Below are 111,817 nucleotides of genomic sequence, written 5' to 3'. Positions count from 1 at the left end.
GCTCCGGGTCATCCTTACGCATGGCCATGGCCAGGGGCTCGAAGGCCAGAGCCTCACCCAGCACCCGGTAGTTTTCCCGGTCCTGAGCCTGGGCCAGCAGCAGGGCGGCCGTTACATCGCTCACCACCAGGGCCTGGGCCTTGCCGGCCTGGAGCAGGGCAAACCCTTCCTGGGGCGAACGGGCGCCCAGATGCTGCAAGCTGGCCCCCTTCAGGCCGTTGGCCGTCTTCAGGTAGCGCTCCCCGGCACTGCCGGCCAGGCTCACCACGGTCTTGCCATTCAGGTCCCCCAGCTGGGCCACCTGGGCATCCCGGCGCACCAGGACCTGCATGCTGGAAACGTAGGTGGTGACGCTGAAGGCCAGCTGCTTCTGGGCGATCAGGGTATTGGCCACGGGACCGCAATCCAGATCCATCATGCCGTTGGCCAGCATCAGCGCCCGGGTGTTGGCACTCCCCAGCACCGGGACCACCCGGATTTCCTGACCGGGAACCCGGGCCTTGATGGCCTGCACCACCTGCTGGCACAGCTCCCATTGATAGCCCTGCACACCCCCCTTGCCATCGGCGTAGGTGAAGGGCTCGGCATTTTCCCGGTAACCCAGGTAAAGGGTGTGCAGCCCGGCGATCCGGCTCAGGGTGGGACTGCCGGCCAGTTCCTGGGCCCCCAGGCCGAGGCTGGCGCCAGACAGCAGGGCCAGAATGGATAGCTTCCAGAATTTCATGCTTGCGTCCTCCTCAACGGCCCACGGGGACCGCGGTTTCCCGCTGGATCTGCCACTTGTCGCCCACACGAACCCATTCCAGCACCTTGCGGGTGGTGTCGCTGTAGCTATTGGAACTGTAGCCCTGGATGAATTCGGCTGTGGCCGCATCCGGACCATCGACCCGGACCTTCAGGTCCTTGACGGTGACGCTGATGCTGCTCGGGCGGGTGACACGCAGTTCCCGCAGCTGGGCCCAGTCGTCCCGGGACACGCCGCCTTCAGGCGTGAAGGTGGACGCGTAGAAAGCCGCATAGGCCGGGTAATCCTGGCGTGCCCAGGCGGCTGCCCAATCGTTGACCCGCCGCTGGATCCTGGCCTCGGGAGTGCCCGCATCGCCACTCACTGGGGTGGCGCCCTTGACCGTGCTGTCGGCGGTAGCCGCCAGCAGCGCCATGGCCCGCCGGTTCAGCTCTTCCCGGTTACGCTCCGCCAGTTGCGGCGCCTCGGCCGGGCACAGGTCAGCGGGGTTCACCTGAGCCCGCTCATCCTGCTGGGGATCCTTGCCGTCATCGACGCGGCGCAGTTCCAGGGTGCTCAGCAGCTGCCCCATGCCGGCATAGGTGCGCAGGTAGGCCAGACTGCGGTCGATATCGGCATTGACGGCGGCACGGCGGGCGTCGAACAGCTCGTTTTCCGTGTCCAGCACGTCCAGCAAGGTGCGCTGGCCGATGTTGAACTGATCCCGATAGGCCTCCCGGGTCCGTTCCGTCATCTGCACCTGGGATTCCAGGAAAGCCAGCTGCTCCTGGAGCCGCTGGGTGTCGTTGTAGGCGATGGATACGGTCTGGCGCAGGTCGCGGCAGGCCTTCTCCCGCTGATCCAGGGCCACGTGACGCTGCTCGGCGTACTGACGGGTGCGGGCCTGGTCGGAACCGCCATTGAAGAGGTTGTAGTTGAGCACCAGCTCCACCACGTTGTCACGCCGCTCTTCCGAGGAGCCCAGGTAATTGGAGGTCCGGTTCTGGCTGGCCCGCAACTCCACCTTGGGATGGAAGGCCGACTTGCGCACATCCAGGTCGTACTGGGCCGCTTCCACGTTCTCCACCGCCGCCAGCAGGGCGGGGCTGGTCTGGAAAGCCTGCTGCAGGGCCTGGTCGGCTCGCCCCGGCAGACGCCCGGCCAGGCCTTCGGCGGCGAACATGTTCTGGGCCGGCGCTTCGCCCACGATGCGCTGGTAGCGGGCCGTCACATCATGGAGATTGGCCTGATCGGTGGTGAGGTTGACCTCGGCCAGGGCCAGGCGGCTGGCCGCCTGCTCCACATCCACCCGGCGCCCGACACCGGACTGGGCCCGCATCAGCAGCTGTTCGTAGGTGGCCTTGTGATAGACATAGTTATCTTCCGACAGGGCCAGCAGGAAACGATGGCGCAGCACGTCGTAGTAGGCCCGGGCCGCTTCCAGGGCCACGTTCTCGGAGGCATCCAGCAGCTCGTAGTAGCGGGTCAGCTTGGCCTTGCCCAGGCGCCGCACCTCGCTGGTGGTGCCAAAGCCGTCATAGACCAGCTGGGTCAGGCCGACCGAATAGGTGTTGCGATTGTAATTGGCATCGTTGCCGACGGAATCCGCCTGATTCAGGCGCTCTCGCCCGGTTCCGGCACTCAGATCCACCCGGGGCAGCAAACCGCCTCGGGCAACATCCACCATGTGCACCCCGGCCTGGAAGGCATGCCAGCGGGCCTGGACCTCCGGGTTCTGAAGCACGGCTTTCTGAACCGCTTCCTTGAGTGTAATGTGCTGTTGTGCCCAGGCACTGCCCCCCCAGAACAACGCCGCAACAGCAAAACTCAGCGCCTTGATATTTTGAGTTTTCATAAAGCTTTTCTGCTTTCCGGATTCGACGATGGCCTGGAGAATGAATTATTTTCAGCAATAAATCAATACACTACATATTACTTATTACTTTAGTTGTACTTATTAGAGATTGCTTTTTATCCGCCGCCACCTCTCACAAATACGCACACTCCTCCTGGCTGGCATATTTATGGCCGGGGGAGCCGCTCTGGCACTGGATTTTTCCCTCCTGGAAAGCCAGCTCCTGAGCCGTTTCGGCCCGGCACGGGTGAATTTACTGCGGGATTGGCAACAACTGCTGAATTCCGGCGCATCGGAACAGGAAAAATTGAAACTGGTTAACAGCTTCTTCAACCGCAACATCCAGTTTGACGATGACCAGAACATCTGGAACCAGAGCGATTACTGGGCCACTCCCCTGGAAACCATAGGCAAGGGCCGCGGAGACTGTGAGGACTTCGCCCTGGCCAAATACTATTCCCTGCTGCACATGGGCATTCCCATGAACCGCCTGCGCCTCATCTACGTCAAGGCTCGCCAGGGAAATCAGCAGCAAGCCCACATGGTGCTCGCCTATTACCCCCAACCCAATGCCACCCCCCAGGTGCTCGACAACCTGGACCCGAGCATCAAGAACGCCAGCCAGCGCCCGGACCTGACCCCGGTTTTCAGCTTCAACGGTGAAGGCCTCTGGCAGGGAACCGGCAACAAGGCTGCCAACAGCAAGTTTTCCCGTTGGCAGGAACTGCAGATGCGAGCCCGCTCGGAAGGGCATCGCTGAACCAAGGAATTCCGAGAGAGGAAACCATGTCCCTATCCCGACAACTCTGGCTTGCCATCATCACCCTGACCCTGCTGGCCTTCAGCGGCAGTTTCCTGCTCAGCACGCTGACGGCCCGCAACTATCTGGAAAACCAGCTGACCGTCAAGAATTCGGACAACGCCGCCTCCCTGGCTCTTTCCATGTCGCAGCAGGCCAAGGACCCGGTGACGGTGGAACTGCAGGTAGCAGCCTTGTACGACAGCGGCCAGTACGCCCTGATCCGGCTACGGGACCCGGATGGGCAGGTGATGATTGAAAAGGCCAGCCCCGGGGAAAAGACGGTCGTCCCCGAGTGGTTCAGAGCCCTTCTGCCCCTGGAGCCACTCCCCGGCCACGCCCAGGTTTCCGACGGCTGGACCCAGTTCGCCAGCATCGAACTGGTCAGCCAGGACAGTTTCGCCTATGAGGAGCTCTGGCGCGGCAGCCAGCAACTGCTGCTGTGGTTCCTGCTCGGCGGGGTGCTGGGCGGCCTGATCGGCAGCCTGATGCTGAGCCGCATCACCCGCCCCCTGCAGGAGGTGGTCACCCAGGCCCAGGCCATCACCCAGCGTCGCTTCACGAAAAAGCCCCTGCCCCGGATTCCCGAACTACGCAGCGTGGCCCAGGCCATGAACGACATGGTGGACCGCCTGAAAAGCATGTTCGACGAGGAAGCTGCCCGTCTGGAACAGGTGCGACGCCAGGCCAACCAGGACCCTCTGACCGGCCTCTCCAACCGCAGCTATTTCATGAACCAGCTGGAAGCCGCCCTGCAAAACGATGAGCTGCCCCCCGAAGGCAGCCTGCTGCTGCTGCGCATTGCCGATCTGGCGGGCATCAACCGGCGCCTGGGCCGGGAGGGCACCGACGAACTCCTGTGCCGCACGGCCCAGGCCCTGAACGCCCAGAGCACTCCCGAGGGCAGCATGGCAGCCCGCCTCAACGGGGCCGATTTCGCCCTGCTGCTGCCGGGCCAGACGGAAAACCAGCAGCTGGCGGAGAACCTGCTGCACGCCATGCAGAACCTGGCCGCCGCCGGCTGGGGCGAAAGCACCCCCATCGCCTACGTGGCCTACGGCCGCTATCAACATGGCGAGAGTCCCGGCCAGTTGCTGGCCCGGGTGGATAGCGCCCTGGCTGCGGCGGAAAGCGGCATGAGCGGCCGGGCTTGCCCGGCCAGCGACAGCAACACCGCCGGCACCACCAGCCAGCAGGACTGGCGCCGCATCCTGGAAGAAGCCATCCACAGCCAGCAACTGCGCCTGATCGAATTCCCGGTCAACACCACCCAGGGCAAGCTCATGCACCTGGAATGCCCCTTGCGCCTGCAAGCATGCGAAGGCGGCGAATGGCTGGCGGCCGGCAGCTTCATGCCCGTGGCCTCGCGCCTCAACCTGACTTCAGACCTGGACCTAGCCGCCATCCGCATGGCTCTGGAGCGCATCAAGGCCGGCATCCCCTCCGTGGCAGTTAACATTTCCGGGGAATCGGTCCAGGACCCGGACTTCCGCCGCAGTCTTGCGCAACAGCTGGGCGAACACCCGGAATGCCGGGACCGGCTCTGGCTGGAGGTGGCGGAGCCCGGCGCCTTCCAGCATTTCGAGGCATTCTCCCTGCTCTGCGAAAGCCTGAGACCCCACGGCTGCCACCTGGGCATAGAACACTTCGGCCGCCAGTTCAGTGACATCGGGCGCCTGCATGGGCTGGGGCTGGACTACCTGAAGGTGGACGCCAGCTTCATCCGCAACATCCACACTCAACCGGGTAACCAGGCCTTTCTCAAGGGCCTGTGCGGCATTGCCCACACTATCGGCCTGACCGTCATCGCTGAGGGGGTGCAGAACCCGGAAGAATTGGCAGCCCTGCCAGAACTGGGTTTCGACGGCGCTACCGGACCCGGCATCCGGCAGAACTGAAACACCCGGCCATCGACCAGGGCCGGGTGATCAGCAGCGGCACAAAAAGTAAAGCCCGCCATCCTGAGATGGCGGGCTTTACATTCAACCGGATCGGCTGCCGGGAAACCCCGGCCGCCCGATAAGGCAGAATCAGAAGGTGTGCATCATGCCGAACTGCAGGCCATCACGATAGCCCTGGCCGTAGGAACCACCGCTGTTGGAAGCGTCATTCAGGACGTTGCCACGCACCAGGGTCTTGCTGCCGGAACGATCGTTGTCGATGGTGGCGTAAGCAGCGTACAGGCTGGTCCGGTTGGACAGGCTGTAGTTGTAACCCACGGCCCACTGGCTGGAGTCACCGCTCAGGTCATCCAGCTTGGCCTTGGAGGTGTTGTAGGACAGCTTCACGGCATGCTTGCCGAACGGCACGGTGGCACCCACCATCCAGTTCTTGATCTTCAGATCAGGGGCACCAGCGATAGCGTCATCGATACGGGTATCGGCATAAAAAGCGGCCAGCTTGACCATGCCCAGATCGTAGGTACCGCCAACAGTCCAGTTACGCAGATCATCCAGACCAGTGGCATCGGCAAAGTTGATCCGGTGGTAGCTCAGACCCACGTCCAGAGGACCATTGGTGTAGCGGGGCAGAATGCCATACACGCGGTTGTTGTTGTCGCTGCCGCCGACCTGATCCTGGGCCACGCCGTTAGAAGAATAGGCTGCAGTCACGTTGAAACCAGAGAAGCTGGGGGAAACATAGGCCACCGCGTTGCTCAGACGGGGAATAACAGTCAGGTCGCTGCTGACATCGTTACCCACCACGTTCAGATAGGTGCCCACGGTGCCTTCGCCGAAGGGATCGATGGCGGTCAGGAAGGAGTACTGGGGGTTGTTCAGACGGCCAGCCACCACGGTACCGAAGCCACCGGTCAGGCCCACCATGGCTTGGCGGGTAAACATGTCACCGCCAGCGAAGGCATCATGCACACCAGTATCAGCAAGAAAGCCCATTTCCAGGGTGAACAGGGCTTTCACGCCGTTGCCCAGATCTTCGGTGCCCTTGAAGCCCAGGCGGTTGCCGTCGGAGAGGCCGGAATCGATGGCGCTCTGGCTCTTCACGCCCTTGAGCATGGCATCGCTACGATAGGAGTAGCCCATGTCGATGGCACCATAGATTTGCACGTTGGACTGGGCGAAAGCAGCGCCGGAAGCCAGGGCTGCGACAGCCAGGGCGATCAATTTCTTTTGCATGAAGAACTCCTTGAAAAAAATTTGGGAGGCAGGCCTGAGGCCCTTGTGCTGATTATTAGGTTGGTGACGAAACTCTCTCTCCCGTCAGCGGCCATTCTCCATAGCCCCCCTGGAAGCAACAACCAATAATTGCCCCCGCCCGACACCATAAAGGAGGCATGTAGCAAAATCGCAACAACCCGGTGCCAGGAAAGCAACAATCCTCCCCAAATTCCTGTTGCGAAAACACAACAGGAATCCACCCCTAGCGCAAAGTCATGCAAATGGCGCTTGCCCGTGACTATCGGCCTTTGCCAGAATCCAGGCCAACTTCTCAATCCGAGAGGTAAAGGTTGGCTAGGCCGGCAACGGCAAAGTCAAATCTCAAACCACTAAGGAGATTTATCAATGCAAAAGAAACTGATCGCCCTGGCTGTCGCAGCCCTGGCTTCCGGCGCTGCTTTCGCCCAGTCCAACGTGCAAATCTACGGCTCCATCGACATGGGCTTCTCCCATCGCGGTGACAACATTGCCGATGACGTCAAGAGCCAGAACGCCATCGACTCCGGTATCTCCGCCGGCAACCGCCTGGGCTTCAAGGGCACCGAAGATCTGGGCAACGGCCTGAAGGCCCTGTTCACCATGGAAGCCGGCTACACCGCCGACGTTGGCAACCACACCCAAGGCGGCCGCCTGTTTGGCCGTCAAGTGTTCGTGGGCCTGACCGGTGGCTTCGGTACCGCCATCGCTGGTCGTCTGTACACCCCCCACTACTCCTTCCTGAGCACCATCGACCCCTTCAAGGCCGGTACCGTTGGTCGCTACAACAACACCTACGGTTCCGATATCAGCGGCCTGCTGGATCCCGTGCGTGTTGACAACGCCGTGGCCTACGTTTCCCCCAGCTTCTCCGGCTTCAACGTGACCGCCGCATACTCCAACAACGCTGACGGCCAAGAAGCTGTTGGTAACGGCAGCCAACAGAACCGCGTTTACGCCATTCTGCCCCGTTACACCAACGGCCCCATCGACGTGGCACTGAACTACCACCAGATCAAGGCTGCTGACGGCTCTGGCGTGGATGACATCACCAACTGGCTGGTCGGCGGTACCTACGACTTCGGCATGGCCAAGCTGGCTGCCTTCTACTCCAGCAACAAGATCGACTTCGACAACACCAGCGACGACCTGAAGGTCAAGAACTGGATGCTGGGCGTGACCGTTCCCTTCGGCAAGCACGCTGTGATGGGTTCCTACAATTACTCCAAGGCCAAGCTGGCCGGTTCCGACGGCAAGGCCAAGCAATGGGCCCTGGGTTACACCTACAGCCTGTCCAAGCGCACCAACGTCTACGCCGCCTATGCTGACATCAGCAACGACGACGACGACTTCGTGCGCGTTGCCGACACCGGCGACTCCACCAACGCTGCTGGCGCTGGCTATCAGAACGGCTTCCAGTTCGGTGTGAAGCACACCTTCTAATCTCGTCTGACGAGACTCTGAAGACAAACGGGCGCTACGGCGCCCGTTTTTTCATGGCCGTAAAAAGCAGCCACAAAAAAACCACGCATCCAGGCGTGGTTTTTTTACTGCGGGCCATGCAACATGGCCCGTGGCGTTCTTCTTACACCGGGCCCCGGGACTCCCGCTTGGCATCGTTGCGGGTGGCGAGGGCGCCAGCCAGGTCGGTGCTGGGATACTTGGGCTTGAAGTCGGCAAAGGCCGCGTAGGCCGTGAGCACCTTGTCGGCTGCCGACTGGCCCTTGAAATCCGCCTTTTCCAGCCCCAGCAGATCGCACATCTCGTTCCAGGCCATGCCATCCTGCAGGGGAATCAGGTAGCAGCGATAGCCCTCCAGGGTCACCACCAGGGGATTGGGGATATTCACCACGAATAGCATCAGGATGGCATCGGGCTTGAGGTCGGCCTGATACTTGCCCAGCAGCTCGTGGATGTTGAGCACATCATCCAGGGAGCCGGAGAGCAGCTCCAGCTTGTCCCCGTCGGCCAGGGCCGTGGCCTGGCGCAGCACGGCATGGGGCGGCTTGCGGCGCCCCTGGGCGTCCCCCACCTCCCCTTCCACCAGCACCAGCTCACCGCGATAGGCGGCCTTGCCGGCAGTGCTGCAGGCTTCCTTGAAATTCATGTTGAACAGCAGTTGTTCCTGCTCGTAGCGATTGAACAGCATGACTTACTCCCTGTTTTGGTATTGAACAAACTAACCATCAGCAAGAAGCAAGCCACGCCACAAATCCGCCATAACCCCATGTAAACACTAAAGAATCTCGCGCGCACAAAGGCACCCCGCACTGTCGCAAAGCAGACAAAACCGGAGCTGACAGGGCTCAGCGATCCGCCAGCACCAGGCGCCGGGCCCGCACCGTCGCCGCCAGCCCTTCCAGCACGGTCAGACTGGCGTCCCAACCCAAACAGGCATCGGTAATGCTCTGGCCGTAGGCCAGGGCCTGGCCCGCCACCAGATCCTGGCGCCCTTCTTCCAGGTGCGATTCCAGCATCACCCCCATGATCCGCTCCTCCCCGGCGCGAAGCTGGGTCCCCACGGCCTCGGCCACCTCCACCTGGCGACGGAAGTCCTTGCGGCTGTTGCCATGGGACAGATCGATCATCAAACGCTGGGCCAGTCCGGCCGCCGCCAGATCCCGGCAGGCTGCCTCCACATGGACGGCATCGTAGTTGGGCTCCTTGCCGCCGCGCAGGATCACGTGACAATCCTCGTTGCCCGCCGTGGAGACGATGGCCGAATGACCGCCCTTGGTGACGGACAGGAAATGATGGGGAGCGCTGGCGGCACGGATGGCATCCACCGCGATCCTGACATTGCCGTCGGTGCCGTTCTTGAAGCCCACCGGGCAGGAAAGGCCGGAAGCCAGCTCCCGATGCACCTGGGATTCTGTGGTGCGGGCGCCTATGGCTCCCCAGGCGATCAGGTCGGCCGTGTATTGCGGGGTGATGGTGTCGAGGAACTCGGTAGCGCAAGGCAGGCCCAGCTCATTGATGTCCAGCAGGATGCGCCGGGCCAGGCGCAGCCCCTCGTTGATCTGGTAGGAGCCATCCAGGCGGGGATCGTTGATGAGGCCTTTCCAGCCCACGGTGGTCCGGGGTTTCTCGAAATAAACCCGCATCACCAGGATCAGCTCCTGCTGGAAACGCCCGGCCTCGGCCTGGAGCCGGCGGCCATAATCCAGGGCCAAGTCATGGTCGTGGATGGAGCAGGGACCGATCACCACCACCAGCCTGTCGTCGGCCCCGTGCAGCACCCGGTGGATGGCCTGGCGGGTGGCATAGGTCAGCTGGGCCGCCCCGGCCGAAGCGGGAAACTCCTTGAGCAGGTGGGCCGGGGATACCAGCTCCTTGATCCCGAGGATACGGACATCATCGATGGGGGTGACGCTGTGGGGCATGACGGTTTCCTGTAGAGGGTGGAAGCGGGATTCTAGCCCCGGCCTGCCCTCCAGGCACGCTCAGCCCGGTCTCGCAGTTCTGCTCAGCACCAGTAGGCCAGGATGGCGGTGGCGCCACCGCCCACCAGCAGGGCAGCGATTCCCCCCAGCAGGGCGTGCACGGCCAGACGCCGGCTTTCCCTTCCGTAGCGGCCCTTGCCCCGCTCGCCCAGGTAATTGGCCAGGTTGCCCAGGCAATACACCATGGCGATGGCGAAGAAGAACAGCATGTACATCAGCCCCAGGTACTGGGGATTGCTCAGGGTACGGCAGTGGCGCAGCTGCACCCCGAGCAAGTGCATCAGGCCGTCGTAGCGCAGGGCGATGCGCATGCCGAAGAACATCACCACCCCGAAGGCGGCCAGCACGGCGATGACGATCCAGGTGGAAGGCTGCAGGAACATGCGCCAGATGAGGCGCAGCTCGTGGGCCACCTCATCGAAGAATTCCCCCAGCCAGCGGATCACGCCGAGGTACCCCCCACCGTGATGCCGTCCAGGCGCAGGGTGGGCTGGCCCACGCCCACGGGAACGCTCTGCCCCTCCTTGCCGCAGGTACCGACCCCCGGGTCCAGCTTCAGGTCATTGCCGATCATGGAAATCCGGGTCATGGCATCGGGGCCATTGCCGATCAGGGTGGCCCCCTTGATGGGCGTCGTCACCCGGCCATCCTCGATCAGGTAGGCCTCGCTCATGGAAAACACGAACTTGCCGCTGGTGATATCCACCTGGCCGCCACCGAAGTTGGCCGCATAGATCCCCTTCTGCACCGAGCCCAGGATCTCCTCCGGGTCCTTGTCCCCGGCCAGCATGTAGGTGTTGGTCATGCGCGGCAGGGGCAGGTGGGCGAAAGACTCGCGCCGGCCGTTGCCGGTCAGGGGCACGCCCATCAGGCGGGCATTGAGGCTGTCCTGGATGTAGCCCTTGAGGATGCCGTCCTCGATCAACACCGTGGCCTGGGTGGGATTGCCCTCATCGTCGATGGAGAGCGAGCCGCGCCGATCCGGCAGGGTGCCGTCGTCCATCACGGTGACCCCGGGGGAAGCCACCCGCTGGCCCACCCGGCCCGAGAAGGCTGAGCTGCCCTTGCGGTTGAAATCCCCCTCCAGGCCGTGACCCACGGCCTCGTGCAGCAGGATGCCAGGCCAGCCGGAACCGAGCACCACGGTCATCTGCCCCGCCGGGGCCGGCCGGGCGTCGAAATTGACCCGGGCCTGGTGCACCGCCTGACGGGCATAAGCCTGCAGCACCGGATCGCTGAAATAAGCGTAATCGAAACGCCCGCCGCCGCCTGCCGCCCCCTGCTCCCGGCGCCCCTGGTCCTCGATGATGACGCTCACCGAAACCCGCACCAGGGGCCGCACGTCGGCCGCCAGACGGCCGTCGGACCCTGCCACCAGGATCACCTCCCACTCCCCGGCCAGGCCCGCCATGACCTGCACCACCCGGGGGTCCTCGGCCCGGGCAAAGGCTTCCAGGCGCTCCAGCAGGCGCACCTTGGCCTCGGCCGGCAGGGAGGCGAGGGGATCGGCATCCGCATACAGGGGCGGCGGCAGGGGGCGGGCCCCCATCACCGGCAGCCGCCCGTCCTGGCCGGCGGCGCCGATGGCGCGCACGGCGGCGGCGGCATCCCGCAGGGCCAGCAGGCTGATGTCGTCGGAGTAGGCAAAGGCGGTCTTCTCGCCGGCGATGGCGCGCACCCCCACCCCCTGGTCGATGTTGAAACTACCCGACTTGACGATGCCTTCATCCAGGCTCCAGGACTCGGAACGGGAATACTGGAAATACAGGTCGGCGTAATCCACCTGGTGCCCCATGATCTGCCCGAATACTCCGGCCAGGGCGCCGGCATCCAGATCGTAGGGGGTCAGCAGCAGGCGCTCGGCCTGGGCCAGGTGGGAAGAGGAAGTGGCGCTGCTCATGATGCTCCTTCTGGGGCTTCCAGTGGGAAGCCCATGGTTCTGTGCCCCAGGGCCGGCAATTGCCGGCGCACCGCGGCGATGCGTTCGTGGTCCAGCTCGGCGATCACCAGTCCCGGCCCCTTGGCCTTGCGGTCCAGGATTTCGCCCCAGGGGTCGATGATCATGGTGTTGCCGTGGGTCAGGCGGCCGTTTTCATGGCGCCCGCCCTGGCCCACCGCCAGCACATAGCACTGGTTTTCGATGGCCCGGGCCCGGAGCAGGATCTCCCAGTGGGCCCGGCCGGTGACTTCGGTGAAGGCGGCCGGTACCAGGATCAGGTCCACCGGGCCCCAGTGCCGGTACAGCTCGGGAAAGCGCAGATCGTAACAGATGGACAGCCCGACCCGCCCGAAGGGGGTTTCCAGGGCCACCGGGGCCTGCCCGGCCTCGATGCTGGCGGCCTCGTCGTAACGCTCGCTGCCATTGTCGAAGGCAAACAGGTGGATCTTGTCGTAACGGGCCACGCAGGTCCCGGCGGGATCGAACACCAGGCTGGAATTCAGCATGCGCCCAGGGTCCCGGCCGAGCAGGGGAATGGAACCGGCAAACAGCCACAGGCCGTAACGGCTGGCGGTCTCGGCCAGCCAGTCCTGGATCGGCCCCTGCCCCAGGGGCTCCCGGGCCGCCAGCCGGGCCCCGTCGTCGGCGCCGATCAGGGGAAAATATTCGGGCAGGGCCACGGCGCCCGCCCCCTGATCCACCGCCTCGGCCACCAGCCGGCCGGCGGCGACCAGGTTTTCCGCCACCCGGGGGCCGGAAACCATCTGCAGGCCAGCGATGCGCAGCTTGCGGGGGCTCACGGCTGGGCCTCCTGGGGTTTGTGCTCCACCTTGTCCACCTGGGGCTGAGCCCAGCTACCAGTGACCCGGTACTGGAAGCCGAAAGCCTTGTTGAGGGGATTCTTCAACAGGTTCTGGGCCAGCAGGGCCGCAGCCCCCACCACGGGATTGATGGCCACCGCCGCGCCCACGGCCGCCACGCCGCCCAGCTCGGGCTGCACGGTGACCAGCAGGTTCTGGGTCTCCTGTTTCATGTCCACCGTGCCGTTCATCAGCACCTCGCCCGCCGGGCCGTCTATCTTCAGGTCCCCGTCCGTGTGCATGATGCCTCCCTTCAGCTTGAGTTTGGCCTCGATGGAGTCGTAGGCAAACCCGTCGCTAAAGATGTCGCGGAAGTCCAGGGTCAGGCGCCGGGTCACGGACTGCAGGGAGAGCAGGCCCAGGAGCTTGCCCACCCCGGGCTCCACCTTGGAAAACTGGCCCTTGGCGGCTTCCAGCTGCAGGGTGCCGCCCAGGGTGGCGGGGTCGAAGGCCACCGGCGCCCCGGCCCAGTCCAGCTTGCCCGCCAGCTTGGCCGTGCCACCCCTGATGGCGCCCGGATAGCCGAGGCGGCCCAGGAGCCCGCCGGTATCGCTCACCTGGAGCTGGAAATCCAGCTGGGTGCGATTGGCGGCCCCGGTCTCCCAGACCCCGTTGCCGGTCAGGCGGCCATCCTGGTTGTCGATCAGGATCTGGCGCAGGTTCCAGCGGCCCCCGGCATTTTCCGCCTTCAGCTCCAGGCGGCCGAAACGGCGCTGGCCCACGACGAAATCCCCCACCTTGATGTCCATGCCCGGCAGACTTTCCAGCAGGGCGGAGTCGGCCGCCCCGTCCTGGCCCGATTCCAGGCGCAGGCGTTTCAGGTCGGCCGTCACCGTGCCCTGACCGGTGCCGTCCCAGGACAGCTCGCCCACGGCTTCCCGGGCCGCCACCAGGATGCGCCAGCGCTGACCATCGGGACGCAGACGCAAGCTCACCTCGCCGAAGGGCCGGCCGAAGGCCGTCAGCTCCCGAGCCTGTACGGCCACCAGGTTCAGGGGCAGCCCCCCTTCCCGGGCCGGGCCCGCGGCTCCGCCCAGCAGTAGCCGCCACTGGTCCAGGTCGATACGGTCCTGGTTGACGAACACGCTCAAGCCCCGCTCCGGCAGCTGGGCCGTCTGGCCGATGCCGAGCACGCCCCGCTCCAGGACCATGGCCTCACCCTGCTGGCGGCGCAGCAGCTGACCTTCCAGCACCTTGCCCAGGCTCAGGTGGACCTGCTCCCGGACCGGTCCGCCATGGCTGTCGGGGGTCGATTTCTGCAGGCGCAGGGGCAGGCTGTCGGCCGCCGGCTTGTTGAACGGGGGCGGCAGGCTGGAACTGAGGCCCTGGAGACTGGAAGTCACCAGGAAGTCCGCATTCTTCTTGCGCACCTTCACCTCCGCCTGCCAGCTGGAGGTCCCTGACAGGCTGTCGAACAGGGGCAGGTTGAAATGGCGCTTCAGCTCCCGGGCGGTAAAGCCGCCGCCCGCCTTGATGTGCACGGCACCAGCCTCGGACAGGGCCTTCAGCTGCATGGGCTGACCCAGGAAGGTGCCGCGGATGTCGGGCGCATTGACGGCGCTTTCGGTGAAGTCCAGGCGCCCCTGGACGGCGCTGGCCGGGGGCAGGCCGGGCACGAACACCACCTGGTTGTTCTCGAAGTGGTAGCGGCCCCGGATGCGGGTGTCGTCCACATGGCGCAGGGGCAGGTCCAGCTCCAGGGCCAGGCGGCCGCTGCCCTGGGTGCTCATGCCCTCGGTGAAGTGGTCGATGGTGGCAGCCACCGGACTCTTGTCGATGAATTTCAGGAACTCCGCCGTGGGCCCGGAAGCCAGCCCGCGCACCAGCAGCATCTCCTCGCTGGCCTCGAAATCGGGAATTTCCACCGAGGTTTCCCCCAGCCTGGCGCCCAGGATGCGGCCCGCGTGGGCCTGGATGCGCATGCCGATGCCAAAGCGCATGTCGGCATCCACCCCTTCGATCACGGGCCAGTCGCGCCCGTAGTGGATGGTCACATCCTTGGCCTTGGCGGTGATCAGGAACAGGCCGGTGGCCGGGTCCCGGAAGGGGAAGTCCTTGAGATTGCCCTTCAGGGTCAGCCGGGCATCGCCGCCGGTACCGGCCAGCAGCCCCTGGCGCAGCCAGGCCGGCACGTCGGCATTGACCGCCTTGGGAATGTAGCGCCAGGCCTCGCTGGCCTGGGCCCGGGAAATGCCGCCCTGCAAGTCGATCAGCCCCGGTCCGTCCGGCAGGGTGCGGTAGCTGCCGCTCACATGGCCATCCGCATGGGGGCCGCTGAAATCCAGGCGTCCGATCTGCACTTCCAGCCCTTCGCCGGCCTGGTCCTTGACCGGCCGCCAGTCCACCTGGGCCAGCAGGCGCTCCAGGGGAATATCCGGCTCGGCAAAGACGGCGGGCAGGTCCAGGGCCGAACGGCGGCTGTCCAGGCTCAGGCGCCCCCCCTGCTCGCTGGCCTCCACCTGGCCCACCAGGCCTCTAGCGCCGGGCACCACGCCGTCAGCCTTCAGGCCCAGGCCTTCGAAAGCCGCCTTGAGGCTGTATTTCTTCCACTCGCCGCCCCGGGCGTCCCAGCTCATCTGCAGCTGGCGCACCCGGCCCTGGGGCTGGTGCCGCTCCAGCAGCTGGCGGCTGGTGGCATCCAGGGGCAGGTGGGCGGCCAGGCCGGCCAGCACCCCCAGGTCGAAACCATTGGCCCGCAGGGAGCCCTGGCCCGGCTGCCCGCTCTGGCCCCGCCACTCGCCGGCCAGATCCAGGGGCTCCAGGCGCAGGCCGTTGCGGGTGTCCAGGCGCAGCTGGCGGGTCTCCAGCTGCAGGAACCCCGGGGCCTGGGCCAGCTTCAGGCGGCCATCCAGGTGGGCCAGGTCCAGTTCCGGCAGCTCCGGCGCCAGGCGCAGGCGCAGATCCTGGAGGGCCAGGTCGGCGGTGGCCTTCCAGGCCCCATCCTCCCGCCCGGCCCAGAGCTGCAGCCCGCCCCGGCCTCGGGGCAGGGCCACCGGGTAATCCACCCAGGCGTTCCAGGCGGCCAGGTCCACGTAATCGAGGCGGGTGTAGAGGTCACCCCGCCAGGCTTCGGGGCTTTCCCCGGCATCTCCCACCAGGTCGCCGCGCACGTCGAGCCGGGCCGCCAGGGCCGGGGGCGGCAGGGCGGAAAGGCCGAAGCGGTGGTGGGCGCCCCGGTTGTGCAGCTCGAACTGCAGGTCTTCCAGGACCAGGGGCGGCGCCCGGCGCAGCTCGTCCTCCCAGGCCACGGTGGCGTTGCGGATGCGGATGCGGGTCTGCTCCAGGACCCACTGGAGGCCCCGGCCGTCCCCGGGCCCGGCGGTAGAAATGCCGGCCACGAAAATCTCCCCCTGGCTGTCCCGGCGGATCTGCAGGGCCGGACGCTCCAGCACCAGCAGGGCAAACAGGGGTTCGCCCCGCCACAGGCTGCGCCAGGACAGGACGGCCTCGACCCGCTCCAGGGTCAGGGCCGGATCTCCCGCCGGATTGAGCAGGCGCACGTCGTCCAGCACCAGGGTGGGGTTGAGGCCGGTCCACCGGGCCTCCAGGTGAGCGGCGCTGACCGGCAGCCCCAGGGCTTCGCTGGCCGCCGCCTCGATGTCGCCCTGGTAGCGGTGAATCTCCGGCAGCACCCCGTAGCGCAGCACCAGCACCAGCACCGTGAAGGCCAGATACAAGGCGAACAGGCTCCAGCCCAGCCAGGCCAGGGTCGTGCGCACCCGCTTCCGGGCCAGCCAGGGCCAGAGGAAGTGCAGACGGTGATACCAGGCGGCACGCAGTTCCGGGGTGATCAGATTTGCCAAGGAATTTGCCAGGAGTTTTGCCAATCCGGAGAAAGGCTCTCTAAAATGGTCCGACTAAATAACAGGGTGCGCCATTTTATCCCGAGCGCCCCCGCCGCCCCTGGAAAATCCATGGAAAACATCCTCGAGCCCCGCTGGGCCCCGGCCCTGGCCCACAGCCAGTACCTGCGCCAGCTCTTCAACGCCCGCCCCGAACTACCCGGAATCCTGCAGCAACACTGGCTCCACCCCCTGTCCGAAGACCTGCTCCACAGCGCCCTGCGCCCCGAGGCCGGGGATGAGGAAATCCTGAAACGTCAGCTGCGCCGCCTGCGGCAGCAGGCCATGGCCCACCTGGAACTGCGGGACCTGTGCGGGCTGGCCTCCCTGGCCGAGGTGGTCGAGAGCATGACCCTGCTGGCCGACGTCACCACCAACGTGGCCCTGGACTACCACCACCGGCAGCTGGTGCAGACTTACGGGGAACCCCTGGACCACCAGGGCCGGCCCCAGCGCCTGCTGGTGATCGGCATGGGCAAGCTGGGCGGGCGGGAGCTCAATGTCTCCTCGGACGTGGATTACATCTTCATCTATCCCGAGGACGGGGAAACCGCCGGGCCGAAAAAGATCGACAACTTCGATTTCTTCAACCGCCTGGGCAAGCGCCTGATCGCCGCCCTGGGGGAAGTCACCGGCGACGGCCAGGTGTTCCGGGTGGACATGCGCCTGCGCCCCAACGGGGACTCCGGTCCCCTGGTCTGCTCCCTGGACGCCCTGGAGAACTACTTCATCACCCAGGGCCGGGAGTGGGAGCGCTACGCCTGGATCAAGGCCCGGGTCATGAACACCGGCGCCAATGCTGCCGGCCACCAGGCCGAATGGATGGCGGCCCTGGGCAAGGTGTCCCGCCCCTTCGTGTTCCGCAAGTACCTGGATTTCGGCGCCATCAACGCCATGCGCGACCTGCACGCCCAGATCCGCCGGGAAGTGGCGAGGAAGGACATGGCCGAGCACATCAAGCTGGGCCCCGGGGGCATCCGGGAAATCGAGTTCATCGCCCAGGTGTTCCAGCTGATCCGCGGCGGCCGGGACCCGGGCCTGCAGATCCGCCCCACCCTATCGGTGCTGAAGCAGCTGGCAGAACGGGGCACCATCCGGAAGGAGACGGAGGCCGAACTTGCCGACGCCTACCAGTTCCTGCGCCGCCTGGAACACCGGCTCCAGTACGTGGCCGACCAGCAGACCCACATGCTGCCCGAAGGCGCGGCGGAGCAGGCCCTGATCGCCGCCAGCATGGATTTCCCCGACTGGGCCAGCCTGCTGGCCGTGCTGAACGGGCATCGGGAAAAGGTGAACAGCCACTTCGAAGCCATCTTCTCGGACCCGGAAGAAGGCGAGCATCCCCTGGCCGGGCTCTGGCTCGGCCCCATGGAAACGGAGCTGGCTCAGGAACGCTTGGGGGAACTGGGCTACCGCCAGCCGGCCCGGATCTGGGAGCGCCTCGAAGCCCTGCGCCACTCGGGCCGCTACCAGCAGCTGCCGAGCAGCAACCGGGAACGGCTGGATGCCGTGGGACCCCGTCTGCTGGAAATCGCCCGGGCCGCCCCGGACCCGGACCTGGTCCTGACCCGGGGCCTGGACTTTCTGGAAACCATCGCCCGCCGGGGCGCCTACCTGGCCCTGCTGCAGCAGTATCCCCAGGCCCTGCAGAAGGTGGCCGACATCGTCGGCGCCTCCTCCTGGGCCGCCGTCTACCTGAACCGCCACCCCATCCTGCTCGATGAGCTCCTGGATGCCCGCCTGCTGGAGGTGGCCACCGACTGGCCCGCCTTCCGCAGCGACCTGGAGCGCCGCCTGGCGGAGGCCGACGGGGATACGGAACGGGAGATGGACCTGCTGCGGGAAATGCACCACGCCCAGGTATTCCGCCTGCTGGCCCAGGACCTGGCCGGGCTGCACAGCATCGAGCGCATCTCCGACCACCTCACCGAGCTGGCCGAAATCATGGTGGAGACCACCCTGCGCCTGTGCTGGGCCAAGCTCAGGAACCCGCACCGGGCCCAGCCGGCCTTCGCCATCATCGGCTACGGCAAGCTGGGTGGGAAGGAACTGGGCTACGCCTCGGACCTGGACCTGGTGTACCTGAGCGACGAGCGGGACCAGGACCCGGCGGCCCAGCAGAACTACACCCGCCTGGGTCAGCGCATCAACACCTGGCTCTCCAGCCAGACCCCCGCCGGCCTGCTGTTCGAAACCGACCTGCGGCTGCGGCCCAACGGCGACTCGGGCCTGCTGGTGTGCAGCCTGGAAGCCTTCCGGGAATACCAGCTCAAGGAAGCCTGGGTCTGGGAGCACCAGGCCCTGACCCGGGCCCGCTGCGTGGCCGGGGACCCGGAGCTGGGCCGGCGCTTCGAGGCAGTGCGCCGGGAAATCCTCTGCCAGCCCCGGGACCTGGCCAGACTCCGGGAGGAAGTGCTGGCCATGCGCCAGAAGATGCTCGACAGTCATGGCAGCAAGGAGCCGGAACTGTTCGACCTGAAGCAGGACCCGGGCGGCATCATCGACGTGGAGTTCATGGTCCAGTACCTGATCCTGGGCCATGCCCACCAGTACCCGGAACTCACCGCCAACCTGGGCAACATCGCCCTGCTCAGGATGGCCGCCGAGCTGGGGCTGATTCCGGCCGAACTGGCCGATGGTGCCCGCAACGCCTACCGGGAATACCGGCGCCTGCAGCACGTCAAACGCCTCAACGATGCGCCCAAGTCCCGCCTGCCCCGGGAAGGGGTAGAAAGCCACATCACCGCCGTCACCGCCCTCTGGCACACCCTGTTCGCGTAAAGGAGCCCCCATGAGCACGCTGGAACAAAACCGTCCCCCCCACCCCTGGCAGTTCTTCCGCGTCGGCGGCTTCGACCAGGTCAAGCTGGAAACCTGGGCCGACCTGGCCCGCCTGGCGGAACTGGACCAGAAGCTCTGGGTGGCCCTGTCGGTGCCGGCCCGGGGCCTGGCCCTGGACGAGAAGACCCTGGCCCTGGTGGACACGGACGGGGACGGCCACATCCGCCCGCCGGAACTGCTGGCCGCCCTGGACTGGGCCGGCGCCCGGCTCAAGCACAAGGAAGTCCTGGTCCAGGGCAGCCCCGCCCTGGCCCTGGAATGGCTGGATGCAGCCGCCCACCCGGCCCTGCGGGCCGCCCTGGAACACATCCTGGCCGGGCTGGACAAGGCGGGCGCCACGGAAATCAGCGTGGCCGACACCTGCGAGGCCGTACAGCGCTTCGCCGCCCAGCCCCTGAACGGGGACGGCATCGTCACCCCCGCCAGCACGGAAGACGCAGAGCTGGCCGCCCTGATCGGCGACCTGGCCAGTGCCTACGCCGGCCCCCTGGACCGCAACGGTCAGGCGGGGGTGGATCAACCCCTGTACGAACGCTTCCAGGCCGAGCTGCAGCAGCTCAACGCCTGGCAGCAGGCCCCCGCCCGGGAACCGGGCTGCCAGCCCCTGGGGCCGGCCACCGCTGCGGCCGGCGCCGCCCTGGCCGCCGTGGCCGCCAAAATCGACGACTACTTCACCCGTTGCCGCCTGGCGGCCTTCGACCCCAAGGCCGGCGCCCTGGTCAATGGCGCCGAGGAGCAGTTCAAGGCCCTGGGCCTGCAGCAGCTGGACGAGAGCAGCGCCGCCATGGCCGCCCTGCCCCTGGCCCTGGTGGAGGCAGGCCGCCCCCTGCCCCTGAGCAATGGCATCAATCCGGCCTGGGGCGCCGCCATGGCTGCCTTCCGGGAACAACTGGTGCAGCCCCTGCTGGGGGAGCGGGAAACCCTGGACGAGGCCGGCTGGCACAGCCTCTGCCAGACCATGGCCGCCTACCAGGCCTGGCAGGCGGCCCGGCCGGAGAGCCCCCTGGGAAGCTGGGAGCCGGCCCGGCTGGAAGCCCTGGCGGACGGTGACCTGCCCGCCCGGCTGCAGGCCCTGATCGCCGCCGACCAGGCCCTGCAGCCCGAGGCCGAAGCCATCGCCGCCGCCGACCAGATCACCCGCTACGTGCGGGACCTGCCCCGGCTGGTGCACAACTTCGTGGCCTTCCGGGACTTCTACAGCCGCCAGCAGGCCGCCGCCTTCCAGGCCGGCACCCTGTACATCGACGGACGCAGCTGCGAACTCACCCTGGAAGTGCTGGACCCGGCCAGACACGCCAGCCTGGCCGGCCTCTCAGGCCTCTACCTGCTGTATTGCGACTGCAGCCGGGCCGGGGCCAGAAAGCAGATCGCCGCCGCCGTCACCGCCGGGGATGCGGATCAGCTGCTGGTGGGCCGCAACGGGGTGTTCTACGACCGGGACGGCCAGGACTGGGACGCCACCGTGAGCCGCATCGTCGAGCACCCCATCAGCCTGCGCCAGGCCTTCTGGTCCCCCTACAAGAAGGTGGCCCGGCTGGTGGCGGAACAGGTGCAGAAATTCGCCGCCGCCAAGTCCAAGGGCGCCGATGAGCTGCTCGCCGCCAAGACTGCGGCCGCCGCCCCGGCAGCCGAAGCCCCCAAACCCGCGCCCTTCGATGCGGCCCGCTTTGCCGGCATCTTCGCCGCCATCGGCCTGGCCCTGGGCGCCCTGGGCACGGCCCTGGCCTCGGTGGTGACCGGCTTCCTGGGGCTCAAGGCCTGGCAGATTCCCCTGGCCCTGGCCGGCATCCTGCTGCTGATTTCCGGCCCGGCCATGGCCATGGCCTGGTTCAAGCTGAGGAACCGCAGCCTGGCGGCCCTGCTCGATGCCAACGGCTGGGCGGTGAATGCCCGGGCCCGGATCAACATTCCCTTCGGCACTGCCCTGACCCAGCTGGCCCGCCTCCCCGAAGGAGCCAGCCGCAGCCGCCAGGACCCCTACGCGGAACAGAAAAGCCCCCTGGGCCTGTTCATCGTGATCGGCATCCTGCTCACCCTGCTGGTCCTGTACCTGACCGGCCACCTAGGCGCCTGACCCGGCCCGGCCCCTGCGGGGGCCGGACTATGCCAGAATCCGCCCCCATGCATACCACAGCCCCCCGCCCCATCCGCCGGCTCACCGACCCGGCGCCCCACTCGCCCCGGGTGGAAATCCTCGATCAGACCCTGCTGCCCCATGGCCAGCGCTGGCTGCCCCTGCAGGACCTGGCCGCTGCCGCCCACGCCATCCGTACCATGCAGGTGCGTGGCGCGCCCCTGATCGGCGCCACCGCGGCCTACGGCCTGGCCCTGGGCCTGGAGGCCGACGCCAGCGACCAGGGCATGGCCGCCGCCGCCGCCCGGCTGGCCGCCACCCGCCCCACGGCGGTGAATCTGGCCTGGGCCCTGGGACGGATGCTGGCCTGCCTGGCGCCCCTGGAGCCCGCCGCCCGGCCGGCTGCCGCCTGGGTGGAGGCGGACGCCATCGCCGAGGAGGACGCGGCCCAGAACCGGGCCATCGGCCAGCACGGGCTGGCCCTGCTGCGCCAGCTGCCGCGCCGCCCGGATGCGCCCCTGCAACTGATGACCCACTGCAATGCCGGCTGGCTCGCCACCGTGGAACAGGGCACGGCCCTGGCCCCCATCTACGCGGCCCAGACGGCGGGCCTGGATGTCCATGTCTGGGTGTCCGAGACCCGGCCCCGCAACCAGGGGCTGCTCACGGCCTGGGAACTGGCCCAGGCGGGCATCCCCCACACCCTGATCGCCGACAACGCCGCCGGCCAGCTGATCCTCACCGGCCAGGTGGATGCGGTGATCACCGGGGCCGACCGGATTGCCGCCAACGGCGACGTGGCCAACAAGGTGGGCACCCTGCTGAAGGCCCTGGCCTGTGCCCACCAGGGCATTCCCTTCTACGTGGCGGCGCCCCGCTCCACCCTGGATTTCGCCTGCCCGGCAGGAGCGGCCATTCCCATCGAGGCGCGGGAGGGCGATGAACTGCGCTTGGTGACCGGAATCGACGCCCAGGGCGAAACTGCCCGGCTGCGCCAGATTCCCGCCACGGAAGCCGTGTGCAACCCGGCGTTCGACGTCACCCCCGCCGCCCTGGTCACCGCCCTGATCACCGAACGGGGCCATTGCCCGGCCAGCAGCGCCGGCCTGCTGGACCTGTACCCGGAGCAGGGCCGTGGATGAACTGCGGGCCCAGCTGATCGCCACGGCCCGGGCCATGGGAAGCGCCGGGCTCAATAAGGGCACGGCCGGGAATCTCAGCGTCAGAGCGGGAACAGGCTTCCTGATCACCCCCACGGGCATGGACTACGCCAGCCTGGAGTGCGCCGACCTTCCCTGGATGAGCCTGGAGGGCGAAGCCCGGGGACGGCGCCGGCCCTCTTCCGAATGGCGTTTTCATCGGGACCTGTACGCCGCCCGTCCCGAGGTGGGGGCGGTGCTGCACGCCCACTCCCCCTTCGCCGTGAGCCTGGCCTGCCTGCGCCGGGAGATTCCCCCCTTCCATTACATGATCGCCCGCTTCGGCGGCACCACGGTGCGCTGCGGCGCCTATGCCCTGTTCGGCACCCAGGCCCTCTCCGATGCGGCCCTGGCGGCCCTGGAGGGGCGCTCCGCCTGCCTGCTGGCCAATCACGGGATGTTGGTGGCGGGCCGCGACCTGAAGCAGGCCCTGGACCTGGGCATCGAGCTGGAAAGCCTGTGCGAACAGTACTGGCGCGCCTGCCAGCTGGGCGAACCGGTGCTGCTCTCGGCAGCGGAAATGGCGGAAGTGCTGGAACACTTCCGCCATTACGGCCAACAACCCGGCCAACAATCCAGCCAACAACCCGGTCAGCAGGCCGGCGGAAAAACCCCCTAGCTCGCCACGCCCGCCAGATTGTCCATGTGCCGGGCCGGCATGGGCCGGTGGAAATAGAAGCCCTGAAAGTGCCGGCAGCCCCACTGGTGCAGCAGGTCCCGCTGCTGCTCGGTTTCCACTCCCTCGGCGATCACCTCCAGGCTGAGGCTGCCCGCCAGACCGATGATGGCCTGGACGATGGCGTCGTCGCTGTCGCTCTTGCCGATGTCACGCACGAAGGACTGATCTATCTTCAGCTGCCCCAGGGGCAGCCGCTTCAGATAGGCCAGGGAGGAATACCCGGTGCCGAAGTCGTCCAGGGACAGGGATAGCCCCAGGCGGCGCAGGGCCGCCATCTTGGCGATAGTGTCCTCCACGTCCAGGAGCAGCTGGCTTTCCGTCAACTCCAGCTTCAGGTAACGGGCATCGGCGCCGGTGCGCAGCAGGGCTTCCCGGACCTGATCCACGAAGCCCGCCTGATGGAACTGCCGGGCGCTGATGTTCACCGCCAGGGTCCAGTGCCGGGTGGCCTCCTGCTGCTGCCACAGGACCAGCTGCTGGCAGGCGCTCTCCAGCACCCAGTGGCCGATGGCCAGGATCAGGCCGGTCCGTTCGGCCACGGGAATGAACAGGGAAGGCGAGACCAGGCCCCGGGATTCGGGCTGCCAGCGCAGCAGGGCCTCGGCCCCCAGGATTTTCCCGTCCGCCCCCACCTGGGGCTGATAGCAGAGGAAGAATTCGCCCCGCTGCAGGGCCAGACGCAGGTCCCGCTCCAGCTCCAGCCGATGGCTGACTTCCACCTGAATGCCCGGGTCGTAGAAGCAGATACCGTCCCGCCCCCCTTCCTTGGCTTGATACATGGCCAGTTCCGCGTGCTTGATCAGCTCCTCGGCGGACTCCCGCTGGTCCATGAACAGGGTCACACCGATGCTGGCGGGACAGTGGTACTCGCCCCCCGCCAGGCGGTAGGAGGCGCTCAGGACCTGGAGCAGGGCTTCGCCCAGCTGCTCCAGCCGCGCCGCCGCCTCGGCCAGGTCGGTGCCCAGGCTGCCGGCCAGCACGGTGAAGTCGTCCCCCCCCAGGCGCGCCACCGTGGCGGCCTCGCCCACCACCTCCACCAGCCGGCGGGCCACTTCCACCAGCACGTCGTCACCGCGGCTGTGGCCCAGGGTGTCGTTGATGTAGCGGAAATCATCCAGGTCCACGAACAACAGGCCGCCGTACTGGCGCGACCGGATGCAGGTGTACAGGGCCTGCTGCAGCCGGTCCCGGAACAGGCGGCGGTTAGCCAGGCCGGTGAGGCTGTCGTACAGGGTCATGTATTCGAGCTGGGCCTCCACGGCCTTGCGCTCGGTGACGTCGGTGAAGATGGCCACGTAGTGGCAGATCTGCCCGGCCGGATCGCGCACGGCGGTAACGGTGAGCCACTCGGGGTAAATTTCCCCATTCTTGCGGCGGTTCCAGATTTCCCCCTGCCAGCGGCCGTAATTCTGCAGGTCGGACCACATGTGCTGGTAGAACAGGGCGTCGTGGCGGCCGGACTTGAGCAGGGCCGGGGTCTGGCCCTCGGCTTCGGCGGCACTGTAGCCGGTGACCTGGGTGAAGGCCTGGTTCACCCGCAGGATGCGGTTGCTGGCGTCGGTGATGACGATGCCTTCCTGGGTCTCGAAGGCCACGGCGGCGATGCGCTGGGCCGCCTCGGCCTGCTCCAGGCGATGCAGGGCGGCATTGATGCGGCGCCGGTCCTGGAACAGCAGCCAGGCCCCCGCCAGGGCGGCGCAGAGCAGCAGGCTCAGGCCCACCACCAGGGGCAGGGCGTATTTGTCCACGATGTCCGCCAGGCCGAAGTGTTCGAGCCGGCCCGGGTGGGCCCGCAGACGCAGCAGCACGGCCTCCAGGGGGGTGTAGTCCCCGGGCGGCGAAAATCCGTAGTACTCGCCGCTGCGGGCCGCGGCGGAATCCGGGCTGATATTGAGGAGGGCCAGGGTGACGGCCTTGCTCAACTCCTCGGGCACGCCCCGGCGCACCAGGAACGGCCACTCGGGATAGAGCTGGGTGGACAGCAACTGGGGAAAGACCCTGGGGCTCTGGGGATTGATGACCTGCACCTGCTCCAGGTTCAGCCGCCCTTCCGCCGCCATGGCTTCCAGCACCCCGGTGCGGACGAAGCCCACATCAGCCCGGCCCTGGAGTACGGCCTCGACCACGTTGTCCTGGGGCTGACCGAGGAACTCCAGGCGGGCCACGTCGGTAGGCAGGTTGACGCCGGCCTTGAGCAGCTCCCACTGCTGGATGCGGAAGCCCCCCAGGGAATTGGGGTAGATGGCCGCCACCCGCTTGCCGGCCACGTCGTGGAGGTCGCGCAGGCCGTCCTGGGCCCGGCCGAAGATGACGCCGCCGAGCTGGACCACAGGCTTGCCCCCGGCCAGGGGCATCAGGGTGGCCAGGGCCGTGAGGCCATGCTGGTTGCGCAGGATGATGTAGTGTTCGGGCTGGGTCAGGACGAAGTCCACGCTACCGGCCGCCACGGCGGCGTCCAGGGCCTCGTTGTGCATTGCCACGATCCGGAAGCGCCACCCGGGCACGGCGGCTTCCAGGGCCCGGGCGGTTTCCTGCCAGCGGGCCTCGGTCTGCTCCAGGCTGCGAAAGGCCAGCACGCCGATGCGTACCGTTGCCGCTTCGACCGCCAGGGCCGTCCCCATGCTCCAGATCAGCAGCAAGGCGGACAGGAATGCCCCCAAGGCGGCCCGCAGCCATCCCCCGGGGCGCCAGCGTGCGGAACGCCCCCCGTATCCCAGCGGCCGACCATCGGACCGTTGTATCTGCATTGCATGCCCTCCCAGGCCCTGCTGCTCCCCGCCCCTGTCTGCGCAGGGCTGTTCCGGGAGCAAAAGGTGGTTTTTTCGCGAAACTCTGTGGTTTATCTCCCAAGCAGCTGATTTTCACATGTCATAAATACGCAACACGGGCTCAGCGGACTTTGAAATAGGCTACCAGTCTTCCCAGCTCCACGGCCAGCTGTTCCAGTTCCTCGGCCGCCAAGGCATTGTTTTTCATGGTGGCGTTGGTTTCCTCCGACATGCTGGCGATATGTTCCACATGGCGGGCAATGTCGTTGGCGGCGGTGGCCTGCTCCCGGGTGGCCAGGGCCACATCCTTGACCCGGGCCAGGGACTGGGTGGCCTGGGAATGAATGGATTCGAGCATGCGCCGGGCCGTCTCAGAGAGCTCCAGGCCCCGGTGCACCTGGGGCATGGTGGTTTCCATGGCTTCCACCGCCGACTGGGTCTCATGCTGGATGGCGGCAATCATGTCGCTGATCTCCCGGGTGGCCTGGGTGGTACGCTCGGCCAGTTTCCGGACCTCATCGGCCACCACGGCAAAACCGCGCCCCTGCTCACCGGCCCGGGCCGCCTCGATGGCGGCATTGAGGGCCAGCAGGTTGGTCTGGTCGGCGATTTCCCGGATCACGTTGGCTATGCCGCCGATCTCCACGGACTTCTGCATCAGGAGCTGGATCTGCCCGGAGGAGGCCGCCACGGTGGTGGAGATACGGCCCATGGCGTCGCCCGCATCCCCCACCAGCCGGGCGCCCTGCTCGGCCTGGCTGGCCGTGGCCTCGGAGTTGCTCTCGGTCTGGCTGGCAATCTGGGAAACCTCGTTGATGCTCACGGTCATCTGCTCGATGGAGGCTGCCGTGGCCGAGGTGGACTGGGCCTGCTCGTGGGAGGCAGTGCTGGTTTCCCGGGCGGCCGTAGACACCTGCTCGGCGCTGCTGGAGAGCTGACCGGCCATGCCGTTGATCTGGGCGAAGATTTCCGCCAGCCGGGCCTGCATCTGCCCCATGGCGTGCAGCAGGCTGGTCCGGTTGGAGGGATCGGTGCGCACCTCCTGGGTCAGATCCCCCTGGGCGATGCGGCTCACCACCTGAGCCGCGTAGGCGGGCTCTCCCCCCAGCTGCCCCAGGATGCTGCGGCTGATGACCAGGGAAATTCCGGCCATGGCCGCCAGCAGCAGCAGCACCACCCCGCCCAGGAGCAGGCCCTGCTCCCGGAAGGCCACATCCACGTCATCCAGATAGATGCCGGTACCGTAGATCCAGCCCCAGGCCTCGAACTGGGCCACGTAGGAAATCTTGGCCAAGGGCTTGCTGTTGCCGGGCCGGGGCCAGAAGTAGTCCACAAAGCCCCCCTTGGGATCGGCCAGGGCCGCCTTGCGGATTTCCTGGAACAGGAACTTGCCTTCCGGGTCGCGCACCTGCTCCGCTGATTCCCCTTCCTTTTCCGGCGCCACCGGCATCACCAGGTAGCGCAGGTCCCGGTCCAGGGCGAAGAAGTACTCCTGTTCCTCGTAGCGGCTGGTGCGCAGCATGGCCCGGGCCAGGGACTGGGCCTGCTCCCGGGTCAGGCTGCCGGCCTGGACCTGCTGCTCCAGCCCGTTGAGCATGCCTCCCAGCGCCTGGACCAGGGAGCGGGTCTTCTCGTGCCTGTCCTCCAGCATGTTGTCGCGCAAGCCGTAGAGGGACAGGGCACTCAGGATCAGCAGTCCCAGCAGCACGAACCCCGTGAACACCCGCAGGCGCATTCCCACCGTCAATTGTTCCAAGCCCATGATGCCTCTCCCTGTTGTTTCCACTCGGGAACCTGTGCCGGACGGCTGAGGCCCCAGAGCGGACTATGACTTTAGACAGGGAAAGCCTAACGAAAAACCAGGGGATGGCCTATCAGGAAAACCCTGATGGACGCCGAGAGCCAGCAGGAAAACTCAGGGATAGCTGGAAATGCCGTTGAACAGGGCGAAGCGCACCAGCCCCACCAGGTCCTGGACCCCCAGGCGCTGCATCAGCTGGGCCCGGTAGGTTTCCACGGTCTTGGGACTGATGCCCAGCTGCCGCGCCACCTCCTTGGTGTTCAGGCCGTCGGCCAGCAGCTTCAACACCTCCAGCTGGCGCGGCGTGAGCTCCGCCAGCCCCAGGGCGGCAGCCCGGACGGCGGGGCTGGGCTCGGGCAGAACCGTCGGCGCCGGCACGGCCGGGGGCCACCAGAGCTGCCCCTGGAGCACCTGGCGGATGGCCAGCTCCAGCTCTTCCGGCGCGGCATTCTTCAACACGTAACCGACAGCCCCCTGGCGCAGACAGCGCTGCACATGGGCCTCGCTGGCATGCATGGAGAGCATCAGCACCCGGGGCCGGGGAGGCTCCAGATCCTGCAGGTCCTCCAGAACCTGCAGGCCCGAGCGCCCCGGCATGGCCAGATCCAGCAGCAGCACATCGGGACGCAGGCTGCGGCACAGGGGCAGAACCTGATCCCCGTCATCGGCTTCCCCGAGCACCCGGAAATCCGCCACCTCCTCGAGCAGGGCGATGATGCCAGCCCGCACCAGCTTGTGGTCATCCGCCAGGACGATGCCCCAGCTCATGTCAGCGTCGCTCCGACCGGAAACACCACCCGCACCTGGGTCCCCAGGCCCGGATCGCTGCGCAGGCCCAGCTCGCCCCCCAGGGCCGCCACCCGCTCCCGGATGCCGCGCAAGCCCAGCCCGCCCGGGAATCCCGGCCCATCGCGCCGGAAATCAGCCAGGTCGAAACCTCGGCCATCATCCTCGATCACCACGTGCAGGCGGTCGGCGCTGCGAAACAGCAGCACCACCCCATGGCTGGCCCCCGCATGGCGGCGGATGTTGCACAGACTCTCCTGGACCACCCGGAAGCAGGCCAGCTCCAGCTCCGGGCTCAGGCGCTCATCCCCCAGGTTCTCGGTCAGGCTCACCTGCAGCCCGCCCTGCCCTGCCTCCCCCTGGTAGCTCCCCAGCAGCCAGCGCACCGCCGCTGCCAGTCCCAGATCGTCCAGCACGGCTGGGTGCAGGCGCCGGGCCAGGCCGCGTACCTGGTCCACCAGGGCATCCACCATGTCCATGGCCTGGCCCAGGGCGGGCTCGCCCGGCCCTTGGGCCTGCCGCCGCAGGCTGGCCAGCTTGAACTTGAGGGCGGTGAGCCCCTGCCCCAGCTCGTCATGGAGCTCCCGGGACAGGGCAGCCCGCTCGGTTTCCTGGACCTGCAGCAGCTCCTGGCTGAGCCGGCGCACGGCTTCCAGGGCCTGGTGTTCGCCGCTGAGGTCGGTACAGAGGGTGGCCACGGCAAAAATCCGCTCCTCCGGGTCGCGCAGGGGAATCTTGCGGGAGCGGAACAGGCGGCGCTGCCCGGAGCGGGCCCCCAGGGTTTCCTCCAGGTCCACGGGCCGGGCCGCCTGGGTCACCCGCAGCTCGTTATCCCGGTGGGCGCGGGCCTGATCCGCCGGCATGAACTCCTCCCGCCGCCGGCCTTCCATGTCCCCGGCCTGGAGCCCATAAATCTCCAGCATCCGGCCGTTGGCCAGCAGGCAGCGCCCCTCCTGGTCCAGCACGTAGGCCGGACCGGCATAGCCCTGGAGCAGCGCCCGCAGTTGCGGCGACAGGCCGGTGCCGGTCTTCATCCGGCGCTGCCCAGTTCCAGCACCCGCAGCAGGGAAGCCGTATCTTCCCGGCCCCAGCCCTGCCCCATCAGGGCGTTCAGCTGCTGTCCCACCTGGGCGGCCAGGGGCAGGGGCACCCCCAGTTGAAAGGCTTCCCGCAGCAGGATGCCGAAGTCCTTGTGGTGCAGCCGGGCTTCGATACCGGCGGCGAACTCCCGCTGCACCATGCGGGCCCCCATGACGTCCAGCACCCGGCTGCCCGCCGACCCTCCGGCCAGGGCCTGGCTGACCCGGGCCGGATCGGCGCCGGCGGCAGCGGCCAGATGCAGGGCCTCGGCCACCGCCTCGATGGCCGACACCATGATCATCTGGTTGCAGGCCTTGGCCACCTGGCCGGCGCCGCTCTCGCCCACATGGACGATGCGCTGGCCCAGACAGCCGAGCAGGGGCCGCACCCGCTCCAGGGTGGATGCGGCGCCGCCGACCATGATCGCCAGGGTGGCCGCCTCGGCCCCCTGGGCGCCGCCGGAAACCGGGGCATCGAGAAAGTCAGCCCCCTGCTCCCGGTAGGAGGCGGCCAGCAGCCGGGCCGAGCCGGGGCTGATGGTGCTCATGTCCACGTGCACGCCGCCGGGGCGGATGCCGGCCAGCAGGCCCTCGGCGCCGCGCACCAGTTCCGCCACGTCGGCATCGGCGGTGACCATGGTGAACACCACCTCCACCGAGGCCGCCAGGGCCCGGGGCGTTTCCGCCACCTGCAGGGGCAGGTCGGCCAGGGGCGCCAGGGATTCCCGGCGCCGGGCCCAGACCTGCAGTTCGTGCCCCGCCGCCACCAGATGCCGGGCCATGGGCAAGCCCATCACCCCCAGACCGATGAATCCCACCTTCATTGCTGTTCCTCTCCACTGTTGCGATGCCGGGCCACGCCACGGCGCCCGCCTTCCTTGACACGATACATGGCCTGATCCGCCAGCTCCACCAGCGCCCCTCCGTCCGGGTCGTCATCGGGGAAGACCGCGTAGCCGATGCTGCAGGAGACCCGGACCATTTCCCCGCCGCCCAGGTCCACCGGACCTTCCGCCGCTTCCAGCAGCTTCGCGGCAATGGCCTCCACCTGCTCCGGGGACTGGAGGTTCTGCAGCAGGCCCATGAATTCATCCCCGGCGATCCGGGCCAGGGTGTCGTCCTCGCGCACGCAGGCGGCCATGCGCCGGGCCACCCCCTGGAGCACCAGGTCCCCGGCCCTATGTCCATGGCTGTCGTTGATCGCCTTGAAATGGTCCAGGTCCAGGAACAGCACGCCGAGCCGGGTCCCCAGGCGCCGGGCCCGGGCTAGCCCGGACTGGAGCCGGTCCTGGAACAGCAGGCGGTTGGGCAGGCCGGTCAAGGGGTCGTAGTTGGCCGCCCGCCACATGCTTTCTTCCCGCCGCTTGTGCTCGGTGATGTCCATGTAGATGCCCACGTAACGCTCCACCTGGCCCCCCTGGCTGCGGATGGCGGTGATGGAGAGCCACTGGGGCACCACTTCGCCGGTGCGGCGCCGGTTCCATACCTCCCCTTCCCAGTTGCCTTCCTGGCGCAGCCGTTGCCACAGGCCGGCATAGAAATCCGGCTTCTGGTGGCCGGAATTCATGACTCCGCCCACCGGACGCCCGACGATTTCCTGCATCTCGTAACCGCACAGGATGCAGAAAGCCGGGTTGGCCTGGATGATGAAGCCCTCCCCGTCCGTCACCACGATGGGCTGGGTGGTGCAATTGACCACGGCTTCGGCCAGCTGGCTGTTGAGCTGGGCCACCTTGGCGCCGGTGATGTCGGCAAAGGTGGTCACCACCCCGTGCGGAACCCGTTCCCCCTCCACCAGCAGGGGCCGGGCATTGACGGTGAGCCAGACCCGCTCCCCGTCGGCCCGGCGCACCCCCATCACCATGCGGTCCACGGCCTGGCCGCTGTGCAGGGCCAGCATGGCCGGATGTTCGTTGCCCGGCAGGGGCTCCCCGTTTTCCCTGACGGTCTGCCAGCGGGGATCCACGGATTCCAGCCCCAGCATCTGCTCCCGGCTCAGCCCCAGCTGGTCGCAGGCGGCGTCGTTGCAGAAGGTGATGCGGCCCCGGGCGTCCTGGACCACCACCCCCTCGGCCATGGCCGTCACCAGGGAACGGTAGCGGGCCTCGCTTTCCGCCATGGCCTCCTCGCCCCGCTTGCGGGCGGTGATGTCCTGGGTCGTGCCCAGCATGCTCTGGGGCTTGCCAGCCTCGTCCCACTGGAGCACCCCCCGTTCCTGGACGATGCGCTCGCTGCCGTCGGGCCGCAGCACCCGGTGCTCCACCAGGTAGGGGGTGCGCTGCTCCAGGCTGCTGCTCAGGGCCGCCTGGACCCGCTCCCGGTCCTCCGGGTGGATGCGCCCGAGGAAGGTTTCGTAGCTGGGCTCCAGCTCCCCCTGGCGCAGGCCGAAGATGCGGTAGGTTTCGCTGGACCACCAGAGCTCGCCGCTCACCACATTCCATTCCCAGCTGCCCATCTGCGCCACGGCCTGGGCCTCGGCCAGGCGCTGGCGCTCCCGCGCCAGGGCCAGTTCCGTGGCCTTGCGTTCGCTGATGTCCGTGTGGGTGCCCATGAAGCGGCAGGGCAGCCCCTGCTCGTCCCACTCCACCGCCTGCCCCCGGGAAAGTATCCAGCGCCAGCCCCCGTCCCGGGTGCGCAGGCGGAACTCCGCCTCGAAATAGGGCAGCTCCCCGGCCAGGAAGGCCTTCTGGCTGGCTTCCACCCGGCCCCGGTCATCGGGATGCAGGAGCTGCAGCCAGGCCCCCCAGGTATCCGGCAGTTCCTCGGGGCCATAGCCGAGCATGGCCCTCCAGCGCGGCGAATACCAGGCCGTGTGGGCCCGGGCATGCACATCCCAGACCCCGTCCCGGGAGGCAGTGACCGCCCATTGCCAGCGCTTTTCCGCCTGACGCAGGGATTCCGCCAGACGGCGGGAGTCGCTCACGTCCACCACCACCCCCGTCAGGCGCAGGGGCGGACCTTCACTTTCCTGGGCCCGGTAGCCCCGCACGAACAGGATCTTCTCCCCCTGGCTGGCCGGGGCAAGGATGCGGAACTCCACTTCGAAGGGCTCTCCCTCATCCTGGCAGCGGGCCAGGCCATGCCGCACCCGGGCCCGGTCATCGGGATGGACGCAGGCGAGGAAACCCTCCAGATCCGGGGGCGGCGCCGCGGCGGGAAAACCGAACACCTCGTAGGCCGAGGCCGACCACTGGCTGCTGCCATTCGTCAGGTCATATTCCCAGCTGCCGAACCTGGCCAGGGCCAGGGTGGTTTCCAGGCGTTCCCGTTCCTGGCGCAACTGGCGCTCGGAGCGTTCCTTCTGGCCCACGTAGCGCAGGAAACCGGTGAGCGACACCAGCACCAGCAGGCTCAGGGAGCCCCCCAGGTACCACCAGTAGCGGCTTTCGGCGGCAATGGCCGCACGGCTGCCTTCCAGGGACAGGGAAACCCCGGCCAGCAACTCCAGCTCCGGCAGAGGTACGTAGGCAATCATGCGCTCCTTGTGGTCCAGGGTGCTGGGGCGCAGGTGGGCCCGGAACGGCGGCGCCACATAGGGCCGCACGGTCTCCGGCAGACGGGTGCCCAGGTAGGCATCCACCTGGGGATAGCGGCTGACCACGGTCAGATCCGGCTTCAACAGGGTGAGCACGTGGTCGGGCCCCAGCTCCAGCTCCTTCCCGACCTGGGCCAGCACCCGGGGCGGCACCGACAGCACCAGCACCCCGGCAAACCGGCCCCGGGCATCCTGGATGCGGCGCGACACCTGCACTGTCCACTGCTGGGACACCCGCCCCAGGAGCGGCGCCCCGATGTAGAGCCGGTCTTCCCCCTGCCCCAGGTGCGCCCGGAAGTGGGGGCGGTCCGCCAGATTCACCGGCTGGGCCGGTTGCCCCAGGTTGGAGTAACGCAGCATTCCGTCAGGCCCGATGACGGCGATCTGCACCGCCAGTTCGGCCAGGGGCCCCCGGCGCAACAGGGCCACCGTGCGGGCAAAATCCGCCATATCGTCCCCGGCCACCTGCTCCCGCAGGAGCAGCATGGCGGTGTCCAGTTCCCGCAACTGGCCCCGCACCACCTCCCCATAAATCCGGGCCATGCTCTCGGCCCGCTGGCCCAGGGCTGCTTCCCGGGTTGCCCGGATCTGCTGCTGCTCGAAGGCCACCAGGAGCCAGATCGCCACCAGGGCCAGGGCCGCCATCAGGCCCGCCAGTTGGCGCAGCCGGTTCAGCCAGGGTCTGCTGCCGCTCATCTCAGGAACCGGACAGCTGTTCCAGGAGCTTGATCACGGCCACCGAATCCTCCTCCCCCAGGCCACTGCCGCTCATGGCATTGAACATCTGCGCCGTGGCCGCCGCCCCGGGCAGGGCCAGCCCCAGGCTGAAAGCCGTTTCCATGACGATGTTCATGTCCTTCTGATGCATCCAGGCCTTGAAGCCCGGCTGGAAATCCCGGTCCAACATGCGCTGCCCGTGATTTTCGAGAATCTTCGAATAGGCAAAGCCGCCGAGCAGGGCCTCCCGCACCCTGGCCGGATCGACCCCGGCACAGCGGGCAAAGTTGAAGGCCTCGGCCACCGCCAGCACCCCCATGCCGGTGACCACCTGGTTGGCGGCCTTGGCCACCTGACCCGCGCCGCTCTCGCCCACATGCACCACGTTGCGGCCCAGATAGAGCAGGGCCGGCAGGGCCCGGGCAAAGCCGGCTTCACTGCCACCCACCATGATGGACAGGGTGCCGGCCACGGCGCCAGCCTCACCGCCGGATACCGGCGCATCGAGGAAATCCACACCCCGGGCCGCCAGCTCTAGCCCCAGGCGCCGGGCCGCCGCCGGGGCAATGGTGCTCATGTCCACGGCCACCAGGCCGGAGGCTGCGCCCTGGGCCACCCCCTGGTCGCCGAGCATGATCTGGCGCACATCGGGGGCATCGGCCACCATGGAAATCACCAGCTCCACCCGGGCCGCTAGATCCGCCGGACTAGCCGCCACCTGGGCTCCCGCCTCGGTCAGGGGCAGGGCAGATTCAGGCCGCCGGGTCCAGACCGTGAGCGCGTGGCCCCCCTTGAGCAGATTGAGGGCCATGGGCCGGCCCATGATGCCCAGACCGATAAAACCGATTTTCAAGACAGACTCTCCCGCCAGGTAGTGCAGCCAAAATTGTAACAGTGCCGCACAGGCGCCCGGAGAACAAGCCTCCCCCGGCCAACTGGCAGGCCGGGAGCCCCCGGCGGCGCCTCACAGGGCCCCGGCCAACCAGATGTAGAGGGGAATCCCCAGAAGCAGGTTGAAGGGGAAGACGATGGCCAGGGCCGCCGTGACCCCCAGGGCCGGATTGGCCTCGGGCACGGCCAGGCGCATGGCCGTCGGCGCGGCAATGTAGGAGGCGCTGGAGGCCAGCACCATGAGCAGCACGCTGCCCCCCAGGGAGAGATCCAGGAACCTAGCCAGGGCCAGACCGGCCAGGGCCAGCAGGGGCGGCAGCACCAGCCCGCAGCCCAGCAGGAAGCGGCCACTCTTCTTCAGTTCCGGCAGCTGGCTGGCGGCCACCAGCCCCATTTCCAGCAGGAACAGGCAAAGGGCCCCCTTGAACAGATCCACGAACAGGGGCGCCAGGGGCGCCGCCCCCTGGGGCCCGGCAGCCCAGCCGATGGCAATGCCCCCCAGGAGCAGGAGCACGCTCTTGTTGGCCAGCACCTCGTGCAGCAGCCGGCCCCAGTCCGGCTTTTCCGCGCCGCCCAGACGAGCCAGCAGGGTGGCGACAATCAGGGCAGGGGCCTCCATCAGGGCCGCCAGTAGCACCAAGTGTCCTTCAAACTCGACGCCCCGCTGGTGCAGGACGGCGCTGGCCACGGCGAAGGTGACGATGCTCACCGAGCCGAAATGGGCCGCCAGGGAGGCCGCATCGGGCCGGGAAAAACGCCAGCGGAACAAGGGAAACACCAGCAGGGGGATCAGCGCCCCCAGCAGGATGGCCCCCAGGGCATCGCGCCACAGGGCCGGATGGGAAGAAGCGGCGATCTCCACGCCCCCTTTCAGGCCGATGGCCAGGAGCAGGTAGATGGACAGGGTCTCGTACAGGGGCGCGGGCAGGCGCAGGCCGCTGCGGCACAGATGGGCCAGGGCGCCCAGGGCGAAAAAGAAGGGGACGGCATCGGGCATGGAACTCTCCAGGGTGGCCCGGGGGCCACGGTTTGATCTACGGGCGCCATTTTCCCCTTTCCAAACCATCTATAAAAATAGTAAATTTTTCACACACCCATAGACATAAACCTATATGCGCATCACCCTGCACCAGCTCCGCCTGCTCCTTGCCGTGGCCCGGGAAGGGGGCATCTCCCGGGCCGCCCAGCGTCTGCACCTGGCCCAGCCCACCCTGTCGGCCCAGCTGCGCCAGCTGGCGGACCAGGTGGGACTGCCCCTGTACGAAGTGATAGGCCGGCAGCTACACCTGACCCCGGCCGGAGAGGCCCTGGCAGGCTCGGCCGCCCGGCTGGAACGGGAGCTGGATGAACTGGAGGAACTGCTGGCGGAACTGCGCGGCGATACGGGCGGACGCCTGCGGCTGGCGGTGGTGAGCACGGCGGAGACCTTCATTCCGCGGCTACTGGGGGACTTCCGCCGGGCCCGTCCGGCAATCCAGGTGTCCCTGGCGGTACTGAACCGCCAGGCGGTGGTGGAACGGCTGGCCGACAACCGGGACGACCTCTACATCATGAGCAAGCCGCCCGCCGACCAGGCCCTGGCCCAGCACCGCTTCCTGCGCAATCCCCTGGTGGTGATCGCCCCCGCCGACCACCCCCTGGCCCGGCGCCCCCGGGTGCAGGCCGCCGAGCTGGCAGCGGAGGAATTCGTGCTGCGGGAAGCCGGCTCCGGCACCCGCCAGGCGGCAGAGGCCTTTTTCGCGGCCCAGGGTCTGGCCCTGCAGCCCCGCCTGGAACTGGGCAGCAACGAGGCGGTGAAACAGGCGGTGGCGGGGGGACTGGGCATCTCGGTCCTGTCGGCCCACGCCCTGGGCGCCCAAACGGACGAACTGGCGGTGCTGGCCGTGGACAACACGCCCATCCCCACCTTCTGGCAGGTGGTCTACCCGGCCGGCAAACGCCTCACCCCCCTGGCCCAATCCTTCCTGGGCTTCCTGGAAGGCCGCGCCGCCCAGATCGAACAGGCAGCCGAAGCACGCCTGCAACTGGCCCGGGCCTGGGCCCGGGCTTCCTAACAAGCGCTGCACGGCCTGCCTAGGCCACTGTCTCCGGCAGGGGAGCGAAGTGGATTTCCAGGGCTTCCAGCATCTGCTGCCGGCTCAGGCCCTCGTGGATTTCGACCGCCGGGGGCAGGCCGTCCTGGGCGGGATATTCCAGGTGCAGGCCGAAATGCCGGGCTTCCTGGCCATGGACATGGATGTAGGCCTGCAACCCGGGTTGTTCCGGGTGGCACAGGGTCAGGGCCCGGGGGCCATCCTTCTGCTCCAGCAGGGCGAAGGCGCCGGGGCCCAGGCGCTCATGCAGGGCCAGCAACAGCTGTTTCAGGGGATTGATCTTGGGCAGGGCCCAAAGGTTGATGCTCACGGCCGCCTCAGCCTTGCGGCAGCAGGGGCTCCAGGGCGGCCAGCCAGGCATCGATCCGGGCTTCGGTCTGCAGTCCCTGGTTGTGCTGATCCAGGGCCAGGCCCCGGAAATGGCCCTCATGCACCGCCCGGGAGGCGGCAAAGCTGTACTCCGTGGCCGGCCAGCTGCCCACCAGGGTCGCCCCCAGGGCGCTGAAGGCCTGGTACAGATCCTCCAGGGCATCCACGAAGTTGTCCGGGTACTTGAGCTGATCTCCCAGCCCGTACAGGGCCACCTGGCGCCCCCGGAAATCCAGGCCGGCCAGGCGGGGCAGGAATTCCTCCCAACTGTCGGCGCTGAGCCCCGTGGAACGTCCGGGCAGCATCCCGTCCCCCAGGGTGGGCGTACCCAGGATCAGGAAGTCGTGCTGGAGCAGGTCTCCGGGCTCGGCCCTGGCCACGTTGACCGGGGGCGCGGCCCGGGAACCCAGCTTGCGGGCCATCTGCTTGGCCAGCAGGCGGGTACGGCCGGTATCGGTGCCGAAGTAGATGCCGATGCCGGCCATGGCTCAGGCCGCCGCCAGGGCTTCGTCCTGGGTCAGCTCCTCGGGCAGGCAGCCCACCGGCCCGCCCAGGATGCCCCCTTCGCCCTCGAAGCGGACCAGGAAGATTTCCTGGTCCTCGTCGGCTTCCAGGAAGCCGATGTTGACCACCACCCCCCGACAGCCCTCCTGCACCAGCAGGGCATCTTCGGCCACGTCGGGAACGCCGCCGTCGTTGTAGAGGGATTCCCGGGCATAGACCACGTCGCCGATGTTGAAGTATCTGGCTTCGCCCATGATCAGCTCCAGACTTCGGCGGGCGCCAGCAGGCGCTCCACGGGCTGGTCGAACATCAGGTCCTCGTCGATCAGGGTGGCCACGTCCTCGGGCTTGACCCCGGTGTACATGGTGCCTTCCGGATAGACGATCACCGTCGGCCCCATGTGGCAGGGACCCAGACAGCCGGTGTTGGTGAGCAGGTAACCGGACGCCCAGAGGTTGCGCTTCTGGAATTCGTCGGAAAAGGTCTGGTACACCGCGTTGCAGCCCCGCTCCTGGCAGGAACCCCGGGGATGGCCGGGAGGGCGGCCCTGGACGCAGACCAGAACGTGTTTTTTCGGCTTGGGCATGTTTTCTCCTTGTTGGCACACTCGCCTGCCTCTACAGCAAACAGGATGCCAGGAGAAAACCACATTCAAATCAACAAGATGAAGATATTCACCCTTGTCGCTTTTGCAACAATCCCGGGCTTGGGCAGCCCGGGAGTTCAGGGACGCAGCCTCTTACCAGGCTGGGGTTTCCACGGCGGCGGGAGGGGGCGGCGGCGCCGGGACCCAGCTGCCCAGGGCACCCCACATGGACAGGGCCGCCAGGGCCAGGGCCAGGATCAGGGCCAGGGGGCCGCCGCCCCGGGCCGATTCCCCCCGCCCCTGCTCCACTTCCTTGCGACCGGTGAGCATGGGGCGCAGCAGGTTGTCCTTCTTCACATGGGTGTAGAACAGGACGGCCCCCACGTGGAGCAGCGCCAGGAGCATCAGCAGGTTGGCGAGCAGATGGTGCAGGCCGGTCAGGCGGCCGGACAGATCGCTGTCGATCAGGTTGTAGAGGGGACCCCGGAAAGCGATGTCGTCATTGGCAAACAGCCCCAGCACCGCCTGCAGGCCCACCACCCCCAGCAGGGCAAATACCGACAGGGCCCCCAGGGGATTGTGCCCCAGGCCGTGCCACTGGCCTTTCAGGTAAGCGCCGATGGCGGCGGGGCGAGGAAAGAAATAACCGAAACGGGCATAGGTGGAACCCACGAAACCCCAGACCAGGCGGAACACGATCAGGCCCACCACGAAGATGCCGATGCGGCCGTGCCACTCGATGGCATTCCCCCCCACCTTGCCGCTCACGAACAGGGCCACCATGGCGGCCACCAGCAGCCAGTGGAACAGACGGGTGGGCAGATCCCACAACTTGATGCTCTGCATGCTCATTCTCCTAAATCCTGCCGCGCCAGACGGTACGGCGCGGCAACAGGGCGCCAGCATACCCGCAAGTCATGCCGGCGGAGGCAGGCAGCAAAACCCGGTAACAAACTGGCTCAGGAAGCCACCAGCAGCCGGGAAGCGGCCCAGTAGATGCCCGCCGCCAGCCCCATGGAAATGGGCAGGGTCAGCACCCAGGCCAGCAGGATGTTGTGCACGGTGCTGCCTTGGAGCCCGCTGCGGTTGGCCACCATGGTCCCGGCTACCCCGGAAGACAGCACGTGGGTGGTGGACACGGGCAGGCTGAAGATGTTGGCCATGCCGATGGCCATGGCCGCCGTGACCTGGGCGCTCATGCCCTGGGCGTAGGTCATGCCCTGCTTGCCGATCTTCTCCCCCACGGTCAGCACCACGCGCCGCCAGCCGATCATGGTGCCCACGCCCAGGGCCAGGGCGATGGCGAGAATGACCCAGAAGGGCGCGTATTCAGTGGTGGCCGTGATGTCCTTGCGCAGTTTCAGCAGATCGCGCTTTTCCGCCGCCGGCAGGGTATCGAGCTTGCTCACCTTGCGCGCCGTGTCGTCCAGGCAGAGCAGGTAACGGCGCACATCCACCCGGGCCCGGGGCTCCAGGTCCTCATAGCGATGCACCTGTTCCAGGCTGCGCAGCAGGGCCGCGATGGTCAGTTCCGTCTGGGTGGGATCGCAGCGGAAGCGGGCCGGCAGATCCGTGCCATTGGATTTGCCCAGGGCCAGGTACTCGGCCAGGGTGTCGGCGTTGCGCCCGTAGAACTCCTGCAGGTGCAGGGCCGCATCCCGGGTCCGGCTGATCTCGTAGGCGGTGCTGTTGAGGTTGAGCACGAACTGGGTGGGGACGATCCCGATCAGCACCAGCATGATCAGGCCTATCCCCTTCTGCCCGTCATTGGAGCCGTGCACGAAGCTCACCGCCATGGCGGAAACCACCAGCACCATGCGGTTCCAGAACGGCGGATGCTTCTTGCCCACCCCCTGCTTGCGCAGGTCCGGAGTCACATGCATGGACGAGGCGGGACGCCACCATTTCAGGGCCAGGAGCAGCAGGGCCGCCACCAGGAAGCCCGCCATCGGCGAAAGCACCAGGGAAATGGCGATGTCGATGGCCTTCTGCCAGTTGATCCCCTCGGCCACCGAAGTCTCGGTGATCAGGGCATTGGCCAGCCCCACCCCGAGAATGGAGCCGATCAGGGTATGGGAACTGGAAGCGGGAATGCCGAAGTACCAGGTGCCCAGATTCCAGGCGATGGCCGCCGCCAGCAGGGAAAACACCATGGCCAGTCCGCGCCCGGTATCCACGTCGATCAGGAGTTCCACCGGCAGCAGATGCACGATGGCGTAGGCCACCCCGACCCCGCCCAGCAGCACCCCCAGAAAATTGAAGACGCCGGAACAGAATACGGCCAGGTAGGGAGGCATGGCCTTGGTATAGATGACCGTGGCCACCGCGTTGGCGGTGTCGTGGAAGCCGTTGATGAACTCGAAGGCCAGCACGAACAGCACCGCCGTGATCAGGCTGAACAACACCCAGCCGTTCAGGGAATTGATGAACTCAAACATCAAGGACTCTCTGCTCGCGTCCCCTGGGCCAGGGGCCATGCTGGACGCGCGCTAAACATTGCAACGGGCGGGGCGGCCGGGGCCGCCCCAGCCGGGATCAGACGCAGGCACCGTCCTCGGTGACATTGGGGTCCTTGGCCTTGGGCGGCTTGACGAACTGCTCCCGGGAGACCCCCAGCCACATCACCAGGGGCGAAGCCACCAGCACCGAAGAGTAGATGCCGAAGCAGATGCCGATGGTGAGCGCCATGGAGAAGTAATGCAGGGTCTCGCCCCCGAACAGCAGCATGGAGAGCACCATGATCTGGGTGGAGCCGTGGGTGATCACGGTGCGGGAAATGGTGCTGGTGATGGCGTGGTCCAGGACCTGGGGCGTGTTCATGCCGCGCACCTTCTTGAAGGTTTCCCGGACCCGGTCGAAAACCACCACCGACTCATTAACCGAGTAACCCAGCACGGCCAGCACCGCCGCCAGCACGGACAGGGAAAACTCCCACTGGAAGAAGGCGAAGAAGCCCAGGATGATGATCACGTCGTGGAGGTTGGCGATGATGGCGGAAACCGAGAAGCGCCACTCGAAACGGAAGGCCAGATAAACCATGATGCCGACGATCACCAGCATCAGGGCCATGGCGCCGTTCTCGGCCAGCTCCTTGCCCACCTGGGGACCGACGAACTCCACCCGGCGCAGCTGGGCCCCCGGGGCCTCAGCCTCCAGGGCCGCCATCACCTGTTCGCCCTGGCGGGCCGTGCCCTGTTCGGCCGCAGCCTGGCCCTCGCTGTTCTTCAGGGGCATGCGGATCAGCACATCCCGGGAAGAACCGAAGTTCTGCACGGCGAAGTCGGAATAACCGGCCTTGCCCAGGGCGGCACGGACCTTTTCCAGGTCGGCGGTCTGCTCGTACTGCACTTCCACCAGGGTGCCGCCGGTGAATTCCACCGACAGATGCAGGCCCCGGGTGGCCAGGAAGAACACGGCCAGCAGGAAGGTGACCAGCGAGATGATGTTGAACACCAGCGCATGGCGCATGAAGGGAATGTCTTTTTTGATGCGGAACAGTTCCATGATGCTTTCCCTTACTTGGTCGTATCGGCTTCGGGTTTCCAGACCTGGCCGATGGAGACCTTGGTCAGTTTCTTCTGGCGCCCGTAAATCAGGTTCACCAGGGAGCGGGAGATCACCACCGCCGAGAAGATGGAGGTGAGGATGCCCAGGCAGTGCACCACGGCAAAGCCGCGCACGGGGCCGGAGCCGAAGATCAGCAGGGCCAGGCCGGCAATCAGGGTGGTGATGTTGGAGTCCAGGATGGTATCGAAGGCCCGCTCATAGCCGGCCGTGATCGCCGCCTGGGGCGGCATGCCGTTGCGCAGCTCTTCCCGCACCCGCTCGTTGATCAGCACGTTGGCGTCGATGGCCATGCCCAGGGTGAGGGCAATGGCGGCGATGCCGGGCAGGGTCAGAGTGGCCTGGAGCAGGGACAGCAGGGCCACCAGCAGGAGCAGGTTGGAAGCCAGGGCGACCACCGAAACCATGCCGAACACCTGGTAGTAGATGATCATGAACACGGCAATGGCGACGAAGCCCCAGAGGGTGGAATCGAAGCCCCGCTTGATGCTCTCCGCCCCCAGGGAGGGGCCGATGGTGCGTTCCTCGATGATCTCCATGGGCGCCGCCAGGGAACCGGCACGCAGCAGCAGGGCCGTGTCGTTGGCTTCGCTCGTGGTCATGCGGCCGGAAATCTGCACCCGGCCGCCGCCGATCTCGGTGCGGATCACCGGGGCCGTCACCACCTCACCCTTGCCCTTCTCGATCAGCAGGATGGCCATGCGCTTGCCCACGTTGTCCCGGGTCACATCCCGGAAGATGCGGGCACCGGCGGAGTCCAGGGTCAGATGCACGGCGGGCTCATTGTTCTGGCTGTCGAAACCGGCCTGGGCATCGGTAAGGCGCTCACCAGTCAGGACCACCTGCTTCTTCACCAGAACCGGCGCGCCGCCCCGCTCGTTGTAGAGCTCGGTGCCGAAGGGCACCTGGCCGGCCAGGGCCCCTTCCAGGGCGCCCGGGGTCTCGTCCACCATACGGATTTCCAGGGTGGCGGTGCGGCCCAGGATGTCCTTGGCCTTGGCCGTGTCCTGGACACCGGGCAGCTGCACCACGATCCGGTCCGCCCCTTGCTGGGCGATCACCGGCTCGGCCACTCCCAGTTCGTTGATCCGGTTATGCAGGGTGTTGATGTTCTGCTTGATCGCGTATTCGCGCAGCTTCACCAGGGATTCGGGCTTCAGGGTCGCCACCAGGCGCAGGTTGTCGCCGCTGCCTTGCTCCACCAGGTTGAGCTCGGCCAGGTCCTTGTCGATGACGATCCGGGCCTGATCCCGGGTTTGCCCATCGCGGAAGTTGATGAGGATGCGCTCCCCGTCCCGGTTGATGCCCGCATGACGCAGGTTCTTGTCGCGCAGCAGGGTACGCAGGTCGGCGCCGATGGAATCCAGGCGCTTTTGCTGGGCCCCGGGCATGTCCACCTGCAGCAGGAAGTGCACCCCGCCGCGCAGGTCCAGGCCCAGGTACATGGGCAGGGCGCCCATGTCGGTGAGCCACTTGGGCGAAGCGGTGAGCAGATTCAGGGCCACCACGTAATCGGCATTGGCCGGATCGGGATTGAAGGCCTTCTCCAGGGCATCCTTGGCCTTCAGCTGGGTGTCCGTATCCTTCAGGCGCACCTTGATGCCGTTGGACTCCACGAAAATCCCGTCCGGAGCCACCTGGGCTTCCTGCAGGATGGCCTCGACGCGGGGCAGGACGCCGGCATCCACCTTGAGGGTGGCCCGGTTGGAGGAAACCTGCACGGCCGGCGCCTCGCCAAAGAAGTTGGGCAGGGTATAGACGAAACCGATCAACAGGGCCACGGCCACCGTGATGTATTTCCAGAGGGGATAGCGATTCATGGGAAACCTGGGAAGAAGATCCAGAAACGACAAAACGGGAAAAGGGGATGGGGCCTGCGCCACCATCCCCTGGAGGGATTCCCGTGCTTAGGTTCGGAGCATCAGAGGGCGGACTTCAGGGTGCCCTTGGGCAGCACGATCATGACGGCGGTACGCTGCACCAGCATTTCCGTGCCTTCGGCGACTTCGACACTGATGTAGGCCTCGCCCACCTTGGTGACACGGCCGGCCACGCCGCCCTGGGTCACCACTTCGTCGCCCTTCTGCAGGCCTTCGACCAGGGCCTTGTGCTCCTTGGCGCGCTTCATCTGGGGACGGATCATCAGGAACCAGATGACCACGAACATCAGGATCAGGGGCAGGAACTGCATGAAGCCGGGTTGCTGGGCGGCGGCGGCAGCCGCGTCCTGGGCGTGGGCAATGCTAATCATGGATGGGTACTCCTAAACGAAATTTCTTGAAGGCCGGGATTCTAACACCCCTTCACAGCACGCCTCGTTGACGGTCCTTGCGGAATTTACTGACGAAGGTGGCAAAGCCATCGGCCTCGATGGCGGTGCGCATCTCCGCCATCAGATTCTGGTAGTAACGCAGGTTGTGCACGGTGTTGAGCATGGAGCCCAGGATTTCCCCGGCCCGGAACAGGTGGTGCAGATAGGCCCGACTGAAGTTGCGGCAGGCATAGCAGTCGCAGCTTTCATCCAGGGGGCGGGTGTCCTGCTTGTAGGTGGCGTTCTTGATCTTCACGTCGCCGTAGCGGGTGAACAGGTGGCCGTTCCTGGCGTTGCGGGTGGGCATGACGCAGTCGAACATGTCGATGCCCTCGCCCACCGCATGGACCAGATCCTCCGGCGTGCCCACCCCCATCAGGTAACGGGGCTTGTGGATGGGCAGGCGCGGCGCCGTGTGGGCCAGGATGCGCGCCATGTCCTCCTTGGGCTCGCCCACCGACAGGCCGCCGATGGCCATGCCGTCGAAATCGATGTCGTTGAGCCCGGCCAGGGATTCATCCCGCAGGGCCTCGTGCATGCCCCCCTGAACGATGCCGAACAGGGCATTCAGATTGCCCAGGCGCTCGTGCTGGTCCTTGGAGCGGCGGGCCCAGCGCAGGGACAGGCGCATGGACTTGGCCGCCTGATCCAGGGTGGCCGGATAGGGCGTGCATTCGTCAAAGATCATGACGATGTCGGAGTTCAGGGCGTGCTGGATGTCCATGGAGCCCTCGGGGGTCAGGAACAGCTTGGCCCCATCCACGGGGGAGGAGAACTTCACCCCCTCCTCGGTGATCTTGCGCATGGCCCCCAGGGAGAACACCTGGAAACCGCCGGAGTCCGTGAGGATGGGCTTGTCCCAGCCCATGAAGCCGTGCAGGCCGCCGAACTGGCGGATCACCTCCAGCCCCGGCCGCAGCCAGAGGTGGAAGGTGTTGCCCAGGCAGATCTGGGCGCCGATGTCCTGGAGCATTGCGGGAGTCATGGCCTTGACCGTGCCATAGGTGCCCACCGGCATGAACACGGGGGTCTGCACCACGCCGTGGGCCAGGGTCAGGGTGCCGCGCCGGGCGGCGCCATCGGTTTTCAGGAGTTCGAATTGCATGGGGCAGGCAGGCCTCGGGGGTTGATCACAGGGGCGCCCGGTCGATGCGACTCAGGGCTTCATTGACGGCAAAGCTCCGGGCCCGGATGCCGCTCACGCCGAAGGCCTGGAGCCGAGCCGTATGTTTGGCGATGTAGGCATCGGCGCTGGCCGGGTCGGCAAACAGGTAGACGCCGCCCGCCTCGCCGGTTTCCGGATTTTCGGTCCAGATCTTCCAGAGCAGGCCGGGCTCCGCGGCAATGCTTTGGGCTAGGTCCGCCATGGCGGCGCTCATCTCGGCTCCGAAGGGTCCACTGAAGGGAAAGTCGAACTGTACCAGGCGCATCTCAGGTCTCCGGTGGGTCCTGCCGCTCCAGCAGCATCGCGTCCCCATAACTGAAGAAGCGGTAGCGCTGCGCCACCGCGTGGGCGTAAGCCGCCCGGATCGGCTCCATGCCGGCGAAGGCGGAGACCAGCATCAAGAGGGTGGAGCGCGGCAGGTGAAAATTGGTGATGAGCCGGTCCACCACCTGGAAGCGGTAACCGGGAGTGATGAAGATGTCCGTTTCCCCGGCCCCGGCCCGGACCAGACCCTGGCCGCAGGCGGCGGATTCCAGGGTGCGCATGGACGTGGTACCCACCGCCACCACCCGCCCGCCCCGGGCCCGGGTCTGGCGGATCGCCTCGGCCGTGGCCTCGGGCACTTGGTAGCACTCGGCGTGCATCCGGTGTTCGTCGATGCGCTCCACCCGCACCGGCTGGTAGGTGCCCGCCCCCACGTGCAGGGTCAGATGGGCGGTGCCCACCCCCAGGGAGGCCAGCCGGGCCAGCATCGCCTCATCGAAATGCAGCCCCGCCGTGGGTGCCGCCACGGCCCCCGGATGGCGGGCATAGACGGTCTGGTAGCGGGCTTCGTCCTCGGCCTCGGGCAGGTGGGTGATGTAGGGCGGCAGGGGCAGGCGGCCATGGCTTTCCGCCAGGCTCCACAGGTCCCCCTCCCCTTCCAGCTCCAGCTGGAAGAAGCTCTCCTCGCGGCCACTCACCCGCAGGACAAAGGCGTCATCGGCCAGCAGCAGGCGACTGCCCGGCTTGGGCGACTTGCTGGCCCGCACCTGGGCCAGGGCGTGGCGGGCGTCGATGATGCGCTCCAGCATCACCTCCACCTGCCCCCCGGTTTCCTTGCGGCCGAACAGGCGGGCCTTGATCACCCGGGTATCGTTGAATACCAGCAGGTCACCGGGCGCCAGGAGACCGGGCAGGTCGGCAAAAACCCGGTCCGTGCGCTGGCCGCCAGCCACGTGCAGCAGGCGGCTGGCCGTGCGCTCCCGGGCCGGATGCTGAGCGATCAGCGCCTCGGGCAGGTCAAAATCAAAATCGTCTACAGTCAGTGTCGAGGTAGCCAAGGGTAGCTTGTAGCCCGGAGATGATTCAGGGATAATCCGCCCTCTTCCCGTGCCGGGATGGCGGAATCGGTAGACGCAGCGGATTCAAAATCCGCCGCCGCAAGGTGTGAGGGTTCGAGTCCCTCTCCCGGCACCAATCAGGGTCATATCCCTCTCCCCAGGCCTTCATCGGGGAAAGCCGCGCATTGTCGCAGGATTCCCCCCGGGCTTCCAGCCTTCCAGCATCCCTTCCCCGCCTGACACCGGCAAGCCCGGGATGGCCGCCGTGCCGACATTCCGCTAGGATGCGCATCCTTTCCATGACAAAAGGATAGCCCCGATGACTTCCCCCCTTCGCCACCCGGCCCTGGCCCTGTTGCTGGGCCTGTTCCTGGCTGCCCAGCTGGGCGCCTGCTCCAGGGACGAGCCCCCGGCCGCCGAAAACTCCGTCCCGGCTGCCGCCGCCCAGGAGGCCGCCGCTCCGGCCAAGCCAGCGGAAGCCCCCGGCGGCCTGGACCAGAAGCTGGGCATCTACATCGACTGCTACAACGACCTGGATGGCAGGGTGCACGACAGCATCCGGCGCTACAGCTCCTGGATCAAGGACATGCAGGCCGGCCCCACGGGCAAGGAAGTCGTGGTCTATGGACTGTACGAAATCGGCCCGGAGCAGAAGCTCGGCAACTGCCGGACCCAGTTCGGCCAGGCGGCCGGGATGAGCCCCGCCCTGGCCCTGGACGGGGCCGGCAAGGCCTATATGGAAGCCCTGGACCAACTCCAGCCCCTGGTCATCGAAGCCCACCGTTACTACGACCGGGAAAATTACAAGGATGACCAGTTCGCCCAGGGGAAGGCCCTGCATCCCCGCCTGAAAGCCGCCATGGAAAGCTTCATGGCCGCCAGCGGCAAGTTCTCCGACGCCATCGAGCTGGAAAACGACAAACGCCTGGAAGCCCAGATGCAGCGCCTGGAGAAGGAAGAGGGGCGCCAGCTGCCCTACCTGCACATGGCCACCATGCACGAGGCCAAGCTGCTGATCCGCATGCTCGGGGAGGAGAGTTTTCCGGCCGACCAGGCGGCAACCCGGCTGGCCGCCTATGAAAAGATCACCGACGAACTGCTGGCCCAGCTCAAGGCCCAGCCGGCGGAGGGCATGAGCGCCCACAACTGGTCCTTCTTCAGCCAGGCCAGCGAGGACTTCCGCAAGGCGGCCAAGGAGCGGGTGCGCCGGGTCCGGGACCAGGTGCCCTACTCCACCGGCGAGCAGATGATGCTCAAACCCGGCAGCGACTGGATGGTGGAAGGCAGCCCGGGCAAGGCCCTGAAGACTTACAACACCCTGGTGGAACGCAGCAACAAGCTGTGACCGGAGCCGGGGCTCCGGCCCCGCTCACAGCCCCGGCAGGCCCTGACTGAACAGGGCGTACAGCCCCAGGGCCGCGAAGATCACTGCGGCAATGGCATGCATCAGGCGCACCGGCAGGCGGGCGGCCAGCTTGTCGCCCACCAGCACCGCCGGCACATTGGCGAGCATCATGCCGGCGGTGGTGCCGGCCACCACCATGAGAAAGTCCGAGTACTGGGCCGCCAGGGCCACGGTGGCCACCTGGGTCTTGTCCCCCATCTCGGCCAGGAAGAAGGCGATCAGGGTAGTGCCGAACACCCCGAAACGGGGTGCCACGTTGGCCTCGTCCTCGTCCAGCTTGTCGGGAATCAGCATCCAGCCCGCCATGAGCAGGAAGGAAACCCCGAGAACCCAGCGCAGCACGTCCGGCCCCAGCAGGCCGGTGAGCCAGCTGCCCACGGCGCCAGCCAGGGCGTGATTGGCCAGGGTGGCCACGAGGATGCCGAAGATGATGGGCCAGGGCCGCTGATAGCGGGCCGCCAGCACGAAGGAAAGCAGTTGGGTTTTGTCGCCGATTTCGGCCAGGGCCACGATACCGGTGGCGATCAGGAACGCGTCCATGAATGAGCTCCGGGCCGGCAGAATACCAATGACCACGCACACCCCGGCCCAGCGGCGGTGCATGGTCAAAGGTCTTGCCAAGTCGAAACCGCCGGTGCCATGCCCCCGGAAGCCGGCGGGCAAGTCTGTTGACACGGGCCCACTGCGCGATGAGTGGCGGCTACTCCCCAATGACGGGGGCGGATTCTACGGACTTCGCCGCCGGGCGTCTATTCCTTGCAGGCAAAAGTCTTGCTGAAGGCGGCCCCTACCACCTGGGCGGCGCCGATCTCGCTGTCCTTGGGAAACGGGGGCTGCCGGTCCAGGTAGGCCAGGACGGCACGCACCAGGCGGATTCTGTCCTCCTGCCCCCGGGGGGCGCAGAAGGCGTTGAGGCGCACCCCCACCTTGTCGGCCAGCCGGTCACCGATGCCGTATCCGTCCAGGAAGCCATCCAGGTAGGTGAGGCAGCGGCTGCTCTTGACGGAGTGGAAGATGTCGGTGCTTTTCTGCCCGGTGAGCAGCTGCTCCGCCGCCAGGCAATCCTCCTGGAGCTCCGGCCCCGAATAGGCCTGGACGGCCAGGGGCAGGGCGCACAGACAGGTGAGAAGAAAATGGCGCATGTCCATGGAACAGACCTCCCTGGTTCAGGAACCAGAATCGAAATGAAAGGGAACCGCCAGGCGGCCCCCGGGGCCCTGGAGGATGAAACTGGCCTGCCAGCGCATGCGCCCGGTGACGCAGACGGGCAGGTTGCCCCGGCCGGAGAACTGGCCCCGGGGGCCGGCTTCCAGGCTCACCTGATTGAAGCCCATGTCCATTTCCACCCCGGAAAAATCGAGCAGCACCGCGCTGGCCTCATAGCCCTCCAGGGAAACCTTGACGCTCAGGGGCTTGAGCACGGGAATCGGCCAGGGGGAAATCTCCGCCACCAGGTGGCCGCCCCCGGGCAGGGCCACCCGGCAGGGCCCCTGGTTCAGGTCGCAGGCCGGCACCGGCAGGGTCAGGTCCCGGGCCGGGGCCAGCCGGGGCCCCAACCAGTAGCCGAGCCCCAGGAGGCCCAGGAAACCCAGCCCCAGGAGCAGGCTGGTGAGATGACTTTTGTTGAGCTTGCTTTTTTCCAAGATCGAAAACCGTTGATTGAGACCCGGGGGCCGACGCGGCCTGCATGATACTCCCCCGCTGGGGCAACACCGCCCCCGGTGCTATCCTTGCCCGCCATGAACCGTCCCCCGCCCCGCTCCAGCACGCCTCCCCGCCCCCCTCGACGGCAGCGCCCCCGACAGGCGCCCCGGGAAGAGGCGCGCCTGGTCTGCTTCAACAAACCCTACGGGGTGCTCAGCCAGTTCACCCCGGAAGGACGCTGGCAGGGGCTCAAGGACTACATCGACCTGCCCGGGGTACACGCCGCCGGGCGCCTGGATGGCGACAGCGAAGGGCTGCTGCTGCTCACCGACGACGGCCAGCTCCAGGCCCGCATCGCCGACCCGCGCCACAAGCTGGAAAAAATCTACTGGGTCCAGGTGGAAGGCATTCCCGGCGAAGAGGCCCTGGAAACCCTGCGCCGGGGCGTACAACTGAAGGACGGCCTCACCCGGCCGGCCCGGGCCCGGTGCATGGAGGAGCCGCCCGGCCTGTGGGAACGCCAGCCCCCGATCCGCATTCGCCAGGCCATTCCCACCGCCTGGATTGAACTGGCCATCCGCGAGGGGCGCAACCGCCAGGTGCGGCGCATGACGGCAGCCGTGGGTTTTCCCACCCTGCGCCTGATCCGCGCCGCCATCGGCCCCTACACCCTGGAAGGACTGGCCCCGGGTGAGCTGCGGCTGCTCACCGGGCGGCCCGAGCAGCTGCTGCCGCCGTATAATGCCCGGCCATGAAAACCCGCCAAATACTCACTCCCCTGCTGCTGGCCGCCGGCCTTCTCCTGGGCGCCGCCGCCCGGGCCGAGATGCCGCGCATGGAACTGACCGCCGGCTTCCACCGCATCGAAGCGGAGGTGGCCGCCAACCAGGATGACCGGATGCAGGGCCTGATGCAGCGCAGCCGCCTGGGCGCCGGCCAGGGCATGCTGTTCGTGTTCCCCATGCAGCAGCGCCACTGCATGTGGATGAAAAACACCCTGCTGCCCCTGTCCGTGGCCTTCCTGGATGAAGAGGGGCGCATCATCAACATCCGCGACATGCAGCCCCAGACCGAGGACAACCACTGCGCCGACGCCCCGGCCCGCTACGCCCTGGAAATGAACCAGGGCTGGTTCGCCACCCGGGGCATCAAGCCGGGCATGAAGATCAGCGGCGTGCAGCGGGCTCCCGCGCCCCGATGAAGATCCAGGCGCCGCCCCGCTGGCGGCCCCGCTTGAGCCGCCAGAACGACAATCTGCCCCTGCTGGACTGGCTGCGGGAACGGGACTCCCTCACGGCCCGCCTGCGGCGCGGCAGCCGCAGCTTCCAGGTGCGCTGCCTGCGTCAGGCCCTGGAAGCCCTGGGACCCGACGAAGCCGCCTGCCTGGGAGCACGACCGGGCCGCCTGGTCTGGGTCCGGGAAGTGCTGCTGCTGGTCAATGAGCGCCCCGCCGTGTTCGCCCATACGGTCATGACCCGCCGGCCGCGCCATCCCTTTGATCTGCGCTTTGCCGCCCTGGGCAGCCATTCCCTGGGCAGCCTGCTGTTCTCCGACCCGCGCATCGCCCGGGGGCCCCTGGAATTCCGCCCCCTGGACCGGCGCCACCTGCTCTATCGGCGCGCCGAACAGGCCTGCGGCCCCCTGCCCCCCCGGCTCTGGGCCCGGCGTTCCCGCTTCGGCCGCCAGGCCAAGGGGGTGCTGGTGACCGAACTGTTCCTGCCCCCCGTCCTGGACCTGCCCGGCACCTGAGCCGGGCTCAGAACTGCTTCACCTCGATGTTCAGGGTCTGGATGCGGTAGGCGATCTGGCGCGGCGTCATGTTCAGGAGCCGGGCCGCCTTGGCCTGAACCCAGCCGGCCTGCTCCAGGGCAGCAATCACCCGGTCCCGCTCGGACAGGTTGGGATCATCCAGGGAAGGCCCCTCCGGCACGGCGGCGCTCCCCATGGGGGCAGACGCCGCCTGCTGGGACGCCAGAGCCGGCCGGGACACCACCCGCTCCCGCCCCGGGAAGCGGATCAGATCCCCGTCGATGACCCCGTCCTCGGACAGGACCGCCGCCCGCTCCAGGCAGTTTTCCAGCTCCCGCACGTTGCCGGGCCACTCGTAGTTGGCCAGGCGACGCAGGGCGCTGTCGTGGATGGTGAGCTTGCGCTTCTGCACATTGCCCACCTTGGTGAGCAGGTGCCGACAGATGTCGGGGATGTCCTCCAGGCGCTCCCGCAGGGGAGGCAGGTAGAGGGGCATGACGTTCAGGCGGTAGAACAGGTCCTCGCGGAAATCGCCCATGTCCACGGCAGTCTCCAGATCCCGGTGGGTGGCGGCGATGATGCGCACATCCACCTTGATGCTGCGGCTGCCCCCGACCCGCTCGAATTCCCCTTCCTGCAGCACCCGCAGCAGCTTGGCCTGGAAGGCCGGGGAGATTTCCCCGATTTCGTCCAGGAACAGGGTGCCCCCGTCGGCCTGCTCGAAGCGGCCCTTGCGGCTGCCCACGGCGCCGGTGAAGGAGCCCCGCTCGTGGCCGAACAGTTCCGATTCGAGCAGGTTTTCCGGCAGGGCCGCGCAGTTGAGCTTGACCAGGGGCCCCCGGGCCCGGGGCGAGTTGTAGTGGATGGCGTTGGCGATCAGCTCCTTGCCGGTGCCGGTCTCGCCCCGGATCAGCACCGTGGTGTTCCACTTGGCCACCAGGCGCACCTGTTCGAAGACCCGGCGCATCACGGCGGAACGGCCGACGACGCTGTCAAAGCCGTGCTGGTGGCGCACGGTACGGCGCAGCAGGTCCCGCTCCTCCAGCAGGGAGCGCTTTTCCTGCTCCACCTGCAAGGAGAGGCGCAGGCTCTGGCCCACCAGGTTGGCGATCATTTCCAGGAAGCGGGCCCGGTCCTCCAGCAGGGGATCGTCTTCCACTCCCGGCTGTACCGCCAGCACCCCCTTCAGGCTGCCGGCCACCTTGATGGGCACGGCGATGAAGGGCAGGTTCGGGTCATAGACCCCCATCTTGTTGATGAAGCGCCGGTCATCCCCGACCCGCTGCAGAATGATGCTGCGGTTCTTCTCCATGGCGAAGCCGATCACCCCTTCGCCGGACTGATAGCGCACCGATTCAAAATGGCCCGGGTCCACCCCGTGCACCGACTGCACCAGCAGGCTGCCATCGGGCTCCACCACGCTCACCAGGCCCCGGCTCAGGCCGGCGGATTCGTCCAGGATGCGCAGCACTTCCTGGATGGTCTCCCGGTAATCCAGGGAGCGGGACAGGACCTGGCTGACCCCGTACAGGGCGTCCATCTGGGACAGATGCAGCTCGTGGGTTTCGCACACCCCCGGGGCTTCACCGCCGAAGCCGTAGGTGTGCCCATCGGGACATTTGCCGTGATCTTCCGCGCTCATTCGGTCTCCCCTTCCAGGGGCAGCTCCACCAGGGCCCGGCAGCCGCCTCCCGGCGCATCCAGCAATTCCAGTATCCCGCCGTGGTCGGCCACGGCCTGCTGGGCCCGGGGCAGACCGGTGCCCAGGTGCTGGCCCTGGCTGCCCCGGGTGGTGAAGAAGGGTTCGAATACCTTAAGCCGCAGCTCGGCGGGAATGCCCGGACCCCGGTCATCGATGCAGACCTGCACCAGCTCTCCCGCCAGGGCGGTGCTCAGGCTCAGCTCCCGGACCCGCCAACCCTTCTGGGACAGGGCCTCGATGGCGTTATCCACCAGGGCCTTGAACAGGGAGCGCAGCTGCATGGGCCGGCCCAGGATGGCCGGCAGGGTGGGCGCCGGCTGCCAGCTCACGGTGATGCCGTTGGCCAGCAGGCGCGGGGTGCTCACGTCGAGCACATCGCGCAGAACCTCGTTGAGATTGACCGGCGCCATGGCCTCCCGGGTGTCCAGGGGAATCAGCTGGCGCAGCTCGTCCAGGTGGGCCCGGCCCTCGCCCAGGGCGGATTCCAGGGCATTGGCCATGGCCGGCTCCCGGAGCCGCAGCATGCCCACGGCGGAGGACATGATGTTGAGCGGCCCTTCCAGGCGGAACATGGCGGCGGACAGGCTCTCGCGCATGGCAGCCGCGTGCTCCTCTTCGGCCATCAGGCTGCGCAGGGCCGCCAGACGGGCCTTTTCCTGGCCCTGGCGCAGGGCACTCACGTCGTTTACCACCAGCAGCAGGTAGTGCCGCAGGCTTTCCTCGTAAAAGCCGTCGGCCCGTTCATCCAGGGTGGCGATGGGCAGGGCCGAACAGGAGAACCAGCGGGGCGAGGCGCCGCCGGGCCGGTCGATGCGCAACTCCCGGGCCGGGAAGCCCACCGGGCTGTCCCTGCCCAGCAGCTGTTCGCGCCAGTTGGGCACGGCCGTCTCCAGGAGCAGGTGCGCCGGCTCGGCCACCCGCAGGTCGGCCACCAGCTTCTTGTATTCCTGGTTATCCAGCATCACCTGGCCCCGGTCATCCAGCAGGACCAGGGCCACCGGTGCCCCATCCACCACCGACTCGATCAGGGCCTTCTGGTTACGCACCTGGCTGACCAGGCTGTGCAGTTCGGAAATATCCCGGTGCATGCCCAGGTAGTGGGCGATCCGGCCTTCACCGTCCAGCACCGGGGCAATGGCCAGCTCCGCTAGGTACTGGCTGCCGTCCTTGCGCCGGTTGAGCAGGCGGCCGGTCCAGGGATGCCCTCCGGCCAGGGCGGCCCACATGGCCCCATACACCTCCCTGGGGGTGGTGTGGTTGGAGAGGATGGATTCGTTCTGCCCCTCGGCTTCCCGGGGGCTGTAACCGGTGACCCGGGCAAAGGCCTCGTTCACATAGAGGATGTTGGCCTGGGGATCGGTGATGGAAATCGCCACGTCGGCCTGGGCGACCGCCTGGCGGAAGATTTCCGGCGGCAGGTCGGTGCATACCTTGGGGGGTGGCTTGAGGTTCATGAAATCGGCTCCGGCGCTTTAGGCAATTGCCGGTAATCAGCACGTTCCATGCCATCAAAACTATTTAAAGCCCAAGCTCCGCGCCCCTGCTGGCTTGCAGGCCATTGGCGACAACCCCACAGGAAAATCTGTCGGCTTTGCGACAAAAAAACAGGCGCGCGCCGCACCACCCTGGTGCAACCCAGCGCCAGGCCGCGCCAACAGGGGGTTTGCCGCCACCCGGCAGGTCCCGGAGCACAGCTGGCATGGGCGTTGCAATGGGAGGGCCATCCCAACCCCACCGAGAATCGCCGCCATGAGCGAACTGGTACTCCTCCTGATCTCCACGGCCCTGGTCAATAACGTGGTGCTGATCAAGTTCCTCGGCCTGTGTCCCGCCATGGGCGTGTCCAAAAGCATGGACAGCGCCCTGGGCATGGGCATGGCCACCACCTTCGTGCTGACCCTGGCCTCGGCCGCCAGCTGGTCCCTGGAACACTGGCTGCTGGTGCCCATGGAACTGCAGTTCCTGCGCATCCTCACCTTCATCCTGGTGATCGCCTCGGTGGTGCAATTCACCGAAATGTTCATCAAGAAGGCCAGCCCCGGCCTGTACCAGTCCCTGGGCATCTACCTGCCCCTGATCACCACCAACTGCGCCGTGCTGGGGGTCGCCCTCCTGAACGTGCAGCAGGGCTACGGCTTCTTCTGGAGCGTGGCCTACGGTTTCGGCTCCGCCCTGGGCTTCACCCTGGTGCTGATGATCTTCGCCGGCCTGCGGGAGCGCATCGCCCTGGCCCGGGTGCCCGGCGCCTTCACCGGCGCCCCCATCGCTTTCGTCACCATCAGCCTGCTGGCCCTGGCCTTCATGGGCTTTTCCGGCCTCAACGTCTAAGGGGAATCTCGATGCTTGCCGCCATCCTCAGCCTCACCGTCCTGGGCGCCATCCTCGGCTTGGTCCTGGGCATCGCCGGCCGCCTGCTGGCCGTGGCCACCAATCCCATCGTCGATGAACTGGAAGCCCTGCTGCCGGGCACCAACTGCGGCCAGTGCGGCTTTCCCGGCTGCTCCGGGGCCGCCGCGGCCATCGCCGACGGCTCTGCCGCGCCGACCTGCTGCCCGCCGGGAGGCAAGGCCGTGGCCGCCGCCCTGGCGGAAAAACTAGGCCTCAGCCTGGATCTTTCCGGCATGGCCGACGACGGTCCCAAGCTGGCCGTGATCGCCGAGGACCTGTGCATCGGCTGCTGCCGCTGCATCAAGTCCTGCCCCACCGACGCCATCCTGGGGGCGCCCAAGCAGATCCACAACGTGCTCAAGGAAGCCTGCACCGGTTGTGCCGCCTGCGTCGATCACTGCCCCACCGAGGCTGTCCTGATGCAACCTGTCCCCGTCACCCTGCAGCACTGGGTGATGCCCAAGCCTATGGCCGCCTGAAGGAAAACAGCATGGGTCTGATGGAAAAATTCTTTGGTCTCTCCTGGGGCATCCACCCGGAAGATCACAAGCGTCCCGCCGCGGACGCTGCCACGCGCACCATGCCGGTGCCGGAGCGCCTCTATGTCTCTCTCTCCCAACATTTGGGCGCTCCGGCCCGGCCTGCGGTGCTGGTCGGCCAGAAGGTCAGGAAAGGCGACAAGCTCGCCGATCCCCAGGGGGCGGTCTCGGCGGCCATCCATGCCCCGACTTCGGGCACCGTCGCCGCCATCGGCGAAATTCCCGCACCGCACCCTTCCGGCCTGCCGGTCCTGGCCATCACCCTCGACAGCGACGGTAAGGATGAATGGACCGAGCTGGAAGGCTGCACCGATCCCTTCGCCCTGGAGCCGGCCGAAATCAGCCGCCGCGTGGCGGCCGCCGGCGTGGTGGGCCTGGGCGGCGCCACCTTCCCCTCGGCCCTGAAGCTGTCCCTGTCCCAGAAATCCAAGGTCAGCACCCTGATCATGAACGGTGGCGAGTGCGAGCCCTATCTCTCCTGCGATGACCGGCTGATGCGCGACGCCGCCGCCGACATCGTCGATGGCATCCGCCTGATGCTGCACGCCACCGGCGCCACCGAAGCCCTGGTGGGCATCGAGGACAACAAGCCCGAGGCCATCGCTGCCATGACCGAGGCGGCCCGCCCCTATGCCGAAGTGTCCGTCCGCCCGGTGCCGGCCCGCTACCCCATGGGTTCGGAAAAGCAGCTGATCCTGGTGCTCACGGGCAAGGAAATTCCCGCCGACGGCCGCCCCGGCGACGTGGGCGTGGTGGTGCACAACGTCGGCACCGCCCGGGCCGTGCACGAGGCCATCCGCCACGGCCGCCCCCTGGTGTCGCGCCTGGTGACCGTCAATGGTGCTTGCGTGGCCCAGCCCGGCAACATCTTCGTCCCCGTGGGCACCCTGGTGGAGGAGGTACTCGCCTTCGCCGGCGGCCTCCAGGGGGCGCCGGCCCGGCTGATCATGGGCGGTCCGATGATGGGCATGTCCCTGCCCCATGCCCGGGTCCCGGTGGTCAAGGGCACCAGCGGCATCCTCGCCCTGGACGCGGCCCAGGTGGCCGAACGGGCCCAGGAGCCTTGCATCCGCTGCGCCAGTTGCGTGCGCGCCTGCCCCATCGGTCTGCTGCCCCTGGAAATGGCCCGCCACATCCAGGCCAGCGACCTGAAGGGAGCCGTGGGCGTGGGCCTGAAGGACTGCATCGCCTGCGGCTGCTGCGCCTACGTCTGCCCCTCCCAGATTCCCCTGGTGCAGTACTTCGCCCACGCCAAGGGGGAAATGGCCGCCCAGGACCGGGCCAAGCTGCGCGCCGAAGCCACCAAGAAGATGGCCCAGGCCAGAAGCGACCGGCTGGAGCGGGAAGCCCGGGAAAAAGCCGAAATGGCGGCCCGCCGCAAGGCCGAGCGGGCGGCGGCCGCCGCCGCTACCGCCGCAACGGCACCAACACCTTCTTCCACCGCCGTCGCCGAAGGAGCCCAGGCATGAGCATCTCCTACAACGCCCCCCAGACCTTCGCCTCGCCCCACGCCCACGGCAGCAATGGCGTCCGGCGCACCATGGTGCGGGTCCAGATGGCCCTGCTGCCCGCCACCCTGTTCGGCTTCTGGCTCTACGGCTGGCCGGCCTTCTTCCTCTGGCTGATCACCCTGCTTTCCTGCCTGGTGTTCGAGTTCATGAGCCTGCGCCTGCTGGGCCAGGCCCAGATCGGCCGCACCCTGGGCGATGGCTCCGCCCTGCTCACCGGCTGGCTGCTGGCCATGACCCTGCCCCCCTGGGCCCCCTGGTGGGTGGGGGTGGTGGGCGCCTTCATCGCCATCGTGATCGGCAAGCAGGTGTTCGGCGGCCTGGGCTACAACGTCTTCAATCCGGCCATGGTGGCCCGGGTGGCCCTGCTGATTTCCTTCCCCCTGCCGCTCACCACCTGGGTCATGCCCCTGCCCATGACCACGGCCCTGGCCCCCGGCTTCATCGACAGCCTGCACATCACCCTGGGGCAGGTCCCCATTCCCGACGCCATGAGCAGCGCCACCATGCTGGGCTACGCCAAGACCGAACTGTCCCGGGGCCTGGACCTGCTGCAAGCCCTTACCGCCGGCCACGCGCCCCAGCTCTCCTGGTTCGGCATCCGCGCCGGCAGCCTGGGGGAATCCGCCGCAGTGCTGATCCTGGCCGGCGGCCTGTTCCTGCTCGCCACCGGGGTGATCCGCTGGCAGGCCCCCCTGGGGGTGCTGGCCGGGGTGGCCATTCCGGCCGCCATCGCCCATGCGGTGGCTCCCGGGCACTACCTGGACGCCGGCACCCATCTGCTGTCGGGAGCCCTGATGCTGGGTGCCTTCTTCATCGCCACCGACTATGTCACCTCGCCCACCACGGGCGGCGGCCAGATCATCTTCGGCCTGGGGGTGGGCCTGATGACCTGGGTGATCCGCAGTATCGGGGGTTACCCGGAAGGGGTGGCCTTCGCCATCCTGCTGATGAATGCCCTGACCCCCATCATTGACCGTTACACCAAGCCCCGCATCCTGGGGCGCACCCGGGCCGGCCGTCCCATCGACCTGCCCTCCGCCGGCAAGGGAGCCTGACATGAATCTGGAACAGCTCAAGGAAAACACGCTTTACCAGCCCCTGCTGCTGGGGGTCGTGGCCCTGCTCGCCTCGGCCTCCCTGGCCTGGGCCGCCAGCGCCACCCGGGACGCCATCAGCGCCGCCGAGGCCAAGGATCTGCGCGACTCCCTGGCCCAGGTCCTGCCCGACAACTTCGCTGACAATGACCTGCTGGCCGACAGCGCCCAGGTGGAGGTGGAGGGCGGCAAGTCCCTCACCGTCTATCGGGCCCGCCAGGGTGAGAGCACCAAGGGCGCCGTGTTCAAGGTGAGCGGCAAGGGCTACGGGGGCGAAATCGCCATCCTGATGGCGGTGGACCGGGACGGCAAGACCTTGGGCGTGCGGGTCCTGAAGCACACGGAAACCCCGGGCCTGGGGGACAAGATCGAAGCCTCCAAGGCGGACTGGATCAAGAGTTTCGACGGCAAGTCCCTGGAGACCGCCCGCTGGGCAGTGAAGAAGGACGGGGGCGACTTTGACCAGTTCGCCGGCGCCACCATCACCCCCCGGGCCGTGGTGAATGCGGTCAAGGGCGGGCTGGAAACCTTCGCCAGCCACAGGCTGGCCATCCTCGGGGAAGCGGAAACCTCTCCCGCCCTGGCCAAGAACAAGGAGCAGTGATCATGAGCGACTTCAAGACCCTGATGAAGGACGGCCTGTGGGACAACAACGTGGTGTTCGCCCAGATGCTGGCCCTGTGCCCGACCATGGCCGTGACCACCAGCGGCACCAACGGCCTGGGCATGGGCCTGGCCACCACCGCCGTGCTGGTGGTTTCCAACATCCTGGTATCCCTGATCCGCAAGACCGTCAGCGATCAAGTGCGCATTCCCGTGTTCGTGGTCATCATCGCCACCCTGGTGACGGTGGTGGACATGGCCCTGAACGCCTGGCTGCATGAGCTGTACAAGGTCCTGGGCCTGTTCATCGCCCTGATCGTGGTCAATTGCGCCATCCTGGGCCGGGCCGAGGCCTTTGCGGTGAAATCCAGCATTCCCGCCTCCATCGTCGACGGCCTGGCCATGGGCCTGGGTTTTACCGGCGCCCTGACCGTGATCGGGCTGATCCGGGAATTCCTGGGCAGCGGCACCCTGTTTGCCCAGGCTTCCAACCTGCTGGGCCCCTCCTTCGCCTTCCTGGAAGTCCAGGTGCCCGGCTACGGCGGTGCCCTGCTCATGATCCTGCCCCCGGGGGCCTTTGCCGTCCTGGGTTTCCTGCTGGCCGGCAAGCGGGTCCTGGATGCCCGCCTGGAAGCCCGAAGCGCCGCTGCCGCCGCCCCGGCCAGCGCCTGATTACCGGAGAAGACCATGCAGATCGGCGTCGCCTATTCCGAGCCCAACCAGCAAATCTGGCTCAACATCGAAGTGCCCGAGACCACCACGGTGCGGGAAGCCATTGATCGTTCCGGCATCCTCAAGCAGTTTCCCCACATCGACCTGGAGGCCCAGAAGGTGGGCATCTTCGGCAAGCTGGCCAAGCTCGATGCCCCCCTGAAGCCCGGAGACCGGGTGGAAATCTACCGCCCCATCATCGCCGACCCGGCCACCGTGCCGCGCCGGGACATGGGCGAGGACGATTGAGGGCTGCCTTGCCCTTTCCCGCCCCCGGGGGCACAATCCCCCGCCATGCAGCAATTTGACCTCATCATTGTCGGTGGCGGCCTGGCCGGCGCCAGTCTCGCCGCCGCCCTGCGGGAAAGCCGCCTGCGGATCGCCCTGGTGGAAGGCCAGGCCCCCAGCCGTCCCCAGGGCTGGGACGCCCGCATCTACGCCATCAGCCCCGCCAACGCGGATTTCCTCGCCCGGATCGGGGCCTGGGAGCATCTGGACCGGCAGCGCATGGCCCCCATCAGCGCCATGGAAGTACACGGGGACCAGGGCGGACGGCTGAATTTTTCCGCCTATGAAACCGGAGTCGGTGAACTGGGCTGGATTCTGGAGTCCTCCCTCATGGCCTGCGAGCTCTGGGAAGGCATCAAGCGCCAGGCCAACGTCACCCGCTTCTGCCCGGCCCGCCCTGCGGCTCTGGAAATCCGCCACGACGCGGCCCTGCTCACCCTGGAAGATGGCCAGCTCCTGTCCGGCCGCCTGCTCGTGGGCGCGGACGGGAGGGATTCCTGGGTGCGCCGTCAGGCAGGCCTGGAAGCCATCACCACCCCCTATAACGAGAAGGGCCTGGTGGCCAACTTCGCCACCGAGAAACCGCACCGGGGCATTGCCTGGCAGTGGTTCCGGGACGATGGGGTGCTGGCCTACCTGCCCCTGCCCGGCCAGCGCATGTCCATCGTCTGGTCCACGCCGGACGCCCACGCGGACGCCCTCTGCGCCCTGCCTCCGGAAGCCCTGGCGGAACAGGTAGCCGCCGCCGGCCAGCACGTGCTCGGCCGGCTGGAGACCATCACCCCCGCCGCCGCCTTTCCCCTGCGCCTGATCCGAGTGCCCCGCACCGTCAGTCCCCGGCTGGCCCTGGTGGGCGACGCGGGCCACGGCATTCACCCCCTGTCCGGCCACGGCATCAACCTGGGCTTCCAGGATGCCCGGGTGCTGGCGGAAATGCTGGGGGCCGCCGGTCCCTGGCAGGACATCGGCGAAGAACGCTTCCTGCAGCGCTACCAGCGGGCCCGCCGGGAGGAAACCGTGCTCATGCAGACCACCACGGACACCCTGCGGCGGCTGTTCCGGGCCTCCCCTCCCGGTCTCGCCCCGCTCAGGAACCTGGGCCTGACCCTCACCAACAACCTCGGCCCCATGAAAAGCGTGCTGGTGCGCTACGCCCTGGGCGCCCTCTGATCCCCAACGCTCTCAGGAGAATTCATGTACAAGAAACTGCTCACCCTGGCCCTGGCGGCCAGCTTCGCCCTGCCCGTCCTGGCCCAGGAGGCCAGCGTCAAGAAGGCGGTGGAATCCAAGCTCGGCGTCAGCGTCACCAGCGTCAGCAAGTCCGGCTACCTGGGCCTCTACGAGGTCTACTTCGATGGCCAGATCATCTACACGGACGAGAAGGTCAGCGCCATCGTGGCGGGCAACCTGATCGACACCAAGACCATGACCAGCGTCACCGAAGAACGGATGAAGAAGCTCAACGCCATCAAGTTCTCCGACCTGCCCCTGAACCAGGCCATCAAGCAGGTGAAGGGCAACGGCAAGCGGGTACTGGCCACCTTCGAGGACCCCAACTGCGGCTATTGCAAGCGTCTGGCCAAGGATCTGTCGAAGCTGGACAACGTCACCATCTACACCTTCCTGTACCCCATCCTGTCCGAGGATTCCATCAAGAAATCCCGCCAGATCTGGTGTGCCGCCGACAAGGCCAAGGCCTGGAACGACTGGATGGTGGACGGCAAGGCCCCCACCGGCAAGGATGACTGCGACACCACAGCCATCATCAACAACCAGGAATTCGGCCAGAAGCTGCGCATCACCGGCACCCCCACCATCTTCTTCGCCGATGGTGACCGGGTTCCCGGTGCCCTGCCCATCGCCAAGATCGAGCAGAAGCTCAACAGCATCAAGTAAGCCGGCATCGCAGCAAACAAGAAGGGCGGCCCCGAGGGCCGCCCTTCTTGTTTTGACGCTGTAACGATCAGGCTGCCACCTGCCGTACCTGAACCTGGCGCTGGCGGTTGATGCCGCTGATCAGGGCCTTGATGGAGGCCGTGACGATATTGCCGTCCATCCCCACCCCGTAGCATTCACCGCCGCCCCCGGCCACTTCCATGAAGGCGCAGGCCCGGGCCTCGCCCGCCTCGCCGCTGGGGCCCATGGCCCGCTCCTCGAAACTGCGCACCTGGACCCGGAAGCCGCCCCCCTGGAGGGCATGCACGGCCGCGTCTATGGGCCCGTTGCCTTCCCCGCTGAGCAGATGAGGCTGGCCGTCGATTTCCACGGAAAGCCGGATGCCCTGGGCGCCCCCGTGCTCGAACAGGTGATGCTCCCGGTAACGGACCGGGGCCGCGCTGTCGAGATAAGTTCGGGAAAAGAGGGTCCAGATGTCGGCCGCACTCATTTCCCCGCCGTGGCTATCCGTGTGGGCCTGGACCACGCTGGAAAACTCCACCTGCAGGCGGCGCGGCATCACCACCCCATACTCGGACTCCAGCAGATAGGCGATGCCCCCCTTGCCCGACTGGCTGTTGACCCGGATCACCGAATCGTAGCTGCGCCCCACATCGGCCGGATCGATGGGCAGGTAAGGCACATTCCAGACATTCACCCCCTGGTCGCTGGCGGCCTTTTGAGCCGCGAACCCCTTCCTGATGGCGTCCTGGTGGGAGCCGGAGAAGGCCGTGAACACGAGATCCCCCACGTACGGATGGCGCGGATGGATGGGCAACTGGGTGCAATCTTCCGCCGTGCGGGCCACGGCGTTGATATCGGAAAAATCGAGGCCGGGATTCACCCCCTGGGTGTACATGTTGAGGGCCAGGGTGACGAGATCCACATTGCCGGTGCGCTCGCCATTGCCGAACAGGCAGCCCTCGACCCGGTCGGCGCCGGCCATGAGCCCCAACTCGGCGGCCGCCACGGCGGTACCCCGGTCGTTGTGGGGATGGAGGCTGAGGATGATGCTGTCCCGGCGGGCCAGATGGCGGTGCATCCACTCGATCTGGTCGGCATACACATTGGGGGTCGCCACCTCCACCGTGGTGGGGAGGTTGAGGATCACCCGGCGCTCCGGGGTGGCGCCCCAGGCCGCCGTGACGGCATCGCACACTTCCAGGGCGAAATCGAGCTCGGTAGCCGTGAAGGTCTCCGGGCTGTATTCAAGCACCACCTCGGTCTCCGGCATGGCCTCGGCGAGTTCCCGGATGAGGCGCACGGCCCCCACCGCCATGTCCACCACTTCCGCCTTGCTCATGCCGAACACGATCTCCCGGAACGGCGCCGAAGTGGCGTTATAGACATGCACGATGGCCCGCCGGGCACCCTGGATGGACTCGAAGGTGCGACGGATCAGGTGCTCCCGGGCCTGGGTGAGCACCTCGATGGTCACGTCTCCGGGAATGTGCTTCTCTTCAATGAGCTGGCGCACGAAATCGAAGTCGGTCTGGGAGGCGGAGGGAAAGGCCACCTCGATCTCCTTGAAGCCCATGTCGCAGAGCATGTGGAACATGCGCATCTTCTTCTCCCCGTTCATGGGCTCGAACAGGGACTGGTTGCCATCGCGCAGATCGGTGCTCATCCAGACGGGAGCATGGGTGATGGTGCGCCCCGGCCACTGGCGGTCCTGAAGGGGCACGGGAGGAAAGGGGGCGTACTTGCGTTCGGGCTGGGACAACATGGGGGGCTCCACAAGGCGGTTTCGATGGGAGAATCTTAAGGAAAAAGGACCGGCATTTGCTTGCGTTATCGACCCGAAAAAACACACTTATTGGCAGAATATTTCGCTAACAAACAGGAATACAAAATATACTGCCAACGCCATCAGAACCGAGACAGATCATGCAACTCGACCGCTACGACCGGGCCATCCTCACCCTGCTGCAGCAGGACGGCCGGATCAGCAACCAGGACCTGGCCGAACGCATCGGCCTTTCCCCCTCCCCCTGCCTGCGCCGGGTACGAGCCCTGGAAGAAGCCGGCCTGATCCTCGCCTACCGGGCCCAGCTGGACCCCCGCAAGCTGGGCCTCAGCCTAATGGCCCTGATCCACATCTCCATGGACCGGCATACGCCGGAACGCTTCGAGAATTTCGAGAAGGAGATTCAGGACATCCCGGAAATCATCGAATGCCTGCTGATCACCGGCCAGGACGCCGATTACCAGCTCAAGGCGGTGGTGCGGGACATGGACGGCTACCAGGAACTGCTGCTCAACCGGATCACCCGCATTCCCGGCGTCACCGGGGTGCATTCCAGCTTCGTGCTGCGCCGGGTGGTGGACAAGATTGCCCTGCCCCTCCCATGAGTCCTTGCTTATACACTCCGTTACAAACCCGCAACGAAGCCTGACAGACACGGAGGGACGCCGGACCGTACATTACAGTCATTGCGTTACCCCCTCCTCTCGAACCCCCCTTCGAGATTCAATCCCCGCCCCCGACATGGCGGGGATTTTTTTAAGCCCCGTGTCAGCAGGGCGCAAAGCTGACACGTTAAGTCCCTATCAACCTGCTGAGGATGGACTGATCATGAAACTGTCGCTTACCGCTTCCCTGCTTCTTGGCGTCTGCTTCAGCAGCGCCGCCCTGGCTGATGGCCGCTGGCACCATGACCGGGATTACCCCCCCCACCACCGGCATCACCATTACGACAACCGGGTCCAGTACGTGGTCGTGGAACGCCCGGTCTACACGGCACCCCGGGTGGTCTACCAGGAACCGGTAGTGGTTTACCGGGACCGCGTCGTCTATCAGGACCGCCCCGACTACTACGAACCCCAACCCCGCTATTACCGGGACGCTCCGCAGCCCCGCTACCGGCGCGACATGAGCCCCAGCACCGGCCAGGTCCTGGGCGCCGTGGCCGGAGGCGTGGTTGGCAGCCGCTTCGGCCAGGGCAACGGCCGCATCGCCGCCACCGCAGCCGGAGCCGTGCTGGGCAGCATGATAGGCGGCGAACTGGCCAGCGACTGAAGCCCGGAAAAACGCCCGGCAGACCGGGCAGCAGCAAAACAGAAGCGCCCCCGATTTTCCGGGGGCGCTTCTGTTTTGGGACGGAGTCAGCCAGAACCCGCGACAGATGGATACGTGGCTGCAGGCATTGCCGGCCAGGAAGAACTACCGATCAGTTTCCCTGCTCTTCGAGAGAAGCCATATAAGCAGGCGAGCCCTCGACGAGCTTTGAGAAATATGCCAGCACATGATGTTGATAGACCTTGAGCAGTTGAATCCTGAAGACGCTTTCGTTTCCGCCGAACGCCAAGCGAAATGCTTCATGAATTACCGGCAGGTGACGAAAGCGCCCTTCAGCAAACGCTTCCTTGGCTCTGGCGATCAAGGGCCACTCCAAGCTCACGGTATCCAACTCGTCCAGGCAGTCAGAAATGGAACAGAGGATGGCGATCGCGGAGCCAGCATGAAGCAGATCTTCGTTAAGCGCGAAGGTGTGGCCCTCTGGGCAAACCACCTCGGAATCTATGAATTCCAAGGGGGCAAACGTTCCGGCATCAAGGTTGTGCCCAAACCCACCGTAGGACTCAATCATATCCACGTAGAGATACAAGATGTCTCGGATAGCTGCTTCAGCATGGCAGAGCGTGTCGGTGGTGATATCCACGGCGCGTTATGGGCTAACAGGCGGAACAAAAAGCCAGAGCGCATGCTTTTTGATTTACAAGAGTTCGCAAAATGATCGTGCCCCGTGGCGTGATGTAAGAAGCATCAGCAGAATGGGTTGGCGGGTCTTCGTTTCCGGTCTGGCAGGCGTGCGTGTCAGGCTGCGACCGGGCAGACTGACGTTGGGATTGTCGCCAACTTCGGCGAGTGTTTCCAGCGCCATCCATCCGCATCAACTTTCCCACAAAACAAGCCCCGCACAAGGCGGGGCCGTTTTTTCAACTTTGTCCGACTGACTTCATTCAGTTCGATCAAGCACTTACCAGTTGGGCTCCCGCTCCGGCGTGGCCGTGATGCGGTGGATGCTCAGGTCGGCGCCTTCGTATTCCTCTTCCTGGCTCAGGCGCAGGCCCACGGCCAGTTTCAGCATGCCGTAGACGGCGCCGCCGCCAGTCAGGGCGATGCCGATGGCCAGCAGGGTCATCACCAGCTGCGAAGCCAGGGAAACGCCGCCCACGCCGCCCAGGGCCTGGCTGCCGAACAGGCCGGCGGCAATGCCGCCCCAGGCGCCGCACAGGCCGTGCAGGGGCCAGACGCCCAGCACATCGTCGATCTTCCAGCGGTTCTGGGCCAGAGTGAACAGCTGCACGAACAGGGCGCCCGCCACCAGTCCCACCACCAGGGCGCCCAGGGGGTGCATCAGGTCCGAGCCGGCGCAAACGGCCACCAGGCCGGCCAGGGGGCCGTTATGCACGAAACCCGGGTCGTTCTTGCCCAGGACCAGGGCTGCCAGGGTGCCGCCCACCATGGCCATCAGGGAGTTGAGAGCCACCAGGCCGGAGATGTTCTGCAGGGTCTGGGCCGACATGACGTTGAAGCCGAACCAGCCCACGGTCAGGATCCAGGCGCCCAGGGCCAGGAAGGGGATGGAGGATGGGGGATGAGCCGCAATGGCGCCGCTCTTGGAGTAGCGTCCGTGCCGGGCTCCCAGGAGGAGCACGGCGGGCAGGGCGATCCAGCCCCCCATGGCGTGCACCACCACGGAGCCGGCGAAATCATGGAACTCGGCGCCGAAGGTGGCCTTGAGCCAGGCCTGCACGCCCAGGGCCTGGTTCCAGGCGATGCCCTCGAAGAAGGGATAGACGAAGCCCACGATCAGGAAGGTGGCGGCCAGCTGGGGATGGAAGCGGGCCCGCTCGGCGATGCCGCCGGAAATGATGGCGGGAATAGCCGCGGCAAAGGTGAGCAGGAAGAAGAACTTGGTCAGGTCGTAGCCATTGCGGGCCAGCAGGGTGTCGGCGCCGGTGAAGAAATGGACGCCGTAGGCGATGCCGTAACCGACGAAGAAATAGGCGATGGTGGATACGGCAAAATCGGTGAGGATCTTCACCAGGGCATTGACCTGGTTCTTCTTGCGCACCGTGCCCACCTCGAGAAAGGCAAAGCCGGCGTGCATGGCCAATACCATGATGGCGCCCAGGAGGATGAACAGGACATCGTGGCTGGTATGAGTGTTTTCCATGAGGCTTCCAGAAAAATCGGGTAGCCCGGCAAAGCAAGCACCATTCCAGTGCAAAAAATCCTTTGTTTTCAAGGATGGAAAGCAAAAACCCCAACGCAATCCGCACCAGCACAGTGCGCCACCCCGAAATACCGAACCATGGCGGTGCGTTTTGCACCACCATGGCGCCAGAGGCTTATTTTGGTGCAGCCTCGGGGGGCAGCAACACCCACATGCGGCCCCGCTGCTTCATGCGCCCCGCCTGCTCCCCGGCCTCCTTGCCGAAGCCCCAGAAGAAGTCGGCCCGCACCCCGCCCTTGATGGCCCCGCCGGTGTCCTGGGCCAGCATCAGCCGGTTCAGGGGCTGGTTGCTGTTGGGCCGGGTGGTGGCGAGCCAGACGGGCGCCCCCAGCGGGATATGGCGGGGATCGATGGCGATGCTGCGCTCCGGGGTGAGGGGCACGCCCAGGGCGCCGATGGGGCCGCCCTCGGTGTTGGGCAGCTCCCGGAAGAATACATAGCTGGGGTTGCTGTTCAGCAGCGCCTGCAACTGCCCCGGGTTGGCCCGGGCCCAGGCCTGGATGCCCTGCATGGAGGCTTCTTCCAGCTTCAGGGCGCCCCGCTCCACCAGCAGCCGGCCGATGGACTGGTAGGGATGGCCGTTCTGGTCCGCGTAACCGATGCGCACCCGGCTGCCGTCCGGCAGCTGCACCCGGCCGGAGCCCTGGACCTGGAGGAAGAAGAATTCCACCGGGTCCTGGACCCAGAGCAGGGTCTTGCCCGGCCAGCGCCCCCCCAGGCGGGCATCGATTTCGGCGCGGCTCCAGTAGGGCAGGACCTTGTTGCCCTCCAGGCGCCCGCGCAGGCGCCGGTGCTTGAGGTCGGGATAGACCTCGCCCAGCTCTATGGTCAGCATGTCCTGGGGCACCCCCAGTACCGGGGTGGCATTGGCGGCATCCTTGCGCCGGCTGCCCAGGATCAGGGGTTCGTAGTAGCCGGTGACCATGCCCTCCCGGCGCCCATCCCCCTCCACCACCGCATAGGGAGAGAGGCGGGTTTCGAAGAAGCGCCGGACCGCCTCGTTATCCTGGCCATCCACGGCCTTCGCCTGGCTGCAGACCCCGGCCCAGGCCGGGGCGTGGGGCTTGCCGGCGATGCCCCGGCAGGATTCCAGGAAGGCCCCCCAGGCCGCCCCGAGATTGTCCTGCTGCCATCCGGGCAGATCGGCCCAGCTGCCGGCCTCCAGCCGGGGCGGCACCTCCACCACCGGCTGGGTCGGGGCCGGGCAGACCGGAGCCGGCGGACAGGCGGGACAGACCGGACAAGCCGCCCGGCTCTCCCCGGTCCCGGTGCCGGGCTCCTGCCCCTGAGGCCCTTCCCAGGGCATGGAACCGGCACACCCCCCCAGCAGCAACAGGCCCGCCAGCAGCGGGATGGAGAAACGGGAGGAACTGCGGAGCAGGCGGGTGGCGCTGGATTGGCTTTTTTGCATGGCTTTGGCTAGATTCGAGGCTTCGCCCACAAGTATAACCTTAGCCATGTTCGACCCCGCCCAACTGGAACGTCTGCTTGACCGCGCCGAATCGGTCCTCACCCGCCTCGAATCCCGGCTGCCGCCCCCCTGCCCCACTCCTGACTGGCAGCATACCCTGGCCTGCCGCTGGCGCCGCCAGCAGGGCTACGGCCACCTGATTCCGGTGCAGCAGGTGCACCCGATCCGGCTCGCCGACCTGGCCGACATCGACGACCAGAAGGAGCGGATCACCGCCAACACCCGCCAGTTCGTGGCGGGTCAGCCGGCCAACAACGTGCTGCTCACGGGCACCCGGGGCTCGGGCAAGTCCTCCCTGGTGAAGGCGGTGCTGAACGAATACGCGGCCCAGGGCCTGCGCCTGATCGAGGTGGACAAGGACGATCTCACCGACCTGGCCGAAATCGTGGACCAGGTGGCCGGCCGGCCGGAGAAATTCCTGATCTTCTGCGATGACCTCTCCTTCGAATCCGGCGAGAACGCCTACAAGGCCCTGAAATCGGTGCTGGACGGCTCCGTCGCCGCGCCGCCGGACAACGTGCTGATCTACGCCACCTCCAATCGGCGCCACCTGATGCCCGAATATTTCTCGGAAAACCTGGAGACCACCCGGGTGGATGGGGAAATTCACCCTGGCGAAGCCATAGAGGAAAAGATCTCCCTGTCGGAACGCTTCGGCCTGTGGATATCCTTCTACCCCTTCGACCAGGACAGCTACCTCCACATCGTCGCCCACTGGCTCAAGTCCTACGGCTTTTCCAAAAAGGCCATCGCCGCCGCCGAGCGGGAAGCCCTGAACTGGGCCCTGGGCCGGGGCTCCCGCAGCGGCCGGGTAGCCTGGCAGTTCGCCCGGGACTACGCCGGCCGGGCCGGGGTGCGGCCGTGAGCGAGACCGCCATCGTCCAGGTGGCGGCCGCCGTGATGCTGAGCCGGGACGGCCGCGAGTTCATGCTCGCCTGCCGCCCGGAAGGCAAGGTCTATGCAGGCTACTGGGAATTTCCCGGCGGCAAGGTGGAGCCAGGGGAAACCGTGCGTCAAGCCCTGGTGCGGGAACTCCAGGAAGAACTGGGGATCACCGTGACCCGGGCCAGCCCCTGGCTGCACCGGCACTTCGTCTATCCCCATGCGCACGTGCACATCCATTTCTGGCGGGTCACCGACTGGGAAGGGGAAGTGGGCATCACCGCGCCCCTGGAACACAGCGCCGTGGCCTGGCAGCCCCTGGGCGGCCCGAACCAGGTAGAGCCCATGCTGCCCGCCAACGCCCCCATCCTGAAGGCCCTTTCCCTGCCCTGCCGCATGGGCATCACCCGGGCGGAAAACATCGGCATCGAGGCCGAACTGGAACGGCTGCAACGGGCCCTGGCCGGTGGCCTGCGCCTGGTGCAGCTGCGCGACCGGCAACTGGAACCGGCCCGGCGTCGGGAACTGGCAACAGCCGTCATGGCCCTGGCCGCCCCCCAGGGCGCCCTGGTGCTGGTCAGCGAAGATGGCAGCGGCAGCGGCATCACCCTGGCCCGGCAGGTGGGCGCCCAGGGGGTGCATCTCACCTCCCGGGCCCTGGCCACCTGCACCGACCGCCCCGACCTGCCCTGGGTGGGGGCCTCCTGCCACCACCGGGAAGACCTGCTCCTGAGCGAACGACTGGGACTGGATTACGCCCTTCTAGGGCCGGTGCTGCCCACCGCCAGCCATCCGGAAAGCAAGGGCATGGGCTGGGAGCAGTTCGCCCGGCTGCTGGAAACCTCCACCCTGCCCGTATTCGCCCTGGGCGGGCAAAGCCAGGCCACCCTGGAGCTGGCCCAGGCACAGGGCGCCCATGGCATCGCCTGCCTGCGGGACTGGTGAAGCGGCGGGAGATCAGCCCCGGGGCGGGAGGGCGTCGGGATCGATACCGGCGTCCTGCTCCTCTACCGGCACCTTGTAGGACTCACTTGCCCAGCAGCCCAGGTCGATGAGCTTGCAGCGCTCGGAACAGAAGGGGCGCCAGGGATTTTCCGGGCGCCATTCGGACAGGGTGCCGCACTGGGGACAGGGCACCTGACGGTAAACAAGCTGGGTCACAGGTTGCAGAAGGTCAGTTCAAAGCCCACATCCCGATCGCAGCCCTTGGCCTTGATGTCCATTTCCGGGGGGTGGGTGAAGCGGATGTTGAGGGCGTAGCGGTTGGCGCTCACCTCGGGCACCGCCTGCTCGCTGGGGGCCAGGGAGATGCGCACCATCTGGGCGGCGGTGCCGCCCAGCATGCGCTGGAACTGGCCATGCACGGCGTTGAGCCGCTCCACCCGGCCGCTGGAGCGCAGCAGGCGCAGGATGATGGTCAGGGCGTCGCGCACGGGCAGCATGGACTTGGACCAGGAAGCCAGGGAGTCGCTGCGGAACTGCTCGGACTGGTGCAGCCAGTAGTGGTAGGAGGGCAGGTCGAATTCGCACACGCCGCCGGGAATGGCCACCCGGCTCTTGATGCCCATGAGCCAGTCATTGTCCCGCAGGGTCTGGCCGAACTTGCCGCTCAGGGCCAGCAGGGCGGCGGAGGCCTGCTCGATCTCGTAGAGGGCGCCGGACAGGGCCGCTTCGGAAATATCGGGATTGTTGCGAAAGCCCAGCAGGGTCTGGCGTTGCCGTTCCAGCTCCTGGATCATGTCCATCTTCAGATCGGCCCGACCGGCCACATCCAGGATTTCGAACAGGGTGACGAGGGCGACGTGGTTCTCCGCCGGACCATCCGACTTGGAGAAGTAGGCTACCTTTTCGAAGAGGTCCTCCAGGCGCAGCAGGGTGCGTATGCGCTCATTGAAGGGATATTCGTAGGTGATCACGCCGCCGCCATTCTGGTGAATTTCGATTATTCTGAATCAGTTAGCAACAAATCTCAACTTAATACTTTAAGCCGAATCAGTTTTTTACCCACAAATCGGGCTGGCGGCCTTGCGGGCCGCCATTTGCAGATACGCCTGATGCAGCCGGGCCACGGCCGGCCCCAGGCTGTCGGGCGAACCGCTGTTGTCGAGCACATCATCCGCCACCGCCAGACGCGCCGCCCGGCTGGCCTGGGCTGCCATCACCGCCTGCACCTCCGGGGCGGACAAGCCGCTACGCGCCATGACCCGCTCCACCTGCAGGGGCTCGGGACAATCCACCACCAGCACCCGGTCCAGCCCATAGGCCTGTACCCCGGTCTCCACCAGAAGCGGCACATCCAGGAGCACGTAGGGAGCGGCGCTGGCGGCCACCCGGGCGGCCGCCTCGGCCCGGATCAGGGGATGCAGGATGGCTTCCAGCTGCCGACGGGCCGTCTCGTCCGCAAACACCCGCTGGCGCATGGCGCTCCGGTCCAGGGCCCCGTCCGGGCCGACGATGTCCGGCCCGAAGACCGCCTGGAGCGGCGCCAGGGCCAAGCCGCCGGCCCCGGTCAGCTGCCGGGCCAGGGCATCGGTATCGACCAGGCCCGCCCCCAGGGCCACGAAGGCCTCGGCCACCGTACTCTTGCCGCTGCCGATGCCGCCGGTCAGCCCGACCAGAAAGCTCACTGACAGTCCTTGCTGCCGGAGCCTGCCGGCAAGCCCTGGCGCAGGGTGGCCAGGGCCCCGGCATCACCCCGGACTTCCAGCAGCTGCCGGGCGCCTTCTGCCTGGCGTGGCCCGACCCGGGCGCTGCGCACCCCCTGGGACTGCAGCTGCTCCAGGCGTTTCTGGGCGGCTTCTTCCCGGGAGAACACCCCCAGGGAAATGGCGAACTGCTGGGCCCCTTCGGTGACGACAAAGAACTCCTTCACCCCCAGGCGCTGCAGCTCCCCGGCCTTCTTGTCCGCGCCCTTCTTGTCCCCCTGGGGCGGGATGAACACCCACCAGCTGCCTTCGCTGCGCCGGCTGGCCTTGAGCTTGGCCGCCTCCGCCTGGGCCACCAGGGTTTCCACCGCATCGATCTGCAGGCCGCTGATCAGGATGCAGCGGGACCCCTTGACCACCTTGTCCGGCACCGGCGGCTTGTCGCTTTCCTTGGGCGGCGCCGGTTCCGGCTTCACCTCCGCCGGCCGGGCTTCCGCAGGTTTGCTCTCCGGGGCCGGCGCGCCGGGGGCGGCAGCAGGCTCAGGGACAGGCTCGGGCGGTGCAACCGGCGAGGGTGCAGGAGCAGGAGCCGGCACCGCTTCCCCGGCCCGGGCCAGGAGCTGCAGGCGCTCGGGGTTGATCTGCTGCTGCCCGCGCAGGGCATCCGGCGAGGCCCCGGTCCCGAAGTAGCCACCGGCATAGGCAAAGAACAGCAGATTGGCGAGGATCAGGAGGAACACCAGGGCCCGCATGGTTCAGCGCTTTCAGCCCACCTGGGGCAGGTGCTTGAGGGAATCGGCAATGGCTTCGGCCGGGTAGGCGAAGTCTTCCAGCTTGCCGGCGAAGAATTTGTCGTAGGAAGCCATGTCGAAGTGGCCGTGGCCGGTGAGACTGAACAGGATCACCTTTTCCTCGCCGGTCACCTTGGCTTTCAGGGCCTCGTCGATGGCAGCCCGGATGGCGTGGCAGGACTCGGGGGCGGGGATGATGCCCTCGGCCCGGGCGAACTGGACCCCGGCTTCGAAGGTGGCCAGCTGCGGCACGGCCAGGGGCTCCACCAGGCCCTCGTGGGTGAGCTGGGAAACCAGGGGGCTGGCGCCATGGTAGCGCAGGCCACCGGCGTGGATGCCCGGGGGCATGAAGTCATGACCCAGGGTGAACATCTTCATCAGCGGTGTATAACCGGAAGCGTCGCCGAAGTCGTAGGCGTAGGCGCCCTGGGTCAAGGTCGGGCAGGAGGTGGGTTCCACCGCGACGCAGCGCAGATTGTTGGCTCGCTTGTCGCCGGCCGCCTTGTCGGCCAGGAAGGGGAAGGCAATGCCGCCGAAGGAGGAGCCGCCGCCGCAGGGGCCCACCACCACGTCCGGGTAGAGGCCCAGCTTGTCGAACTGCTTCTTGGCTTCCAGGCCGATGATGGTCTGGTGCAGGAGCACGTGGTTGAGCACCGAGCCCAGGGTGTAGCAGGTTTCCTTGTCGGCGGCGGCCTCTTCCACGGCCTCGGAGATGGCCAGGCCCAGGGAGCCCTGGCACTCGGGATCGGCGGCCAGGGCCTTGCGGCCGGCTTCGGTGAGGTTGGTGGGGCTGGCAAAGACCTCGGCGCCCCAGGTCTGCATCATGGAGCGGCGGAAGGGTTTCTGCTCATAGCTCACCTTGACCATGAACACCCGCACCGGCAGGCCGAACATCTGCCCGGCGAAGGCGATGGAGGAGCCCCACTGGCCGGCCCCGGTTTCGGTGGTCAGCTTCTTGGTGCCGGCCTCCTTGTTGTAGAAGGCCTGGGGCACGGCGGAGTTGGGCTTGTGGGAGCCGGCCGGGGAAACCCCCTCGTACTTGTAGAAGATCTTGGCTGTGGTGCCCAGGGCCTGCTCCAGGCGCAGGGCCCGGCACAGGGGAGCGGGACGCCAGAGGGCGTAAATCTGCCGCACCTCCTCGGGAATCTCGATCCAGCGCTGGCTGCTCATCTCCTGTTCCAGGATGTTCATGGGGAAGATGGCGCCCATCTGTTCCGGCCCCATGGGCTGTCCGTCGGGTCCCAGGGGCGGGGCCGGCGGGTTCTTCATGTCGGCCACCACGTTGTACCAGTGGGTGGGCATTTCATCCGGGTTCAGATAGGTGCGCAGGGGAATCATGATTCAGGAAATGTTTGGCGGAAAAGGCGATAAGTTAACCGAAAAGCATCGGGGGGGCCAAGGCAAGTGCACACACTGACCGGGAGCGCACCAATGGCGTGCACAAAACACCAGGGAACGCACCATCACGGTGCAGACGAGGCCAGCTGCCGCACCCCCTCCAGAACCAGATAGGGTTCGGAACGCAGGGGCAGGGACAGCAGCGGCGCCAGGGCCGGCCCGGCGCCCCCGGCCAGGAAACAGCTGGCGGCCCCGGGCAGGCGCCGGTAAGCCCGCTCCACGGCACCGGCCTGGGCCTCCAGGCAGCCGCTGCGGATGGCATCGCCGGTTTCCCGGGGATGGACCTGGTGCCGGCCCGCGGCCAGGGGCAGCCGGGCCGTGCCCCGGGCCAGGGCGGCCTGCATCATGTCCAGCCCGGGCAGGATCAGGCCGCCGAGAAACACGCCCTCCCCGTCCAGGCTGTCGATGGTGGTGGCCGTGCCGGCGCTGACCACCAGGCAGGGCCGGGACTCCAGGGAGCGGGCCCCGATCAGGGCACACCAGCGGTCCACACCCAGGGTCCCGGGCTGCAGATAGCTGTTGCGCACCCCCGCCGCCGCCCCGGTACTGCGCACCGGCTCCAGGTCCAGCCCGGGCAGCAGCGCTTGCAGAGCCGCTTCGGCCTCGGGTCCGGCGACGCTGGCCAGCAAGGCCCGCTCAGGCCGGCCCCAGGCCGCCAGCCGGGCCGGCAGGGCGGCCAGCTCCTGCCACTCCAGGGCCCCCTGTTCCAGCCAGCCCGAGGCATCGGCCAGCCCCCACTTGAGGCGGCTATTGCCCCCATCAAAGCAGAGGATCATGGCTGCGCCCCAGGGCGCAGGCTCAGGTCTCCGGCGAGAAAGCGCTGCTGACCGGCGGCGGTCTCCAGGAGCAAGGCCCCTTCCGCATCCACGCCCCGGCACAGGCCCTGGGCCAGGAGCTGCCCCGCCTCCAGCAGGCAGACGGCTTGATCCTGCCAGAGGTGGCGGGCCTGCCAGTCCGAACGCAGGGGCAAGAAGCCCTCCCGGGCGAACAGCTCCAGGGTCTGGGCCAGTTCCGCCAGCAGGGCAGCCAGCAGCTGATGCCGCTCGGGCAGCGCCGGGCAGCAGTCGGCCAGGCCCGCCACGATCTGTTCGCTTACCTGGGGCGCCCGCAGGTTGAGGCCGATGCCGATCACCACCTGCATGCCTCGCCGGTCCGCCGCCAGTTCCACCAGGATGCCTGCCAGCTTGGCGTCTCCCGCCGCCCCCCGGAAAAGCAGATCGTTGGGCCACTTCAGCCCCAGCCCCCTGGCCCCCAGGGACTCCAGGGCCCGGGCCAGGGCCAGCCCCACGGCCAGGGACAGGCCGGCCAGCCGGGCCGGGTCGGCGCTCCAGCGCCAGAGCAGGGAAAAGGTCAGGCTGTCCTCGGGGCTGGAGACCCAGGGCCGGCCGCGCCGCCCCCGGCCGGCGCTCTGCCGGTCGGCCACCAGCACGGAGCCGGAAGGGGCGCCGGCGGCGGCCCGCTCCAGCAGGCGGGCGTTGGTGGAGTCGCAGCTGTCTACGGCATCCACGTCGAAGCGGCCGGCCATGGGGCCCAGGGCCTGGCGCAGCAGGGTAAGGTCGATCAGGGGCATGAAAAAGGCGGCTGATGAAAGCCGCCATTATCACCGCCCGGCAGGATGGGGGCCAGCCGCCCCTCAGGAATCCCGGCCGCCCTCCAGGCCCAGTTCCTGGATCTTGCGGGTGATGGTGTTGCGCCCGATGGAAAGGGCCTGGGCCGCCTCGATCCGGCGCCCCCCGGTGTGGGCCAGGGCCCGGTTGATCAGGGTCCGCTCGAAGGCCTGCACCAGGCGCTCGTGGAGATCCGGGGTGGAGGCCGCCAGCAGCCGGTCCACTTCCTGGGCCAGGGCTCCCTCCCAGTTGGCAGCCGTGACCTGCACCGGCGCCTCGCGCAGCTCCGGCGGCAGATCGGCGATCTCCACCTGCTGGCCCGGGGCCATGACCGTGATCCAGTGGCAGAGATTCTCCAGTTGCCGCACGTTGCCGCTGAATTCCAGCCCGGCCAGGTACTTGAGGGCGGACTCGGACAGGCGCTTGGATTCCACCCCCAGCTCCTGGGCGCTCTTCTGCAGGAAGTGCTTGGTCAGCAGAGGGATGTCCTCGCGCCGCTCCCGCAGGGCTGGCAGCCGGATGCGGATCACGTTCAGACGGTGGAACAGGTCCTCCCGGAACAACCCGTCCTTGACCCGGTCCTCCAGGTTCTGGTGGGTGGCGGCGATGACCCGCACGTTGGCCTTGATCGGGGCATGACCGCCCACCCGGTAGAAGTGCCCATCGGAGAGCACCCGCAGCAGGCGGGTCTGGAGTTCCGCCGGCATGTCGCCGATTTCGTCCAGGAACAGGGTGCCCCCGTCCGCCTGCTCGAAGCGGCCCCGGCGCTGGGTCTGGGCCCCGGTGAAGGCGCCCCGCTCATGGCCGAACAGCTCCGATTCGAGCAGATCCTTGGGAATGGCCGCCGTGTTGATGGCCACGAAGGGCGCATCCTTCCGGGGACTGTGCCGGTGCAGGGCGCGGGCCACCAGCTCCTTGCCGGAGCCGGATTCCCCGGTGATCAGCACCGTGGCATGGGACTGGGAGAGCCGGCCGATGGCCCGGAACACCTCCTGCATGGCGGGCGCCTGGCCGAGGATTTCCGGGGTCAGCCCCACCTCCTCCACCGCACCACTCTGGTGCATGCTTTCGTCGATGGCCCGCCGGATCAGTTCTATGGCCTGATCCACGTCGAAGGGCTTGGGCAGGTATTCGAAGGCGCCGCCCTGAAAGGCCGCCACGGCGCTTTCCAGGTCCGAATAGGCGGTCATGATGATCACCGGCACCTGGGGATGGCGCTCCTTGACCCGCTTCAGCAGGTCCAGGCCGGAGGCCCCGGGCATGCGGATGTCAGAAAGCAGGGCCTGGGGCGGTTCCTCGTCCTCCAGGGCCTGCAGGGCCTCGCTGGCGGAAGCGAAGCTCTTGAAGGGAATGCCCTCCCGCGTCAGGGTCTTTTCCAGGACCCAGCGGATGGAGCGGTCGTCGTCGATGATCCAGATTGGTTTCATGGGCAGCTCAAAGCAAGGTTCAGGCCCGCTCCATGGGCAGGCGGATCAGGAAGCAGGTCCGCCCGGGGCGGCTATCGCATTCTATGGTGCCCTGGTGCTGCTGCACGAAACTCTGGGCCAGGGTCAGGCCCAGGCCGGTGCCTTCGGGGCGCCCCGACACCAGGGGATAGAACATGCGTTCCTTGAAGTCGTCGGGTATCCCCGGGCCGTTGTCGATGATGGCGATGTCGATGGCCAGGCGGAACCGGCGCTTGACCAGGGTCACCTGGCGGGCCGAGCGGGTCTGGAAGATGATTTCTCCCTTGCCTTCCATGGCCTGGGCGGCGTTGCGGGCGATGTTGAGGAACACCTGGATCAGCTGCTCCCGGTCCCCCACCAGGTCGGGCAGGCTGGTGTCGTAGTCGCGGCGGATGCTGAGGCCGTCCGGGTATTCCAGCAGCAGCAGGCTGCGCACCCGCTCCAGGACCTCGTGGATGCTGACCGGATAGGGCTGCATGGACGCCCGGTGGGGCGAGAGCAGGCGCTGCATGAGATCCTGCAGCCGGTCGGCCTCCTTGATGATGACCTGGGTGTATTCCTGCAGGGAGGGATTGTTGAGCTCGTGCTCCAGGAGCTGGGCAGCACCGCGGATGCCTCCCAGGGGATTCTTGATCTCGTGGGCCAGATTGCGGATCAGCTCCCGGCTGGCCTGCTGCTGCTCGATCAGCCGCTCTTCCCGGCTCGCCTTCAGCTGCTGGTCTATGGGCTGCAGCTCCATGAGCATGCGGATTTCCGGCGCGTCCTCGCAGTGCACGGGGGTCACGGTGCAGTTCAGGTGCAGCACCTCGTCATTACCCCGGCGGATCTCCACGTTCTGGCCCGTGTAGCTCCAGTTGTTGGCGATGGCGTTGTCCAGGGCCGACTGGAGGGTGGCACTGTAGCGCATCACCTGGTCCAGGGCGCGGCCGATCAGGGAGCGGCCGGTGACGGCCAGGAGATTCTCGGCGGCGCTGTTGGCGTAGCGGACCTGGCGCTCCGCATCCATGAGGACCACGGCGGAAGCCAGATGGTCCAGGCCGCTGAAAGGGGTGTAGGTTTTGGTCATGGCCGCGAAAAGCAAGTTCCGCACCCGGCCACGAACCGGGCACTACTTGAGGTTGGCAAGTTCCTTGTTGATGGCCTGGATGTTGCGCTCGTGCAGGGCCACCTTGTCCTTGTAGGGTTGCAGCCGGTCCAGCAGCTTCTGGTAATTGCGCTCGTCCCCGAGACGCACGGCCTCCTGTTCGGCCAGCTCCTTCTTGGCCTGCTCCAGGGCCTTCTGTTCATTGGCCAGCTCCTGGGTCAGGATGGCGCGCCGGTCATTGTCCCTGGCTTTCTGGGCATCACCGCTGACCTTGGGGAAATCCACCGGGGTGGGATTGGCCGCAGCCCCCGGGGTGCGGCCGGTGGTCTTGGCCGGCGCCGAGGCGGAATTGGCGGGCTCCAGCTGCATGCGTTTGCAATTCTTGCTGGCGGCCACGTTGGAATAGGTCACGTGCCCCTCATCATCGACGCAACGGAAAATCTGGCTCCAGGCCGGCGTTGCGGTCATCAGGGCTCCGAGCAGAAACAGGCTGGCAAGCAGGTTGTTTGGCATCGTCATAACTCTGAGCAGGGGTTTGAAGTGTAACAACATCGCCATACATCCACAAAGCCGATTGCTTACATTTTCTTGCCGGCCGTCGCTCCGCCCCTGGTCCGGGGAGCGCTACACTTGCTGCCGTACCCACGAAGGGAGCCCCCCCCATGCGCCATCTGATCCCCGTCATTTTCCTCCTGATCCTGGGCAGCACCCAGGCCCTGGCGGCTCCGGCCCCCTACTACCTGTGGATGAGCAAGGTGGACGGCAGCCGGGTCTGCTCCCAGACGCCCCTGGGCGAAGGCTGGCAGAAGATGGGCGGCCCCTTCAAGGACAGCCGCTGCCGCAAGCCCGCCTGAGACTCAGCCTTCCCCCTGCCAGATGTTGCGGCAGCCGGTCTCGCGTACCCGCCAGGAAGCCAGGGCGCCCAGGAAAGCGATGCCGGCCAGGAGGGCAAAACCCCACTGGAAGTCGGCCAGGCTGTAGAGGCGTACCGCCCCCTCGGTGCGGCCGTCCCAGCTCAGGTCCATGACCACCCCCACCAGGGGCTGCAACACCGCCGCCGCCGCAAACCCGCCCATGTTGGCCACGGAAGTGGACATGCCCGAGAGCAGGGGCGGATTCACCTCCTTGGCGCAGGCCCAGGTCAGGGTGAAGCTGGAAGTGGCCAGCCCCATCAGGGCGAACAGCCCGTAGGACAGGGGCGGCGTCAGGCTGACGCCGGACAGCCACAGCAGCCAGATGGCGGCGTACAGGTGGGAGACCAGGATCAGCACCGGCTTGCGCCGCCGCAGCCGGTCGGACAGGTTGCCGAGCAGGACGCTGCCGAGGGCAAAGCCCATGAACAGCAGGGACAGGTGGGACGAGGCATCGGCCCGGGAATAGCCATGGGCCTGCATCAGGAAGGGCACGGCCCAGAGGCCGCCGAAGGTGAAGAAGCTCCCCGAGATGCCGGTATTGACCAGCACCACCGGCCAGGTCGCCCGGTTCCTGAGGATGCGCCCCATGCCCTGGAGCACCACGGTGCGATCGAACCGATGGGCCGGGGCGGGCGCCCCGGAAACCTGGGGTCGGTCCCTAACCAGCAGCCAGCACGCCAGCCCCAGCACTAAGGACAGCAGGCCGACGCCAAGGAAGACCTGACGCCAGCCCAGGGCCTGGGCGGTGCCCGCCAGGGGAGCGCCGGCCAGTACCGAGCCCAGGTTGCCCAACAGCAGGGCCAGGCCGGTCATGGTGGCGAAACGGTGTTCCTCGTACCAGACGGCAATCAGCTTCAGCATGGCGATGAAGGTGACCGAAACCCCGAGACCGATCAGGGTGCGCCCGGCCAGGGCTACGTCCAGGCTGGGCGCCAGCCCGAACAGCAGGCTGCCGGCCCCGCCCACGAGACCGCCGAGCAGGAGGATGCGGCGGGGCCCCAGGGTATCGGCGAGGATGCCCGTGGGAATCTGCATCAGGGTGTAGACGTAGAAATAGGTGGCGGCCAGCACCCCCAGGGAGGCGGCGGAAGTATGAAAGGCCGCCGCCAGATCCTGGGCCACGCCGGCCGGGGCAAAGCGTTGAAAGAAGGACAGCATGTAGGCGAGCACCACCACGGCCATCATGATCAGGCGGCGGCGGTACTGCTCCTGGCTCAGGGGCAGCATGGGGGTCTCTCTCCAGTTATGGGGCGGCCCGGAGCGACTCCGGGGGCCCTGTTTTTGTGCAACAGCCCGGACTTTACCCTAAAGCTGCCGACAAGGCGGACCGCCCCGGCGGCCGGCCCTAGCGGCTCTTGCGGCGCACCGCCTGGATCCGCTCCAGGGCCCGGTCCCCGGGGACCCCCAGCCAGGTCAGGGTCTCCAGGGCCAGGACAAAACTGCCCTCGATGACTTCCGGCACCACGGCCGAGGCCCCCTCGGCCCGCAGGTGGTCGGCATCCGCCTGGTCCCGGGCCCGCAGGATCACCGGCATGGTGGGGTGCAGGTGCCGCACCAGGGCCAGCACCCGCTCCGCCGCCCGCAGGCTGTCGAAGGTCACCACCACCGCACGGGCCCGGCCCAGGCCGGCGGCCTGCAGCACCTCCCTGCGGTCCGCATCGCCGAACACCGCGTTATGCCCCAGGCGGGCCGCCTCCTCCAGGCGGTGGGTGTCCGTATCCAGGGCCACGAACCCGATGCCCTCGGCGGCCAGCAACCCGGCCAGGTTCTGCCCCACCCGGCCGTAGCCGCAGAGCACCACGTGCTGCTCGCACTCCATGCTGTGGCTGGCCACGTCCTGGACCATCCGGGCCCGGCGGGAGAACTCGTCCTCGGACAAGCCCTTCCTGACCTTGCCCACCCGGTTGATGGCCAGGGGCGCCAGGAACATGGAGAGCAGCATGGCCGCCGTGGTCACCTGGTGCACGTCATGGGGAATCAGCTGGTTGCCGACCCCGACCCCGATCAGCACGAAACCGAACTCGCCGGCCTGGGCCAGCTGCACCGAGGTGCGCAGGGCGATGTCCCGGGTGTTGCCGGCCAGCCAGCAGATGCCGCCCATGACCAGCAGCTTGGCCGCCACCAGCAGGCACAGCACCAGCAGCACCCGGCCCAGGTTGCCCAGCACGTAGGCCACATCCAGCTGCATGCCGATGGTGACGAAGAACAGCCCCAGCAGCACGTCCCGGAACGGGCGGATATCCGCCTCCACCTGGTGCCGGTACACGGTCTCGGCGATCAGCACCCCGGCCACGAAAGCCCCCAGGGCCAGGGACAGGCCCGCCTCCGCCGTGACCCAGGACAAGCCCATGACCACCAGCAGCACGTTGAGCATGAATAGCTCCTCCGACTTCTGCCGCACCACCACCCGCAGCCAGCGTCCCATCAGACGCTGCCCCAGCACCACCAGCAGCACCAGCACCAGAGCCGCCTGGGCCAGGGCCTTGGCGAGGGAAGGCAGCAGGTCGTCGGCGGAGGAAGCCAGGGCCGGGATGATCAGCAGCAGCGGCACCACGGCCAGGTCCTGGAACAGGAGCACGCCCATGGTCTGGCGCCCGGCCTGGGAGTTGAGTTCCAGCCGTTCGGAAAGCAGGCGCGCCACGATGGCGGTGGAGGACATGGCCACGGCCGCCCCGGTGGCCACACCGATCTGCCAGGGATTGTGGAAATACCAGACGGTCAGGACCGTGGTCCCGAGCACGGTCACCAGCATCTGCGCCCCGCCCATGCCGAACACCAGCCCCTGCATGGCCTGCAGGCGCTTCAGGCTGAATTCGAGACCGATGGAAAACATCAGGAACACCACCCCGTACTCGGCCAGGGTGGCGGTGGAAGCATTATCAGGCAGGGCCGCCAGCCCCGAGGGGCCGAGGGCAATCCCCGCCGCCAGATAGCCGATCAGGGGAGGCAGCTTGAGCATGCGGGCCAGCATCAAGGCCAGCACTCCCGATGAGAGCACAACAACAATGGTGGAAAGGCCTGCGTGCATCGGATCGGGAGAGAATGGAAGGCGCGCTATTTTAGCGCCTGCCAGCCGCAACCGGAGCCCGAGCGGATGCGCTCAACGGCATCCGCCCGGGGGATGGCCTCAGGAGGTCATCAGTGAGGCCGGAACACGGCGCCGCTCACCACCCCGCGCAAGGTCTTGAACAGGGTCAGCGCCCACAGCCCCAGCATCAGGCCCCAGGCCAGCACTCCGCCCCACCAGGCCGCCGCCAGGGGCATAACCTGGGCCAGACGCAGGGACAGGGTCACCAGGGCGCCCAGGGGAAAGATGAAACCCCACCAGGAGAGGGCAAAGGGCAGCTGGCCCCGGCTGCGGGCCGCCAGGGTCATGAGCAGGGCCATGATCAGCCACCAGACGCCCGCGCCCCAGAGCAGCAGGGCCAGGACCTGGGCCGTTTCCATGGCCCCGGGCAGGGAAAAGTGGGCCAGCAGGTTCATCAGGCTCACGGGAATCACTCCGATGGGCGCCAGCTGAATCCAGACCGTGGGGGTAAGGACTCCCAGGGCCGGTTTGTGCAGATACTTGCGGAAGATCATCAGGCCCAGGAGGCTCAGGTACATGAGGCTGCCCGCCCCCAACCCCAGCACATTGGCGAGCAGGGCCAGCTCCCGGGCGGGCCCCTGCAGCTGTTCCAGCAGGGGGCCGCCGGCCACGGGAATCACCACCAGACCAACGGCGGGAATGAACTTGGCCGGGGTCACATGATCCAGGGCCACATGCTCCCCCAGGAACATCCGGTAGAGGATGACGAAGCTGAACAGGTAGGTGAGCAGGGCCCCGGTCCACCACAGGCCCAGCACCAGCGCCAGGTCATGCCCGAAGGCCAGCCCCTGGGCCGCCAGGACCAGCAGGGCGATGGAGAAGGTGGGGTAGAAACTGGCCTGTACCGGGTGGTTGAGGGTGGCCAGGGCAGCCTGAGGGAAACGCAGCCAGCGGGTCAGCCAGGGCACGGCCAGGAGCAGGAACAGCAGCTGGTTGAACAGGTGCAGCCCGAACGCGGCGCACTCCAGCACCGGCCACTGGCGGGACAGGGAAAGGGTGGTGAGGGAGAGCACCCCGGTGCCCATCACCGCGGCGAACCAGCCGGGCGCAAAATTCCTGCTGATTTCCGCAAAGGAGGGATAGGGGGAGCCAGAATCTGCCGACATGCCGTCCTCTTTTTATCCTTAAAACCTCAGTTAAACCACAGAGGCACAGAGACGCCGAGGAAAAACAAAGACTTGTCCTGGAAGGCCAGGTCACTTTCCAGGTGAGCGCAGAAGATGATGCAAGCCATTGTTTTTTTGAACTTCTCTGTGTATTTGTGTCTCTGTGGTGAGGTTTTTAGGCTTATAAGAAAACGCTGATTATCAACTACCGGCCCCCGGCCTGCCAAGCCGGAAGGGGACTCCCGGCACCTCCGGGCGGCTACTCCCCGTCGGCCTCCACCCAGTCCAGGATGGGCTGCCACTGCTCCCGGTCCCGCTCCACCCGGGAGGGCGGCAGGTCGAACAGGGTCAGGCCCTGGGCGGTGGCCTGGACGTAGTTCTGGGTATCGCGCAGGTAGGTCAGTACCGGCAGCTCGAAGGTGGCCAGGAAACGCTCCAGCTCCGCCGCGGCCCGGGTGCGCGGGTCCACCCGCATGCCGATCACCGCCACGTCGGTGCGGCCCTTGCGGATGGCCTTGGCTTCCCGCAGGTTCTCGAGAAAATGCCGGGTGGCGAGCATGTCGAACAGGGCCGGCTGCACCGGCACGATCACCCGGGTGCTCATCTTCAGCATCTTTTCCAGGGCCTTGCCATGCAGCCCCGCCGGGGTATCCAGCACCACGTGGCTGGTACCCTTGGGCGGCCGGGCGATCTGATCCGGGCCGATTTCCCAGGTGCCGATGGCGGGCAGCTCCCGGGGGCGCAGGGCCAGCCACTCCCGGGCCGACTGCTGCCGGTCGATGTCGCCCAGCATCACCCCGTGGCCCCGGCGGGCCAGGTAGCCGGACAGATTGGTGGCCAGGGTGGATTTACCCGAGCCCCCCTTGGGATTGGCGACGAGAAAGGCTTTCATTGGACGGTTCAAGGTTGCGGCGGCAGGACCTGGCCTTGCCGCTCGTGGCGATCCAGGGTCTTGCGTACCAGGTTGATGTGTTCCCGCAGGGTGTAGAGCAGATCGGCAAAACTCACGGGGATGGACAGGCGGTTGGCGGCGGCCTCGATGGCATCCAGGCGGCTCCGGAAGGCTCCGGGGGCCTCCGCCCCCTGGGGCCGGCTGCCATCATAATGGGCGAGGATGTCACTTTCGAGAAACTTGAGCTCCCCGTAGTGGCGGCAGATGCGCGAACGGATGCGCCAGGAGTAGAGGGCCGGGGCCAGCCGCAGCAGGGGAAACAGCAGGGCGAACAGGGGCAGGGCCAGGACCAGGAAGCGATCCACCAGCACCGCCAGCCAGAAGGGCATGTAGCGCTGCAGGAAAGGCGGCCCCGAGGCATAGAAGCGCTCGGCCACGGGGGCCAGGGGAAAGCTGCTGTCCTTGTAGGCGGGGAACTCCCCCCGGCTCTGGAAGAAGCCGCTGCCCCCATGGACTTCTCGCAGGGCCGCCAGCAGCAGGGTCTGCAGGGCCGGATGCAGGTCCTCCCGGATCACCAGGTTGGCGGTGGCGGCCAAGAGCTGGGTGTCCTTGCGGGGGGTGTTGCGCACCAGATCCACGCCCCCTTCCGGCAGGGTCAGGCGGGAGAGGAAGGGAAACTGGCGGCGGTAGGCCTCGGCCTGGGAAAAGCTCATCACCTGGATGCCCGGGGAGCGCAACAGCACCTGCACCACCGGGGCTTCCGGCGCGGCGATCACGAACAGGGCATCCAGGCGGCCCTGCTGCAGTTCCTCCGCCGCCTTCAGCCCGCCCAGAGGGATCAGCCGCTGCCCGGCGCCCTCCAGCTCGTTGGCGGCCAGCAGCTGCTGGGCCAGGGCCTGGACACCGCTGCCCTCCTGCCCCACCGCGATGCGCCGGCCGTCCAGGCGGGTCAGCCGGTCCGGCAGACGCCGGCCGCGCACGAACACCCAGATGGGCTCATAGAAGGCGCTGCCGATGGTGTACAGCCCCTCCAGATCGGCGGCCGGCAGCACGCCGCCCTGCACGAACCCCACCTGGGCCTCGCCCCGTTGCAGGCGCTCCAGGTTTTCCCCGGTGCCGTTGGAAGGCCGCAGCTCCAGGGTGATGCCGTCCCGGGCGAGGATTTCCTGGTAGCGCCTGGCGAAGGCGTGGTAAGCCCCATCCTCACCGCCGGTGCTGAGCACCAGATGCCGGGGCGGCGCCGGCTCCACGAACTGCAGGGCGCCCCAGAAGCCCAGAGCGATGATCAGCACCAGGGGCCAGCCGGTCGCCAGCCATTCGCGCAATGAAATCCACCAGGCCTGCAAACGCACACCCATCCAGTCTGCTCCTCGGTCCGGCTATGGAAGAGGGGGAACTATACTCCCCGGGAGCGGGCGGCAAAAAGCCGGAAGGGCATGGCGGCTGCCCTGCCGCCCGGCTCAGGGCAGGCTGTCCCGCAGCCGGCCGATGTCGGGAATGTGGATCAGCCGGCCCTCCACGGTGACCAGCCCGTCGCTTACCAGTTCGTGCAGGATGCGGGAAAAATGCTCCTGGGTCAGGTTGAGCCGGGAGGCGATGGTGCCCTTCTGGGTAGGCAGAAGCACGGTGGCCGGCCCCTCCTGGATGCACAGTCCCGTCATTTCCTCTTCCCGCAGCAGGTAGCCGATGATGCGCTCCCGGCCGGAGCGCAGGGAATAGGTTTCCAGGTCATGGATCAGGTTGTGCAGGCGCATGGACAGCCCCGCAATCATCTTGCGGGACACCTGGGGATCCCGGTTCAGCTCCGCGAACACCGCGTCCTTGCCGATGTGCAGCAGGCGGCACTCGGTCAGGGCCTGGGCCATCAGCATGTAGGGGCGCTCCATGAACATCACCGCCTCGCCGAAGCTTTGGCCGGGGCGGATGATTTCCACCACTTTCTGGTTGCCGTCCGGAGAGATGAAGGCCAGCTTCACCTGCCCCTCCAGGGTCAGATAGAAGCCGTGGCAGGGGTCGCCCTTGTGGAACAGGATGTTGCCCTTGTCGTAATGCTCGCTCCGGCACCCCTGGGCCAGGCGCATCAGGCTGTCCGGCTTCAAGCCGGAAAAGAGAGGGGTCCGGGCCAGGGCCCTGACCATGGCCAGCCGCTCCGGATCAGTGCCTTCGGGAACCTCAAAAAGGGGCATGGGGGCGCAGGGCATCATGACATCACCTCGTCAGTTGGGCGTAGAACAGGGGAAGATGGAGTGGCAGCTCCTCCGGCTTGCGCAGCACGGCGTAGCCCTGCGGCCCGAACAGGTGGGGCAGGTAGCCGGCGCCTTCGCGGTCGATCGTCAGGCAGAAGGGCAGCAGGCCGAGGCGACGCGCTTCGAGCACCGCCGCCCGGGTGTCCTCGATGCCGTAGCGGCTGTCGTAGAGGTCGAGGTCGTTGGGCTTGCCGTCGGACAGAATGAGCAGGATGCGCCGGCTCGCCGCCTGCGCGTCGAGCAACTGGCTGGCGCGGCGGATGGCGGCGCCGAGCCGGGTGTAGTAGCCGGGGCGGATGGCCTGGACGCGGCCGCGGATGCGGTCGTCGAAGGGATCGCCGAAATCCTTCAGGCGATGGAAGCGGACCTGCTGCCGGCGCACCGAGGAAAAGCCGCACAGTGCGAAGGCGTCGCCGGTGGCGGCGAGCGCCTCGCCGAACAGCAGCAGGGCGTCGCGGATGACGTCGATGACGCGCGCCTCGCTCGACACCCAGGCGTCGGTGGACAACGAGAGGTCGGCGAGCACCAGGCAGGCGAGGTCGCGTTCGCGCCGTTCCAGCGACAGGTAGAGCTGCTCGCCGGGATGGCGGCCGCAGGCGCGGTCGGTGCAGGCGCGGACGACGGCGTCGAGGTCGGCCTCGCTGCCGTCGGGCTGCCCCTTGAGCCAGCGCCGGCCGGGCTGCAGGGCGGCGAACTGCTGGTGCAGACGGCGCGCGGTGCGGCGCAGGCGCGGCGGCAGCGGCGTCGGCACGGCATGGCGGGAGGCCAGCTCCTGCAGGCAGACGTGGTCGTCGAGCAGGCGGCCCTTTCGGTAATCCCATTCCGGCAGGCGCAGGCCGGGGCCGAGCACGATGTCGTCCTCGGCCGCCGACGGCAGGTCGAGGTCGAAGCGCACCCGCGAGGCGACCCGCTCGCCGGGCGCCGCCTCGGTCAGCGACAGGCGGTCGAGGTCGGCGGCGACGTCGGCGGCATTGGCATCGGGATCGTCGTCGACGCCGCGATTGACGCGGATGAACTCGGCCACCGAGAGCAGGCTTTCGGCGCGAAAGTACATCATGATGCCGTCGCGCTGCGGCCCGGCATCCACGCGCTCGGCGCGGTGCGCCTGGGCGCCGCCGTCCTGCACTGCACCGGCGGCCGCGGCGCCGCCGTCGCCGGTCTTGTTCGGCGCGCCGGCGGCAACGGCACCGGCCTCGCACCAGAGCAACACCGGCGCGGCCGGTGCGGCATCGGCCGGCAGTTGCGGCCATGCGCTGACGCTGCCCGGTTCCAGTAGCGCCTGGCGCAGCGCGCTTTCCAGCGCCGCCTCGGCCGGCGGCAGTTGTGCCGGCGCCAGGCGCAGCGGCAGGTAGGCGGCGACCAGTCGCCGGTAACGCGTCGCCAGGCCGGGGAAGTCGGCGAGCGCGGCAACCGTCGCCGCCTGGTTGCGGGTCGCCGGGTCGGCCCCGGCGAGCGCCGCCGGCAGCCGATGCAGGCAGGCCGCCTGCGCCGCCAGCCAGTAGTAGAGGTCGCGGTTCAGCGCACGCTCCGGAAACACCGCCAGGCGCGCCGGCAGGCGCAGGCTGGCGAGGTCGATGCGGGCCTGCGCCTGCCGCTCGCCGCTGCCGGCGACGCGCGCCAGCCAGGAACGGCGGGCGCCGTGGGCGTCATTGGTGGCGGCGGCCAGACGCAGGCCGGGGTCACCGCCGAGGGCGCGGAAATAGATGCCGAGCGGGCGCTGCATCGCCTTCAGCTCGACGGCCGCCGCCGGATACTCGGCGCCGGCGGCGCGCGTCACCCAGCGATGCCAGAGCTTGCCGACCCATTCTTCCATTTAATCATCTCTCTCGTCGGCGAGGCGGTTGCCGGGGCGGAAGCCGGCCTCGTTGCGGCGCGCCGCGGCCGCCGCCACCCAGTGCAGCAGCGGGCCGTCCGGGTTGGCCGCCTGGCTCTCGGCGCAGGCGCTCAGGCATTGGCCGCACTGGGTGCAGGTGAACATGTGGCGCTTGATGTTGCGCGGGTTGAGGCGCATCGGGCAGACCATGTCGCAGGCGGCCTGGCGGTCCGGCAGGCAGTCGTTGCAGGCGGCGCCACGGGCGCGCTGGAAGCCGACCACCATGGCGTCGCGGTTGCCGATCCAGATCAGCGACTGAAAGAGGCCGACCGCGCAGGCGTAGCGGCAGAACAGGTGGCGGGCGAAGAGGAATTCCAGGCTGAGGACGACGGTGGCGGCGCCGATGAACAGCGCCTGGTTGCGCGTCGGCGCGCCACGCCACAGGTTGCCGTAGACCTCGGACGGCGGCAGCAGGTAGGTCAGCAGCACCACCGCCCAGCACAGCGCGAAGGCCACCGCCGCCGGCACCACCAGCAGCCACCAGCGGCGGTCGGTGCGGCGCGGCCGGCCGTCCGGCTGCCACGGCGGCAGGGTTTCCCTTTCCCACAGGCTGGGCTTGCCGGAGGCGCGCAGCATCAGCGTGTTGATGGTTTCGACCACGGAAAAATGCGGGCACAGCCAGCCGCAGTAGAGCCGCCCCCAGCGCCGGGCAACGCCGAGGAACAGCGCGGCGCCGGCCAGGAGCGGCAGGAACAGGCGCAACAGCACGTTGCCGGCGGCCTCGCCGGCGCCAATGCGGCCGGCGATGAAGTCGTCGAGGCCGAGCCGCCATTCCATGCCGAGCAGCCAGGCGTGGCCGGCGTTGAGGTCGTAGCGGAAGAGGTCGAACATCGGCGCCAGCACGAAGAGGACGAAGAAGCCCGCCTGCCAGGCCAGGCGCCGCCGCTGCAGTCCCGCCGGCGCACCGGCGTTGCGGATCGGAATCACCCGGCGGGCGGCGCCCCCTGCCCCGTTCATCGTCCTGCCCCGGTCAGCGGCCGAAGGTGGCGGATACCACCTCCATCAGCGCTTCGGCGACTTCCGGATCGTCGGTCAGGCTTTCGACGATGGCGCTGCGGCAGGCCAGCACCGGGTCCATGCCGTCGCCGACGAGCAGCGCCGCATACACCAGCAGGCGGGTGCTCGCCACTTCCTCCAGGTCGTGGTCGCGCAACTGGCGCAGGGCGGCGGCGATGCCGGCGAGGCGACGGGCGAGGTCGGCGTCGCAGCCGGTTTCGCGGCGCAGGATGGCGGCCTCGCGCTCCGCCGTCGGGAAGTCGAAGCGCAGGCTGACGAAGCGCTGCCGGGTCGATGGCTTCATCCCCTTGAGCAGGTTCTGGTAGCCGGGGTTGTACGACACCACCAGCATGAACGACGGCGGCGCCGCCAGCAGTTCGCCGGTGCGGTCGATGGGCAGCAGGCGGCGGTCGTCGGCCAGCGGGTGGAGGACCACCGTGGTGTCCTTGCGCGCCTCGACCACCTCGTCCAGGTAACAGATGCCGCCGGCGCGCACCGCCCGGGTCAGCGGGCCGTCGCACCAGACGGTCTGGCCGTCGCCGATCAGGTGGCGGCCGACCAGGTCGGCGGCGGTGAGGTCGTCGTGGCAGGCGACGGTGAACAGCGGCAGCCCCAGCTTCGCCGCCATGTGGGCGACGAAGCGCGTCTTGCCGCAGCCGGTCGGCCCCTTGATCAAGAGCGGCAGGCGGTTCTTCCAGGCCGATTCGAAGACCGTCGCCTCGTCGGCGCAGGGTTCGTAGAAGGGCGTGAGGTCGGCGGGGGCGGCGGCGTTCATGCGGACATTCCTTTCCAGTAAGCGAGGGCGATGACGACGCCGACCAGCAGCAGCCAGCCGACGATCAGCGCCGGCCAGAGCAGCGGCGCGCGGCGCAGCGCCATGAATTCGAGGGCGACGACGCTGCCCTTGGCGATGGCGAGCAGCAGCAGGACGGCGGTCAGCGCCGGGCCGCCCTGCCCTTCGCCGAGCGCCCAGGTAAGCAGCGTGGCGAGGACCAGCACCAGCCAGAGCAGCGCGGTGCGTGCCGGCGGAAGACGGATCAATGGATGACATAGACGAGCGGGAAGAGGATCAGCCAGACCAGGTCGACCATGTGCCAGTAGGCGGCGCCGCTTTCCAGGCCGTTCATCGCACCCGGGCCGTAGTGGCCGCGGCGCAGGCCGTGCCAGAGCACGGCGAGGATGACCAGGCCGAGGATCACGTGCATGAAATGGAAGAAGGTCAGCGACAGGTAGAACATCTGGAACGGCCCGCCCGACAGATTGACGCCGGCGGCGAAGGCGAGCGCGTATTCGTGGCCCTTGACGCCGAGGAAGGCAAGGCCGCAGACGATGGCGCCGAGCAGCCAGGGCGCCGCCCGGGCGCCGTCGCCGCGCGCTGCACCCTGCACGGCGCGGACGACCAGGGCGCTGGCGCTCAGCAGCAACAGGGTGTTGATGGCGCCGGCGTTGCGGTCGAGCAATTGCTGGCCGGCTTCGAACAGCGCCGGATGGCGGGCCCGGGTGAAGGCGTAGGCGGCGAAGAAGACGCCGAAGGCGAGCAGCTCGGCGAGGATGAAGATCCAGATGGCGAGGTCGCCGGCCAGGTAACGCGGCGGCGGCAGGGAAAGATCGACTTGCATGCCGCGCAGTCTAGGCGCCGCCTCCGGGCGGGGCTTTGATGCGTGCTAAATTCGTCCAGCCGGGGCCAACGTGCACAAAAAAGGGGCGGCTCGCGCCGCCCCGAAAACACCACTATCTACTCGCTTGTTATTGGGCGCCGACCCGGCTTTCGCCCTTGACGAAGAAGCTGATCAGGTAGATCACCAGGCCGATCAGGAAGATCACGCCGCTGATCTCGCGCAGCCAGTAGAACAGCGAAATCTGGTCCTGCGTCGCCATGAAGGACAGCGGCGCGGTCGAGATGCGCTGCAGCCAGACCTGCAGGATGCCGGCGGCGGTCAGGAACAGCGTGATGAAGACCATGGCGATGGTCATCAGCCAGAAGCTCCACATCTCCAGCACCTGGGCCCGCGGCGAATTGGCGGCCCGACCGCGCAGGATCGGCATGGCGTAGCTGATCAGCGTCAGGACGACCATCACGTAGGCGCCGTAGAAAGCCATGTGACCGTGGGCGGCGGTGATCTGCGAACCATGGGTGTAGTAGTTGACCGGGGCCAGGGTGTGCAGGAAGCCCCAGACGCCGGCGCCGAGGAAGGCCATGACGCCGGTGCCGAGCGCCCACAGCACGGCAGCCTTGTTCGGATGCTCGCGGCGGCGACGGTTGACCATGTTGAAGGCGAAGACGGTCATCGCGAAGAACGGGATCGGTTCCAGGGCCGAGAACACCGAACCCCACCACTGCCAGTATTCCGGCGCGCCGATCCAGTAGTAATGGTGACCGGTACCGATGATGCCGGTGACCAGCGTCAGGGTGATGATCACGTACAGCCACTTCTCGATCACTTCGCGGTCCACGCCGGTGACCTTGATCAGGACGAAGGCGAGCAGCGCACCGAGGATCAGTTCCCAGACGCCTTCCACCCAGAGATGGACGACCCACCACCAGTAATACTTGTCCTTGACCAGGTTATGCGGGTTGTAGAACGAGAACAGGAAGAAGATCGCCAGCCCCCACAGGCCGAGCAGCAGCACCATCGAAATCGCCGTCTTGCGCCCCTTCAGCATGGTCATGCTGATGTTGAAGAGGAAACCGAGGGCGACGATGACGATGCCGATCTTGGTCAGCAGGGGCTGTTCGAGGAACTCGCGTCCCATCGTCGCCAGGATGTCGTTGCCGGTCATCTCGGCCAGCGTGGCGTAAGGCACGAACAGGTAACCGAGGATGGTCAGCGCCCCGGCGACGAGGAAGATCCAGAACAGCCCGATCGCCAGCTTGGGACTATACAACTCGGTTTCCGACTCCTCCGGCACCATGTAGTAGGCCGCCCCCATGAAACCGAACAGCAGCCAGACGATCAGCAGGTTGGTATGAACCATCCGGGCAACGTTGAAAGGCAGGGCGGGAAAGAGGAAATCCCCGACCACGTACTGGAGGCCCATGATCAGTCCGAAGACGATCTGCCCCACGAACAGGCCGATTGCCGCCACGAAATAGGGCTTGGCAACCGCTTGGCTCTTGTATTGCATCGCGATACTCCTTGAATGTCGAAACTCGGCGGGCTCAGCCTTCGATGTTGGGCGGCCAGTTGGCGGTGTTGATTTCGGAGGCGTACTTCAGGAAGGCCACCAGATCGTCGAGTTCCTTGTCGCTCAGATGAAACTGCGGCATCTGCCGCCGTCCCGGCGCGCCGGTCGGCTGCGCCTGGATCCACGCCTTGATGAAGTCCGGACCGCGCCGGACATAGACGTTGCCGAGCTCCGGCGCGAAATAGGCGCCCTCGCCGAGCAGGGTGTGGCAACCGATGCAGTTGCGCGTCTCCCAGATCTTCTTGCCGGCGATCACCTCCGGCGTCAGATTCTGGCTGTTGTCCCGCTTCGGCAGCGCCTGGTTGGTGTCATAGGTGAGAGCCAGGAATAGGAGGAAGAAGAAGACCGTTCCCCCGTAAAAGATATTCCGGGCCATCGATTTCGTGAAAGTTCCGCTCATCGTGCGCTCCTGTGCATGGTGTGGAGCGCATTGTCCGCGTCAGCCCGGCGGACCATCCATGATGTACATCAAGAACGAAAATCCGGCGGAAACGGCCGGCTGGCGGGGATGCGGGAGGGGGGAGGGAGAAGCGCGAGGGGCTGGCAGCGGGCCAGGACAATGCGACCAGAAAATGACAATGGCGAGCGCCGCTGGCACAATTGCATGGCATTACAGCCATGCCGCGCAGGATTGCCAACCATCTCGAAAATGTCTTCCACGCCCAGCCAGACGCTATTTCTGATCGGGCATTCGGGTTGTTCCGTTGTCGAGGAAAGACGGCAGCGCCCCTTCTTGCACGGCGCATTTTCTATCTGTTTTACGCTAGGCGCTTATCAATCATTTATGACCATCGATCAGAAAGGATCATTACCAATGAAGGCAGTCTCGTTCATTTTCGTTGCCTCTGTTTCAATCCTGTCCGGTTGTGCTTACAACGCAGCGCCTTATGGTGCTTCAGTTGCAAATGTGGAGTCGATCAAGACTCTAGGAATTAAGCCAGTTTCGGTTGCAAAATTTTCCTCCTCGCAGCCGGGGCAATCATCTATTACTTGCCGCGCTGCCGGACCGGTATCTGTATCACCTAGCTTCGAGACTTACATAGAAAAGGCACTAATTGACGAGCTGAAGTTGGCAGGAGCCTACGATGCAAGCTCCACATTTATTCTGAATGGAAAGCTAGAAGAAATAGACTTTAGCTCCGGCATTACAGATGGAAAGTGGCTCTTTACCCTTACCGTTTCGAATGCTCGCAACCAGAGTTTCACAACAAAATCCATATTCGAGTTTTCAGGGAGCTTCGTTGCTGACAAAGCATGCCAGGAGACCGCTCAAGCTTTTGCCCCGGCCGTTCAAAAGCTGGTTCAAGACATTGTCCGCAACCCTCAATTTAGAAAGATCGCAAACTAATCCCACCTCCAACATTCAATTCCACCGGGCCAACTCAAAAGCCAGCGCCGCGCCGGCGGCGCCTCTAGATTACGGGAAAATTAAATCATGGACTACGAAATAACCCCACACGTTGGCATCGGAACCGTAAAACTTGGAATGAGCCGGGAGGAAGTAAAAGAAGCTCTTGGCGCCGAAAATTACAACGGATCACATAGAGAGCTTGATTACTATTTCGACAATTCATTCCAAATTGAGTACGCAGACAACAAGGCCGACTTCATCGGCGTTTCATACTTTGTCAAGTACAAAGGCATCAATGTATTCAACACCAGGGCAGAAGAATTATTTGAACCAATTTCCTCAAGCGAAGACCAGAAGCATGAATACAATCCTTATCGATACATATTTCCAAAACAAATAGTGACCCTCTGGGAGGCAGACGAGCAATACGACAAAACCGGACAAGAATCAAGACCGATATGGGGCCAAATAGGTATTGGCACACCGAGTTATTTGCATGCGGCAAGTTAGTGCATAACAAGGTGCTCTCAGCAGACGGACCTGCTTCGCAGTGCCGCCCAGCAGCTTAAAAGCCAGGAATTTTCGATGATGATGCTGATAGACTGGATCGATAATATGCTTGTCTTTGCAGCGGTCACGTTTTTTATCTCGCTGCTGATTTTTTTAGCTTTCGACCCACCGAATATAATTCGAAGAAAAGCTCCGCTTGATCCGGTTGCACCAACAATAAATGACTCTTCTGATATAGAATACTCGATCAAACATGTATGTGAGGGGTTGGTTCGTGCTGTCCGGAATGGTGCAGCTGAATCGGCAGCCATAGTGACAGTGAATTCAAAATCACACTACTTCCCCATATACTATGCACGAGCGAAGTGGTACTCAAAGAAAAAACAGAGATTTCTGGAGGTTCCCTCATCGCTATTCCTAGCATGCGCACCCACAGAATTTATGCCGCTGCTGGCAAAGTTGAAGGCAGAAATTGAGACGACAACAGGTCCTCTCATGATTGACTTAACCAACTGCAGAAAGCGCCCACACCCCCAAGGCCGCGAAGAGCCTGAATTAAAACGATAGACCGATAGTCGAAAACCCATGAGCACCCAAAACAAACCACTGCATGACCCTATACTTGGAGAACTAACTTTCGACAAGGCCACTGAATGGTGGGAAGGGTCTATCTACTGGAACGAGACTGTAATCACAATTCAGCTTTCGGCAACAGACACGAACGACCTTCAGAAAGCCACAAAAATCGGAAATACAATCTGCGAAAATATCGAAAACTTTGACAGACTCGCCAAAGAAATTGCCGCAGAAAAATTACTGGATTTGCGGAACAACAATTGGCTGGAAGAGGATCAAGACGAAGACTCACCAGAAGATTTCAAACTTAAAATGTCCCTCAAATCCATATTTATCGATTCAAAAGGCTGCTTTTCCTTCGACTTTGATGACGGCGATCTTTTCTGGGGCCATAGCATTGTGGCAGAGGGTAGCATCAGTGACGGCTTTACTGATGCAAGCATTGGGTAATCCACTTTTATATCCATCGCTCAAACCCAAGCCCTCCGGTCGCCGGACATTGTGCAATAAAGCGCTATGCAGCGTACTTACCTACGGAACTGGATTTCATGAGTGAGTTGCCTGTGGCTGCAGCAATTGCTGTGGGTTCGTGGATCGCCGTTCCTGGTGGCTCCTGGTCTCCAACACAGGAGGAAATTACTGCTGTCCGCGCCCAGCTTGCCCCGCATGTAAAACAGATTGCCACCAAACAGCATTTGATATTGGAAAAGTGGTCCAATTACTCGTTTCAATATCAAGGCCAGTTGGAAGGCAGCAGCAAGGTAATCTACATCAATGCCTTCTGCATACCCCCGCCGCCGTATACTCAAACCCGATTTGTCATTTTCTTCGACGGCGGAACCTGCTTCTTCCAGGCAAAGTATCTGCCCAAGAATAAAAGTTTTATTCAGGTCACATTCAATGGCAAGGCTTAGCCTTCCATATGAAGCCAAACCTCAAACTTCCAAGGGACAGCCGCCCCTTGAATTCACACGTCGACGCTGTAGAGTCATTAAATTCAAAAACAAGGCCATGAAAGATCATTTTTTCATAAGCCGCTTCGTCGGCCAAAATCGCCTTTTTCTACAGCTTCGCTAGCAGCCATGGACCAGCGCCTTGCAACGCTTATCGCCGATTACCTAGCCTCGGTATCGCTGGCACTACGGCTGCTTCAAGAAGCAGGAATAGCTCTTCCCCGAAGCAACACGGAGTGGGCGTGCAATGGGATTGCCCAAACAGGCATCCTTCCAGGGGGCACCAAGTATTTCAAACATGGGTATGGCTGTGCCGTTCATCTCGAAGGAGGTACGGTCGACTTCGACTTTGGGGAAAAGGGGGAAACCAATGGTTTCGATGCATGGCGCCTTTCAGCCTTTGCAGCGGACACCCTTGGTCAATACGGGTTCCACTCGGAAAAGGAGCTCTTGGCCTGTTTCAAGGCGGAAGTCGCTACCGGAACGCTGGTCTATTCTGGCTACATCCTTCACTACCTGCGCCATGCGGGTGCTTAAGCACATCGAGAGTTGGGATAACAACCTATATGCAAAACTTCACCCGCCTCCCATCTTCTGACGCTTTTTTCTCACAGGCATGGCATCAATGAGCAACCTTCACGCGGAAGACGAGCTCCATAGGCAAATTGCCGCAGAGCAGGCTCAGGAGACGCTGCAACAGGATGGCCCACTGCGGCGTCCGGAAACAGAGATTGTTCCAACTCCCGAAGTCGCCAAAGCCACCCACCTGGCCGTGGCTGGCGCCTTTTGTGGTGAAGAGAAGATACGAAACCAACAGCCTTTTGTGGCAGTGCGCTCGGGCGATTTCTGGGTTGTTTCCGGATTTCTACCCAAGAAAACTCTGGGAGGCAAAGCGATAACCGTCATTCGCGCTGCCAATGGGGAAATCCTGCAGGTAAGCCATGGCCGATAGCATCGCTCGAATCATAAAGCATTGCCCAGAATAGAGTCGCCTGAAGAAAATACGCCATTACCCGCCGGCCGCCGATTCCCTGACGACCAGCCCCACGCAAACCATGAACACAACCATTAAATCGCTCAGAACCTCTATTTTCGCCGCTCTGGTTATAGCGTTTTTTGGTGCCCAGCGTCATGTGGGCCCTATTCTGTTTTTATTTATTTTAATCTGGCTACTCTGGCTGCCCTATAGCGCTTACCTCATTTTTCTGAAACCACAGCGCAGAAAACTCCAGGTGCTTCGAATTGTGCTCTGGGTCGGGACTGCCGTGCTGATTGCGGGCATCCACCACACCCGCCTTAATTCGGATCGGGCCGCCGCTGACGAAATTGCCGCTGGAATCATTTCCTATTCGGTAGCCCACGGAAAATATCCGTCGTCCCTGGCAGAAGCGGGTTTATCCCAGGACGCCCTACGCTCCATATCCCCCAGGAGCTTGTACAAGCTCGACGACCAGGGGAAACCCATTCTGTTTTACGAATCCAGCTTTATGGCTTTCGACACAATCAGCTATGACTTTGAAACCAGAACCTGGGTTTATCAGCCAGACTAACCTTTCTTTGAGAGCAGAAGATTACATGTCTTTGAAGAGCTGAGCGACGAGGGGTGGAGCGGCAACGGCTATGACTGGAATTCCATTGCCCAGGTCATCATGTCCGAGCAGCTGCCGGACTTGATGGACGCCATTTCCTTCGACCCGGAAGCGGGGATGTTCTCGGCCCAGGGGCCACGTGCCGCCCTGGAGCGTCTGGGGGCCGCCATGTCGGCCGCCTTTCAGGACGAGGAGCTCCTTCGGGATCTTCTGTCCCGGGCAGAGCTGGATTAAGGGGCCGGCAACAGCCTGACGGCGCCGCTTCTTGAGGTACGGGGGCCCAGCCCCCGCCCCTCAGGCCATGATGCTGAAGTCGATGACGATCTCCCCCGGCTGGCGGGAAACGTAATGGACGGCTACCCGCTCGCCGAAGTGCTCGGCGATCTGCTGCAGCAGGGGAATGGGGTCGTGGTCATTGCAAAAGCGCATGACCTCGCCTCTTTCCAGGGCGTTCAGGGCGCCGAAGATGGCCGCGTGGCGAAAGCGTTTGGCGATTCCCCGGGCATCGAAGGGGTGGGGGCTCTGGTTGAAGATGGGCAGGCTGCAGTCGTGCATGGGGTTTCTCCTTAGGGGTTGGGGGAAGCGCAATCAGTGGCTGGTGCCTTCGTCTTTCTGGATCTTGTTCCAGACGTTGTACTTGCCCACCGGCTTCTTCATGGGCAGACGTTTGATTTCCTGCAGGGTCTGCATGTCGTAGATCACCAGGGCCCCGTCCATTTCCCAGAGGCTGGCCAGGGCGTAGCGGCCGTCCTTGGTGAATTCCACGTGGGCCAGGGTCTGGCCCGGGGGAGCGGTGAATTCCTTGACCACTTCGAGCTTCTGTTTGTCGATCAGCTGCAGGACGTTCCTGCCCTCCTTGCTCATCATGGAATCCACGAAGGCGTAGGGGGACTGGCTGTGGCTCCTGAGGAAGAAGCCCGGGCCCCGGGTGGGGATGTCCTTCACCACCCGCCAGTCCTTCATGCTGATCACGGTGACCTCGCCCTCCTTCAGGTTGGTGGAGGCCATCACCGGCTCCCCGTTCCAGGTGAAGGTGATGCCCGAGCCCAGGTGGGGCATGCCGGGCAGGGCCAGGTCGGCCACCTTGCGGCGGATGTCCAGATTCACCACCTGGCCCCTGCCCTCGCGGCTGGCGCCCATCACGTGGGTGTAGCCCTGGTCGAAGAAGAAGTCGTCCAGCACCGCCTCCAGGGGCGTGCGGCGGGGGTTCAGGTAGCCGGGTTTGGCGATGGCCTCGCCCATGCGGTAGTCGTGCACCAGGCCGTCGTGGATGGGAGGCGCCTGCTCGTCGTAGCTGATTTCCCAGATTTCCGGCAGGTCTTTCATGGCGGCCACGAAGCTCCGGCGCGGCGAGGCGTCGTACACCGCCGAGACCCGGGAGGCCTGCTTGCCGTCCAGGCTCCTGGCCTCGATCACCTTGACCAGCTTCAGGTCGCTATCGAACAGCACCAGGTTGCCGGGCAGGGTGTTGGCCACCATCACGTAACGGCCGTCGCCGGAGACGGCGGCGTTGCGGGTGTTGAGCCCGGCCCGCACCTCGGCCACGGTGGTCAGGCTCCACAGGTCGAACTGGGTGATCCAGCCGTCCCGGGAGGCAAAGTAGACGAAACGCCCGTCCGGCGAGAACTTGGGGCCCCCATGCAGGGCGTAGCGGGAGGCGAAGCGGTGGATGGGTTCGAGCTTGTCCCCGTCGAGGATGCTGACGTGGTGGTCGCCGGCTTCCACCACCACGAACAGGTTCATGGGGTCGGCCTGGAACACGGGCCGGTCGGGGAGCTGGGCCGGGTCGGCGGCCTGGATGCGGGACAGGCGGATGTCCGCCTCGCTCCAGCGCGGCGCCGGGCTGACGGGCTGGTAGAGGCTGTCGGCCAGGGCGGCGATCTGTTCCGGGCTCAGGAGGGTGCCGAAGGCGGGCATCTGGGTGGCGGCGCGGCCCGCGCGGATGGTCTTCACCGCCTCGGGCTTGCGCAGCCGTTCCAGGCTTTCCGGCAGCAGGGCTGGGCCCATGCCCCCGAGCCGGTCGGCCCCGTGGCAGGCGGCGCAGTGCTGCCGGTAGAGGGGGGCGGGGTCGATGCCGGCGAGGCTGGCGGCGGTTGCAGCCGTGGGAGCGGTCTGGGCCAGGGCGGTCCCGGCGAGCAGGGCGCCGATCAGAAGCAGCGGGGTCTTCATGCCACGGCCTCCAGCTTGATCCAGGGGGTGGTGCGCACCCGCCGGCCGTAATCGTCTGCGGCCACGCCGATTTCCGGGTCGAGCAGGTAGCAGCCCGGGTCCTCGGCCCAGGGGTTGCCGGTCACCTGCTGGGCCCGCACCCGGGAGCTGCCGTTGCAGATATCCCGGTAGCGGCAGGCGCCGCAGCGCCCCTCCAGGGGGCGGGGATGCTGGCGCAGGCCGGCCATCAGGGGGTTGGAAAGATCGCTCCAGATGGCGGAGAAGGGCCGCTCCTGGACGTTGCCCAGGGTCTCGTGCCACCACATGGTGTCCGGGTGCACGTTGCCCAGGTTGTCGATGTTGGCCACGTTGACGCCGCTGGCGTTGCCGCCCCATTGCTGCAGCTTGGCGCGGATGTGGGCGGTCTTGTCCGGGAAGCGGGTGGCGATCCAGTGCAGCAGATAGACCCCGTCGGCGTCGTTGTTGCCGGTCACGAACTCCTTGGCCTCGCCCCGGCCCAGGCTGGCCAGGCAGCTGTCGAAAAGCAGGTCCATGGCAGCCCGGGTGCTGGCGTGGCGGGCATCGTCGGCCCGGTGCTTGTTGCCCCGCCCGGCGTAGTTGAGGTGGGAGAAGTAGAACTTGTCGATACCCTCGTCGGCCACCAGTTGCAGCAGGGCGGGCAGGTCCTGGGCGTTGTCCTCGGTCATGGTGTAGCGCACGCCCACCTTGATGTTCCGCTGCCGGCACAGGCGCAGGGCGGAGAGCGATGCGTCGAAGGCGCCGGCCTTGCGGCGGAACTTGTCGTGGGTGGCGGCCATGCCGTCCAGGCTGATGCCCACGTAGTCGAAGCCGATGGCGGCGATGGCGACGATGTTGTCCGCGTCGATCAGGGTGCCGTTGGAGGACAGAGCCACGTAAAAACCCATGGCCTTGGCGCGCCGGGCGATCTCGAAGATGTCCGGCCGCAGCAGAGGTTCGCCGCCGGAGAGGATCAGCACCGGCACCCGGAAGCCCTTGAGATCGTCCATCACCGTGTAGACCTGCTCGGTGGAGAGTTCGCCGGGGAAATCCTTGTCCGCCGAGATGGAGTAGCAGTGCTTGCAGGTGAGGTTGCAGCGCCGCACCAGGTTCCAGATCACCACCGGGCCGGGCGGGTTGCGCCGGGGGCCGGCGGGGGTGGGCTGGTCGATTTCCTTCAGGAACTGGCTGATGCGGAACATGGCTTAACCCTCCCGGGGGCCGGCGCCGATGCGCAGGCCGGTTTTCTTGAGGATGCGGCTGGAAAAGAGGACGTCCCGGCCCCGAACGATGTTGCCAAATTCCGGGCCGAATTCGGCCGCCACCCGCCCGGCCAGATGCTCGACCTGAGCCAGGGCCTCGGCCCGGCTTTTGCCGTGCACCATGGCGAACAGGTTGTAGGGCCAGTCGGGCAGGCGGCGGGGGCGCCGGTAGCAGTGGGTGACGGCGGCCTGGCGGCCGAGGAATTCGCCCACGGCGTCCACCTGTTCATCGGCTACATCCCAGACGCTCATGCCGTTGGCGGTGTAGCCGATGGCGTAGTGGTTGGGCACCACGCCGATGCGGCGGATGGCGCCCCGCTCCAGCATGGCCTGCAGCCGGGCGATCACCTCCGCCTCGCTGAGACCCAGGGCTTCGGCGAGGCGGGCGTAGGGCCGGGGTACCAGGGGCAGGCCGGCCTGGGTGGCGCGCACCAGGCGGCGTTCCAGTTCGTCGAGGGGGGAGGGGGCGTTCATGCGGCAAACCTCATCGCAAAGGCGCGAAGGCGCAAAGGTACGCAAAAAGCCATGCAGCTGTGGCGCAGCCACCTTGTCATCCGAGCCGGCAGCTGTGCTTTCCTTGGTGCCGGATTTTCCTGGTCAAGGTTCATGCGGTGAGCCTCATGTCCACGAAGTATTCCCGCTCCTTGGGGAAGGGCAGCACGGTGAGGCCCGTGGCTGCTTCGATGGCGGCCACGGCGGCAGCGATGCCCGCGGGGGTTTCGGTGGCGAGCACGAACCACATGTTGAGCCGGTGTTCCCGGGCGTAGTTGTGGGCCACCTGGGGGAAGCTGTTGACGATTTCCGCCACCCGCTCGAAATCTTCTGGCGGCACGGCCATGGCGGCCAGGCAGAAGGCGCCGCCCAGGCGCTCGATCTGGAACAGGGGGCCGAAGCGGGTCAGGCTGCCCTGTTCCAGCAGGGTCTGCAGGCGGGCCAGCAGTTCCGCCTCACTGAGCCCCAGGGGCGCGGCGGCAGCAGCGAAGGGTTCCGGCACCAGGGGGAAATCCCCTTGCAGGGCGTTGATGATGGCCCGGTCGGTGGCGTCCAGGGGATGGTGTTCAGCCATGGGCCAGCACCTCCAGGACGGGGCTACTGTAACGGGCGCCGCATTGCTTGAAGCGGCGGCCGCTGAAGAGCATCTGCTGGGGATAGGCATCCAGGCCCAGGCGGGCAGCCAGGGCGTTTTTCTGCTGGTGCACCGCCTCCCGGGCCTGGCCGTGGATCATGCAGTAGAGGTTGTAGGGCCAGTCGGGCAGCTGGCGTTTGCGCCGGTAGCAAAGGGTGACCCCGGGTTGCCGGGCGAGTTGTTCGCCCAGGGCGTCAATGCGGGCCTCGGGCACGTTCCAGACGCACATGGCGTTGGCCCGGTAGCCCAGTTCGTGGTGTCGCACCACGACGCCAAAGCGCTTCAGCACGCCGCTTTCCAGCCATTCCTCCAGGCGGGCCAGGAGCCAGGCTTCGTTGAGGCCGGCGGCCTCGGCCAGCCGGGCGTAGGGCCTGGGCGCCAGGGGCAGCCCCGCTTCCAGGGCCGTCAGCAGTTGCCGGTCCAGGCCGGCCAGGGCGCAGGGCGGCTCCCCCCGGAGACCGGGGCGGACCTGCTGCCGACGCCCGGGGTGGAGATCAAAACCCAGATCGATGTGATAGGAGGTTTCCAGGGGCAGATTGAGCAGGGGGCTGCCGCTTTCGACCTCTATCTGGGCGAGCAGGGCCTGGAGCTGGACGGCATCCGCCGCCGTGACCACGAACCAGAGGTTCCATGGGTGTTCCCGCTCGTAGTTGTGGTTCACCTCGGGGCAGGCGCTCACCTGGGCGGCCACGGCTTCCAGTTGTTCGGGGGGCACGGCCAGGGCGGCCAGGGTGCTCACCCCCACCCGGTGCGGGGCAAACACGGGGCCGATGCGGCTCACCAGCCCGGCGGCCTGCCAGTCCCGGTAGGCGGCCAGCACCGTTTCCAGCATCAGCCCCTGTTCGGCGGCGATGGCGGCGAAGGGCTCCGGGCAGAGGGGAAAGCGCTGCTGGTAGTCGTTCAGCAAACCGAACAACGCCGGGGGGAGCAGATGGGTACTGTGAATTTGGGGGGAGCTGGGGGCGTTCATCTCAGAACCCCATGCGCTGGGCACGGTGGGTGAAGAAGATGCCGCTCGGGCTGGAGGCGGGCAGTTCCTGCAGGACCTGGCGGGTGGCGGTATCGAGCACCAGCACCTTGTGGTCGTCCCGGGCCGAGATCCAGACCTGTTCTCCCTTGGGGGTGAATTCCATGTGCAGCACCGCCTTGCCCGGCTGCAGGGTGCTCGTCACCTGCTGGGTGAGGGGGTCGATCACCTGCACCCAGCCGTTGTCGGGGAAGGCGAAATTGACCCAGATCTGGCGCCCGTCCGGGCGGGCCATGACGAACACCGGCTGGCTCTTGACCGGGATGCGGCCCACTTCCTGCCAGGTGGTGGTATCCACCACCAGCACCTCGTGACGGCCGATGGCAGGCAGGTAGGCGCGGCCCCCGGCGATGGCCCAGCCGCGCAGGTGCGGCATCTTGAACACGGGCAGAGGCTCCTGGCCGCGGCCGTAGCCGGAGAGGATCTTGCGGCTGCCCTGCTCCGGCTGCCAGGTGTCGAGCAGGGCCAGGCCGTCCTCGCCGAACAGGCCGGCGATGTAGTAGCGGCCGTCCGGAGTCACCAGTGCATCGTAGGGCTGGCGGCCGGCAGGAAAGCGCTGGGTCCTGGGATGTTTCGGGTCGGATAGGTCGGTGATGCGGATTTCCCCCGCGTCGAAGAGGGCGTAGGCAAAGCGGTTGCCGGCCAGGTCGGCGAGGCCCACCACCTTGGAGCGCTGGCCCTGGTCGCCGTAGTCGGCGGGCACGTCGGCCAGCAGTTCCAGGGTCTGGGCGTCGAAGGCCTTGATGCCGCCGGGGGCATAGTTCTGGGCCACCACTAGGCGGCCGTCCTGGGAAATGGCGCCGCCGATGCTGTTGCCGGCCTGCATCACCCGCTTGTCGATGCGGGCCAGCAGCAGGTCCACCTTGGTGAGGCCCCCGTCGCGGCCGAACACGTAGGCGTAGCGGCCGTCCCGGGAGAACACCACCGAGGCGTGCGACAGGTCCCCCAGGCCGGGTACCGTGGCCAGGGACTGGCGGGTGCTGTTGTCCACGATCTGCCCCCGGCCGTCGGCCCGTTCGATGACGAGGCCCAGGTTGCCGGTGCCGCGCAGGGCGTCCTGGGCTACCTGGGGCGGGACGGAGCCGCAGGCGCTCAGCCACAGCAGGACGCAGAGGGCCACCAGGAGGTCTATGCCGTAGTGCAGGATGGGGGTTTTCATGGCCGTTCTCCTTGATCCCGGGGGAAGCCCTGGCGCAGCTGCTCCACGATCCAGGCCGCTTCGGCTTCACTCAGGAGGCTCTTGAAGGGGGGCATGGCGGTGCCGGGACGGCCCTGGTGGATGGTGGCCACCAGGCCCGGCACATCCTTGTCGGCCAGATCGGCCGGCAGCAGGGCCGGGCCCAGGCCGCCCTTGAGGGTCAGGCCGTGGCAGGAGCCACAGTCCTGGATCACCATGTGGATCAAGGCTTGCCGCCGCCCCGGGGAGGGCTGCAGCCCGGGCTCCGCCGCCTGGATAGGCGTCCAGGACAGGATGCTGAGCAGGGCGAACAGGGCAAAAACACGGAACATGGCCTTGATCCTCGGAATTCCGGGGAAACCCGGGCCGGCCGTGAGGAGCGGCCCGGGATTTCCGCCTCAGTACACGTCGTGCTGGGTGTTGTGCAGATTGAACTTGCCGGTGGGCGTGATCAGGCGCTTGTCCTTGATCACCGCCTTCAGCTTGCGGGTCTTGTCATCCACCACCACGATGGCGGACTCCTGGTTCTTGGCGGACCAGATGGAGAACCAGACCTCGTCACCGGCCAGGTTGTACTCGGGTTGCAGCACCCGCTTGGCGCCTTCGCCCAGCCCGGCCCATTCGGCGATGGGGAGCACTGCAAAACCCTTCTCCAGATTGTTGATGTCGAACACGGCGATGGACTGACTCACCTTGGGGTCCGGGTTCAGGGCCGTATCCACCCACAGGTTCTTCGACTTGGGATGGGTCTTCAGGAACAGGGAACCGCCGCCCTGCCCCTTCAGGGTCTGCACCACCTTCCAGGCTTCCTTGGGATGCTTTTGGGGATCGGTACCGATCAGGCTGATGGATTCATCCCCCAGGTGGCCGGTGGACCAGACGGGACCATACTTGGGATGGATGAAGTTGGCGCCCCGCCCCGGGTGGGGAATGGGGCCCACGTCGATCAGGGCCGCCAGCTTGCCATCCTTGGCATCCACGGCGGCGACCTTGTTGGACTGGTTGGCGGCCACCATGAAGTAGCGCTTGGACAGGTCCCAGCCCCCGTCATGGAGGAAGCGGGCAGCGCCGATCTCGGTGGTCTTCAGGGCGTTGATGTTGGTGTAGTCCACCATCAGGATCTTGCCGGTCTCCTTCACATTCACCACGAATTCGGGCTTGAAGTGGGAAGCAACGATGGAGGCCACCCGGGGTTCAGGGTGGTATTCCTGGGTATCCACGGTCATGCCCCGGGTGCCGACGATCTTCAGGGGCTCCAGGGTGTAGCCGTCCATGATCGTGTACTGGGGCGGCCAGTAGGCGCCGGCGATGGCGTACTTGTCCTCGAAACCCCTGGCCTTGGAGGTTTCCACCGAGCGGGCTTCCAGGCCGACGCGGATTTCCGCCACGTTGTCGGGCGTTTCCATCCACAGGTCGATGAGGTTGATCTTGGCGTCCCGGCCGATCACGTACAGGTAGCGGCCGGAGGCGGAGGTGCGGGAGATGTGCACCGCGTAGCCGGTCTTGACGATGTTGATGATCTGCTTGCTGTCCCCGTCGATCAGGGCCACTTCACCCGTATCGCGCAGGGTGGTGGAGAAGATGTTGTCCAGGTTGTACGTGTTCATCTTCTTGGTCGGCCGCTTCTCGGGCGGCACGATCACCTTCCAGGTCTGCTTCATTTCGGGCATGCCGAATTCGGGCGGCTGGGGAGGCGTCTGCTGCACGTAGCGGGCCATCAGGTCCACCTCGGCCTCGCTCAGCTCGCCGGAGGTGCCCCAGTTGGGCATGCCGGCGGGAGAGCCGTAGTTGATGAACACCTTCAGATAATCGGTGCCCGAAGCCAGGGTCTTGTCCGGCGTCAGGGGCTTGCCGGTGGCCCCCTTGCGCAACACCCCGTGGCAGCCGGCGCAGCGTTCGAAATAGATCTGCCGGGCCTTGTCGAACTCGGCCTTGGTCATGGGGGGGGCCTTGGGATTGATGTCCTGGTGCATCTCCACCGCCCCCAGGGGCGAGCCGCCGGCCTGGTACTGGGCCTCCGCCGGACTGATGTCCTTCTTGGCATCCTGGGCGAAGGCCGTGCCCATTGCCAGAGGCAGGACAGCCAGCACCAGGGATTGCTTGAACCACGAGTGTCGTTTCATTTTCCCTCTCCTTGAGAACCGCTCTGAAACAGCTATCCGTCGATTGACGGTGCGGCCAGTATCATTTTTCCAAGGCGGGGAAATCCTTGATTTGCATTAATTTTTTTGCGGCATCAAGCAGATACAGTGATTTCCAGGGGCGCCAGCTGCCTCGTGAAACCACACTGTCCAGCCGCTTGGGGAGCATGAAACATGAAACTTTTTGATGCAGGAATCATGGGGAGTGTCGCCCTGGTGGGCGCCGGCCCCGGGGACCCGGAACTGCTGACCCTGAGGGCGGCCCGCCTGATTGCTTCCGCCCAGGCGGTGGTCTATGACCACCTGGTCGGTCAGGCCATCCTGGAACTGATACCCCCTGGAGCCCGGCGGGTCTACGCGGGCAAGGAGGCGGGAAACCACGCCCTGCCCCAGCAGGAAATCAACCAGCTGCTGGTGCAGCTGGCCCGCCAGGGCCTGCGGGTGGTGCGCCTGAAGGGCGGAGACCCCTTCATTTTCGGTCGCGGCGGAGAAGAGATGGAGGCACTGGAGGCGGCGGGCATCACCTGCCAGGTGGTGCCAGGCGTCACCTCCGCCTCCGGCACCGGAGCCAGCGCGGGCTTCCCCCTGACCCACCGTAACCATGCCCAGACCCTGGTGTTCACCACCGGCCATCTCAAGGAGGGCACGGTGGACCTGGACTGGCCGGTGCTGGCCCGACCCCGCCAGACGGTGGTGATCTACATGGGCCTGGGCGCCCTGGCAATCATCTGCCGGGAGCTGCAGGCCCACGGCCTGCCTGGAGAAACGCCCGCCACCGTGGTCCAGGATGCCACGACCCCGACCCAGCGCACCGTGTGCGCGCCCCTGGCGCTTCTGGCAGCACGGGTGGAAGCTGCCGGCTTGAAACCGCCGGCGCTGATCGTCATCGGCCCCGTGGCCGGCCTGTACCGGGAAGAGCGGGAAGCGGCCCTGCGCCAGTTGCCCGCCTGGGTCTGAAAGCCGCCTCCCGGGCAGCAGCGCTTCGCCCAAGGAAAAAGCCCGGCCAGACGAGGTCTGACCGGGCTTTTCAGGATTCTTGGTCGGAGTGACATGATTCGAACATGCGACCCCTGCGTCCCGAACGCAGTGCTCTACCAGGCTGAGCTACACTCCGATAACGATAACCCCCCCTTAATGGGAGCGGTCCACCGCGAAAGCCGCTAATTCTAGCAGAGAGCGTTTGTAATTTGAATCCGGCAGGATGGAAATTGCCATTTTTGCCTGCTCGGCGGCCTCCCTGGCCCGCCCCCGGGCGTGTTCGAGGGCGCCGGAACTACGGATGGCATCAAGCACCAGGGGAAAATCGTCCCGGCCACCGGTTTCAATGGCCCGGCGCACACAGGCGGCCTGCTCCGGCGTGCCGTTCTGCATCACGTAGATGAGCGGCAGGGTAGGCTTGCCCTCGGCCAGATCGTCACCCAGGTGCTTGCCAGTATCGGCTTCCTGCCCCGAATAATCGAGCACGTCATCGACCAGCTGGAAGGCGGTGCCCAGATGCATGCCATAGGCGGAGAGGGCCTGTTCCTGCTCCGGAGAGGCGCCGGCCAGAATGGCACCGAGCTGGGCCGCCGCCTCGAACAGCTTGGCCGTCTTGTAGCGGATCACCTGGAGGTAGCGGGCCTCGTCCACATCCGGGTCATGACAGTTCATCAACTGCAGAACCTCGCCCTCGGCAATGATGTTGGTGGCGCTGGAAAGCACCTGCATCACCCGCATCTGCCCCACCTGGACCATCATCTGGAAGGCCCGGGAATAGAGGAAGTCTCCCACCAGCACGCTGGCGGCGTTACCGAAGACCGCATTGGCGGTATCCCGGCCACGCCGGAGGGCCGACTCATCCACCACGTCATCGTGCAGCAGGGTGGCCGTGTGAATGAACTCCACCACGGCAGCCAGCTCGTGATGGTGGGTGCCGGAATAGTCCAGGGCCCCGGCGGAAAGCAGGACCAGGGCCGGGCGCATGCGCTTGCCGCCCCCGGCGATGATGTATTCCGCCACCTGATTCACCAGGACCACTTCGGAACGGAGGCGCTGGCGGATGACCGCATCCACCGCCAGCATGTCATCCCCGATCAGGGCGTAAAGTTGTTGCAGCGACAAGTCGGACTCACTCGCGTAGACAAAACCGAAGGATGATAGGAGTCCCCCTTTGGGGCGTCAAGCCAAAATGCCCATCAGGCGCGGTTTGCATCGTCGATTCATGTTGATGCAACGTTTCGGCTAAACTCCCTCGCACGCACTACCACACGCACAGCAGGGGGAGACCATGGACATCAGAGCCATCATCGCCCCGGTCATCCAGGACCGGGAAGCACTCGAGGAATTTGCCGATGCCTTGCAGGATCGGGCACCGGAAGTGGAACGGGACATTGCCCGCCTGAAAAAGACGCCCGGAGACCGGGACCTGATCGCGGACGTGTTCCGGGCGGTTCATAACATCAAGGGCGACGCCGCCCTGACCAAGGTGGAGCTCGGGGTGGCCATCGCCCACCCCATCGAATCCCTGCTGGCCCGCTTCCGGGATGGCGACATTCAGTTTACCGACCTGCTCTCGGAGGCCATCCTGCTGGCCATCGACCGTCTGGAACTGGCGGTGGAAGGCCTGCTGCAGCACAAGACGCTGGAAAACCTGCGCCTGCTGCCCCTGGTCCAGGGGCTGGAAAAGGCTGCCCTGGCCCCCCAGGATCGCATCGACGCGATCTGCGGCGAGTTGATCGAAGCCGTCACCGGCTTTCCCCCGGTCATCAACAGCATGCCCAGCCGCAGCAAACCGGTGAACAGTCACGTGGCCAACCAGGACATCGCCGCCGACCTGCAGTTTTTCCGAGCCTTTGCCCTGCAACTCGAAAGCCGTTCCCCCTTGTTCAAGGGACGCACCACCCGCATCCTCCGCCTCGCCCTGGAAACCAACAAGACCGCCGGCCAGCCGGTGGACCCGGTACAGCTGGAAGCGGCCATCTACATGCACGATCTGGGCATGATGCTGCTGCCGGAGAGCATCTGGCTCAAGGTGGATCACATGAACGCCGAGGAGAAACTGGCCCTGCGCGCCCACCCGGGTTACGGCGCCGGCCTGCTGCAGCGCATGGCCGGCTGGGAAGGGGCGGCCCAGATGATCGCCCAGCACCATGAGATGCCCAATGGTAGCGGCTATCCCGCCAACCTGAAGCAGGGGGAAATATGTGCCGGGGCGAAAATCATCGCCATCGTGGATGCCTTCGAAGCCGTGATGCTCAAGCACAGCCACCGGGGCAAGAATCGCTCGGTGCTGCGCGCCATTGCTGAAATCAATGCCTGCAACAACCAGTTTGCCCCGGAATGGATCGCCCCCTTCAACACGGTCATCCGCCGCACCCTGGAAACCCCTGCATGACCCAGGCAGACCAGGAGCGGCGCTTTGGCGGCCTGGCCCGCCTGTATGGACAAACCGCTGCCGCCAGGATGCGCGCTGCCCACATCTGCGTGGTCGGAGTCGGCGGCGTTGGATCCTGGGCCGCAGAGGGCCTGGCCCGCAGCCAGGTAGGGCAGATCACCATGATCGACCTGGACATGGTCGCCGAATCCAACACCAACCGGCAGATTCAGGCACTGGGCGACGAATACGGCAAGGCCAAGGTAGACGTCATGGCCCAGCGGATTATCGCCATCAATCCCGATTGCCAGGTGCGCTGCATAGAGGATTTTGTCACCCGGGAGAATCTCTCCAGCTTGCTGGTACCGGGCATCAGTGTGGTCGTGGATGCCATTGACCAGGTGCGGATCAAGGCCGCCATGATTGCCCATTGCCGTCAGGCCGGCATCCCCATCGTCACCGCTGGTGCCGCCGGAGGCCAGACAGACCCTACCCGCATCTGCCGGGACGACCTCTCCCGTACCACCCAGGACCCGCTCCTGGCCAAGGTACGCAACCTGCTGCGCCGGGAACACGGCTTCCCCAAGGCCCCCAAGAAATTCGGCATCACCGCCATCTACTCCACCGAACCCCTGCGTTACCCGACCCAGGCCTGCGACACCAGCGCCGCAGTCGCCTCGGGGCTGAACTGCGCCGGCTTCGGCTCCTCCGTGTGCGTCACGGCCCCCATGGGCTTTGCCGCCGCCGCCGCCGCTCTGGATCTTGTAGGTCTCGACTGAAAGAGAGGCGCAAGCCCAATTGAAGCACCACCAGATACTCAGGCTGAGTGCTGGTGGAGTATTTCTATTGAGGAGATGGAGGTGGTTGGTCTGGATTACAAAAGTAAACACCCCGCTAGAAGGTATCTAGCGGGGTGTTTGAATGGGTGCTTGGCGGTGACCTACTTTCGCGAGCGGAAGCTCACTATCATTGGCGCGGTCCTGTTTCACGGTCCTGTTCGGGATGGGAAGGGGTGGTACCGGGACGCTATGGCCGCCAAGCGTAACTTGTATGTTCAGGGGTTAGCTGAACGCAAAATGGGGTAGAAGGTTTGTAGAGGTGATTGCTACAGTTGTTTCATTGAATCGTGTTGATTCAAGGTTATAGGATCAAGCCGCACGGGCAATTAGTACTGGTTAGCTTAACGCATTACTGCGCTTCCACACCCAGCCTATCAACGTCGTGGTCTTCGACGACCCTACAGGGGGCTTAAA

At 66.4% G+C, this 111,817-nt stretch carries 109 protein-coding genes, 2 tRNA genes, 2 rRNA genes, 1 pseudogene and 1 riboswitch (1 of these 115 cut by a window edge); of the genes and pseudogenes, 40 read left to right on the top strand and 74 right to left on the bottom strand.

Annotated elements, in window-relative coordinates; translation table 11 throughout:
* On the bottom strand, positions 1-724 hold the 5' portion of the coding sequence (locus G474_RS20870; RefSeq protein WP_051282297.1) for an amino acid ABC transporter substrate-binding protein. Its footprint begins 173 nt before the window's first position; the window shows 724 of its 897 coding nt (coding positions 1-724); it begins with the start codon at positions 722-724; its stop codon lies beyond the left edge, outside the window.
* 13 nt (positions 725-737) lie between these two features.
* Entirely contained in the window at positions 738-2,579 is a 1,842-nt protein-coding gene (locus G474_RS0114035) for a TolC family outer membrane protein (protein ID WP_026687536.1), read from the bottom strand.
* A 169-nt stretch (positions 2,580-2,748) separates the two neighbouring features.
* Here G474_RS0114035 and G474_RS0114030 point away from each other — a divergent pair, with 169 nt between their 5' ends.
* Entirely contained in the window at positions 2,749-3,339 is a 591-nt protein-coding gene (locus G474_RS0114030) for a transglutaminase-like cysteine peptidase (protein ID WP_043464497.1), read from the top strand.
* A gap of 26 nt (positions 3,340-3,365) precedes the next feature.
* The gene (locus G474_RS0114025) at positions 3,366-5,276 is read left to right on the top strand and encodes a bifunctional diguanylate cyclase/phosphodiesterase (protein ID WP_026687534.1); all 1,911 of its coding nucleotides are present in this window, start codon (positions 3,366-3,368) and stop codon (positions 5,274-5,276) included.
* A gap of 132 nt (positions 5,277-5,408) precedes the next feature.
* On the opposite strand, the gene G474_RS0114020 is transcribed toward G474_RS0114025, so the two are convergent.
* A complete protein-coding gene (locus G474_RS0114020) occupies positions 5,409-6,512 on the bottom strand; it encodes a porin (protein WP_026687533.1) in 1,104 nt (367 codons plus the stop codon).
* Between the two features lie 387 nt (positions 6,513-6,899).
* Between G474_RS0114020 and G474_RS0114015 the strand changes: the two genes are divergently transcribed.
* Entirely contained in the window at positions 6,900-7,973 is a 1,074-nt protein-coding gene (locus G474_RS0114015; protein WP_026687532.1) for a porin, read from the top strand.
* A 142-nt stretch (positions 7,974-8,115) separates the two neighbouring features.
* Here G474_RS0114015 and G474_RS0114010 read toward each other — a convergent pair whose 3' ends face one another.
* From G474_RS0114010 to G474_RS0113985, 6 genes are all read right to left on the bottom strand, one after another.
* Positions 8,116-8,679: a hypothetical protein gene (locus tag G474_RS0114010; protein ID WP_026687531.1), complete on the bottom strand. Its 564-nt coding sequence runs from the start codon at positions 8,677-8,679 to the stop codon at positions 8,116-8,118.
* A 157-nt stretch (positions 8,680-8,836) separates the two neighbouring features.
* Entirely contained in the window at positions 8,837-9,913 is a 1,077-nt protein-coding gene (gene aroG / locus G474_RS0114005) for a 3-deoxy-7-phosphoheptulonate synthase AroG (protein ID WP_026687530.1), read from the bottom strand.
* An 83-nt stretch (positions 9,914-9,996) separates the two neighbouring features.
* Positions 9,997-10,419, bottom strand: coding sequence for a hypothetical protein (locus G474_RS0114000; RefSeq protein ID WP_026687529.1), 423 nt, complete (start codon positions 10,417-10,419; stop codon positions 9,997-9,999).
* Entirely contained in the window at positions 10,416-11,873 is a 1,458-nt protein-coding gene (gene tldD, locus G474_RS0113995; RefSeq protein ID WP_026687528.1) for a metalloprotease TldD, read from the bottom strand. The genes G474_RS0114000 and tldD overlap by 4 nt, the downstream gene beginning before the upstream one ends.
* On the bottom strand, positions 11,870-12,676 hold the full coding sequence (locus G474_RS20865; protein WP_051282306.1) for a carbon-nitrogen hydrolase family protein: 807 nt from the start codon (positions 12,674-12,676) through the stop codon (positions 11,870-11,872). Before G474_RS20865 ends, tldD begins: the two co-directional genes overlap by 4 nt.
* A 32-nt stretch (positions 12,677-12,708) precedes the next feature.
* Complete coding sequence (locus G474_RS0113985; protein WP_051282296.1) at positions 12,709-16,575, bottom strand: YhdP family protein; 3,867 nt, start codon at positions 16,573-16,575, stop codon at positions 12,709-12,711.
* A gap of 111 nt (positions 16,576-16,686) precedes the next feature.
* On the opposite strand from G474_RS0113985, the gene glnE reads away from it, so the two are divergent.
* Genes glnE through G474_RS20855 form a run of 4 tightly spaced genes read left to right on the top strand, consistent with a single transcriptional unit; the run spans position 16,687 to position 23,347 of the window.
* A complete protein-coding gene (gene glnE, locus G474_RS0113980) occupies positions 16,687-19,395 on the top strand; it encodes a bifunctional [glutamate--ammonia ligase]-adenylyl-L-tyrosine phosphorylase/[glutamate--ammonia-ligase] adenylyltransferase (RefSeq protein ID WP_051282295.1) in 2,709 nt (902 codons plus the stop codon).
* 10 nt (positions 19,396-19,405) lie between these two features.
* Positions 19,406-21,529 carry a hypothetical protein gene (locus G474_RS0113975; RefSeq protein WP_026687525.1) on the top strand — a complete coding sequence of 708 codons (2,124 nt, stop codon included), beginning with the start codon at positions 19,406-19,408 and terminating at the stop codon, positions 21,527-21,529.
* Positions 21,530-21,576: 47 nt separating this feature from the next.
* Positions 21,577-22,671 (top strand): S-methyl-5-thioribose-1-phosphate isomerase, encoded by a 1,095-nt coding sequence (mtnA, locus tag G474_RS20860; protein WP_051282294.1) that lies wholly within the window; start codon positions 21,577-21,579, stop codon positions 22,669-22,671.
* 34 nt (positions 22,672-22,705) lie between these two features.
* Entirely contained in the window at positions 22,706-23,347 is a 642-nt protein-coding gene (locus G474_RS20855; RefSeq protein WP_051282305.1) for a class II aldolase/adducin family protein, read from the top strand.
* On the opposite strand, the gene G474_RS22175 is transcribed toward G474_RS20855, so the two are convergent.
* The 8 genes from G474_RS22175 to G474_RS0113920 all read right to left on the bottom strand — a co-directional run bounded on the left by G474_RS22175 (position 23,344) and on the right by G474_RS0113920 (position 35,981).
* Positions 23,344-26,067 carry an EAL domain-containing protein gene (locus G474_RS22175; RefSeq protein WP_051282293.1) on the bottom strand — a complete coding sequence of 908 codons (2,724 nt, stop codon included), beginning with the start codon at positions 26,065-26,067 and terminating at the stop codon, positions 23,344-23,346. The two genes, G474_RS20855 and G474_RS22175, sit on opposite strands and share 4 nt — an antisense overlap.
* Before the next feature lie 229 nt (positions 26,068-26,296).
* Positions 26,297-27,937, bottom strand: a complete 1,641-nt coding sequence (locus G474_RS0113955; protein WP_026687524.1) for a methyl-accepting chemotaxis protein — start codon at positions 27,935-27,937, stop codon at positions 26,297-26,299.
* A gap of 153 nt (positions 27,938-28,090) precedes the next feature.
* Positions 28,091-28,744: a response regulator transcription factor gene (locus G474_RS0113950; protein WP_026687523.1), complete on the bottom strand. Its 654-nt coding sequence runs from the start codon at positions 28,742-28,744 to the stop codon at positions 28,091-28,093.
* Entirely contained in the window at positions 28,741-29,796 is a 1,056-nt protein-coding gene (locus G474_RS22170; RefSeq protein WP_051282292.1) for a sensor histidine kinase, read from the bottom strand. The genes G474_RS0113950 and G474_RS22170 overlap by 4 nt, the downstream gene beginning before the upstream one ends.
* Entirely contained in the window at positions 29,793-30,665 is an 873-nt protein-coding gene (locus G474_RS0113940; protein WP_026687522.1) for an NAD(P)-dependent oxidoreductase, read from the bottom strand. Before G474_RS0113940 ends, G474_RS22170 begins: the two co-directional genes overlap by 4 nt.
* Positions 30,662-34,072: a sensor domain-containing diguanylate cyclase gene (locus tag G474_RS22165; RefSeq protein WP_051282291.1), complete on the bottom strand. Its 3,411-nt coding sequence runs from the start codon at positions 34,070-34,072 to the stop codon at positions 30,662-30,664. Before G474_RS22165 ends, G474_RS0113940 begins: the two co-directional genes overlap by 4 nt.
* A gap of 1 nt (position 34,073) precedes the next feature.
* On the bottom strand, positions 34,074-34,946 hold the full coding sequence (locus G474_RS0113930; RefSeq protein WP_026687521.1) for an NAD(P)-dependent oxidoreductase: 873 nt from the start codon (positions 34,944-34,946) through the stop codon (positions 34,074-34,076).
* A gap of 111 nt (positions 34,947-35,057) precedes the next feature.
* Complete coding sequence (locus G474_RS0113920; protein WP_026687520.1) at positions 35,058-35,981, bottom strand: sodium-dependent bicarbonate transport family permease; 924 nt, start codon at positions 35,979-35,981, stop codon at positions 35,058-35,060.
* Between the two features lie 115 nt (positions 35,982-36,096).
* Between G474_RS0113920 and G474_RS0113915 the strand changes: the two genes are divergently transcribed.
* Entirely contained in the window at positions 36,097-37,038 is a 942-nt protein-coding gene (locus G474_RS0113915) for a LysR family transcriptional regulator (protein ID WP_026687519.1), read from the top strand.
* 19 nt (positions 37,039-37,057) lie between these two features.
* Here the strand turns inward: G474_RS0113915 and G474_RS0113910 are convergent, their stop codons facing one another.
* From G474_RS0113910 to queA, 12 genes are all read right to left on the bottom strand, one after another.
* Entirely contained in the window at positions 37,058-37,387 is a 330-nt protein-coding gene (locus tag G474_RS0113910; RefSeq protein WP_026687518.1) for a hypothetical protein, read from the bottom strand.
* 7 nt (positions 37,388-37,394) lie between these two features.
* Positions 37,395-37,931: a flavodoxin gene (locus G474_RS0113905; protein ID WP_026687517.1), complete on the bottom strand. Its 537-nt coding sequence runs from the start codon at positions 37,929-37,931 to the stop codon at positions 37,395-37,397.
* A 3-nt stretch (positions 37,932-37,934) separates the two neighbouring features.
* Positions 37,935-38,204 carry a nitrogen fixation protein NifZ gene (locus G474_RS0113900; protein ID WP_026687516.1) on the bottom strand — a complete coding sequence of 90 codons (270 nt, stop codon included), beginning with the start codon at positions 38,202-38,204 and terminating at the stop codon, positions 37,935-37,937.
* Between the two features lie 2 nt (positions 38,205-38,206).
* On the bottom strand, positions 38,207-38,536 hold the full coding sequence (locus G474_RS0113895; protein ID WP_026687515.1) for a (2Fe-2S) ferredoxin domain-containing protein: 330 nt from the start codon (positions 38,534-38,536) through the stop codon (positions 38,207-38,209).
* 153 nt (positions 38,537-38,689) lie between these two features.
* On the bottom strand, positions 38,690-39,388 hold the full coding sequence (locus G474_RS0113890; protein WP_026687514.1) for a cytochrome b/b6 domain-containing protein: 699 nt from the start codon (positions 39,386-39,388) through the stop codon (positions 38,690-38,692).
* Between the two features lie 107 nt (positions 39,389-39,495).
* Positions 39,496-40,974 (bottom strand): inorganic phosphate transporter, encoded by a 1,479-nt coding sequence (locus G474_RS0113885; protein WP_026687513.1) that lies wholly within the window; start codon positions 40,972-40,974, stop codon positions 39,496-39,498.
* A gap of 97 nt (positions 40,975-41,071) precedes the next feature.
* Positions 41,072-42,040 (bottom strand): protein translocase subunit SecF, encoded by a 969-nt coding sequence (secF, locus tag G474_RS0113880; protein ID WP_026687512.1) that lies wholly within the window; start codon positions 42,038-42,040, stop codon positions 41,072-41,074.
* Positions 42,041-42,051: 11 nt separating this feature from the next.
* Positions 42,052-43,920, bottom strand: a complete 1,869-nt coding sequence (secD, locus tag G474_RS0113875) for a protein translocase subunit SecD (protein WP_026687511.1) — start codon at positions 43,918-43,920, stop codon at positions 42,052-42,054.
* Between the two features lie 101 nt (positions 43,921-44,021).
* Positions 44,022-44,351 carry a preprotein translocase subunit YajC gene (yajC, locus tag G474_RS0113870; RefSeq protein WP_026687510.1) on the bottom strand — a complete coding sequence of 110 codons (330 nt, stop codon included), beginning with the start codon at positions 44,349-44,351 and terminating at the stop codon, positions 44,022-44,024.
* Positions 44,352-44,403: 52 nt separating this feature from the next.
* Positions 44,404-45,516, bottom strand: coding sequence for a tRNA guanosine(34) transglycosylase Tgt (gene tgt / locus G474_RS0113865; RefSeq protein ID WP_026687509.1), 1,113 nt, complete (start codon positions 45,514-45,516; stop codon positions 44,404-44,406).
* A gap of 25 nt (positions 45,517-45,541) precedes the next feature.
* On the bottom strand, positions 45,542-45,841 hold the full coding sequence (locus G474_RS0113860) for a monooxygenase (RefSeq protein WP_026687508.1): 300 nt from the start codon (positions 45,839-45,841) through the stop codon (positions 45,542-45,544).
* A gap of 1 nt (position 45,842) precedes the next feature.
* Positions 45,843-46,898, bottom strand: coding sequence for a tRNA preQ1(34) S-adenosylmethionine ribosyltransferase-isomerase QueA (queA, locus tag G474_RS0113855; protein ID WP_026687507.1), 1,056 nt, complete (start codon positions 46,896-46,898; stop codon positions 45,843-45,845).
* A gap of 51 nt (positions 46,899-46,949) precedes the next feature.
* Between queA and G474_RS0113850 the strand changes: the two genes are divergently transcribed.
* Together G474_RS0113850 and G474_RS0113845 are read left to right on the top strand one after the other, a co-directional pair.
* A tRNA-Leu gene (locus G474_RS0113850) sits at positions 46,950-47,034 on the top strand.
* A 183-nt stretch (positions 47,035-47,217) separates the two neighbouring features.
* Positions 47,218-48,243: a YiiG family protein gene (locus G474_RS0113845; protein WP_043464490.1), complete on the top strand. Its 1,026-nt coding sequence runs from the start codon at positions 47,218-47,220 to the stop codon at positions 48,241-48,243.
* 24 nt (positions 48,244-48,267) lie between these two features.
* Here G474_RS0113845 and G474_RS0113840 read toward each other — a convergent pair whose 3' ends face one another.
* From G474_RS0113840 to G474_RS0113830, 3 genes are all read right to left on the bottom strand, one after another.
* Complete coding sequence (locus tag G474_RS0113840) at positions 48,268-48,843, bottom strand: TMEM165/GDT1 family protein (RefSeq protein WP_026687505.1); 576 nt, start codon at positions 48,841-48,843, stop codon at positions 48,268-48,270.
* A gap of 4 nt (positions 48,844-48,847) precedes the next feature.
* Positions 48,848-49,024: riboswitch (yybP-ykoY riboswitch) on the bottom strand.
* 28 nt (positions 49,025-49,052) lie between these two features.
* On the bottom strand, positions 49,053-49,445 hold the full coding sequence (locus tag G474_RS0113835) for a Rap1a/Tai family immunity protein (RefSeq protein WP_156919268.1): 393 nt from the start codon (positions 49,443-49,445) through the stop codon (positions 49,053-49,055).
* Positions 49,446-49,469: 24 nt separating this feature from the next.
* Positions 49,470-49,946 (bottom strand): hypothetical protein, encoded by a 477-nt coding sequence (locus G474_RS0113830; RefSeq protein ID WP_051282290.1) that lies wholly within the window; start codon positions 49,944-49,946, stop codon positions 49,470-49,472.
* Positions 49,947-50,042: 96 nt separating this feature from the next.
* Here G474_RS0113830 and G474_RS20835 point away from each other — a divergent pair, with 96 nt between their 5' ends.
* The 3 genes from G474_RS20835 to G474_RS20830 are packed head-to-tail and all read left to right on the top strand — an operon-like array spanning position 50,043 to position 51,696.
* Positions 50,043-50,702 carry a pseudouridine synthase gene (locus tag G474_RS20835; RefSeq protein ID WP_051282289.1) on the top strand — a complete coding sequence of 220 codons (660 nt, stop codon included), beginning with the start codon at positions 50,043-50,045 and terminating at the stop codon, positions 50,700-50,702.
* Positions 50,699-51,148, top strand: a complete 450-nt coding sequence (locus G474_RS0113820) for a DUF192 domain-containing protein (RefSeq protein WP_026687502.1) — start codon at positions 50,699-50,701, stop codon at positions 51,146-51,148. The genes G474_RS20835 and G474_RS0113820 overlap by 4 nt, the downstream gene beginning before the upstream one ends.
* 32 nt (positions 51,149-51,180) lie before the next feature.
* Positions 51,181-51,696 carry a chorismate--pyruvate lyase family protein gene (locus G474_RS20830; protein ID WP_211228117.1) on the top strand — a complete coding sequence of 172 codons (516 nt, stop codon included), beginning with the start codon at positions 51,181-51,183 and terminating at the stop codon, positions 51,694-51,696.
* Positions 51,697-51,703: 7 nt separating this feature from the next.
* On the opposite strand, the gene nifA is transcribed toward G474_RS20830, so the two are convergent.
* Both nifA and nifL read right to left on the bottom strand, forming a co-directional pair.
* A complete protein-coding gene (gene nifA / locus G474_RS0113810) occupies positions 51,704-53,338 on the bottom strand; it encodes a nif-specific transcriptional activator NifA (RefSeq protein WP_084513767.1) in 1,635 nt (544 codons plus the stop codon).
* Positions 53,335-54,852, bottom strand: coding sequence for a nitrogen fixation negative regulator NifL (gene nifL, locus G474_RS0113805; RefSeq protein ID WP_026687500.1), 1,518 nt, complete (start codon positions 54,850-54,852; stop codon positions 53,335-53,337). Before nifL ends, nifA begins: the two co-directional genes overlap by 4 nt.
* 295 nt (positions 54,853-55,147) lie before the next feature.
* Between nifL and rsxA the strand changes: the two genes are divergently transcribed.
* The 9 genes from rsxA to G474_RS0113760 are packed head-to-tail and all read left to right on the top strand — an operon-like array spanning position 55,148 to position 62,428.
* On the top strand, positions 55,148-55,726 hold the full coding sequence (gene rsxA / locus G474_RS0113800; protein WP_026687499.1) for an electron transport complex subunit RsxA: 579 nt from the start codon (positions 55,148-55,150) through the stop codon (positions 55,724-55,726).
* Positions 55,727-55,737: 11 nt separating this feature from the next.
* Positions 55,738-56,265: an RnfABCDGE type electron transport complex subunit B gene (locus tag G474_RS0113795; protein WP_026687498.1), complete on the top strand. Its 528-nt coding sequence runs from the start codon at positions 55,738-55,740 to the stop codon at positions 56,263-56,265.
* 11 nt (positions 56,266-56,276) lie between these two features.
* Positions 56,277-57,794: an electron transport complex subunit RsxC gene (gene rsxC / locus G474_RS0113790; protein ID WP_026687497.1), complete on the top strand. Its 1,518-nt coding sequence runs from the start codon at positions 56,277-56,279 to the stop codon at positions 57,792-57,794.
* Positions 57,791-58,891: an RnfABCDGE type electron transport complex subunit D gene (locus tag G474_RS0113785; RefSeq protein ID WP_026687496.1), complete on the top strand. Its 1,101-nt coding sequence runs from the start codon at positions 57,791-57,793 to the stop codon at positions 58,889-58,891. Before rsxC ends, G474_RS0113785 begins: the two co-directional genes overlap by 4 nt.
* A 1-nt stretch (position 58,892) precedes the next feature.
* The gene (gene rsxG, locus G474_RS0113780) at positions 58,893-59,534 is read left to right on the top strand and encodes an electron transport complex subunit RsxG (RefSeq protein WP_026687495.1); all 642 of its coding nucleotides are present in this window, start codon (positions 58,893-58,895) and stop codon (positions 59,532-59,534) included.
* Positions 59,535-59,536: 2 nt separating this feature from the next.
* Positions 59,537-60,205, top strand: coding sequence for an electron transport complex subunit E (locus tag G474_RS0113775; RefSeq protein ID WP_026687494.1), 669 nt, complete (start codon positions 59,537-59,539; stop codon positions 60,203-60,205).
* 15 nt (positions 60,206-60,220) lie between these two features.
* Positions 60,221-60,493, top strand: coding sequence for an RnfH family protein (locus tag G474_RS0113770; RefSeq protein ID WP_026687493.1), 273 nt, complete (start codon positions 60,221-60,223; stop codon positions 60,491-60,493).
* A 45-nt stretch (positions 60,494-60,538) separates the two neighbouring features.
* Positions 60,539-61,702: a UbiH/UbiF family hydroxylase gene (locus G474_RS0113765; RefSeq protein WP_026687492.1), complete on the top strand. Its 1,164-nt coding sequence runs from the start codon at positions 60,539-60,541 to the stop codon at positions 61,700-61,702.
* A gap of 24 nt (positions 61,703-61,726) precedes the next feature.
* Entirely contained in the window at positions 61,727-62,428 is a 702-nt protein-coding gene (locus G474_RS0113760; protein ID WP_026687491.1) for a DsbC family protein, read from the top strand.
* A gap of 67 nt (positions 62,429-62,495) precedes the next feature.
* On the opposite strand, the gene leuA is transcribed toward G474_RS0113760, so the two are convergent.
* Positions 62,496-64,193, bottom strand: a complete 1,698-nt coding sequence (leuA, locus tag G474_RS0113755; protein ID WP_026687490.1) for a 2-isopropylmalate synthase — start codon at positions 64,191-64,193, stop codon at positions 62,496-62,498.
* A 161-nt stretch (positions 64,194-64,354) separates the two neighbouring features.
* Between leuA and G474_RS0113750 the strand changes: the two genes are divergently transcribed.
* Together G474_RS0113750 and G474_RS0113745 are read left to right on the top strand one after the other, a co-directional pair.
* Positions 64,355-64,819: an Lrp/AsnC family transcriptional regulator gene (locus G474_RS0113750; protein WP_026687489.1), complete on the top strand. Its 465-nt coding sequence runs from the start codon at positions 64,355-64,357 to the stop codon at positions 64,817-64,819.
* 223 nt (positions 64,820-65,042) lie between these two features.
* The gene (locus G474_RS0113745) at positions 65,043-65,486 is read left to right on the top strand and encodes a glycine zipper 2TM domain-containing protein (RefSeq protein ID WP_026687488.1); all 444 of its coding nucleotides are present in this window, start codon (positions 65,043-65,045) and stop codon (positions 65,484-65,486) included.
* A gap of 151 nt (positions 65,487-65,637) precedes the next feature.
* On the opposite strand, the gene G474_RS23480 is transcribed toward G474_RS0113745, so the two are convergent.
* Positions 65,638-65,850 carry a hypothetical protein gene (locus G474_RS23480; protein WP_156919267.1) on the bottom strand — a complete coding sequence of 71 codons (213 nt, stop codon included), beginning with the start codon at positions 65,848-65,850 and terminating at the stop codon, positions 65,638-65,640.
* Positions 65,851-65,928: 78 nt separating this feature from the next.
* Between G474_RS23480 and G474_RS23475 the strand changes: the two genes are divergently transcribed.
* On the top strand, positions 65,929-66,204 hold the full coding sequence (locus G474_RS23475; RefSeq protein WP_156919266.1) for a hypothetical protein: 276 nt from the start codon (positions 65,929-65,931) through the stop codon (positions 66,202-66,204).
* 243 nt (positions 66,205-66,447) lie between these two features.
* Here G474_RS23475 and G474_RS0113735 read toward each other — a convergent pair whose 3' ends face one another.
* Together G474_RS0113735 and mltA are read right to left on the bottom strand one after the other, a co-directional pair.
* Entirely contained in the window at positions 66,448-67,650 is a 1,203-nt protein-coding gene (locus tag G474_RS0113735) for an ammonium transporter (protein WP_026687486.1), read from the bottom strand.
* A gap of 175 nt (positions 67,651-67,825) precedes the next feature.
* Positions 67,826-69,121, bottom strand: coding sequence for a murein transglycosylase A (gene mltA, locus G474_RS0113730; RefSeq protein WP_051282287.1), 1,296 nt, complete (start codon positions 69,119-69,121; stop codon positions 67,826-67,828).
* 46 nt (positions 69,122-69,167) lie between these two features.
* On the opposite strand from mltA, the gene G474_RS0113725 reads away from it, so the two are divergent.
* On the top strand, positions 69,168-70,046 hold the full coding sequence (locus G474_RS0113725; protein ID WP_026687484.1) for an ATP-binding protein: 879 nt from the start codon (positions 69,168-69,170) through the stop codon (positions 70,044-70,046).
* Positions 70,043-71,008, top strand: coding sequence for a Nudix family hydrolase (locus G474_RS0113720; protein WP_026687483.1), 966 nt, complete (start codon positions 70,043-70,045; stop codon positions 71,006-71,008). Before G474_RS0113725 ends, G474_RS0113720 begins: the two co-directional genes overlap by 4 nt.
* Positions 71,009-71,020: 12 nt before the next feature.
* Here G474_RS0113720 and G474_RS0113715 read toward each other — a convergent pair whose 3' ends face one another.
* The 10 genes from G474_RS0113715 to G474_RS0113670 form a co-directional block, all read right to left on the bottom strand.
* Positions 71,021-71,224 (bottom strand): DNA gyrase inhibitor YacG, encoded by a 204-nt coding sequence (locus G474_RS0113715; RefSeq protein ID WP_026687482.1) that lies wholly within the window; start codon positions 71,222-71,224, stop codon positions 71,021-71,023.
* The gene (gene zapD / locus G474_RS0113710; RefSeq protein WP_026687481.1) at positions 71,221-71,979 is read right to left on the bottom strand and encodes a cell division protein ZapD; all 759 of its coding nucleotides are present in this window, start codon (positions 71,977-71,979) and stop codon (positions 71,221-71,223) included. The genes G474_RS0113715 and zapD overlap by 4 nt, the downstream gene beginning before the upstream one ends.
* An 84-nt stretch (positions 71,980-72,063) precedes the next feature.
* Positions 72,064-72,690 (bottom strand): dephospho-CoA kinase, encoded by a 627-nt coding sequence (coaE, locus tag G474_RS0113705; RefSeq protein ID WP_026687480.1) that lies wholly within the window; start codon positions 72,688-72,690, stop codon positions 72,064-72,066.
* The gene (locus G474_RS0113700) at positions 72,687-73,460 is read right to left on the bottom strand and encodes an SPOR domain-containing protein (protein ID WP_026687479.1); all 774 of its coding nucleotides are present in this window, start codon (positions 73,458-73,460) and stop codon (positions 72,687-72,689) included. The genes coaE and G474_RS0113700 overlap by 4 nt, the downstream gene beginning before the upstream one ends.
* Positions 73,461-73,472: 12 nt before the next feature.
* Positions 73,473-74,837 carry a TrpB-like pyridoxal phosphate-dependent enzyme gene (locus tag G474_RS0113695; protein WP_026687478.1) on the bottom strand — a complete coding sequence of 455 codons (1,365 nt, stop codon included), beginning with the start codon at positions 74,835-74,837 and terminating at the stop codon, positions 73,473-73,475.
* Positions 74,838-74,962: 125 nt separating this feature from the next.
* Positions 74,963-75,673 (bottom strand): type III pantothenate kinase, encoded by a 711-nt coding sequence (locus G474_RS0113690; RefSeq protein ID WP_026687477.1) that lies wholly within the window; start codon positions 75,671-75,673, stop codon positions 74,963-74,965.
* Complete coding sequence (locus G474_RS0113685) at positions 75,670-76,467, bottom strand: biotin--[acetyl-CoA-carboxylase] ligase (RefSeq protein WP_051282286.1); 798 nt, start codon at positions 76,465-76,467, stop codon at positions 75,670-75,672. Before G474_RS0113685 ends, G474_RS0113690 begins: the two co-directional genes overlap by 4 nt.
* 63 nt (positions 76,468-76,530) lie before the next feature.
* Entirely contained in the window at positions 76,531-77,931 is a 1,401-nt protein-coding gene (gene ntrC, locus G474_RS0113680; RefSeq protein ID WP_026687475.1) for a nitrogen regulation protein NR(I), read from the bottom strand.
* A gap of 19 nt (positions 77,932-77,950) precedes the next feature.
* The gene (glnL, locus tag G474_RS0113675) at positions 77,951-79,015 is read right to left on the bottom strand and encodes a nitrogen regulation protein NR(II) (RefSeq protein WP_026687474.1); all 1,065 of its coding nucleotides are present in this window, start codon (positions 79,013-79,015) and stop codon (positions 77,951-77,953) included.
* A gap of 42 nt (positions 79,016-79,057) precedes the next feature.
* Positions 79,058-79,501, bottom strand: a complete 444-nt coding sequence (locus G474_RS0113670; protein WP_245589369.1) for a DUF4124 domain-containing protein — start codon at positions 79,499-79,501, stop codon at positions 79,058-79,060.
* Between the two features lie 194 nt (positions 79,502-79,695).
* Between G474_RS0113670 and G474_RS0113665 the strand changes: the two genes are divergently transcribed.
* Positions 79,696-79,887: a hypothetical protein gene (locus tag G474_RS0113665; protein WP_026687472.1), complete on the top strand. Its 192-nt coding sequence runs from the start codon at positions 79,696-79,698 to the stop codon at positions 79,885-79,887.
* 3 nt (positions 79,888-79,890) lie between these two features.
* On the opposite strand, the gene G474_RS0113660 is transcribed toward G474_RS0113665, so the two are convergent.
* The 13 genes from G474_RS0113660 to G474_RS0113595 form a co-directional block, all read right to left on the bottom strand.
* On the bottom strand, positions 79,891-81,174 hold the full coding sequence (locus G474_RS0113660; protein WP_026687471.1) for an MFS transporter: 1,284 nt from the start codon (positions 81,172-81,174) through the stop codon (positions 79,891-79,893).
* 118 nt (positions 81,175-81,292) lie between these two features.
* A complete protein-coding gene (locus tag G474_RS20825) occupies positions 81,293-82,918 on the bottom strand; it encodes a cation:proton antiporter (RefSeq protein ID WP_051282285.1) in 1,626 nt (541 codons plus the stop codon).
* 167 nt (positions 82,919-83,085) lie between these two features.
* On the bottom strand, positions 83,086-84,141 hold the full coding sequence (locus G474_RS0113650) for a TDT family transporter (protein WP_026687470.1): 1,056 nt from the start codon (positions 84,139-84,141) through the stop codon (positions 83,086-83,088).
* A 259-nt stretch (positions 84,142-84,400) separates the two neighbouring features.
* Complete coding sequence (locus G474_RS0113640; protein ID WP_026687469.1) at positions 84,401-85,033, bottom strand: ParA family protein; 633 nt, start codon at positions 85,031-85,033, stop codon at positions 84,401-84,403.
* 8 nt (positions 85,034-85,041) lie between these two features.
* Positions 85,042-86,391, bottom strand: coding sequence for a TAXI family TRAP transporter solute-binding subunit (locus G474_RS20820; RefSeq protein ID WP_043464486.1), 1,350 nt, complete (start codon positions 86,389-86,391; stop codon positions 85,042-85,044).
* A 102-nt stretch (positions 86,392-86,493) separates the two neighbouring features.
* The gene (locus G474_RS0113630) at positions 86,494-87,234 is read right to left on the bottom strand and encodes a Crp/Fnr family transcriptional regulator (protein WP_051282301.1); all 741 of its coding nucleotides are present in this window, start codon (positions 87,232-87,234) and stop codon (positions 86,494-86,496) included.
* A gap of 7 nt (positions 87,235-87,241) precedes the next feature.
* Positions 87,242-89,092 carry a nitric oxide reductase activation protein NorD gene (locus G474_RS0113625; RefSeq protein ID WP_026687467.1) on the bottom strand — a complete coding sequence of 617 codons (1,851 nt, stop codon included), beginning with the start codon at positions 89,090-89,092 and terminating at the stop codon, positions 87,242-87,244.
* Positions 89,093-90,109 (bottom strand): 4Fe-4S binding protein, encoded by a 1,017-nt coding sequence (locus G474_RS20815; protein ID WP_043464484.1) that lies wholly within the window; start codon positions 90,107-90,109, stop codon positions 89,093-89,095. It lies immediately after the preceding gene.
* Between the two features lie 13 nt (positions 90,110-90,122).
* Entirely contained in the window at positions 90,123-90,923 is an 801-nt protein-coding gene (locus G474_RS0113615; protein ID WP_026687466.1) for a CbbQ/NirQ/NorQ/GpvN family protein, read from the bottom strand.
* On the bottom strand, positions 90,920-91,189 hold the full coding sequence (locus G474_RS0113610) for a cytochrome C oxidase subunit IV family protein (protein WP_043464478.1): 270 nt from the start codon (positions 91,187-91,189) through the stop codon (positions 90,920-90,922). The genes G474_RS0113615 and G474_RS0113610 overlap by 4 nt, the downstream gene beginning before the upstream one ends.
* Entirely contained in the window at positions 91,186-91,767 is a 582-nt protein-coding gene (locus G474_RS0113605) for a cytochrome c oxidase subunit 3 (RefSeq protein ID WP_026687464.1), read from the bottom strand. The genes G474_RS0113610 and G474_RS0113605 overlap by 4 nt, the downstream gene beginning before the upstream one ends.
* Positions 91,768-91,894: 127 nt before the next feature.
* The gene (locus G474_RS0113600; protein ID WP_026687463.1) at positions 91,895-93,274 is read right to left on the bottom strand and encodes a cbb3-type cytochrome c oxidase subunit I; all 1,380 of its coding nucleotides are present in this window, start codon (positions 93,272-93,274) and stop codon (positions 91,895-91,897) included.
* A 34-nt stretch (positions 93,275-93,308) separates the two neighbouring features.
* Positions 93,309-93,734, bottom strand: coding sequence for a c-type cytochrome (locus G474_RS0113595; RefSeq protein WP_026687462.1), 426 nt, complete (start codon positions 93,732-93,734; stop codon positions 93,309-93,311).
* A 159-nt stretch (positions 93,735-93,893) separates the two neighbouring features.
* On the opposite strand from G474_RS0113595, the gene G474_RS23470 reads away from it, so the two are divergent.
* The 9 genes and pseudogenes from G474_RS23470 to G474_RS22855 form a co-directional block, all read left to right on the top strand.
* The gene (locus G474_RS23470; protein ID WP_156919265.1) at positions 93,894-94,682 is read left to right on the top strand and encodes a hypothetical protein; all 789 of its coding nucleotides are present in this window, start codon (positions 93,894-93,896) and stop codon (positions 94,680-94,682) included.
* Positions 94,683-94,769: 87 nt separating this feature from the next.
* Positions 94,770-95,195, top strand: coding sequence for a hypothetical protein (locus G474_RS23465; protein WP_156919264.1), 426 nt, complete (start codon positions 94,770-94,772; stop codon positions 95,193-95,195).
* A gap of 75 nt (positions 95,196-95,270) precedes the next feature.
* A complete protein-coding gene (locus G474_RS23460; protein ID WP_156919263.1) occupies positions 95,271-95,762 on the top strand; it encodes a hypothetical protein in 492 nt (163 codons plus the stop codon).
* 18 nt (positions 95,763-95,780) lie between these two features.
* The gene (locus G474_RS0113590; protein ID WP_026687461.1) at positions 95,781-96,221 is read left to right on the top strand and encodes a DUF2262 domain-containing protein; all 441 of its coding nucleotides are present in this window, start codon (positions 95,781-95,783) and stop codon (positions 96,219-96,221) included.
* 98 nt (positions 96,222-96,319) lie between these two features.
* Positions 96,320-96,685 (top strand): hypothetical protein, encoded by a 366-nt coding sequence (locus G474_RS0113585; RefSeq protein WP_026687460.1) that lies wholly within the window; start codon positions 96,320-96,322, stop codon positions 96,683-96,685.
* 168 nt (positions 96,686-96,853) lie between these two features.
* A complete protein-coding gene (locus tag G474_RS20810) occupies positions 96,854-97,261 on the top strand; it encodes a DUF6896 domain-containing protein (protein WP_043464476.1) in 408 nt (135 codons plus the stop codon).
* A gap of 88 nt (positions 97,262-97,349) precedes the next feature.
* Positions 97,350-97,676, top strand: coding sequence for an NTF2 fold immunity protein (locus G474_RS22860; protein WP_169729525.1), 327 nt, complete (start codon positions 97,350-97,352; stop codon positions 97,674-97,676).
* Between the two features lie 103 nt (positions 97,677-97,779).
* A complete protein-coding gene (locus G474_RS0113575) occupies positions 97,780-98,274 on the top strand; it encodes a hypothetical protein (protein ID WP_026687458.1) in 495 nt (164 codons plus the stop codon).
* A 30-nt stretch (positions 98,275-98,304) separates the two neighbouring features.
* Positions 98,305-98,547 (top strand): annotated as a pseudogene (locus tag G474_RS22855) (Imm51 family immunity protein); the annotation flags it as partial.
* A gap of 60 nt (positions 98,548-98,607) precedes the next feature.
* On the opposite strand, the gene G474_RS0113565 reads toward G474_RS22855, so the two are convergent.
* From G474_RS0113565 to G474_RS0113525, 9 genes are all read right to left on the bottom strand, one after another.
* Entirely contained in the window at positions 98,608-98,868 is a 261-nt protein-coding gene (locus tag G474_RS0113565) for a DUF2249 domain-containing protein (protein ID WP_043464473.1), read from the bottom strand.
* 33 nt (positions 98,869-98,901) lie between these two features.
* Positions 98,902-100,482, bottom strand: a complete 1,581-nt coding sequence (locus G474_RS0113560; protein WP_026687456.1) for a nitrite reductase — start codon at positions 100,480-100,482, stop codon at positions 98,902-98,904.
* Positions 100,479-101,681 carry a heme d1 biosynthesis radical SAM protein NirJ gene (nirJ, locus tag G474_RS0113555; protein ID WP_026687455.1) on the bottom strand — a complete coding sequence of 401 codons (1,203 nt, stop codon included), beginning with the start codon at positions 101,679-101,681 and terminating at the stop codon, positions 100,479-100,481. The genes G474_RS0113560 and nirJ overlap by 4 nt, the downstream gene beginning before the upstream one ends.
* A gap of 3 nt (positions 101,682-101,684) precedes the next feature.
* Positions 101,685-102,215 carry a siroheme decarboxylase subunit beta gene (gene ahbB / locus G474_RS0113550; RefSeq protein ID WP_026687454.1) on the bottom strand — a complete coding sequence of 177 codons (531 nt, stop codon included), beginning with the start codon at positions 102,213-102,215 and terminating at the stop codon, positions 101,685-101,687.
* Between the two features lie 130 nt (positions 102,216-102,345).
* Positions 102,346-102,807 carry an Lrp/AsnC family transcriptional regulator gene (locus tag G474_RS0113545; protein WP_026687453.1) on the bottom strand — a complete coding sequence of 154 codons (462 nt, stop codon included), beginning with the start codon at positions 102,805-102,807 and terminating at the stop codon, positions 102,346-102,348.
* Positions 102,800-103,837 (bottom strand): siroheme decarboxylase subunit beta, encoded by a 1,038-nt coding sequence (ahbB, locus tag G474_RS0113540; protein WP_169729524.1) that lies wholly within the window; start codon positions 103,835-103,837, stop codon positions 102,800-102,802. Before ahbB (G474_RS0113540) ends, G474_RS0113545 begins: the two co-directional genes overlap by 8 nt.
* Before the next feature lies 1 nt (position 103,838).
* On the bottom strand, positions 103,839-105,053 hold the full coding sequence (locus G474_RS0113535; RefSeq protein ID WP_051282284.1) for a cytochrome D1 domain-containing protein: 1,215 nt from the start codon (positions 105,051-105,053) through the stop codon (positions 103,839-103,841).
* Complete coding sequence (locus G474_RS0113530; protein ID WP_026687450.1) at positions 105,050-105,403, bottom strand: c-type cytochrome; 354 nt, start codon at positions 105,401-105,403, stop codon at positions 105,050-105,052. The genes G474_RS0113535 and G474_RS0113530 overlap by 4 nt, the downstream gene beginning before the upstream one ends.
* Before the next feature lie 66 nt (positions 105,404-105,469).
* Positions 105,470-107,194: a nitrite reductase gene (locus G474_RS0113525; protein ID WP_084513763.1), complete on the bottom strand. Its 1,725-nt coding sequence runs from the start codon at positions 107,192-107,194 to the stop codon at positions 105,470-105,472.
* Positions 107,195-107,386: 192 nt separating this feature from the next.
* On the opposite strand from G474_RS0113525, the gene cobA reads away from it, so the two are divergent.
* On the top strand, positions 107,387-108,169 hold the full coding sequence (cobA, locus tag G474_RS0113520) for a uroporphyrinogen-III C-methyltransferase (RefSeq protein ID WP_026687448.1): 783 nt from the start codon (positions 107,387-107,389) through the stop codon (positions 108,167-108,169).
* An 80-nt stretch (positions 108,170-108,249) separates the two neighbouring features.
* Here the strand turns inward: cobA and G474_RS0113515 are convergent.
* Both G474_RS0113515 and ispB read right to left on the bottom strand, forming a co-directional pair.
* Positions 108,250-108,326, bottom strand: a tRNA-Pro gene (locus G474_RS0113515).
* Between the two features lie 17 nt (positions 108,327-108,343).
* Entirely contained in the window at positions 108,344-109,312 is a 969-nt protein-coding gene (gene ispB / locus G474_RS0113510) for an octaprenyl diphosphate synthase (RefSeq protein ID WP_026687447.1), read from the bottom strand.
* Between the two features lie 166 nt (positions 109,313-109,478).
* On the opposite strand from ispB, the gene G474_RS0113505 reads away from it, so the two are divergent.
* Both G474_RS0113505 and G474_RS0113500 read left to right on the top strand, forming a co-directional pair.
* Positions 109,479-110,585: an HD-GYP domain-containing protein gene (locus tag G474_RS0113505; RefSeq protein ID WP_026687446.1), complete on the top strand. Its 1,107-nt coding sequence runs from the start codon at positions 109,479-109,481 to the stop codon at positions 110,583-110,585.
* The gene (locus G474_RS0113500; RefSeq protein ID WP_026687445.1) at positions 110,582-111,343 is read left to right on the top strand and encodes a tRNA threonylcarbamoyladenosine dehydratase; all 762 of its coding nucleotides are present in this window, start codon (positions 110,582-110,584) and stop codon (positions 111,341-111,343) included. Before G474_RS0113505 ends, G474_RS0113500 begins: the two co-directional genes overlap by 4 nt.
* A gap of 148 nt (positions 111,344-111,491) precedes the next feature.
* Here the strand turns inward: G474_RS0113500 and rrf are convergent.
* Positions 111,492-111,604: ribosomal RNA gene (gene rrf / locus G474_RS0113495) — 5S ribosomal RNA — on the bottom strand.
* A 104-nt stretch (positions 111,605-111,708) separates the two neighbouring features.
* Positions 111,709-111,817, bottom strand: a 23S ribosomal RNA gene (locus tag G474_RS0113490); the annotation flags it as partial.

This window comes from Azovibrio restrictus DSM 23866, assembly GCF_000429665.1.
Taxonomy (GTDB): Bacteria; Pseudomonadota; Gammaproteobacteria; order Burkholderiales; family Rhodocyclaceae; genus Azovibrio; species Azovibrio restrictus.
This window is presented reverse-complemented; position numbering and strand designations above follow the sequence as displayed.

Excerpts from the sequence above, each read along its gene's own strand:
- G474_RS0114035 (WP_026687536.1), bottom strand. The coding sequence starts at position 2,579 with ATGAAAACTCAAAATATCAAGGCGCTGAGTTTTGCTGTTGCGGCGTTG.
- G474_RS0114030 (WP_043464497.1), top strand. The coding sequence starts at position 2,749 with ATGGCCGGGGGAGCCGCTCTGGCACTGGATTTTTCCCTCCTGGAAAGC.
- G474_RS0114025 (WP_026687534.1), top strand. The coding sequence starts at position 3,366 with ATGTCCCTATCCCGACAACTCTGGCTTGCCATCATCACCCTGACCCTG.
- G474_RS0114020 (WP_026687533.1), bottom strand. The coding sequence starts at position 6,512 with ATGCAAAAGAAATTGATCGCCCTGGCTGTCGCAGCCCTGGCTTCCGGC.
- G474_RS0114015 (WP_026687532.1), top strand. The coding sequence starts at position 6,900 with ATGCAAAAGAAACTGATCGCCCTGGCTGTCGCAGCCCTGGCTTCCGGC.
- G474_RS0114010 (WP_026687531.1), bottom strand. The coding sequence starts at position 8,679 with ATGCTGTTCAATCGCTACGAGCAGGAACAACTGCTGTTCAACATGAAT.
- aroG (WP_026687530.1), bottom strand. The coding sequence starts at position 9,913 with ATGCCCCACAGCGTCACCCCCATCGATGATGTCCGTATCCTCGGGATC.
- tldD (WP_026687528.1), bottom strand. The coding sequence starts at position 11,873 with ATGAGCAGCGCCACTTCCTCTTCCCACCTGGCCCAGGCCGAGCGCCTG.
- G474_RS20865 (WP_051282306.1), bottom strand. The coding sequence starts at position 12,676 with ATGGTTTCCGGCCCCCGGGTGGCGGAAAACCTGGTCGCCGCCGGCCGG.
- glnE (WP_051282295.1), top strand. The coding sequence starts at position 16,687 with ATGGAAAACATCCTCGAGCCCCGCTGGGCCCCGGCCCTGGCCCACAGC.
- G474_RS0113975 (WP_026687525.1), top strand. The coding sequence starts at position 19,406 with ATGAGCACGCTGGAACAAAACCGTCCCCCCCACCCCTGGCAGTTCTTC.
- mtnA (WP_051282294.1), top strand. The coding sequence starts at position 21,577 with ATGCATACCACAGCCCCCCGCCCCATCCGCCGGCTCACCGACCCGGCG.
- G474_RS20855 (WP_051282305.1), top strand. The coding sequence starts at position 22,706 with ATGGGAAGCGCCGGGCTCAATAAGGGCACGGCCGGGAATCTCAGCGTC.
- G474_RS0113955 (WP_026687524.1), bottom strand. The coding sequence starts at position 27,937 with ATGGGCTTGGAACAATTGACGGTGGGAATGCGCCTGCGGGTGTTCACG.
- G474_RS0113950 (WP_026687523.1), bottom strand. The coding sequence starts at position 28,744 with ATGAGCTGGGGCATCGTCCTGGCGGATGACCACAAGCTGGTGCGGGCT.
- G474_RS22170 (WP_051282292.1), bottom strand. The coding sequence starts at position 29,796 with ATGAAGACCGGCACCGGCCTGTCGCCGCAACTGCGGGCGCTGCTCCAG.
- G474_RS0113940 (WP_026687522.1), bottom strand. The coding sequence starts at position 30,665 with ATGAAGGTGGGATTCATCGGTCTGGGGGTGATGGGCTTGCCCATGGCC.
- G474_RS22165 (WP_051282291.1), bottom strand. The coding sequence starts at position 34,072 with ATGAGCGGCAGCAGACCCTGGCTGAACCGGCTGCGCCAACTGGCGGGC.
- G474_RS0113920 (WP_026687520.1), bottom strand. The coding sequence starts at position 35,981 with ATGCCCGATGCCGTCCCCTTCTTTTTCGCCCTGGGCGCCCTGGCCCAT.
- G474_RS0113915 (WP_026687519.1), top strand. The coding sequence starts at position 36,097 with ATGCGCATCACCCTGCACCAGCTCCGCCTGCTCCTTGCCGTGGCCCGG.
- G474_RS0113905 (WP_026687517.1), bottom strand. The coding sequence starts at position 37,931 with ATGGCCGGCATCGGCATCTACTTCGGCACCGATACCGGCCGTACCCGC.
- G474_RS0113900 (WP_026687516.1), bottom strand. The coding sequence starts at position 38,204 with ATGGGCGAAGCCAGATACTTCAACATCGGCGACGTGGTCTATGCCCGG.
- G474_RS0113895 (WP_026687515.1), bottom strand. The coding sequence starts at position 38,536 with ATGCCCAAGCCGAAAAAACACGTTCTGGTCTGCGTCCAGGGCCGCCCT.
- G474_RS0113890 (WP_026687514.1), bottom strand. The coding sequence starts at position 39,388 with ATGAGCATGCAGAGCATCAAGTTGTGGGATCTGCCCACCCGTCTGTTC.
- G474_RS0113885 (WP_026687513.1), bottom strand. The coding sequence starts at position 40,974 with ATGTTTGAGTTCATCAATTCCCTGAACGGCTGGGTGTTGTTCAGCCTG.
- secF (WP_026687512.1), bottom strand. The coding sequence starts at position 42,040 with ATGGAACTGTTCCGCATCAAAAAAGACATTCCCTTCATGCGCCATGCG.
- secD (WP_026687511.1), bottom strand. The coding sequence starts at position 43,920 with ATGAATCGCTATCCCCTCTGGAAATACATCACGGTGGCCGTGGCCCTG.
- yajC (WP_026687510.1), bottom strand. The coding sequence starts at position 44,351 with ATGATTAGCATTGCCCACGCCCAGGACGCGGCTGCCGCCGCCGCCCAG.
- tgt (WP_026687509.1), bottom strand. The coding sequence starts at position 45,516 with ATGCAATTCGAACTCCTGAAAACCGATGGCGCCGCCCGGCGCGGCACC.
- G474_RS0113860 (WP_026687508.1), bottom strand. The coding sequence starts at position 45,841 with ATGCGCCTGGTACAGTTCGACTTTCCCTTCAGTGGACCCTTCGGAGCC.
- G474_RS0113845 (WP_043464490.1), top strand. The coding sequence starts at position 47,218 with ATGACTTCCCCCCTTCGCCACCCGGCCCTGGCCCTGTTGCTGGGCCTG.
- G474_RS0113840 (WP_026687505.1), bottom strand. The coding sequence starts at position 48,843 with ATGGACGCGTTCCTGATCGCCACCGGTATCGTGGCCCTGGCCGAAATC.
- G474_RS0113835 (WP_156919268.1), bottom strand. The coding sequence starts at position 49,445 with ATGCGCCATTTTCTTCTCACCTGTCTGTGCGCCCTGCCCCTGGCCGTC.
- G474_RS20835 (WP_051282289.1), top strand. The coding sequence starts at position 50,043 with ATGAACCGTCCCCCGCCCCGCTCCAGCACGCCTCCCCGCCCCCCTCGA.
- G474_RS0113820 (WP_026687502.1), top strand. The coding sequence starts at position 50,699 with ATGAAAACCCGCCAAATACTCACTCCCCTGCTGCTGGCCGCCGGCCTT.
- nifA (WP_084513767.1), bottom strand. The coding sequence starts at position 53,338 with ATGAGCGCGGAAGATCACGGCAAATGTCCCGATGGGCACACCTACGGC.
- nifL (WP_026687500.1), bottom strand. The coding sequence starts at position 54,852 with ATGAACCTCAAGCCACCCCCCAAGGTATGCACCGACCTGCCGCCGGAA.
- rsxA (WP_026687499.1), top strand. The coding sequence starts at position 55,148 with ATGAGCGAACTGGTACTCCTCCTGATCTCCACGGCCCTGGTCAATAAC.
- G474_RS0113795 (WP_026687498.1), top strand. The coding sequence starts at position 55,738 with ATGCTTGCCGCCATCCTCAGCCTCACCGTCCTGGGCGCCATCCTCGGC.
- rsxC (WP_026687497.1), top strand. The coding sequence starts at position 56,277 with ATGGGTCTGATGGAAAAATTCTTTGGTCTCTCCTGGGGCATCCACCCG.
- G474_RS0113785 (WP_026687496.1), top strand. The coding sequence starts at position 57,791 with ATGAGCATCTCCTACAACGCCCCCCAGACCTTCGCCTCGCCCCACGCC.
- rsxG (WP_026687495.1), top strand. The coding sequence starts at position 58,893 with ATGAATCTGGAACAGCTCAAGGAAAACACGCTTTACCAGCCCCTGCTG.
- G474_RS0113775 (WP_026687494.1), top strand. The coding sequence starts at position 59,537 with ATGAGCGACTTCAAGACCCTGATGAAGGACGGCCTGTGGGACAACAAC.
- G474_RS0113770 (WP_026687493.1), top strand. The coding sequence starts at position 60,221 with ATGCAGATCGGCGTCGCCTATTCCGAGCCCAACCAGCAAATCTGGCTC.
- G474_RS0113765 (WP_026687492.1), top strand. The coding sequence starts at position 60,539 with ATGCAGCAATTTGACCTCATCATTGTCGGTGGCGGCCTGGCCGGCGCC.
- G474_RS0113760 (WP_026687491.1), top strand. The coding sequence starts at position 61,727 with ATGTACAAGAAACTGCTCACCCTGGCCCTGGCGGCCAGCTTCGCCCTG.
- leuA (WP_026687490.1), bottom strand. The coding sequence starts at position 64,193 with ATGTTGTCCCAGCCCGAACGCAAGTACGCCCCCTTTCCTCCCGTGCCC.
- G474_RS0113750 (WP_026687489.1), top strand. The coding sequence starts at position 64,355 with ATGCAACTCGACCGCTACGACCGGGCCATCCTCACCCTGCTGCAGCAG.
- G474_RS0113745 (WP_026687488.1), top strand. The coding sequence starts at position 65,043 with ATGAAACTGTCGCTTACCGCTTCCCTGCTTCTTGGCGTCTGCTTCAGC.
- G474_RS23475 (WP_156919266.1), top strand. The coding sequence starts at position 65,929 with ATGAAGCAGATCTTCGTTAAGCGCGAAGGTGTGGCCCTCTGGGCAAAC.
- G474_RS0113735 (WP_026687486.1), bottom strand. The coding sequence starts at position 67,650 with ATGGAAAACACTCATACCAGCCACGATGTCCTGTTCATCCTCCTGGGC.
- mltA (WP_051282287.1), bottom strand. The coding sequence starts at position 69,121 with ATGCAAAAAAGCCAATCCAGCGCCACCCGCCTGCTCCGCAGTTCCTCC.
- G474_RS0113725 (WP_026687484.1), top strand. The coding sequence starts at position 69,168 with ATGTTCGACCCCGCCCAACTGGAACGTCTGCTTGACCGCGCCGAATCG.
- G474_RS0113700 (WP_026687479.1), bottom strand. The coding sequence starts at position 73,460 with ATGCGGGCCCTGGTGTTCCTCCTGATCCTCGCCAATCTGCTGTTCTTT.
- G474_RS0113695 (WP_026687478.1), bottom strand. The coding sequence starts at position 74,837 with ATGATTCCCCTGCGCACCTATCTGAACCCGGATGAAATGCCCACCCAC.
- G474_RS0113690 (WP_026687477.1), bottom strand. The coding sequence starts at position 75,673 with ATGATCCTCTGCTTTGATGGGGGCAATAGCCGCCTCAAGTGGGGGCTG.
- G474_RS0113685 (WP_051282286.1), bottom strand. The coding sequence starts at position 76,467 with ATGCCCCTGATCGACCTTACCCTGCTGCGCCAGGCCCTGGGCCCCATG.
- ntrC (WP_026687475.1), bottom strand. The coding sequence starts at position 77,931 with ATGAAACCAATCTGGATCATCGACGACGACCGCTCCATCCGCTGGGTC.
- glnL (WP_026687474.1), bottom strand. The coding sequence starts at position 79,015 with ATGACCAAAACCTACACCCCTTTCAGCGGCCTGGACCATCTGGCTTCC.
- G474_RS0113670 (WP_245589369.1), bottom strand. The coding sequence starts at position 79,501 with ATGACCGCAACGCCGGCCTGGAGCCAGATTTTCCGTTGCGTCGATGAT.
- G474_RS0113665 (WP_026687472.1), top strand. The coding sequence starts at position 79,696 with ATGCGCCATCTGATCCCCGTCATTTTCCTCCTGATCCTGGGCAGCACC.
- G474_RS0113660 (WP_026687471.1), bottom strand. The coding sequence starts at position 81,174 with ATGCTGCCCCTGAGCCAGGAGCAGTACCGCCGCCGCCTGATCATGATG.
- G474_RS20825 (WP_051282285.1), bottom strand. The coding sequence starts at position 82,918 with ATGCTGGCCCGCATGCTCAAGCTGCCTCCCCTGATCGGCTATCTGGCG.
- G474_RS0113650 (WP_026687470.1), bottom strand. The coding sequence starts at position 84,141 with ATGTCGGCAGATTCTGGCTCCCCCTATCCCTCCTTTGCGGAAATCAGC.
- G474_RS0113640 (WP_026687469.1), bottom strand. The coding sequence starts at position 85,033 with ATGAAAGCCTTTCTCGTCGCCAATCCCAAGGGGGGCTCGGGTAAATCC.
- G474_RS20820 (WP_043464486.1), bottom strand. The coding sequence starts at position 86,391 with ATGGGTGTGCGTTTGCAGGCCTGGTGGATTTCATTGCGCGAATGGCTG.
- G474_RS0113630 (WP_051282301.1), bottom strand. The coding sequence starts at position 87,234 with ATGCCCTGCGCCCCCATGCCCCTTTTTGAGGTTCCCGAAGGCACTGAT.
- G474_RS0113625 (WP_026687467.1), bottom strand. The coding sequence starts at position 89,092 with ATGGAAGAATGGGTCGGCAAGCTCTGGCATCGCTGGGTGACGCGCGCC.
- G474_RS20815 (WP_043464484.1), bottom strand. The coding sequence starts at position 90,109 with ATGAACGGGGCAGGGGGCGCCGCCCGCCGGGTGATTCCGATCCGCAAC.
- G474_RS0113615 (WP_026687466.1), bottom strand. The coding sequence starts at position 90,923 with ATGAACGCCGCCGCCCCCGCCGACCTCACGCCCTTCTACGAACCCTGC.
- G474_RS0113605 (WP_026687464.1), bottom strand. The coding sequence starts at position 91,767 with ATGCAAGTCGATCTTTCCCTGCCGCCGCCGCGTTACCTGGCCGGCGAC.
- G474_RS0113600 (WP_026687463.1), bottom strand. The coding sequence starts at position 93,274 with ATGCAATACAAGAGCCAAGCGGTTGCCAAGCCCTATTTCGTGGCGGCA.
- G474_RS0113595 (WP_026687462.1), bottom strand. The coding sequence starts at position 93,734 with ATGAGCGGAACTTTCACGAAATCGATGGCCCGGAATATCTTTTACGGG.
- G474_RS23470 (WP_156919265.1), top strand. The coding sequence starts at position 93,894 with ATGCGACCAGAAAATGACAATGGCGAGCGCCGCTGGCACAATTGCATG.
- G474_RS23465 (WP_156919264.1), top strand. The coding sequence starts at position 94,770 with ATGGACTACGAAATAACCCCACACGTTGGCATCGGAACCGTAAAACTT.
- G474_RS23460 (WP_156919263.1), top strand. The coding sequence starts at position 95,271 with ATGATGATGCTGATAGACTGGATCGATAATATGCTTGTCTTTGCAGCG.
- G474_RS0113590 (WP_026687461.1), top strand. The coding sequence starts at position 95,781 with ATGAGCACCCAAAACAAACCACTGCATGACCCTATACTTGGAGAACTA.
- G474_RS0113585 (WP_026687460.1), top strand. The coding sequence starts at position 96,320 with ATGAGTGAGTTGCCTGTGGCTGCAGCAATTGCTGTGGGTTCGTGGATC.
- G474_RS20810 (WP_043464476.1), top strand. The coding sequence starts at position 96,854 with ATGGACCAGCGCCTTGCAACGCTTATCGCCGATTACCTAGCCTCGGTA.
- G474_RS22860 (WP_169729525.1), top strand. The coding sequence starts at position 97,350 with ATGAGCAACCTTCACGCGGAAGACGAGCTCCATAGGCAAATTGCCGCA.
- G474_RS0113575 (WP_026687458.1), top strand. The coding sequence starts at position 97,780 with ATGAACACAACCATTAAATCGCTCAGAACCTCTATTTTCGCCGCTCTG.
- G474_RS0113565 (WP_043464473.1), bottom strand. The coding sequence starts at position 98,868 with ATGCACGACTGCAGCCTGCCCATCTTCAACCAGAGCCCCCACCCCTTC.
- G474_RS0113560 (WP_026687456.1), bottom strand. The coding sequence starts at position 100,482 with ATGAAGACCCCGCTGCTTCTGATCGGCGCCCTGCTCGCCGGGACCGCC.
- nirJ (WP_026687455.1), bottom strand. The coding sequence starts at position 101,681 with ATGTTCCGCATCAGCCAGTTCCTGAAGGAAATCGACCAGCCCACCCCC.
- ahbB (WP_026687454.1), bottom strand. The coding sequence starts at position 102,215 with ATGAACGCCCCCTCCCCCCTCGACGAACTGGAACGCCGCCTGGTGCGC.
- G474_RS0113545 (WP_026687453.1), bottom strand. The coding sequence starts at position 102,807 with ATGGCTGAACACCATCCCCTGGACGCCACCGACCGGGCCATCATCAAC.
- ahbB (WP_169729524.1), bottom strand. The coding sequence starts at position 103,837 with ATGAACGCCCCCAGCTCCCCCCAAATTCACAGTACCCATCTGCTCCCC.
- G474_RS0113535 (WP_051282284.1), bottom strand. The coding sequence starts at position 105,053 with ATGAAAACCCCCATCCTGCACTACGGCATAGACCTCCTGGTGGCCCTC.
- G474_RS0113530 (WP_026687450.1), bottom strand. The coding sequence starts at position 105,403 with ATGTTCCGTGTTTTTGCCCTGTTCGCCCTGCTCAGCATCCTGTCCTGG.
- G474_RS0113525 (WP_084513763.1), bottom strand. The coding sequence starts at position 107,194 with ATGAAACGACACTCGTGGTTCAAGCAATCCCTGGTGCTGGCTGTCCTG.
- cobA (WP_026687448.1), top strand. The coding sequence starts at position 107,387 with ATGAAACTTTTTGATGCAGGAATCATGGGGAGTGTCGCCCTGGTGGGC.
- G474_RS0113505 (WP_026687446.1), top strand. The coding sequence starts at position 109,479 with ATGGACATCAGAGCCATCATCGCCCCGGTCATCCAGGACCGGGAAGCA.
- G474_RS0113500 (WP_026687445.1), top strand. The coding sequence starts at position 110,582 with ATGACCCAGGCAGACCAGGAGCGGCGCTTTGGCGGCCTGGCCCGCCTG.